General features: G+C 67.1%; 102 protein-coding genes and 1 pseudogene (2 of these 103 only partly in view). 50 read left to right on the top strand and 53 right to left on the bottom strand.

Going from position 1 to position 114209, the window contains the following annotated elements:
- Positions 1–114, top strand: the 3' portion of a protein-coding gene (gene ctaD, locus QP045_RS05310; RefSeq protein ID WP_422513927.1) for a cytochrome c oxidase subunit I. 1551 nt of this gene lie to the left of the window's left edge; the window shows 114 of its 1665 coding nt (coding positions 1552–1665); its start codon lies off the left edge, out of view; it ends in the stop codon at positions 112–114.
- A gap of 78 nt (positions 115–192) precedes the next feature.
- Here ctaD and QP045_RS05315 read toward each other — a convergent pair whose 3' ends face one another.
- The gene (locus QP045_RS05315) at positions 193–876 is read right to left on the bottom strand and encodes a DUF2490 domain-containing protein (protein WP_422513928.1); all 684 of its coding nucleotides are present in this window, start codon (positions 874–876) and stop codon (positions 193–195) included.
- 78 nt (positions 877–954) lie between these two features.
- Here QP045_RS05315 and QP045_RS05320 point away from each other — a divergent pair, with 78 nt between their 5' ends.
- From QP045_RS05320 to QP045_RS05355, 8 genes are all read left to right on the top strand, one after another.
- Positions 955–1860, top strand: a complete 906-nt coding sequence (locus QP045_RS05320) for a heme o synthase (protein ID WP_422513929.1) — start codon at positions 955–957, stop codon at positions 1858–1860.
- Positions 1857–1994: a hypothetical protein gene (locus QP045_RS05325; protein ID WP_422513930.1), complete on the top strand. Its 138-nt coding sequence runs from the start codon at positions 1857–1859 to the stop codon at positions 1992–1994. The genes QP045_RS05320 and QP045_RS05325 overlap by 4 nt, the downstream gene beginning before the upstream one ends.
- Positions 1991–2524 (top strand): cytochrome c oxidase assembly protein, encoded by a 534-nt coding sequence (locus QP045_RS05330; protein WP_422513931.1) that lies wholly within the window; start codon positions 1991–1993, stop codon positions 2522–2524. Before QP045_RS05325 ends, QP045_RS05330 begins: the two co-directional genes overlap by 4 nt.
- A gap of 32 nt (positions 2525–2556) precedes the next feature.
- Positions 2557–3468 carry a cytochrome c oxidase subunit 3 gene (locus tag QP045_RS05335; protein WP_422513932.1) on the top strand — a complete coding sequence of 304 codons (912 nt, stop codon included), beginning with the start codon at positions 2557–2559 and terminating at the stop codon, positions 3466–3468.
- Between the two features lies 1 nt (position 3469).
- On the top strand, positions 3470–3853 hold the full coding sequence (locus QP045_RS05340) for a DUF983 domain-containing protein (RefSeq protein ID WP_422513933.1): 384 nt from the start codon (positions 3470–3472) through the stop codon (positions 3851–3853).
- Positions 3850–4458, top strand: a complete 609-nt coding sequence (locus QP045_RS05345) for an SURF1 family protein (RefSeq protein WP_422513934.1) — start codon at positions 3850–3852, stop codon at positions 4456–4458. Before QP045_RS05340 ends, QP045_RS05345 begins: the two co-directional genes overlap by 4 nt.
- A 100-nt stretch (positions 4459–4558) precedes the next feature.
- Positions 4559–5962: a threonine synthase gene (thrC, locus tag QP045_RS05350; RefSeq protein WP_422513935.1), complete on the top strand. Its 1404-nt coding sequence runs from the start codon at positions 4559–4561 to the stop codon at positions 5960–5962.
- Positions 5959–6828, top strand: a complete 870-nt coding sequence (locus tag QP045_RS05355) for a class I SAM-dependent methyltransferase (protein WP_422513936.1) — start codon at positions 5959–5961, stop codon at positions 6826–6828. The genes thrC and QP045_RS05355 overlap by 4 nt, the downstream gene beginning before the upstream one ends.
- A 3-nt stretch (positions 6829–6831) precedes the next feature.
- On the opposite strand, the gene QP045_RS05360 is transcribed toward QP045_RS05355, so the two are convergent.
- Genes QP045_RS05360 through QP045_RS05370 form a run of 3 tightly spaced genes read right to left on the bottom strand, consistent with a single transcriptional unit; the run spans position 6832 to position 8467 of the window.
- Positions 6832–7467, bottom strand: a complete 636-nt coding sequence (locus QP045_RS05360) for a heme exporter protein CcmB (protein WP_422513937.1) — start codon at positions 7465–7467, stop codon at positions 6832–6834.
- Positions 7464–8030, bottom strand: coding sequence for a heme ABC exporter ATP-binding protein CcmA (ccmA, locus tag QP045_RS05365; protein ID WP_422514133.1), 567 nt, complete (start codon positions 8028–8030; stop codon positions 7464–7466). The genes QP045_RS05360 and ccmA overlap by 4 nt, the downstream gene beginning before the upstream one ends.
- 14 nt (positions 8031–8044) lie before the next feature.
- Complete coding sequence (locus QP045_RS05370) at positions 8045–8467, bottom strand: metallopeptidase family protein (protein WP_422513938.1); 423 nt, start codon at positions 8465–8467, stop codon at positions 8045–8047.
- A gap of 35 nt (positions 8468–8502) precedes the next feature.
- Between QP045_RS05370 and QP045_RS05375 the strand changes: the two genes are divergently transcribed.
- Entirely contained in the window at positions 8503–8790 is a 288-nt protein-coding gene (locus QP045_RS05375; RefSeq protein ID WP_422513939.1) for a 4a-hydroxytetrahydrobiopterin dehydratase, read from the top strand.
- A 156-nt stretch (positions 8791–8946) separates the two neighbouring features.
- A complete protein-coding gene (locus QP045_RS05380) occupies positions 8947–9387 on the top strand; it encodes a DUF4126 domain-containing protein (RefSeq protein WP_422513940.1) in 441 nt (146 codons plus the stop codon).
- A 51-nt stretch (positions 9388–9438) separates the two neighbouring features.
- On the opposite strand, the gene QP045_RS05385 is transcribed toward QP045_RS05380, so the two are convergent.
- The 3 genes from QP045_RS05385 to ruvB all read right to left on the bottom strand — a co-directional run bounded on the left by QP045_RS05385 (position 9439) and on the right by ruvB (position 14369).
- Positions 9439–12573 carry a TRCF domain-containing protein gene (locus QP045_RS05385; protein WP_422513941.1) on the bottom strand — a complete coding sequence of 1045 codons (3135 nt, stop codon included), beginning with the start codon at positions 12571–12573 and terminating at the stop codon, positions 9439–9441.
- Positions 12574–12686: 113 nt separating this feature from the next.
- Complete coding sequence (locus tag QP045_RS05390; RefSeq protein WP_422513942.1) at positions 12687–13274, bottom strand: isochorismatase family cysteine hydrolase; 588 nt, start codon at positions 13272–13274, stop codon at positions 12687–12689.
- A 72-nt stretch (positions 13275–13346) separates the two neighbouring features.
- Positions 13347–14369 (bottom strand): Holliday junction branch migration DNA helicase RuvB, encoded by a 1023-nt coding sequence (ruvB, locus tag QP045_RS05395; RefSeq protein ID WP_422513943.1) that lies wholly within the window; start codon positions 14367–14369, stop codon positions 13347–13349.
- A gap of 122 nt (positions 14370–14491) precedes the next feature.
- Between ruvB and QP045_RS05400 the strand changes: the two genes are divergently transcribed.
- Positions 14492–15394, top strand: coding sequence for a 2-hydroxyacid dehydrogenase (locus QP045_RS05400; protein WP_422513944.1), 903 nt, complete (start codon positions 14492–14494; stop codon positions 15392–15394).
- 6 nt (positions 15395–15400) lie between these two features.
- Here QP045_RS05400 and ruvA read toward each other — a convergent pair whose 3' ends face one another.
- From ruvA to QP045_RS05425, 5 genes are all read right to left on the bottom strand, one after another.
- Positions 15401–16003, bottom strand: a complete 603-nt coding sequence (ruvA, locus tag QP045_RS05405) for a Holliday junction branch migration protein RuvA (protein WP_422513945.1) — start codon at positions 16001–16003, stop codon at positions 15401–15403.
- The gene (gene ruvC, locus QP045_RS05410; protein WP_422514134.1) at positions 16000–16506 is read right to left on the bottom strand and encodes a crossover junction endodeoxyribonuclease RuvC; all 507 of its coding nucleotides are present in this window, start codon (positions 16504–16506) and stop codon (positions 16000–16002) included. The genes ruvA and ruvC overlap by 4 nt, the downstream gene beginning before the upstream one ends.
- Positions 16503–17246 carry a YebC/PmpR family DNA-binding transcriptional regulator gene (locus QP045_RS05415; RefSeq protein WP_422513946.1) on the bottom strand — a complete coding sequence of 248 codons (744 nt, stop codon included), beginning with the start codon at positions 17244–17246 and terminating at the stop codon, positions 16503–16505. The genes ruvC and QP045_RS05415 overlap by 4 nt, the downstream gene beginning before the upstream one ends.
- 144 nt (positions 17247–17390) lie before the next feature.
- Positions 17391–17627: a DUF2312 domain-containing protein gene (locus QP045_RS05420; protein ID WP_422513947.1), complete on the bottom strand. Its 237-nt coding sequence runs from the start codon at positions 17625–17627 to the stop codon at positions 17391–17393.
- Positions 17628–17740: 113 nt separating this feature from the next.
- A complete protein-coding gene (locus QP045_RS05425; protein ID WP_422514135.1) occupies positions 17741–18070 on the bottom strand; it encodes a DUF1244 domain-containing protein in 330 nt (109 codons plus the stop codon).
- Positions 18071–18140: 70 nt separating this feature from the next.
- On the opposite strand from QP045_RS05425, the gene pyk reads away from it, so the two are divergent.
- Positions 18141–19607, top strand: a complete 1467-nt coding sequence (gene pyk, locus QP045_RS05430) for a pyruvate kinase (RefSeq protein ID WP_422513948.1) — start codon at positions 18141–18143, stop codon at positions 19605–19607.
- 49 nt (positions 19608–19656) lie between these two features.
- On the opposite strand, the gene QP045_RS05435 is transcribed toward pyk, so the two are convergent.
- Positions 19657–20280, bottom strand: coding sequence for an HAD-IA family hydrolase (locus QP045_RS05435; RefSeq protein ID WP_422513949.1), 624 nt, complete (start codon positions 20278–20280; stop codon positions 19657–19659).
- Between the two features lie 26 nt (positions 20281–20306).
- A complete protein-coding gene (gene ykgO / locus QP045_RS05440) occupies positions 20307–20432 on the bottom strand; it encodes a type B 50S ribosomal protein L36 (RefSeq protein WP_055755695.1) in 126 nt (41 codons plus the stop codon).
- A gap of 158 nt (positions 20433–20590) precedes the next feature.
- Here ykgO and QP045_RS05445 point away from each other — a divergent pair, with 158 nt between their 5' ends.
- From QP045_RS05445 to QP045_RS05470, 6 genes are all read left to right on the top strand, one after another.
- Positions 20591–21208, top strand: a complete 618-nt coding sequence (locus tag QP045_RS05445; protein ID WP_422513950.1) for a DUF4136 domain-containing protein — start codon at positions 20591–20593, stop codon at positions 21206–21208.
- Positions 21205–22326: a M14 family metallopeptidase gene (locus QP045_RS05450; protein WP_422513951.1), complete on the top strand. Its 1122-nt coding sequence runs from the start codon at positions 21205–21207 to the stop codon at positions 22324–22326. Before QP045_RS05445 ends, QP045_RS05450 begins: the two co-directional genes overlap by 4 nt.
- 39 nt (positions 22327–22365) lie before the next feature.
- Positions 22366–23052, top strand: coding sequence for a 2,3-diphosphoglycerate-dependent phosphoglycerate mutase (gene gpmA / locus QP045_RS05455; protein ID WP_422513952.1), 687 nt, complete (start codon positions 22366–22368; stop codon positions 23050–23052).
- Positions 23053–23149: 97 nt separating this feature from the next.
- On the top strand, positions 23150–23635 hold the full coding sequence (gene purE / locus QP045_RS05460) for a 5-(carboxyamino)imidazole ribonucleotide mutase (protein WP_422513953.1): 486 nt from the start codon (positions 23150–23152) through the stop codon (positions 23633–23635).
- Entirely contained in the window at positions 23632–24699 is a 1068-nt protein-coding gene (locus tag QP045_RS05465; RefSeq protein WP_422513954.1) for a 5-(carboxyamino)imidazole ribonucleotide synthase, read from the top strand. The genes purE and QP045_RS05465 overlap by 4 nt, the downstream gene beginning before the upstream one ends.
- Positions 24700–24866: 167 nt before the next feature.
- Positions 24867–24995 (top strand): hypothetical protein, encoded by a 129-nt coding sequence (locus QP045_RS05470; RefSeq protein ID WP_422513955.1) that lies wholly within the window; start codon positions 24867–24869, stop codon positions 24993–24995.
- Positions 24996–25061: 66 nt separating this feature from the next.
- Here the strand turns inward: QP045_RS05470 and QP045_RS05475 are convergent, their stop codons facing one another.
- Both QP045_RS05475 and QP045_RS05480 read right to left on the bottom strand, forming a co-directional pair.
- The gene (locus QP045_RS05475; RefSeq protein ID WP_422513956.1) at positions 25062–27116 is read right to left on the bottom strand and encodes a S9 family peptidase; all 2055 of its coding nucleotides are present in this window, start codon (positions 27114–27116) and stop codon (positions 25062–25064) included.
- A gap of 54 nt (positions 27117–27170) precedes the next feature.
- Entirely contained in the window at positions 27171–29327 is a 2157-nt protein-coding gene (locus QP045_RS05480) for an AsmA family protein (protein ID WP_422513957.1), read from the bottom strand.
- Between the two features lie 180 nt (positions 29328–29507).
- Here QP045_RS05480 and rpmI point away from each other — a divergent pair, with 180 nt between their 5' ends.
- The 7 genes from rpmI to QP045_RS05515 all read left to right on the top strand — a co-directional run bounded on the left by rpmI (position 29508) and on the right by QP045_RS05515 (position 36301).
- Complete coding sequence (gene rpmI / locus QP045_RS05485; protein WP_125961808.1) at positions 29508–29711, top strand: 50S ribosomal protein L35; 204 nt, start codon at positions 29508–29510, stop codon at positions 29709–29711.
- A gap of 13 nt (positions 29712–29724) precedes the next feature.
- Positions 29725–30090: a 50S ribosomal protein L20 gene (rplT, locus tag QP045_RS05490; RefSeq protein WP_422513958.1), complete on the top strand. Its 366-nt coding sequence runs from the start codon at positions 29725–29727 to the stop codon at positions 30088–30090.
- Between the two features lie 106 nt (positions 30091–30196).
- Positions 30197–30817: a LysE family translocator gene (locus QP045_RS05495; RefSeq protein WP_422513959.1), complete on the top strand. Its 621-nt coding sequence runs from the start codon at positions 30197–30199 to the stop codon at positions 30815–30817.
- Between the two features lie 74 nt (positions 30818–30891).
- Entirely contained in the window at positions 30892–31968 is a 1077-nt protein-coding gene (gene pheS / locus QP045_RS05500; protein WP_422513960.1) for a phenylalanine--tRNA ligase subunit alpha, read from the top strand.
- The gene (gene pheT, locus QP045_RS05505) at positions 31965–34343 is read left to right on the top strand and encodes a phenylalanine--tRNA ligase subunit beta (RefSeq protein WP_422513961.1); all 2379 of its coding nucleotides are present in this window, start codon (positions 31965–31967) and stop codon (positions 34341–34343) included. The genes pheS and pheT overlap by 4 nt, the downstream gene beginning before the upstream one ends.
- Positions 34336–35208, top strand: coding sequence for an aldose 1-epimerase family protein (locus tag QP045_RS05510; RefSeq protein WP_422513962.1), 873 nt, complete (start codon positions 34336–34338; stop codon positions 35206–35208). Before pheT ends, QP045_RS05510 begins: the two co-directional genes overlap by 8 nt.
- A 58-nt stretch (positions 35209–35266) precedes the next feature.
- On the top strand, positions 35267–36301 hold the full coding sequence (locus tag QP045_RS05515; protein ID WP_422513963.1) for a glycosyl hydrolase family 43: 1035 nt from the start codon (positions 35267–35269) through the stop codon (positions 36299–36301).
- Between the two features lie 5 nt (positions 36302–36306).
- On the opposite strand, the gene QP045_RS05520 is transcribed toward QP045_RS05515, so the two are convergent.
- Positions 36307–36894 carry a lysozyme inhibitor LprI family protein gene (locus QP045_RS05520; protein WP_422513964.1) on the bottom strand — a complete coding sequence of 196 codons (588 nt, stop codon included), beginning with the start codon at positions 36892–36894 and terminating at the stop codon, positions 36307–36309.
- A gap of 194 nt (positions 36895–37088) precedes the next feature.
- On the opposite strand from QP045_RS05520, the gene QP045_RS05525 reads away from it, so the two are divergent.
- The 6 genes from QP045_RS05525 to QP045_RS05550 all read left to right on the top strand — a co-directional run bounded on the left by QP045_RS05525 (position 37089) and on the right by QP045_RS05550 (position 45141).
- Entirely contained in the window at positions 37089–38375 is a 1287-nt protein-coding gene (locus tag QP045_RS05525; protein ID WP_422513965.1) for a 3-methyl-2-oxobutanoate dehydrogenase (2-methylpropanoyl-transferring) subunit alpha, read from the top strand.
- A gap of 50 nt (positions 38376–38425) precedes the next feature.
- A complete protein-coding gene (locus QP045_RS05530; RefSeq protein ID WP_422514136.1) occupies positions 38426–39430 on the top strand; it encodes an alpha-ketoacid dehydrogenase subunit beta in 1005 nt (334 codons plus the stop codon).
- Positions 39430–40740, top strand: coding sequence for a dihydrolipoamide acetyltransferase family protein (locus tag QP045_RS05535; RefSeq protein ID WP_422513966.1), 1311 nt, complete (start codon positions 39430–39432; stop codon positions 40738–40740). The genes QP045_RS05530 and QP045_RS05535 overlap by 1 nt, the downstream gene beginning before the upstream one ends.
- 51 nt (positions 40741–40791) lie before the next feature.
- Entirely contained in the window at positions 40792–42030 is a 1239-nt protein-coding gene (locus QP045_RS05540) for a class I SAM-dependent methyltransferase (protein WP_422513967.1), read from the top strand.
- Positions 42031–42163: 133 nt separating this feature from the next.
- Complete coding sequence (locus QP045_RS05545) at positions 42164–43381, top strand: argininosuccinate synthase (protein ID WP_422513968.1); 1218 nt, start codon at positions 42164–42166, stop codon at positions 43379–43381.
- A 146-nt stretch (positions 43382–43527) separates the two neighbouring features.
- Positions 43528–45141, top strand: a complete 1614-nt coding sequence (locus QP045_RS05550) for a hypothetical protein (RefSeq protein ID WP_422513969.1) — start codon at positions 43528–43530, stop codon at positions 45139–45141.
- 42 nt (positions 45142–45183) lie between these two features.
- On the opposite strand, the gene QP045_RS05555 is transcribed toward QP045_RS05550, so the two are convergent.
- The 4 genes from QP045_RS05555 to QP045_RS05570 all read right to left on the bottom strand — a co-directional run bounded on the left by QP045_RS05555 (position 45184) and on the right by QP045_RS05570 (position 49732).
- Entirely contained in the window at positions 45184–46317 is a 1134-nt protein-coding gene (locus QP045_RS05555; RefSeq protein WP_422513970.1) for a GNAT family N-acetyltransferase, read from the bottom strand.
- A 61-nt stretch (positions 46318–46378) separates the two neighbouring features.
- Positions 46379–47698, bottom strand: a complete 1320-nt coding sequence (locus QP045_RS05560; RefSeq protein ID WP_422513971.1) for a mechanosensitive ion channel family protein — start codon at positions 47696–47698, stop codon at positions 46379–46381.
- 7 nt (positions 47699–47705) lie between these two features.
- Positions 47706–48950 carry a cystathionine beta-lyase gene (metC, locus tag QP045_RS05565; protein ID WP_422513972.1) on the bottom strand — a complete coding sequence of 415 codons (1245 nt, stop codon included), beginning with the start codon at positions 48948–48950 and terminating at the stop codon, positions 47706–47708.
- A complete protein-coding gene (locus tag QP045_RS05570) occupies positions 48905–49732 on the bottom strand; it encodes a sulfurtransferase (RefSeq protein ID WP_422513973.1) in 828 nt (275 codons plus the stop codon). The genes metC and QP045_RS05570 overlap by 46 nt, the downstream gene beginning before the upstream one ends.
- Positions 49733–49836: 104 nt before the next feature.
- On the opposite strand from QP045_RS05570, the gene queF reads away from it, so the two are divergent.
- The 3 genes from queF to QP045_RS05585 all read left to right on the top strand — a co-directional run bounded on the left by queF (position 49837) and on the right by QP045_RS05585 (position 54035).
- Positions 49837–50283: a preQ(1) synthase gene (gene queF, locus QP045_RS05575; protein WP_422513974.1), complete on the top strand. Its 447-nt coding sequence runs from the start codon at positions 49837–49839 to the stop codon at positions 50281–50283.
- 174 nt (positions 50284–50457) lie between these two features.
- Positions 50458–52713: a glycosyltransferase gene (locus QP045_RS05580; protein WP_422513975.1), complete on the top strand. Its 2256-nt coding sequence runs from the start codon at positions 50458–50460 to the stop codon at positions 52711–52713.
- A gap of 41 nt (positions 52714–52754) precedes the next feature.
- Positions 52755–54035, top strand: a complete 1281-nt coding sequence (locus tag QP045_RS05585) for a glycoside hydrolase family 130 protein (RefSeq protein WP_422513976.1) — start codon at positions 52755–52757, stop codon at positions 54033–54035.
- 117 nt (positions 54036–54152) lie between these two features.
- On the opposite strand, the gene QP045_RS05590 is transcribed toward QP045_RS05585, so the two are convergent.
- The 3 genes from QP045_RS05590 to hflK form a co-directional block, all read right to left on the bottom strand.
- Positions 54153–55664 (bottom strand): DegQ family serine endoprotease, encoded by a 1512-nt coding sequence (locus tag QP045_RS05590; RefSeq protein ID WP_422513977.1) that lies wholly within the window; start codon positions 55662–55664, stop codon positions 54153–54155.
- Positions 55665–55752: 88 nt separating this feature from the next.
- Positions 55753–56610: a protease modulator HflC gene (hflC, locus tag QP045_RS05595; RefSeq protein WP_422513978.1), complete on the bottom strand. Its 858-nt coding sequence runs from the start codon at positions 56608–56610 to the stop codon at positions 55753–55755.
- On the bottom strand, positions 56607–57743 hold the full coding sequence (hflK, locus tag QP045_RS05600; protein ID WP_422513979.1) for a protease modulator HflK: 1137 nt from the start codon (positions 57741–57743) through the stop codon (positions 56607–56609). Before hflK ends, hflC begins: the two co-directional genes overlap by 4 nt.
- Before the next feature lie 70 nt (positions 57744–57813).
- On the opposite strand from hflK, the gene QP045_RS05605 reads away from it, so the two are divergent.
- Both QP045_RS05605 and QP045_RS05610 read left to right on the top strand, forming a co-directional pair.
- Entirely contained in the window at positions 57814–58779 is a 966-nt protein-coding gene (locus QP045_RS05605) for an Mrp/NBP35 family ATP-binding protein (RefSeq protein WP_422513980.1), read from the top strand.
- Between the two features lie 5 nt (positions 58780–58784).
- A complete protein-coding gene (locus QP045_RS05610; protein WP_422513981.1) occupies positions 58785–59213 on the top strand; it encodes a CoA-binding protein in 429 nt (142 codons plus the stop codon).
- 53 nt (positions 59214–59266) lie between these two features.
- Here the strand turns inward: QP045_RS05610 and dapD are convergent, their stop codons facing one another.
- Both dapD and QP045_RS05620 read right to left on the bottom strand, forming a co-directional pair.
- Positions 59267–60088 carry a 2,3,4,5-tetrahydropyridine-2,6-dicarboxylate N-succinyltransferase gene (dapD, locus tag QP045_RS05615; RefSeq protein ID WP_422513982.1) on the bottom strand — a complete coding sequence of 274 codons (822 nt, stop codon included), beginning with the start codon at positions 60086–60088 and terminating at the stop codon, positions 59267–59269.
- Positions 60085–60750 (bottom strand): pyrimidine 5'-nucleotidase, encoded by a 666-nt coding sequence (locus QP045_RS05620; RefSeq protein WP_422513983.1) that lies wholly within the window; start codon positions 60748–60750, stop codon positions 60085–60087. The genes dapD and QP045_RS05620 overlap by 4 nt, the downstream gene beginning before the upstream one ends.
- A 182-nt stretch (positions 60751–60932) precedes the next feature.
- Between QP045_RS05620 and QP045_RS05625 the strand changes: the two genes are divergently transcribed.
- Positions 60933–61493 carry a GNAT family N-acetyltransferase gene (locus QP045_RS05625; RefSeq protein WP_422513984.1) on the top strand — a complete coding sequence of 187 codons (561 nt, stop codon included), beginning with the start codon at positions 60933–60935 and terminating at the stop codon, positions 61491–61493.
- A 25-nt stretch (positions 61494–61518) separates the two neighbouring features.
- Here QP045_RS05625 and QP045_RS05630 read toward each other — a convergent pair whose 3' ends face one another.
- Positions 61519–61878, bottom strand: coding sequence for a hypothetical protein (locus QP045_RS05630; protein ID WP_422513985.1), 360 nt, complete (start codon positions 61876–61878; stop codon positions 61519–61521).
- Entirely contained in the window at positions 61875–62684 is an 810-nt protein-coding gene (locus QP045_RS05635; RefSeq protein WP_422513986.1) for a transglutaminase-like domain-containing protein, read from the bottom strand. The genes QP045_RS05630 and QP045_RS05635 overlap by 4 nt, the downstream gene beginning before the upstream one ends.
- 362 nt (positions 62685–63046) lie before the next feature.
- On the opposite strand from QP045_RS05635, the gene QP045_RS05640 reads away from it, so the two are divergent.
- Positions 63047–64252, top strand: coding sequence for an SDR family oxidoreductase (locus QP045_RS05640; protein ID WP_422513987.1), 1206 nt, complete (start codon positions 63047–63049; stop codon positions 64250–64252).
- Between the two features lie 11 nt (positions 64253–64263).
- On the opposite strand, the gene QP045_RS05645 is transcribed toward QP045_RS05640, so the two are convergent.
- From QP045_RS05645 to QP045_RS05690, 10 genes are all read right to left on the bottom strand, one after another.
- Positions 64264–64497, bottom strand: coding sequence for a hypothetical protein (locus QP045_RS05645; RefSeq protein ID WP_422513988.1), 234 nt, complete (start codon positions 64495–64497; stop codon positions 64264–64266).
- 211 nt (positions 64498–64708) lie between these two features.
- Positions 64709–65734 carry an ABC transporter substrate-binding protein gene (locus tag QP045_RS05650; RefSeq protein ID WP_422513989.1) on the bottom strand — a complete coding sequence of 342 codons (1026 nt, stop codon included), beginning with the start codon at positions 65732–65734 and terminating at the stop codon, positions 64709–64711.
- A 13-nt stretch (positions 65735–65747) separates the two neighbouring features.
- Positions 65748–66086 (bottom strand): 4Fe-4S dicluster domain-containing protein, encoded by a 339-nt coding sequence (locus QP045_RS05655; RefSeq protein WP_422513990.1) that lies wholly within the window; start codon positions 66084–66086, stop codon positions 65748–65750.
- Positions 66083–67684 carry an FAD-dependent oxidoreductase gene (locus tag QP045_RS05660; protein WP_422513991.1) on the bottom strand — a complete coding sequence of 534 codons (1602 nt, stop codon included), beginning with the start codon at positions 67682–67684 and terminating at the stop codon, positions 66083–66085. Before QP045_RS05660 ends, QP045_RS05655 begins: the two co-directional genes overlap by 4 nt.
- Before the next feature lie 4 nt (positions 67685–67688).
- Positions 67689–68279 (bottom strand): thioredoxin family protein, encoded by a 591-nt coding sequence (locus QP045_RS05665; protein ID WP_422513992.1) that lies wholly within the window; start codon positions 68277–68279, stop codon positions 67689–67691.
- 117 nt (positions 68280–68396) lie between these two features.
- Positions 68397–69848 (bottom strand): MFS transporter, encoded by a 1452-nt coding sequence (locus tag QP045_RS05670; protein ID WP_422513993.1) that lies wholly within the window; start codon positions 69846–69848, stop codon positions 68397–68399.
- On the bottom strand, positions 69845–70654 hold the full coding sequence (locus QP045_RS05675) for an ABC transporter ATP-binding protein (RefSeq protein WP_422513994.1): 810 nt from the start codon (positions 70652–70654) through the stop codon (positions 69845–69847). Before QP045_RS05675 ends, QP045_RS05670 begins: the two co-directional genes overlap by 4 nt.
- Positions 70655–70665: 11 nt before the next feature.
- On the bottom strand, positions 70666–73071 hold the full coding sequence (locus QP045_RS05680; protein WP_422513995.1) for a TonB-dependent receptor: 2406 nt from the start codon (positions 73069–73071) through the stop codon (positions 70666–70668).
- A gap of 141 nt (positions 73072–73212) precedes the next feature.
- Positions 73213–73980 carry an ABC transporter permease gene (locus QP045_RS05685; protein ID WP_422513996.1) on the bottom strand — a complete coding sequence of 256 codons (768 nt, stop codon included), beginning with the start codon at positions 73978–73980 and terminating at the stop codon, positions 73213–73215.
- Positions 73977–74780 carry an ABC transporter permease gene (locus QP045_RS05690; protein WP_422513997.1) on the bottom strand — a complete coding sequence of 268 codons (804 nt, stop codon included), beginning with the start codon at positions 74778–74780 and terminating at the stop codon, positions 73977–73979. The genes QP045_RS05685 and QP045_RS05690 overlap by 4 nt, the downstream gene beginning before the upstream one ends.
- Before the next feature lie 213 nt (positions 74781–74993).
- Between QP045_RS05690 and QP045_RS05695 the strand changes: the two genes are divergently transcribed.
- A complete protein-coding gene (locus QP045_RS05695; protein WP_422513998.1) occupies positions 74994–75785 on the top strand; it encodes a DUF1206 domain-containing protein in 792 nt (263 codons plus the stop codon).
- 28 nt (positions 75786–75813) lie between these two features.
- Here the strand turns inward: QP045_RS05695 and QP045_RS05700 are convergent, their stop codons facing one another.
- A complete protein-coding gene (locus QP045_RS05700) occupies positions 75814–76806 on the bottom strand; it encodes an alpha/beta fold hydrolase (protein ID WP_422513999.1) in 993 nt (330 codons plus the stop codon).
- A 92-nt stretch (positions 76807–76898) separates the two neighbouring features.
- Here QP045_RS05700 and QP045_RS05705 point away from each other — a divergent pair, with 92 nt between their 5' ends.
- Positions 76899–77816, top strand: a complete 918-nt coding sequence (locus tag QP045_RS05705; protein WP_422514000.1) for a LysR family transcriptional regulator — start codon at positions 76899–76901, stop codon at positions 77814–77816.
- Between the two features lie 41 nt (positions 77817–77857).
- Here QP045_RS05705 and QP045_RS05710 read toward each other — a convergent pair whose 3' ends face one another.
- The 7 genes from QP045_RS05710 to QP045_RS05740 all read right to left on the bottom strand — a co-directional run bounded on the left by QP045_RS05710 (position 77858) and on the right by QP045_RS05740 (position 90242).
- Entirely contained in the window at positions 77858–79306 is a 1449-nt protein-coding gene (locus tag QP045_RS05710) for a family 43 glycosylhydrolase (RefSeq protein WP_422514001.1), read from the bottom strand.
- A 43-nt stretch (positions 79307–79349) separates the two neighbouring features.
- Positions 79350–80069, bottom strand: a complete 720-nt coding sequence (locus QP045_RS05715; RefSeq protein ID WP_422514002.1) for an acetylxylan esterase — start codon at positions 80067–80069, stop codon at positions 79350–79352.
- A 78-nt stretch (positions 80070–80147) separates the two neighbouring features.
- Positions 80148–81077, bottom strand: a complete 930-nt coding sequence (locus QP045_RS05720; RefSeq protein ID WP_422514003.1) for an alpha/beta hydrolase — start codon at positions 81075–81077, stop codon at positions 80148–80150.
- A gap of 28 nt (positions 81078–81105) precedes the next feature.
- A complete protein-coding gene (locus QP045_RS05725) occupies positions 81106–82752 on the bottom strand; it encodes a carboxylesterase/lipase family protein (RefSeq protein WP_422514004.1) in 1647 nt (548 codons plus the stop codon).
- 446 nt (positions 82753–83198) lie between these two features.
- Positions 83199–86033, bottom strand: coding sequence for a TonB-dependent receptor domain-containing protein (locus QP045_RS05730; RefSeq protein WP_422514005.1), 2835 nt, complete (start codon positions 86031–86033; stop codon positions 83199–83201).
- A gap of 304 nt (positions 86034–86337) precedes the next feature.
- Positions 86338–87489, bottom strand: coding sequence for a glycoside hydrolase family 76 protein (locus tag QP045_RS05735; protein WP_422514006.1), 1152 nt, complete (start codon positions 87487–87489; stop codon positions 86338–86340).
- Positions 87489–90242 carry a TonB-dependent receptor gene (locus QP045_RS05740; protein ID WP_422514007.1) on the bottom strand — a complete coding sequence of 918 codons (2754 nt, stop codon included), beginning with the start codon at positions 90240–90242 and terminating at the stop codon, positions 87489–87491. Before QP045_RS05740 ends, QP045_RS05735 begins: the two co-directional genes overlap by 1 nt.
- A gap of 240 nt (positions 90243–90482) precedes the next feature.
- On the opposite strand from QP045_RS05740, the gene QP045_RS05745 reads away from it, so the two are divergent.
- Positions 90483–90839, top strand: a complete 357-nt coding sequence (locus QP045_RS05745; RefSeq protein WP_422514008.1) for a hypothetical protein — start codon at positions 90483–90485, stop codon at positions 90837–90839.
- A 77-nt stretch (positions 90840–90916) separates the two neighbouring features.
- Here QP045_RS05745 and QP045_RS05750 read toward each other — a convergent pair whose 3' ends face one another.
- The 5 genes and pseudogenes from QP045_RS05750 to QP045_RS05770 all read right to left on the bottom strand — a co-directional run bounded on the left by QP045_RS05750 (position 90917) and on the right by QP045_RS05770 (position 99472).
- Complete coding sequence (locus tag QP045_RS05750; RefSeq protein WP_422514009.1) at positions 90917–92173, bottom strand: serine hydrolase domain-containing protein; 1257 nt, start codon at positions 92171–92173, stop codon at positions 90917–90919.
- A 218-nt stretch (positions 92174–92391) separates the two neighbouring features.
- A pseudogene (locus QP045_RS05755) lies at positions 92392–94008 on the bottom strand (amidohydrolase).
- Positions 94005–95612: an amidohydrolase gene (locus tag QP045_RS05760; RefSeq protein WP_422514010.1), complete on the bottom strand. Its 1608-nt coding sequence runs from the start codon at positions 95610–95612 to the stop codon at positions 94005–94007. The pseudogene QP045_RS05755 and the gene QP045_RS05760 overlap by 4 nt, the downstream one beginning before the upstream one ends.
- Positions 95613–95634: 22 nt before the next feature.
- Entirely contained in the window at positions 95635–98703 is a 3069-nt protein-coding gene (locus tag QP045_RS05765; RefSeq protein ID WP_422514011.1) for a TonB-dependent receptor plug domain-containing protein, read from the bottom strand.
- Between the two features lie 271 nt (positions 98704–98974).
- Positions 98975–99472, bottom strand: coding sequence for an Lrp/AsnC family transcriptional regulator (locus QP045_RS05770; RefSeq protein ID WP_422514012.1), 498 nt, complete (start codon positions 99470–99472; stop codon positions 98975–98977).
- A 133-nt stretch (positions 99473–99605) separates the two neighbouring features.
- Here QP045_RS05770 and QP045_RS05775 point away from each other — a divergent pair, with 133 nt between their 5' ends.
- Entirely contained in the window at positions 99606–102008 is a 2403-nt protein-coding gene (locus QP045_RS05775; RefSeq protein ID WP_422514013.1) for a zinc-dependent metalloprotease, read from the top strand.
- Between the two features lie 52 nt (positions 102009–102060).
- Here the strand turns inward: QP045_RS05775 and QP045_RS05780 are convergent, their stop codons facing one another.
- Both QP045_RS05780 and QP045_RS05785 read right to left on the bottom strand, forming a co-directional pair.
- A complete protein-coding gene (locus QP045_RS05780) occupies positions 102061–105114 on the bottom strand; it encodes a TonB-dependent receptor (protein WP_422514014.1) in 3054 nt (1017 codons plus the stop codon).
- Between the two features lie 219 nt (positions 105115–105333).
- Positions 105334–106077, bottom strand: a complete 744-nt coding sequence (locus tag QP045_RS05785; RefSeq protein WP_422514015.1) for a FadR/GntR family transcriptional regulator — start codon at positions 106075–106077, stop codon at positions 105334–105336.
- A gap of 262 nt (positions 106078–106339) precedes the next feature.
- On the opposite strand from QP045_RS05785, the gene QP045_RS05790 reads away from it, so the two are divergent.
- The 7 genes from QP045_RS05790 to QP045_RS05820 form a co-directional block, all read left to right on the top strand.
- Positions 106340–107710, top strand: coding sequence for a 3-keto-disaccharide hydrolase (locus QP045_RS05790; RefSeq protein WP_422514016.1), 1371 nt, complete (start codon positions 106340–106342; stop codon positions 107708–107710).
- A gap of 15 nt (positions 107711–107725) precedes the next feature.
- The gene (locus tag QP045_RS05795; protein WP_422514017.1) at positions 107726–109036 is read left to right on the top strand and encodes a Gfo/Idh/MocA family protein; all 1311 of its coding nucleotides are present in this window, start codon (positions 107726–107728) and stop codon (positions 109034–109036) included.
- A gap of 5 nt (positions 109037–109041) precedes the next feature.
- The gene (locus tag QP045_RS05800) at positions 109042–109893 is read left to right on the top strand and encodes an FAD:protein FMN transferase (RefSeq protein ID WP_422514018.1); all 852 of its coding nucleotides are present in this window, start codon (positions 109042–109044) and stop codon (positions 109891–109893) included.
- Complete coding sequence (locus tag QP045_RS05805) at positions 109890–111170, top strand: Gfo/Idh/MocA family protein (RefSeq protein WP_422514019.1); 1281 nt, start codon at positions 109890–109892, stop codon at positions 111168–111170. Before QP045_RS05800 ends, QP045_RS05805 begins: the two co-directional genes overlap by 4 nt.
- Positions 111171–111210: 40 nt before the next feature.
- Entirely contained in the window at positions 111211–112368 is a 1158-nt protein-coding gene (locus QP045_RS05810) for a Gfo/Idh/MocA family protein (RefSeq protein ID WP_422514020.1), read from the top strand.
- Positions 112369–112477: 109 nt separating this feature from the next.
- Entirely contained in the window at positions 112478–113734 is a 1257-nt protein-coding gene (locus tag QP045_RS05815) for an MFS transporter (protein WP_422514021.1), read from the top strand.
- Positions 113731–114209, top strand: partial view of an MFS transporter gene (locus QP045_RS05820; protein WP_422514022.1) — the 5' end (the start) only. 796 nt of this gene lie beyond the right edge of the window; the window shows 479 of its 1275 coding nt (coding positions 1–479); it begins with the start codon at positions 113731–113733; the stop codon falls past the right edge of the window. The genes QP045_RS05815 and QP045_RS05820 overlap by 4 nt, the downstream gene beginning before the upstream one ends.

Genomic DNA, 114209 nt, shown 5'->3' on the forward strand with positions numbered 1-114209 from the left:
AAGGGCCGCCCGGCGGGCGACAATCCCTGGGGCGAAGGGGCAACCACCCTCGAGTGGACGCTGTCGTCGCCGCCGCCGTACCACCAGTTCGAAACGCTGCCCAAGGTCGACTGACCGCAGCAGCCACAAAGAATAAACGCCCCGGGGAGCATCCTCCCCGGGGCGTTTTTGTTTGCGGTGGCCTGACCAGCGTCAGGGGCGGATGAACAAGCTCACCGACGCGACGTGATTGACGGCATTCGCGTTGCCGGGCCGGTTGACGAACTGGTTGAGATATCCGGCCTCGACCGTCGTCTTGCCCTTCAGCGGCACTTCGAACCCGGCGAAGCTGCGCACCTGGTCAAAGCCGCTGCGGGCACCCCAGTCGGTATCATTGAACGCGACCATCCCCTCGACCGAGAACAAGGCCTTGAGCGGCTTGGCGCCCGCGGCGAGCGGAGTCTCGAGCCGGACCATCTGGCGCAGGCGCCAGCCGGTATCGTCGAAACCGGTGATCCAGCGCTGTTCGAAGCGCGTGCGCGAGGATAGCTCGGTCGCACCCGGCAGCAGCGTCCACGAGACCTGCTGGAAGCTGCGGTGCTCGTCACGATCCGGGGCGGCCCCCTCCACCGGCTGCGCGACATAGGCATAGCCCTGGTAGATGCTCAGGCGGTCGTTAAGCTTCCAGCCGATGGCCCCGCGCAAGAGCGCCTGGCGCATTTCGGACAGCCCTTCCATCAGCCGGGGCTGCGCCTCGACAAAGTAGAGAAGGTCGTCCTTGGCGGATCCCATCAGGGTGACATTGACCCAGACCTGTTCGTCCTGGCTCGTCTGGGCGAGCGCCGGGGCGGCGGGCGCGGCGGCAGCGAGGGCCGCGAAGGCTATGAGGTTTCGCATCCGCTCCCTCTATCGGAGGAGCATCTCGCCGCAACCCTTTCGCCGGGGCGTCCGGGCGGGTATACGCGGGGACAAGCCATGTCGACCGCAATGACCCTGACGATGCCCGCCGAGTGGCGGGACTTCCTCGCTCTCACCAAGCCGCGTGTGATGACCCTGGTGGTCTTCACCGGCCTTTGCGGCATGCTCGCCGCACCCACCGCCGTTCACCCGGTACTCGGCTTCACGGCGATCCTGTGCATCGCGCTGGGCGCCGGTGCCGCAGGCGCGCTCAACCAATGGTATGAGGCGGACCTGGATGCGCACATGAAGCGCACGCGCGGCCGCCCGCTGCCAGCCGGACGCATGGATCGGCAGTCCGCGCTGCATTTCGGCGTCGGTCTGGCGGTGTTCTCGGTCGCGCTGATGGGCCTCGCCATCAACGTCGTCGCAGCCGCGATCCTGACCGTGTCGATCCTGTTCTACGTGTTGATCTACACGGTCTGGCTGAAGCGTCGCACCCCGCAGAACATCGTGATCGGGGGTGCCGCCGGCGCCTTCCCGCCGCTGATCGGCTGGGCCGCGGCTACCGGGGACGTCGCGATGCTGCCGTTCCTGCTGTTCGTGCTGGTGTTCCTGTGGACCCCGCCGCACTTCTGGGCGCTCGCGCTGTTCGTGCGCATGGATTATGCCGCCGCCGGCGTGCCGATGATGCCGGTCGTCGCGGGGGAGCGGTCGACCCGGGCGCAGATCGGGCTCTATACCATCCCGATGGCGCTGGTCGCGATCGCGCCCTGGCCGCTTGGCATGGCGAACATCCTCTATGGCGTCGTGTCGATCGCAACGACGGCGGTGTTCTGCTGGTTCGCGTTCCGCGTGGCGACCCGCACCTCCGCGCCGGAAGGCGACACGATGCAGCCGGAAAAGCGCCTGTTCGGCTATTCCGTGCTTTACCTCTTCGTGATCTTCGGCGCGATCGCGGCCGATCGGATGCTGCTGCCATGACGCCTGAAGAAGAAGAAAACTTGGTCCGCACCCGCCAACTGGCGCGTGCCAAGGTGATGGCATGGCTGCTCGGGGCGCTCGTGCTCCTCGTGTTCGCGATCAGCATCGTCAAGATACAACAGGGGATGGGATGACCCGCAACGCGCGCACCGCGCTGCTCGCCAGCATTGCGGCCGTGAGCATGACCGGCCTCGGCTGGGCAAGCGTGCCGCTCTACCGCATGTTCTGCCAGGTAACCGGGCTGAACGGCACCACCCAGCGTGGCGATCTCGCTCCGGGCGGCATCGGTGACAAGGTTACGGTCCGCTTCGACAGCAACGTCGCGCCCGACCTGCAATGGCGTTTCCGCCCCGAACGCGCCTCGGAAACGATCGATATCGGCGCGCGGGACATGGCTTTCTTCACCGCCAAGAACATGTCCAATCGGCCGATCACCGGCACCGCCACGTTCAACGTGACGCCGACGCAGGCCGGCAAGTATTTCACCAAGATTCAATGCTTCTGCTTCACAGAGCAGACGCTCCAGCCGGGCGAGGAAGTGCGGATGCCCGTGATCTTCTACGTCGATCCCGAGCTCGCGAGCGACCCGGATACGAGCGACGTACGCGCAATCACCCTGTCCTATACATTTTACCCGGTGGATTCCGCTCGAACGCCGAGCTAGACCTTCGCCGACAAGAGAGGATGGGGACGACGATGGCCGGAACCAAGAACCACGATTACCATATCCTGCCGCCGAGCCCCTGGCCGTTGCTGAGCGCGTTTGCCTCGCTCGTGCTCGCGGTGGGTGGCCTCATGTATATGCGTGAGGCAGCATTCGGCGGACTGGTGTTCGGCGCCGGACTGATTGCGGTGCTTGCTTGCATGGGCCTGTGGTGGACTGACGTTATCCGCGAGGCACGGGCGGGCGACCACACGCCCGTCGTTCAGCTGCACCTGCGCTATGGCATGGTGCTGTTCATCGCCTCCGAGGTGATGTTCTTCCTTGGCTGGTTCTGGGCATGGTTCGACTTCTCGCTCTTCCCGGCGGCCGTGCAGTTCAGCCACGAGGATGGCGTCTCGCTGATCGACGCTGCCACGCAGCAGGCGGCGCAGTGGCCGCCCGCCGGCATCGAGGTGCTGGACGCGTTCAAGCTGCCGCTGCTCAACACCTTCCTGCTGCTGCTTTCGGGCACCACCATCACCTGGGCACACCATGCGCTGATCTATGGCCAGCGTGGCGGGCGGCTGGTGGGCCTGTGGGGCATGCTGGGCGTCGGCGAGAACGACGGCGTGAAGAAGGGCCTGTGGCTGACGATCATCCTGGGCGTGCTGTTCTCGTGCGTTCAGGCGTATGAATACGCCCATGCACCGTTTCCGTTCGGGCAGATCAACTACAGCTCCGCCTTCTACATGGCGACCGGCTTCCACGGCTTCCACGTCATCGTCGGCACGATCTTCCTGATCGTGAACCTGATCCGCGTGTACCAGGGTGACTTCACCCCGCGGCAGCATTTCGGCTTCGAGGCGGCTGCCTGGTACTGGCACTTCGTCGACGTGGTGTGGCTGTTCCTGTTCGTGACCATCTATGTCTGGGGCGGCTGGGGCGCGCCGGTCCACGCCGGCTGACGTGAATGAGCCCGCCGGCGCGCCGCCGGAATCCCTGGCGGCCGCGATCGGCGGGCTCTGCCCGCGCTGCGGGGCGAAGACGCTGTTCGACGGCTTCATCGCCTTTGCCCCCCGCTGTACCAACTGCGGGCTCGACTTCCTCCAGTTCAACGTCGGCGACGGCCCGACGGTGTTCCTGACGATGGGCATCGGCACGCTGGTAACCGTGCTGGCGGTGGTGGTGGAACTGCTGTTCTCCCCACCGACCTGGCTGCACGTGCTGCTGTGGCTGCCCCTCACCCTTGGCGGGGTTGCCGTCTCCTTACGCTTTACCAAGGGGCTGTTGCTGGCGCTGGAGTTCCGCAACTCGGCGCGAGAGGCGCGCCTGACGCGCGACGAGCCATGAGGCGCGTGCCCGTTGTCGCGACCGCGGCAGTCCTGCTCGCAGTCGCCATCATGATCGCGCTCGGCGTCTGGCAGCTCCAGCGAAAGGGCGAGAAGGAGGCGATGATCGCCCGCTTCACCGCCAATGCCGGCAAGCCCCTGGCGCCCCTTTCCAGGCCGCCGGATGCCGGAATGATGTTCCGGCGCGTGTCTGCAGAATGTCCCGCAGTCATCGACTGGACGACCACCGCCGGCCGCAGCCCCGACGGCAAGACCGGTTGGCGCCATGTCGCCCGATGCCGCGCGGCCGACGGCGTCTTTCGAGCCGACATGGGCGTCGGCAGCGATCCCGCCGCCCGCCCTGGCTGGCGCGGCGGCACCGTCACCGGCCTGCTGACTGAAGCGCCCAGCGGCCGCCCCGCGATCGTCGCGGCCTTTGGCGAGAAAACGGTACCCGAGCGCATGATCGTGGCAGAGACGCCGGCACCCGGCCTCGCCCCCAGCCGCCAGCCCGATCCGGCCGACGTTCCCAACAATCACCTGGCGTATGCGGTGCAATGGTTCGCCTTCGCCGCGATCGCCCTCGTCATCTACGCGCTCGCGCTGCGCCGCCGCGCGCGGGGCTGAGGCTGCCGCCTTCCCGCGGCGTCGCGAGGCAGGAAAAGCTACTCCCGCGCAAAGCCGCAGTCTGCTTGTGCCCCCCCGACCGGGAAGCTAACGCGTGCCCATGCGCTATGTGAGCACCCGTGGGAATTCGCCCGCCCTCGATTTCGAGGGCGCGACACTGGCAGGGCTGGCCCCCGACGGCGGCCTCTACGTCCCCGAGGCGTGGCCGACGCTGTCGCGCGATCAGATCGCGGGCCTCGCCGGCCTTTCCTATGCCGAGACGGCGGTGCGCGTGATGCTCCCCTTCATCGGCGACAGCCTCAGCGAGGACGAACTGCGAGAGCTTTGCGAGCGTGCCTATGGCACCCGCTTCGCCCATGCCGCGGTGACGCCGCTCGTCCAGCTCGACCACCGCCAGTGGCTGCTGGAGCTGTTCCACGGGCCGACGCTGGCGTTCAAGGATGTGGCCCTCCAGCTGCTGGGCCTGTTGTTCGAGCGGTTCCTGACCGGTCGCTCGGAGCATGTGACGGTTGTGGGTGCCACCTCCGGCGACACGGGTTCGGCCGCGATCGACGCGCTCGCGGGCCGGACCGGCGTGGATATCTTCATGCTCCACCCGCACGGCCGCGTCTCCGACGTGCAGCGGCGGCAGATGACGACGGTGCTGGCCCCCAACGTCCACAACATCGCCATCGACGGCAGCTTCGACGATGCGCAGGCATTGGTGAAGGCGATGTTCAACGCCCCCGACTTCGCCGGTCGCTTCCATCTCTCGGCCGTGAACTCGATCAACTGGGCCCGGCTGATGGCGCAGGTGGTCTATTATTTCTACACCGCCGTTCGCCTGGGCGCCCCCGATCGCTCCGTCGCCTTCTCCGTCCCCACCGGGAACTTCGGGGACGTGTTCGCCGGCTATGTCGCGCAGCGCATGGGCCTGCCGGTGGCGAAGCTGGTGGTGGCCACCAACGTCAACGACATCCTCCACCGCGCACTTTCCTCGGGCGACTATTCGACCGGAACCGTCACGGCGACCGACACGCCGTCGATGGACATTCAGGTCAGCTCCAACTTCGAACGCCTCCTGCACGATCTCGGCGGCCGCGACGGCGCCGCGCTGGCGCTGCAGATGCAAGGCTTCGAGAGCAGCCGCGCGATGCAGCTGAGCAATGCGCACCGCGACGGCGCGGCCGCACTCTTCACCAGCGCCCGCATCGACGCCGACGGGATGATGCACGCCATGCGCTGGGCGTGCGACCGCGCTGGCGAACTGATCGACCCGCACACCGCGATCGGCTTGGCCGCGGCCCGCGAGCTGGAAATCGCGGCCGACATCCCCGTCGTCACCCTCGCCACCGCGCATCCGGCGAAATTCCCCGACGCCGTCGAGAGGGCGACCGGCCAGCGTCCGGCCCTGCCGGCGCGCGTTGGCGACCTGTTCGAGCGGGAGGAACGCTGCGACCGGCTGCCGGCGACGTTCGAGGCGGTGACCAGCTATATCGCCGAGCGCGCGGTGCCGCGGGCATGAAGCTGATCAGCCTGATCGGCGAACCCTGGGCCGACTATGGCCTGGTCGATTCGGGGCATGGCCGCAAGCTGGAGCGCTACGGCCCCTATCGCTTCATTCGCCCGGAGCCGCAGGCCCTGTGGGCGCCAGCGTCGCCCGACTGGGACGCGCATGGCGAGTTCATCCCGGGCTCGGACGAGGAGGGCGGCGGCCGCTGGCATTTCGACAAGCCCGTGCCGCGCGAAGGCTGGCCGCTCGCCTGGGAACAGGTCCGCTTCACCGCGCAGAACACGCCGTTCCGCCACCTCGGCTTCTTCCCGGACATGGCGCCGGTGTGGAGCTGGATGCGCGGGCAGCTCGGCGACGCCGACGCGCCCGAGTGCCTCAACCTGTTCGGCTACACCGGCGTCGGTACGCTGGCGCTGGCGTCGGCCGGCGCCCGCATGGTGCATGTCGACGCCTCCAAGAAATCGGTCGAGGCCGCACGCGGCAATGCCGCGCTCTCGGACATGACCGACCTGCCGGTGCGCTGGCTGGTCGAGGATGCCAGCAAGTTCGTGTCGCGCGAGGTGCGTCGTGGACGCCGCTATGACGGCATCCTGCTCGATCCGCCGAAATGGGGCCGCGGCCCCAATGGCGAGGTGTGGAAGCTGGAGGACCACCTCCCGGGCCTGGTCGCGGACTGCCGCCAGCTGCTCGACGAGAACTCCCGCTTCCTGTTCCTGACCGTCTACGCCGTCCGCATGTCGGCCCTCGCGATCGGGGAACTGCTGCGCCAGACCATGGCTGACCTGGGCGGCACCGTGGAATGCGGCGAACTCGGCGTGCGGGAGGAAGCCCGCGGTCTCACCCTCCCGACCGCGATCTTCGCCCGGTGGAGCCGCTAGCGCTTATTCTCTAGCGAAGCGCAGCGCTGCGCCGGCCACGAACGGCGCGCCGGCCAGCAGCAACAGGCTGGTGGCTGCGACAAGCTTCAGGCCGGAGGTACCCCCCTCCAGCGCGCCCGCGCCAAAGACCAGCAGCGGCAGCGCGAACGGGAGCATCACCATGCCCGCTACCGCACCCGCGCCGCGCAGGCCGGCGACGAGCGCGGCGGTCGCAACCGCCAGGGCGGCGAGACCCGGCGTGCCGAGCAGCAGTCCGAGCTCCAGCCGCAGCAGCACGTCGGCCGGCATCTCGAGCAATGCGGCACTCAGCGCCGCCGCGAGCATCACGGCCGGACCAAAGCCGATCCAATGGCCCAGGATCTTCGCCAGCGCGACCCCCGAACCGGACAGTCCGCGCACTGCGAACTGGTCCAGCACGCCGGACTCGAGATCCGGCAGCACCAGCCGCTCGACCGGCAGCAACGCCGCCAGCAATGCGGTCGCCCACACGACGCCCCCGCCGATTCGGGCAAGCAGCCTGGCGTCCGGCCCGATCGCGAAGGGGAACAGCGTCGCGACCAGCAGGAAGAAGGCCAAGGTCAGCATCAGCCCGCCGCCGCTCCAGGCACGGCGCAGCTCGCGAAACACGATCGCGATCATGCGGCCGGCTCCAGCGGCAGGACGCGCGCGCCCGGCAGTGCCACCGGGACATGGCTTGCCACGAGGACGATACCGCCGGCGGCGCGATGGCGCGCGACCAGGGCCTCCAGCAGCGCGGTCGATGCGGCGTCGAGACCGTTGACGGGCTCGTCGAGCAGCCAGATGTCGGCCCCTCCCGCGACCACGCGCGCCAGGGCCGCGCGCCGACGCTGGCCGGTCGACAGCATTCGCACCGGGACTTCGGCAAGCGTACCGAGCCCGACGGCATCGAGCGCCTCCGGAACCCGCGCCCGCCCGCCGTCCAGGCCCGCCCAGAATCCGACCGCAGACGCCAGCGGTTGCTCCGTGTCGAGCGCGGCCGCCTCGGCGAGCAGCGCTCGTGTGCCCTCCACCTCCAGCGTTCCCGCAGCAGGGGCGAGCAGGCCGGCGGCAATACGGATCAGGCTGGACTTGCCCACGCCATTGGGGCCCGTCACCAGCGCGGCTTCGCCTGGTTTCAGCGTCAGGCTGAACCCCTCGAACAACAGCCGTCCGCCGCGCACGCAGGCGATGCGATCGAGCATGAGCCGGGGCGTGCTCACGCGCCCGCGGCTTCCTCCAGCGCGTGCATGTCCTCGTCGCTCAGGCCGAAATGATGGCCGACCTCGTGCACGACGACATGCGTCACCAGCGCCTCGAGCGCGACCCCGGTCTCGATCCATTCGTCCAGCAGCGGGCGCCGGTAGAGATGGATGCGATCGGGCATGCTGACGCCGGTCCAGGCGGATTTCTCGCCGATCGGGAGGCCGTGGTACAATCCGGTAAGGGCGAACGGATCCTCGATCCCCATCGCGTCGAGCGTCTCGTCGTCCGCGAACTCTTCCACCAGAAGCACAACATCGCTCAGGTGCTCAGCAAAGGGTTCGGGAATGCGGGCGAGCGCGGCGCGGGCCAGCACCTCGATGCGGGCGGCGTCGGGGGCGAACTGCAAAGGCGCTTGCTCGGACATGGCTTCGTCCATAGGCCGGGGCGACAAGGCGGCACAAGGAGGGTGCGATGGAGCTGTTGAACGAGGCGGAGCGCGCCGATGCGCTCGACGGACTGCCCGACTGGGACCATGACGACGCGCGCGACGCGATCAGCCGCAGCTTCACGTTTGACAATTTCAGCCAGGCGTTCGCGTTCATGACGCAGGTGGCGCTGCTCGCGGAAAAGGCGGACCACCATCCCGAATGGTCGAACGTCTGGAACCGCGTCGACATCCTTTTGACCACCCACGATGTCGGCGGACTCTCCGAGCGCGACATCGACATGGCCCAGGCGATCGACGCGCTGGTCGAGTAACGGAGCCTCGGGCGTCGGCGCGGCCGACGAACCGACCCTGGAAGACGGGAGCGATGGCGGAGAAAACCTGCGACATCGGCTGAGGCGCGGTCTGAGGTGGCGGATACCCCGCCTGCCTCAGCCGTTCAGCCACCGACCTTGTTTTCAGGAGAACCCATGCTTCGTTCCATTCTGATCGGCCTCGTGGCCGGACAGCGCGCGATGACGCCGCTCGCGCTGATCGCGGGTGCTGCGCGACGCGGCCGACTGCCCGAGGATGCGCCGGCGCGCGCACTGTTTGCCAACCCGCTCGTCGCCTCAGGCGCGGTCGCGCTGGCCGCCGCCGAGATGGCGGGCGACAAGATGAAGACCGCCCCCGATCGCATCGTCCTGCCGGGCCTGATCGCCCGCACCACGACCGCGGCCTTTGCTGGCGCGGCCCTTGCGCCGGCCAGCCAGCGCAAGGCCGCAGCCGTTCTGGCCGCCGCTACCGCAATTGCCGCTTCCTATGTGGGCTTCTCGCTGCGGATGCGGGCGCTCCGGCGGTACGGCCAGACCAAGAGCGGCGTTGTCGAGGATGCCATCGTGCTCGGCAGCGGCCTCGTCATCACCCGCTAAGCTCTCCGCACCCCCGCGCTCGGGATTAAAGCCGGGCGCGGGGACCGCTCCTCAGCCGTCCCCCACCTCGGCCAGCAGCGCTTGCACCCGTGCGGCGCGCTCGGCGGGGTCCTCGATGCGCTCGGCGAGGACGAAGCGCTCGTTCTTGGCTTCCAGTCCTTTGGCCTTCAGCTTCGCCTTGCCATGGGGGGTGAGCGCGATCCCTCCGGGCCCGGCATCGACCCGCGCGACCCTGGCGCTGCGCGCCAATTGGCGGATCCGCGCCACCGTCACCAACCGCTGCGCCGCTTCGGGCAGCTCCCCGAATCGGTCCTCCAGCTCCTCCTCGAACGCGTCGAGCGCCGCCTCATCGCCGAGCCGTGCCAGCCGCGCATAGAGCGTCAACCGTACCTCCGCCTCGGGAATCCAGGTTTCCGGCAGCCGCCCTTCGATGCCGAGGTTGAGTTCCGGCGTCCACACGTCAACCGCCTCTCCACGCGCCGCGCGCAGGGCGAGCCCCAGCAGGTTCTGATACAGGTCGACGCCGATCAGCTTCATGTGCCCGGCCTGGGCTTCGCCCATCAGGTCCCCGGCGCCGCGCATGTCGAGATCGCGCGCCGAGATGGCAAAGCCAGCCCCCAGTCGGTCGAATGCCTGCAGCGTCCGCAGCCGCTTCAAGGTCGACTCGGCGATCTCCGCCTCCGGCTTGGTCAGCAGCAGCACCTGGCCGCGCCGGCCGCCGCGCCCGACCCGCCCGCGCAACTGGTGCAGCTGGCTGAGGCCAAAGCGGTCGGCATGGTGGACGATCATCGTGTTGGCGCGCGGCACGTCGAGCCCCGCCTCGATGATGTTGGTGGCCAGCAGCACGTCGCCCGAACCATTGGCGAAGGCGACCATGGCCTCGTCGATATCGGCGGCCGGCATCTTGCCATGCGCGGTCACGAGCCGCAGCTCCGGCACCAGTTTCGCCAATTGCGCCTCAAGCGGCGCCATGTCCTCGATCCGCGGGACGACCACGAAGCTCTGCCCGCCGCGCCCCTTCTCGCGCAGCAACGCCGTGCGGACCGTGACCGGGTCGAAGCTGCCGATCGCAGTGCGGATCGGCTGGCGGCGTGCCGGCGGCGTGGCGAGGATCGACAGCTGCTGCAATCCGACCAGCGCGGTCTGAAGCGTGCGCGGGATCGGCGTCGCCGAAAGCGCCATGACATGGCCCGCACCCAGATCGCGGAGCTTGCCCTTGTCCGCCGCGCCGAACCGCTGTTCCTCGTCGATGACCACCAGCGCAAGGTCGTGGTACGCAACTCCCGCGCCCGCAACTGCGCCGGTGCCGATCACCACCTGGATCGATCCGTCGGCAAGGCCCGCCCTGACTTGCTTCTTCTCCGCCTCGGTCGACAGGCGCGAGAGGCCGGCAACCACGACGCCGGTGCCGTCGAAGCGGCGTGAGAACGTCTCCAGATGCTGGCGCACGAGCACCGTGGTCGGCGCAGCGATGGCCACCTGGCGTCCGGCGAGCGCGACCATTGCCGCGGCCCGCAGCGCGACCTCCGTCTTGCCATAGCCGACATCGCCGATCACGAGCCGGTCCATCGGCTTCCCCGAGGCGAGGTCGTCCCGGACCGCGGCGATCGCACGGGCCTGATCCGGGGTCTCGGTGAAGGGGAAGCCCGCGGCGAAGCGCTCATAGGCGCCAGCATCGGGTTCGATCGGATCGGTGGAGCGCGCATCACGCTCCGCGGCAAGTGCAGCCAGCCCTTTCGCGCTCTCCGCAACCGCAGCGTCGATCGCCCCGCGCCGCTTTTCCCAGCTCGAGCCGTCCAGGGAATCAAGCGTCACCGAATCGGCGTCGGCGCCATAGCGCCAGATGCGGTCGGACTCGGCGACGGGCACAAGACGCCGGCCATCGCGCGCATAGCCGAGCATGATCGCATCGCCCTCGTCGCCCGGCAGCGTCTCAAGCCCCAGGACTTCGCCGATGCCGAAATCCTCGTGCACCACGACGTCGCCGATGCGCAGCTCGCCCGCGCCCGCGAACAGCGGATCGATCGCGGCGACGGCACTATCCTCTGCCAGCGCACGACCGCCGAGCAGGTCGGAAGCGGCAACCACCGCCAGCCCGTCGACGCTGAACCCGCGTTCGATAGCCGCCACCAGCATCCCGACCGACCCCGGCGAAAGCGCGCGCGCGGCCGCCCAGCTGGCCACCTCTTGCGGCTCCGTCTTCAACAGCTTGCGCACGCGCGAACCCAGGAAGCGAAGGTCTCGGCGGGAGCCCGCAAGCAGCAGCGCTCCTTCTTCCAGCGCCGAACGTCCGAAGCGGGCAAAGCCGCGCGAGGGCTGGCGCAGTTCGACAAAGCGGGGCGGAGCCTCCGCAGCGTCCGGCAGGGAAAGGGCGGTGGCGCTGTCGGCGTCCTTCTTCCACTCGTCAGCGGACAGCGTACCCGCGTTCGTGCGGCGACGCTTGGCGCCATCCTCGGCCAGAGCGAGAAAGCGCGCACGGCGCTTGTCGGCGCCGGGATCCATCGCCAGCGCAACGTCGGGAAGATGGGCGAAGAGCGATACGCCGATCACGCCCTCGCCGATGCCAGGCTCCATCGCGCGGCCGATCTCGATCCGTTCAAGTGCATCTTCCGAACGCTGGGTCGCGGGATCATAATCGCGGATCGCGGCGATCTGCCCCTCGACGACTTCGATTCGTACCGGTCGCGGTGCATCGGCGGGAAAAATGTCGATGACGCCGCCGCGCACCGCGACCTCTCCGGGCTCGTCGACACGGTCGTCGACGAGATAGCCGATCGACTCCGCCTCGGCCCGGAAGGCGTCGGGATCGAGCGCGTCGCCGACGGCGAGACCCGGGGGTGCGGGATCGAAGCTGTCCGGAGGCGGAAGCAGCGGCACCGTCGCTTCCGCCGTGGTGACACAGGCGAGCCGCGGACGATCTGCGTCATTCTTCAACAGCCGAAGGCGGCGCAGCGCCGCAACGCGCCGACCGACATTGGCGGCGGACGGCGGGGCGTCGTCCCCGGGAATCGCATCGCTGGAAGGCAGATGTACGACGGCTTGATCGGGCGCGAATGCGGCAAGCGCCGCGGCGATCCGCTCGGCACGCTGCTCATCCGCTGCGATGAACAGCAGATCCTGGGTTGCAAGCGCTTCCGCCAGGACAGCGGCGAGGGCGCCATAGGGGAGCGGCATTGGGGTCGTCATGACGCCACGCGCCCGTGGCACGCGGACTGGAAAAGCTGCATCGGGGAACTCCAGCGCGCCGGACGGCGCGTGCCGGTGAAAACGAGGATGGCGCGGCCGCGTTCCGTCGCGCCCTAGCCGCCCTTCGCGATCCATTCCTCGAGCGAGCGTTCGCCGGCCGGATCCGTGTCCGCATCCATGCTGTTGCGCATGATCTCCAGCGCCCATTGCGTGCGCTGCCGATCGCTGCTGGCGACCGAATCTTCCGGCACCCAGAGATCATATTCGCGCATATGGGCATCCGCGGCGGTGAACAGCACGCAGATATCGGCCGCGACCCCGGTCAGCACGAGCCGGCTCACCCCCAGCCGGGGCAGCAGCACCGGCAAGTTGGTCGAGTAGAAGCCCGAGAATTGCGGCTTGATGATGAAATAATCGTTGTCGCGCGGCTTGATCCGGCGGGTGATCTCGCGGCCCGGTGCGTCGCTTTCGGTGACCTTCTCGATCAGGCGCGAGCGTTCCGAATGCCACTCGTCGTCATTGTCGTTGATGTAGATGACCGGCACGCCGGCGGCATCCGCCGCATCGCGCAGTTTCAGGATCGGGCCGACCGCCGCCTCCGCGGCCTTTAGCAGGGGCGCTGCATCCTCGAAATCGAGCGCGTTGATCATGTCGATGATCAACAATGCCGTGCGCCCGGGTGCCTCCACCGCCTCTGCCATGCCTCTCTCCCCATCCCCGGCTCGCGGGCCGGGTGGGTTCAGCGCGTGAAGCCGGCGGCGGTTCCGCGCCGCTCAGTCGAACAGGCCGTCCTGGCTATTGGCAGGCGGCTCCACCCCAAGGTGCTTCCACCCCGCCGAGTTCAGGCACCGCCCGCGCGCGGTGCGCGCGACCATCCCGACCTGGATCAGATAGGGTTCGATCACTTCCTCGATGGTGTCGCGCGGCTCCGACAGGCCGGCCGCAAGCGTTTCCACGCCCACGGGACCCCCGCGATAGACGTCGGCGATCATGGTCAGGTAGCGCCGGTCCATGGCATCCAGGCCCTGGCTGTCGACCTCCAGCCGGTTGAGCGCGGCATCGGCGGTGCGCGCATCCACGGTCTCTGCACCAGCGACATTGGCGAAGTCGCGCACCCGCCGCAGCAGCCGCCCGGCGATGCGCGGTGTGCCACGCGCGCGCCGCGCGATTTCGCGTGCGCCGTCGGGCGCGACATGCAGGTCGAGCAACCCGGCCGCGCGCGTCACCACCCGCTGAAGCTCTTCGACGGTGTAGAATTGCAACCGCACGGGAATGCCGAAGCGATCCCGCAGCGGCGTCGTGAGCAGGCCCTGCCGGGTAGTCGCGCCGACCAGCGTAAAGCGGGGCAGGTCGATCCGGACGGAACGCGCCGACGGGCCTTCGCCGATCATCAGGTCGAGCGCACGGTCCTCCATCGCGGGATAGAGCACCTCCTCCACCGCCGGATTGAGCCGGTGAATCTCGTCGATGAACAGCACGTCGCCGTCCTCGAGATTGGTGAGCAGCGCCGCGAGGTCGCCGGACTTGGCGATCACCGGCCCGGACGTGGCGCGGAAGCCCACGCCCATCTCGCGCGCCACGATCTGGGCGAGCGTGGTCTTGCCGAGGCCCGGCGGTCCGAAGAACAACACATGATCGAGCGCGTCGCCGCGCGAGCGCGCTGCATCGATGAACACGCGCAGGTTCTCGCGTGCCGCTTTCTGGCCGACGAACTCGTCAAGCGAGCGCGGGCGCAGCGCCGCATCGACGTCCTCGCCACGCCGCGCCGGCGTCAGGATGCGGTCGGCGTCGCTCATTGTCCTGCCCCTGCGGTCGAGCGCGGGAAAGCGGCCGTCGGATCGAAGATGTCCATGGTTCGTTCCGTACCGATGCACCCCGCCCCCTGTCGAGGACCATCGCGCAACGCTAGGGCAGAGCGATGACCGATCGCCCGCCCCTGTTCGTTATGACCGCCTTGTCGCCCGCGACGATCGAGCAGCTTGAGCAGCGCTTCACCGTCTATCGCGGCGATGGCCCGGAGGACACGCGCGCCATCGTCGCCGGCGGTGCGAGCGTGATCGACGCGGCGATGATGGCGGCGCTGCCGCGGCTTGAGATCATCGCGGTGAACGGCGTCGGGTTCGACGGCATCGACCTGGATGCGGCGCGCGCGCGCGGGATCCGTGTCACCACGACGCCCGATGTGCTGACGGAGGATGTCGCCGACCTCGCGATTGCGCTGATGCTGGCGGTGCAGCGGCGGGTCGCCTTCAACGACCGCCGCGTGCGCGACGGCGACTGGATGGTGCCCGCCGGACGGCAGGCCAGCGGCCGCCGCATCGGCATTTTCGGCCTCGGTCGCATCGGCCAGGCGATCGCGCGTCGTGCCGAGCCTTTCGCGAAGGAGCTGCTCTACACCGCGCGCCATTCCAAGCCCGATCTACCGTGGCGTTTCGTGCCCAAGATCGGCGAACTGGCAGCGGCCAGCGACGTGCTGATCCTGTCGGCCCCGGGCGGTGAGGAAACGCACCACATCGTCGATGCCGACGTGCTCGCGGCGCTGGGGCCGGATGGCGTGCTGATCAACGTCGCGCGCGGCGGCCTGGTCGATGAGGCCGCGCTGATCGAGGCCCTGGCCACAGGAACCATCGCCGGGGCCGGGCTCGACGTGTTCGAGAACGAGCCCGATGTCCCCCGGGCGCTTCGCCACATGGACCATGTCGTGCTCTCCCCCCACCAGGGCAGCGCGACCGAGGCAGGACGCGCAGCGATGGCCGCGCTGGTGCTCGCCAACCTCGACGCGCATTTCGCCGGAAAGCCGCTGCCGACGCCGCTGGTCTAGCCGCCGCTAGCGTGCGGCCTTGCGCAGGGCGAGCCGGACGAGCGCGTCGAGGCTGGCCGCTTCGCCGACCTCCTCCGCCGCGGCCTCGACCGCGCGGGACGCCTCGGCGGGCTTGAACCCCAGGTTCAGCAATGCGGAGACGGCGTCCGCGCTCGCGCCACCGGCCGGGATCGTGGCACCCGCGACGCCGGCGATGCCCGGTGCGATGCCGCCGACCTTGTCCTTCAGTTCCATGGCGATGCGTTGGGCAAGCTTGGGCCCGACGCCATTGGCCCGGCCGATGCTCGCCTTGTCGCCCTTGGCGATGGCGGTGCGCAATTCCTCCGGCGCCAGCACCGACAGGATCGCCAGCGCGACCCGCGCGCCGACTCCCTGGACGCCGGTCAGCAGCCGGAACCAGTCGCGCTCATCCGCCGTCGCAAAGCCGACCAGGCGGATGAAATCCTCGGCCACCAGCATCTCGGTGTGGATGGTGACGTGCTCGCCGGTTGCGCCCAGCGCCTGGAGCGTGCGCGACGAAGCGCCGACGAGATAGCCGACCCCGCCGACGTCGATGACCGCATGGTCGACGCCGGTCGATTCGAGCCGGCCCTTCAGATGTGCGATCATGCCCCAACTCCCGTCCGTCGTGCCCGCGCATGCGCGCTGGCGAGATGATGCGCATGGGTGATCGCCACCGCCAGCGCATCGGCCGCATCGGGTCCGGAGAGCTTCACGCCGGGCAGCAGATGCCCGACCATCGCCTGGATCTGCCGCTTGTCGGCGCCGCCGGTGCCGACCACCGCCTTTTTCACGACGCTCGGGTGATATTCCCCGATCGCCAGCCCCGCGGTCGCCGCCGCCAGCAGCACGACGCCGCGTGCCTGCCCGAGCTTGAGGGTCGATTGCGCGTTGCTGTTGCCCAGCACCTCTTCCGCCGCCGCGCTTTCCGGACGCTCGGTGCGGATCACCTCGCCCAGCGCGCCGAACAGGTGCGAGAGGCGGCGGGGCAGCTGCATTGATGGATCGGTGCGGATCTGCCCGTTGGCGACGTGACTCAGCCGGTTACCGTCCGCCCGGATCAGGCCCCAGCCGGTCGTGCCAAGGCCGGGGTCGAGACCGAGGATGATCAGCCGAGCTTCTCCATCACCGCGTCCGAGACTTCGTAATTGCCCCACACGGTCTGCACGTCGTCGTCGTCGTCGAGCGCGTCGATCAGCTTGAACAGCGTCGCGGCGTCGTCCTCGCTCACCTCGACCATGGTCTGCGGCTTCCACGCGAGCTTCGCGCCCTCGGCCTCGCCGAGCACCGGCTCCAGCGCCTTGGCGACTTCGTGCAGGTCGGCCTGTGCCGTCCAGATCTCGTGGCCTTCCTCGGACGAGGTGACGTCCTCGGCGCCCGCTTCCAGCGCGGCTTCGAACACCTTTTCGGCATCGCCGACGCTGGCGGGATAGGTGATCAGGCCGACCCGGTCGAAGCCGTGGCTGACCGATCCGCTCGCACCCAGGTTGCCGCCGTTCTTCGACACTGCGGTGCGCACGTTGGTGACGGTGCGGTTGCGGTTGTCGGTCAGCGTTTCGATGATGAGGGATACGCCGCCGGGGCCAAAGCCCTCGTAGCGGATCTCCTCGTAATTCTCCATGTCGCCCTTGGACGCCTTGTCGATCGCGCGCTGGATATTGTCCTTGGGCATCGACTGCGCCTTGGCGGCGTTCACCGCCGCGCGCAGGCGCGGGTTCATGTCCGGGTCGGGCAGACCCATCTTGGCCGCGACCGTGATTTCACGGCTGAGCTTGGAGAACATGCCCGAGCGCTTCTTATCCTGCGCGCCCTTGCGGTGCATGATGTTCTTGAACTTGGAATGGCCTGCCATGTGCTCTCTCGAAACCAGGGGCAGCCCGGCTTCCAGGGAAGCGGGCCATCAATGCATGCACGGGTAGAAGAAACACCTGCCCCTAGACAAGCAGTGCCTGTCCGCCGCGCGGGGGCGGGAAACGGCGCCCGAAGGCGCCGTCCGTCAGATGCCCAGCGCCTGCTTGTACGTCTCGAGCAGCATGTCCGCCTCGTCGCGGTGATGCTTCTCCATCCGGCGCAGGCGGATGATGGTGCGCATGGTCTTGATGTCGAAGCCGGTCGACTTCGCCTCGGCATAGACGTCCTTGATATCGTCGGAGATGCCCTTCTTCTCCTCTTCGAGCCGCTCGATGCGCTCGATCAGAAGGCGCAGCTGCTCGGCCGAGATATTGTCGCTCATGATGTTCCCGTGATTGGACGTGTTGTGAAGGCGCGCGTCTAGGCGATCCCCCGCCGCCGCTCAACCGGTGCTTGGGGCCGGTGCGGCAGAGAGCGGCGACCGCGGCCGGACCGCTATTGCGCCTCGATCTGCTCGGCGGTCGGGTTGCGGGCCAGGCTCTCCTGCATCCGCGCGAGCTGTGCCTCGGTGGCAGGCGGCTGGTGCTTCGCTTTCCACTCGGCATAAGGCATGCCGTAGATCGCCTCGCGCGCCTCCTCCCTCGAGATCGGCGCACCGAGTTCTTCGCTCGCTTCCTCCACCCACTCGGACAGGCAATTGCGGCAGAAGCCCGCAAGGCCCATCAGGTCGATGTTCTGTGCGTCGGAGCGGTGGCGAAGATGTCGCACAAGCCGGCGGAACGCGGCTGCTGCGACCTTGTCATCGATCTGATTAATGTCGCTCATAACCATGCTCCAAGGTTGATCCGAATCGAAGAACAGGTAGAGCCGGACGCTTAAGAACCAAGGATCGAGGATGACAAAGGCTTTTACGCCCCGCTCGCGCAAGGTCCGGGTGCTCGCTACGTTGGGCCCGGCCAGCAACTCGCCGGAAATGATTGCCAAGCTGTTCGAAGCGGGCGCGGACGCGTTCCGGATCAACATGAGCCATGGCGATCAGGAATCGAAGCTTCCGGTGATCGCGGCCATCCGCGCGATGGAAAAGGAATATAATCGGCCGACCACGATCCTCGCCGATCTTCAGGGGCCCAAGCTGCGAGTCGGCCGCTTCGCCGAAGGCCGGGTCATGCTGGAAACCGGCAGCCAGTTCATCCTCGACCGCTCCAATGACCCCGGGGACGCGACTCGGGTAGAGCTCCCGCACCGCGAGATTTTTGCCGCGATCACCCCGGAAGCCCGGCTGCTGCTCGATGACGGCAAGCTGGTGCTGCGGGTGGTGGAGCATGACGAGACGCGCATCGTCACCCGTGTCGAAGTCGGCGGCATGCTGTCCAACAACAAGGGGCTGAACGTTCCGGACGTGGTGCTGCCGATGGCGGCGCTCACGCCAAAGGACATCAGCGACCTCCACTTCGCGGTAGACGCCGGCGTCGACTGGATCGCGCTGTCCTTCGTGCAGCGGCCCGAGGATCTCGCGGACGCGCGCCGGCTTATCCAGGGCCGCGCGGCGCTGCTCGCAAAGATCGAGAAACCTTCGGCAGTGGTGCGGCTCGAAGAGATCGTGGAGCAATGCGACGGCGTCATGGTGGCGCGCGGCGACCTGGGCGTCGAACTGCCGCCGCAGAGCGTGCCGCCGCTCCAGAAGCGGATCGTCGAGACCGCCCGTCGCCTTGGCCGCCCGGTGGTGGTCGCGACCCAGATGCTCGAATCGATGATCGATTCACCGTCGCCGACCCGCGCCGAGGTCTCGGACGTCGCGACTGCGGTGTATGACGGCGCCGACGCCATCATGCTCTCGGCGGAAAGTGCCGCCGGCAAGTGGCCGGTCGAATCGGTCGCGATGATGGATGCGATCGCCAATTCGGTGGAGCGCGATCCCGGCCATGGCGACCGCGTCCATTTCACGATCACCCATCCGGACCCGACGACCGCCGACGCGCTTGCCGAGGCTGCCAAGAACATCGCCCGCACGGTCGATGCGAAGGCGATCCTGTGCTTCACCGCGTCGGGCTCGACGGCCCGCCGCATCGCGCGCGAACGCCCGGGCGTGCCGATCATGGTGCTGACGCCGAAGCTGGAAACGGCACGGCGGCTGGGCCTGTTGTGGGGTGTCCACGCGATCCACACGCGCGACATCGGCTCGTTCGAGGAAATGGTCGCCAAGGCCAAGCGCATGATGCTGCGCCACGAGATGGCCGGCCCGTCCGACCGGGTAGTGGTGTGCGCCGGCGTGCCGTTCGGGACGCCGGGCTCCACCAACGTGCTGCACGTGGTGCGAATCCTGGGCGACGAGCTCAAGAACTACGAGAAGAACAAGAACTGAGTCTGGACCGGTGCTCCCCGACGCGGAGAGCACCGGGACCGCTCGCGCTTCAGGCGCTTTCCAGCAGGCCCAGCCGTGTCAGTTCGGCGCGAAATGCGTCAGCGTCCGTGAAGAGCACGGCGTGGAAGCCAGCCGCCTCCGCCGCCGCGACATTGGCGGCGTTATCGTCGACGAACACGGCTTCGCCCTCGCCCAGCCCGAATCGGCGCAGCGCCAGCGCGTAGATCGCCGGATCCGGCTTCACCAGCTTCTCGTCGCCGGAGACGACCACATCCCGGAATCGGTCGAACAGTTCCGGCGCCGTCGCGCGGAACGGCGGCCAGAACTCACCAGAGAAGTTGGTGATCGCGTAGAGCGGAACGCCCGCCGAATCGAGCGCACGCACGATCTCGGCCATCCCCGGCACGGGGCCGCCGATGCTCTCGTTGAACCGCGGTCCCCAGGCGGCAATCAGCGATTCATGCTCGGGATAGCGCGCGATCAGCTCGGCCGAAGTCTCCGCAAAGGGGCGCCCGGCATCGTGCTGGAAATGCCATTCCTGCGTCACGACATCGCGCAGAAACGCCGCGAGCGCCTGATCGTCGTCGATCAGGCGCTCGTAGAGGAACCGTGGGTCCCAGTGGTAGAGGACGTTGCCGACGTCAAAGACGACGGCCTTGATCGGGCTCGGCACAGCGGCGCCGTTCCGAACCGACAAGATCAGCCCTGGCGTGCCTTGAAACGGCGATTCGTCTTGTTGATGACGTAGATACGGCCGCGACGGCGGATCACGCGGTTGTCCCGGTGGCGATCCTTGAGCGACTTCAGGGAGTTGACGATCTTCATGACCGGGTTCGCTTCTCGAAATTTGGGCTGACAAAAAGAGGCGCCCGCCTAGAAGCTGGCGGCTCCCAAGTCAAGGATGGCGGCAGTGGAGCGGATGCGGCAAGCCGCGCGTTGAACACGGCACGACGGCTTAGAAGCCGCACAGGAGGCAAGGCAGCATGAACAAACTTGTACTGGCGCTTACCGCAGGATTGGCAAGCCTGACAGCCGGTTGCGCGACGACTCAGCGCGGGGCGCCAGTGGATGTTACCCGATTCCACCTCGGCTCGGCGGTCGAGCCGGGTAGCTTCACCATCGAACCGCTCCGCACGAACGCCACGATCAGCCCCGAGTATCAGACCTATGCCGACGCCGTTTCGCGCGAGCTGACCCGGCTGGGCTTCACGCCGACCCGCACCACGGTCGATGGCGCTTCCCGCTATATCGTCTCGGTCGCCTTCCAGCGTGCCGCGCGCGGCTATGTAAACAAGCCGGCACCCTTTTCCGTGGGCCTGGGCGCGGGCGGCGGCAGCTTTGGCCGTCGCTCCGGCGTCGGCCTGGGCGGCGGTGTCCAGTTGCCGGTCGGCGGCGGCCGACGGGAGGCGGTGATCGGATCCGAACTTTCCGCACAGATTCGCCGCCGTTCCGACAGCACGGTGGTTTGGGAAGGGCGCGCGGTTACCGAATCGCTCTCCGGCCAATCCTCGAGCCAGCCGATTTCCGTAGCCGACAAGCTGGCCACCGCGCTGTTCCGGGACTTCCCCGGAGAGTCCGGGATCACTACCACGGTCCGATGAGCATCACCGTCAACGCCGCCTTCGACAGCGGCAACATCCGCCTCGCCGGGGTAGAAGGCGACACGCTGAACCTGGAGATCGTGCGCGATCACCAGTCGGACTTCTACCAGTGGTTCCACTTCCGGGTGGCCGGCGCCAAGGGCCGCCGGCTGACTTTCCGAATCACCAATGCGGGCGGTTCCGCCTATGCATTCGGGTGGCCGGGCTATCGGACCCGGATGAGCACCGATCGCCAGGCGTGGCGGCAGGTTGCCGATACCCGCTATGCGGACAACGTGCTGCAGTGGACGGTCGAGATCGACAGCGACCTCGTCTGGATCGCCTATTTCGCGCCCTACACGCTGGAGCAGCATGACGCGCTGGTGGCGCGGATTGCGGCGAAGCCAGGCGTTTCCGTGCGCGAACTGGGCCAGTCGCTCGACGGCCGCGCGATCGATTGCCTGACGATCGGCACCGGCCCCAAGCAGCTGTGGTTCTATGCGCGCCAGCATCCCGGCGAATCGATGACCGAATGGTTCATGGAAGGCGCGCTGGAAAAGCTGGTCGATCCCGATGACGCGACCGCGCGCGCACTTCGTGAAAAGGCGACGCTGCACCTGGTGCCCAACATGAACCCGGACGGCTCGTTCCGGGGGCACCTGCGCACCAACGCCGCGGGGGTGAACCTCAACCGCGAATGGGACACGCCGACGCCCGAGCGCAGCCCCGAAGTGCTGTGCGTGCGCAATGCGATGGACGCGACCGGCGTGGTGTTCGCGATGGACGTCCACGGCGACGAGGCGATCCCGGCCAATTTCCTCGCCGGTTTCGAGGGCATCCCGGCGTGGACCGACGCCCACGGCGAGAAATTCTATGAATACAGCCGGCGGCTGGCAGCAGCGACGCCCGACTTCCAGCTCAAGCTCGGCTATGTGAAGTCGGCGCCCGGCCAAGCAAACCTGTCGATGTCGACCAACCAGCTCGCCCAGCGATACGGCGCGGTTTCGATGACGCTCGAAATGCCGTTCAAGGACCATGACGCCAATCCCGATCCGGAATTCGGCTGGTCGCCAGAGCGCTCGAAGAAGCTCGCGCATTCCTGCCTCGACACGCTTGCCGGGATGATCGACGCGCTCTGATCCGTCCTTCCTGCCCGTTTCATCATTCAAGGAGCCCAGATGCCCAGCCTCGTCCTCATTCGTCACGGCCAGTCCGCATGGAACCTGGAGAACCGCTTCACCGGCTGGTGGGACGTAAACCTGACCGAGCAGGGCATCGCGGAGGCGATTGCGGCCGGCGAGCTGATGGCGGCGAAGGGCCTGGATTTCGACCAGTGCTTCACCAGCCTCCAGACCCGCGCCATCAAGACGCTCAATCTGGCGCTGGAATCCATGGGTCGGCTGTGGCTGCCGGTGGAGAAGGACTGGCGCCTGAACGAGCGCCACTATGGCGGGCTCACCGGCCTCGACAAGGCAGAGACGGCAGCCAAGCATGGCGAGGAGCAGGTGAAGATCTGGCGCCGCAGCTTCGACATCCCGCCCCCCGTGGCCGAAGCCGGCGGCCCCTACGACCTCAGCAACGATCGTCGCTACGCCGGCATCCCGGTTCCCGCGACCGAGAGCCTGAAGGACACGATCGCGCGCGTGCTGCCCTATTGGGAGGCGCGGATCGTGCCCGAGCTGAAGGCAGGAAAGCGCGTGCTGATCTCCGCGCACGGCAACTCGCTGCGCGCGCTGGTGAAGCACCTGTCGGGCATCTCCGACCAGGATATCGCCAGCCTGGAGATCCCGACCGGCCAGCCGCTCGTCTACGAACTCGACGACGCGCTCAACGCCACCGACCGCTATTACCTGCGCGACCGGTAACGGCGTTTTCCACCGTCACGCGTCGGGCAGGGCTTCCGCCCTTGCCCGGCGCCGTGGCGCTCTCTAGGAAACCCGCTTCCACGCAATCGGGACAGCGATGGCAGACCAACCTCTCGTCGGCATCATCATGGGCAGCACCTCCGACTGGGAGACGATGCGCCACGCAGCAGATGTGCTCGACGCCCTGGGCGTCCCGCACGAGACCAAGGTCGTGTCGGCACACCGCACGCCCCGGCGGCTGGTCGACTATGCCGAGAGCGCCGCGGCGCGCGGATTGAAGGTCGTGATCGCAGGCGCCGGCGGCGCCGCCCACCTGCCCGGCATGGCCGCATCGATGACGCGCCTGCCGGTGCTTGGCGTGCCGGTTGAGTCCAAGGCGCTGAGTGGCATGGATAGCCTGTTGTCGATCGTCCAGATGCCGGCCGGCATCCCGGTCGGCACGCTGGCGATCGGCCGCGCGGGCGCCGTCAATGCCGGCCTGATGGCAGCGGCGATCCTGGCGATCTCGGACGAGGCGCTTGCCGCCCGCCTGGACACCTGGCGCGCGGCCCAGACCGACAGCGTGGCGATCGACCCGCAATGACGCTCGCGCCCGGCGCCACCATCGGCATCATCGGTTCGGGCCAGCTTGGCCGGATGATCGGCATGGCCGCGGCCCAGCTGGGCTATCGCATCCATGTCTATGCGCCCGACAGCGGCCCGGCCAACGACGTGGCGGCAACCCATAGCCGCGGCGCCTATGACGACGCCGCCGCGCTGGCGCGGTTCGCGGCACAAGTGGATGTCGTCACCTACGAGTTCGAGAATATCGCGGCAGAGCCGATCGCGGTGCTCGAAACCCAGGTGCCGGTGCATCCCTCTTCGCAGTCACTGCGCGTCGCCCAGGACCGGGTGGCGGAAAAGCGGTTCGTGGAATCGCTCGGCGGGCGCCCCGCGCGTTGGGTGCCGGTCGACACCCGCGCCGAGCTGGACGCTGCGATCGCGACCATCGGCTGTCCCGCGGTGCTCAAGACGACGCGCTTCGGCTATGACGGCAAGGGCCAGGCCCGGCTCGCTTCCCCCGCGGATGCCGATGCGGCCTGGGATGCGATCGGCAGCGGTCCTGCGATCCTGGAGGCATTCGTCCCCTTCACGCACGAATTCTCGATCATCCTGGCACGCGGACCGGACGGCAGCATCCTGAGCTATCCGCCAGCGTGCAACGTCCACAAGGACGGGATTCTCGACACCTCGACGGTGCCCGCCCCCGCCGAGGTCGCGGCCCAGTGGACGGAGGCCGCCGCGCTGGCCGGCCGCGTTGCCGAGGCGCTCGGCCATGTCGGCGTGCTGACGCTTGAGTTCTTCTGCGGCCCCGAAGGCCCGGTGTTCAACGAGATGGCGCCGCGCGTCCATAACTCGGGCCACTGGACGATCGAGGGGGCGGAAACCTCCCAGTTCGAGAATCACGTCCGGGCGATCTGCGGTCTGCCGCTCGGGCCGGTGCGCGTGACCGGGCGCGAGGCGGTCATGACCAACCTGATCGGCGACGACGTCGACGCGTGGCCGGCGCTGATGGCGGAGCCGGGCGCGCACCTGCACCTGTATGGCAAGCGGGAAGTCAGGGCCGGCCGCAAGATGGGTCATGTCACGCGGGTCGTCCGCGACTGAACTGCAGCCTGACGACGTCAGGGCTCTCCAACTTTCCAGTAACAGATGGACGGTCGCAGATGCGCCGCGCGCAACTGCGGGCAAGTTCATTGCATTTGCTGCAAGTGCGAAGGCGGGGCACATGGAAGGGGCATGCTGCATCGCAGCACAACCCGAAGGAGGCTTCCATGTTCAGCCTGATCGCGCTGTATTTCTCCTACCGCAACCAGACCGTCGGCGCGCACATCGCCCCGATCGCGAAGGTTTCTGCCGCCAACGACGGCACCCGCACGGTCGAACTGGCAAAGGCTGCCTGATCGCCCGACGCGCTGCCCCGGCAGCGCACCCGAGCGGCGGAGCCGAGGCTCCGCCCTCGTGGAGGCTTAGCCCTCCACCCCCAGCTGCCACAGCACGAACGCCATCTCTTCGGCAGCTTCCTTCAGGCTCTCCCACCGACCCGACTTGCCGCCGTGCCCTGCGCCCATGTTGGTCTTGAGCAGGAGCACATTGTCGTCGGTCTTGGTGAAGCGCAGCTTGGCCGCCCACTTCGCCGGCTCCCAATAGGTCACCCGCGGGTCGTTGAGCCCGCCCGAGATGAAGATCGGCGGATAAGCCTGGGGCGTGACATTGTCATAGGGGCTGTACGAGCGGATCAGCTCGAACGCCGCCTTGTCCTCGATCGGATTGCCCCACTCCGGCCATTCGCCCGGCGTCAGCGGCAGGGTCTCGTCGAGCATCGTGTTGAGCACGTCGACGAACGGCACGCTCGCGACCACCGCGCCCCATAGTTCCGGATCGGAGTTCACCACCGCGCCCATCAGCTCGCCGCCGGCCGATCCGCCGGCGATCGCGATGCCGCCCTCGTGCGTGAAGCCGTGGTCGATCAGCCCGCGCGCCACGTCGACGAAGTCGTTGAACGTGTTCAGGCGCTTGTCGAGCTTGCCGTCCAGATACCATTGCTGGCCCAGGTCATCGCCGCCGCGAATGTGCGCGATCGCGAACGCAACGCCGCGATCGAGGAACGACATGCGGCTAGTCGAGAAGCCCGGCGGCACCGCATAGCCATAGGCGCCATAGGCGTAGAGATAGAGCTTGCCGGTGCCGTCGCGCGGGAAGCCGTTGGGGTAGACCACCGACACCGGCACTTCCGTCCCGTCGCGCGCGACGATCTTCAGCCGCTCCGTGGCGTATTTTGACGGATCATAGCCGCTGGGGATCGCCTGCACCTTGAGGACGCGCTGCTCCGCGGTGGCCACGTCATATTCAATCACGGTGCCGGGCGTGACCATCGATTCATAGCCGAGGCGCAGCCTGTCGACCGCATATTCGGGGTTGTCGCCCAGGCCGACGACATAGCTCGCCTCCGGAAAGGCGATCGGCTTGGGCTCGCCGCCTTGGTAGCCATGCAGGAAGATCTGATCGAGCCCGTCTTCGCGTCCCTCCACGACGAAGAAGTCGGCGAAGGTGGTGACCCCGGTCATGTAGAAATGGTCGCTCGGCGCCAGCCGCTCGGTCCATTCGGACGGCCGCTCCAGCGGCGCGGTTACCAGCCGGAAATTGGGATGCGTGTCGTTGGTGTGGATGAAGAGCGTGCCGTCATGCTCCTCCACGTCATACTCGACATGGGGCTTACGCTCACGCACCAGGATGGGCTCGGCGAGTGGATCGTCGGCCGGAATCAGCCGTACTTCGCTGGTGACGTGGTCGCCGGCGGCGATCACCAGGAAGCGGCGGGATTGCGTCTCGGCAACCGACACGCGCCAGCCCTCATCGGCCTCGTGATACAGCTCGACATCCTGCTCGATCGGCGTGCCGATGCGGTGCAGGCGGGCATTGTCGGTCCGCCACTGGTCGTTGGCGAGGCCGTAGAGAAACGCGGAGGAGTCCGCGACCCACACCAGTTCGGAAAGGGTACCGGGGATCACATCATCCAGCAGCGCGCCGGTGGTGAGATCCTTGACCCGCGCCTCGAACCGCTCCGAACCATTGTCGTCGATCGCGTAGGCGAGGTACCGACCGTCGGGGCTGACCGACAGCGCGCCGAGCCGGAAATATTCCTTGCCCGCGGCAAGGGCGGGTTCGTCCAGGATCAGTTCGTCCGGGCCGCCGGCCACGGGCTTGCGCCACCAACGGCGATATTCGCCGCCGGTCTCGTAATCGGTCCAGTAGAGCCAGTCGCCGTCCTTCTGCGGAACGGTGGCATCATCTTCCTTGATGCGCCCGCGCATCTCCTCGAACAGCCGGTCGACGAGCGGCCGGTGCGGCGCCATCACCGCGTCGAAATAGGCGTTCTCCGCCTCGAGATAGCCGAGCACGTCGGGGTCCGTGACCTCGGGATATCCGGCATCGCGTAGCCAGGCCCAGGGGTCTTCTACGGTGATGCCGTGACGTTCGAACTGATGGGGACGTTGCTCTGCGATCGGGGGCACATGGTTCATGATGCTCATGTGGGACGGGATGCGCGCGAAGTCGAGGGGACCGGCCTGCCGGCCTCAGAAGATCCCCAGGAACTTCTTGCGCTGCTTCTTCTTCTCCTCGCCCGAGCCCTTGCCATCCTCGTCCTTGGCGGTGGTGCCCTGCCCCACGTCGTCGCGCGGCTTGCCCTTGGTCGTGCGCTGCGCCTGGGCAGTGGCACCCGCGAGCACCGGCCCGCACGCGGCCGATTTCGCGTCGCCCACGTCGACGAAGGCGAGCAGGCCCGCCACCGGAGTCGCTACGACCGCCAGGCCCAGCCCGGCACCCGCGCGCCCGAGCAGTTCCGGGCTGAGGACGCTGATGCCCGGCTTTGCGAAATAGCCGTTGATGCCCACCGGGGACTGGCCCGCGAACAGCGAGAACTTCTTGGAATCGGCGCGGAAGGCGAGGTCGATCGCCTCGGTCTTGAAGCTGAACCCGCCGCGGCCGAGCATCACGTTCTTGCTGGTGTCGATCAGGATGGGATCGGCCGCCGCGACGCCGTTGCGCACGGTGAAGCCGATCAGCCCACAGTTGATCTCTACCGGCTTCTTCAGCTTGTCCTCGAACATCTTCTGCACGAACGTTCCGACGTCGAGCTCAGAGAGCTGGATGTTGCGGGTCCAGAAGGTGCCCTTGGGCAGGATGAAGGCGATGCGTCCGTTGGAATTGGCCAGCGAAGTCCGCACGCTGTCGCCGCTGCCCGTCATCTTCACACGGGCGGAAACGGTGCCGCTGGTGCCGGCCTCTGCCACGCCGAAGCCGGCGAGCAGCTTGCCCATCGGCGTCGGCGTCAGGCGGATATCATAGTTGGTGAAGACCGGCGTGCGCCGCGCATTGATGCGGATGTCCGACAGCACGGTGCCGCGCGCCATCGTGAAGTTGAGCGGGGAAAGCGTGAGCAGCCGGTTGTCGAGCGTCAGGCCGAGCTTGATGTTGGAGATCGGCACGTTCTTCGAACGGACCTGCCGAACCTTCCAGTCGACCTTCGCGTCGAAGTTCTTGAGCGCAGCGATGTTGAGTGGCGTGTCCGGCAGCAGCCGGGGGGTGCCGCCGACCTGGGTGATCGTACCGGACTTGCCTTCGGCATTCAGCCGGTCCGGATTATAGCCGATGAAGGGCGCCACATCGAGCATGTCGAGCGTGCGGGTGGCGAGGTCGGCGGTCAGGAACACGCGCGGCTCGCGCTGGAACACGCTGAAGCCGCCACTGAGGTCGCTGTCGCCGAACGTGCCGCGCAACCCGGTGAAACGCCATTCCTCTCCGCGCTTGGTAAAGGCCGAGGCTAGGTGATAGCGCCTGGTGTCGGGCACGGTGAGGCCGAACACCTCGAACAAATGCGCAAGGTTGCGACCACGCAGGTCGACCTTCAGGTCGGAACCCTCAAGCTCGGTCGGCTCCCGCAGCGTGCCGGTGATCGTGCCGACCGCGTCGACAGCCCGGATCGTCACGGCAAGCTGGTTGCGTCCGCCCGCCAGCACCGCGTTGGGCGAGAGCAGCGCACCGGTGAGCGTAAACGGCGTACCGCGTGCGCGCCCGTCGCCTTCGAAGCGCACGGCGCTGGCAACCTTGCTGTCGCGCGCCTCCACCGTGTGGAAGCGCACGTTCGCGAGCACCCGCATCGACGGATCGGTGTAGCGAAGACCGGAGTTGCTGACGGCCGCCTGGCGAATCACGGGCATGTCGAACGGCTCGCCCTTCGCGTTCGGGTCGCCGAAGGTCCAGGTGTTGCGCCGGTGATCGGCATCCCACGCAAGGTCGACCTTCGCCCCGTCGAGCCCCAGCCAATTCATCCGCCGCTTGCCGAACAGGAAGGTCAGGGTCGCGATCTGGCTGTCGAACTTCCTGGCTTCCAGGAAATTGCCGCCGCCGGCCCAGGCCGGGTTCGATACCGTCAGCCCCTCTGCCAGGAACTTTACGTTGATCGGATTGAAGTAGAACTGGAAATCGCCCCCGACCCGCACCTGCCGTTCGGTGGAGTTGGAGGCGATCTTCTCGAACGTGCCCTTGAGGAAGCGGCCCTTGGTGATGAACAGGATCGCCCACACCAGGAACAGCGCGATCACGATCCCGAGCAGCACCCGCAGCAGGATGGTGAGCCAGCGCGGCCGATCCGGTCGCTGCGACGCCGCCGCCGCTTCGGTCGAAGGAGGCGGCGAATGATCCGCGACAGGGGGCAGTTCGCGATCAGCCATGGGGACCAAACCCGTTACCGGTGTAACGAGTTCCCGCAGGGGCCCCTGCGGTTGCGCACGGCGCGGCTTTGGGTTAAGCGCGCCGTCTTTCCACGACTCTTCGAGCCTGTCTCGAGGGATCGCCCGGCCAAAAGGGCTGCCGCGGCGATCTTCTGGGTTGTGTCACACAAGGAGACCAAAATGCCCAAGCTCAAGACCAAGAGCGGCGTCAAGAAGCGGTTTAAGTTCACCGCCACCGGTAAGGTGAAGCACGGTGTTGCCGGCAAGCGCCACCGCCTGATCAGCCACAATGCCAAGTACATCCGCCAGAACCGGGGCACCTCGGTGCTCGCCGACGCCGACGTTGCACACGTCAAGGCGTGGGCACCCTACGGCCTGCGTTAAGGAGTACTGATACATGGCACGCATCAAGCGCGGCACGACGACCCGGACGAAGCACAAGCGTATTTTGGATCAGGCGAAGGGCTATTATGGCCGTCGCAAGAACACGATCCGCATTGCGCGTCAGGCCGTCGAAAAGGCCGGCCAGTACGCCTATCGCGACCGCAAGGTTAAGAAGCGGACCTTCCGCGGCCTCTGGATCCAGCGCATCAACGCCGGCGTCCGGGCTGAGGGTCTGACCTATTCGCAGTTCATGCACGGCCTCAAGCTCGCAGGCATCACCCTGGACCGGAAGGTCCTGGCCGATATCGCGATGCACGAAGGTGCGGCATTTAGCGCCATCGTCGCTCAGGCGAAGGCGGCGCTGCCCCAGGCCGCCTAAGCGACCTGTAGCGTACGCGAGAATCGGGGCGTCGGTGGCAACACCGGCGCCCTTTTCGTTTCCGCCTTGTGCCCGGGGGCGCAAGGGAATGGCGGAAAGGCATGAAATGGCCATGCATCTCTGGTGGCTCTACGTCACCGCCGTGTTCCTGATCGCCGGCACGCCCGGACCCAACATGCTCCACGTGATGGTGCAGAGCATCCACCACGGCCCGCGTCGCGCGGTCTTCTCGATGGCGGGACTGATGAGCGCGGTGCTGCTGTGCATCCTCGCCTCCGCACTGGGGCTCGGCGCGATGCTCCAGGCGTCGCCGCGGCTTTATGGCGCGCTGCGGATCATAGGCGCGGCCTATCTGATCTGGCTGGGGATCAAGGCGTGGCGGGCGCCCGTCACGGCCGGACCCCGGGTCGACGGCGTCACCCGCAGCCGGCCGGGTGCGCTCTATGCCGCCGGTCTCGGCACCGGCCTGTCCAACCCGAAGCTGATGGTCTTTGCCGCCGCCTTCTTCCCCCAGTTCCTCGATCCCAGCCGTCCATTCTGGCTGCAGCTGGGGATCCTGGTGGCGACCTTTGTCGTCATCGAGGGCGGCTGGTACACGGCCTATGCGCTCGGCGGCCGCACGCTGGCTCGCTGGCTGGCCCCGGAGCACCGCCAGCGCCGCTTCAACCGTGCGACCGGCACCTTGTTTCTGGGGTTCGGCGGGCTTCTGCTCGCCGCCCGTGCCTGACGCCGGTTGCGGAACGGCTTGACCTTGCGCGCCGACTGGGGTTCGGACCTCCCAATCTTGCGAACGGAATTCCAATGACCACCGATCTCGAACAACTGGGCGCCGACCTGCTGGCGGCGATCGACGCGGCCGCCGGGCTCGATGCGCTGGAGGCGGTGCGCGTCCATGCGCTGGGCAAGCAGGGCGCTGTCACCGGCCTCCTGAAGACGCTCGGCGGCATGACGCCCGAGCAGCGCCAGAGCGAGGGACCGCGCATCCACGCCCTGCGCGAATCGGTCACGTCGGCGATCGCCGCGCGCAAGGCCGCGCTCGAGCAGGCGGCACTGGATGCCCGCCTCGCCTCCGAAACGCTCGACATGACGCTTCCGGTCGACCGCGTCGCCCCGGGCAGCGTCCACCCCGTCAGCCAGGTGATGGACGAACTCGCCGAGATCTTCGCCGACCTGGGCTTCGCGGTCGCGACCGGTCCCGAGATCGAGGACGACTGGCATAATTTCACCGCGCTCAACATTCCGGAGACGCATCCGGCGCGCGCGATGCACGACACCTTCTATCTGGCCGGCGAGCACGAGCGGCCGATGGTGCTGCGCACGCATACCTCGCCCGTGCAGATCCGCACGATGGTGTCGCAGAAGCCGCCGATCCGCATCATCGCACCCGGCCGCGTCTATCGTTCGGACAGCGACGCCACCCACACGCCGATGTTCCACCAGATCGAAGGGCTGGTGATCGACAGGGGCATCACGCTCGCGCACCTCAAATGGACGCTGGAGACCTTCCTCAAGGCGTTCTTCGAGCGCGAGGACATCGTGCTGCGCCTGCGCCCCAGCTACTTCCCCTTCACCGAGCCTTCGGCGGAGGTCGACATCGGCTACACGATGCAAAAGGGCAAGCGCGTGGTCGGCGGTTCGGAAGGATGGATGGAGGTGCTGGGTTCCGGCATGGTCCATCCAAAGGTGATCGCCGCCTGCGGCCTGGATCCGGACGAGTATCAGGGCTTTGCCTTTGGCACCGGCGTCGACCGGCTCGCGATGCTGAAATACGGCATGGACGACCTGCGCCCGTTCTTCGACGGCGACCTGCGCTGGCTCAAGCACTATGGCTTCTCGGCGCTTGACGTGCCCACGCTGTCGGGGGGAGTGGGCGCATGAAGTTCACCCTTTCCTGGCTGCGCGAGCACCTCGACACCGACGCCTCGCTCGACGCGATCCTCGACGGCCTCACCCGCATCGGGCTGGAAGTCGAGGGCGTCGAAAACCCGGCCGCGCGCCTCACCGGCTTTCGCGTCGCCCGGGTCCTGACCGCCGAGCGCCATCCCCAGGCCGACAAGCTCCAGGTCCTTTCGGTCGATGCCGGCGATGGCCCGCTGCAGGTCGTTTGCGGTGCCCCCAACGCGCGCGCCGGCCTGGTCGGCGTGTTCGGCATGCCCGGCGCGGTCGTCCCCGCCAACGGCATGGAACTGCGCGTGGCGGCGATCCGCGGCGTCGAATCCAACGGCATGATGTGCTCGACCCGCGAGCTGGAACTCGGCGAGGATCACGACGGCATCATCGAGCTTCCGGCCGATGCGCCGGTCGGCACGGACTTCGCCGATTATGCCGGCCTCGACGATCCCGTCATCGACATCTCGATCACCCCCAACCGCCAGGATTGCATGGGCGTGCGCGGCATCGCCCGCGACCTTGCTGCCGCTGGCCTGGGAACGCTGCGCCCGCTCGACGCGGTAATCGGCGGCCTGCCGCAGATCTCCCCGCAGGGCACCGGTCCCGACGTGTCCACCCAGGACCCGGAGGGCTGCCCCGCCTTCTACGCACAGACGGTATCGGGCGTGGCCAACGGCCCCTCCCCCGACTGGCTCCAGCGCCGGCTGACCGCGGTCGGCCAGAAGCCGATCTCGGCACTCGTCGACATCACCAACTTCGTGATGCTCGGCCTCGGCCGTCCGCTCCACGTCTATGACCGTGCCAAGCTCCAGGGCGGGCTTGTGGCGCGCAAGGCTGTCGCCGGCGAGCAGGTGCTCGCACTCAACGGCAAGACCTACACCCTCGACGGCGGCGAGACGGTGATCGCCGACGCGGCCGCGGTGCACGACATCGGCGGCATCATGGGCGGCGAGCATTCCGGCGTGTCGGAGACGACCACCGACGTGCTGATCGAGTGCGCCTATTTCACGCCCGAGGCGATCGCCCGCACCGGCCAGAAGCTGGCGCTCACGTCGGACGCACGCCAGCGTTTCGAGCGCGGCGTCGATCCGGCCTTCCTTGACGAGGGGCTGGAGATCGCGACCCGCCTGGTGCTCGCATTGTGCGGTGGCACCCCCAGCGAGGTCACCCGCGCGGGTGAGCCGCCGGTGGCGCCGCGCGTCATCGCCTACAACCCGGGCCTTGCCGAGACGCTGGGCGGGCTGGCGGTTGCGCCCGAGCGCCAGCAGCAGATCCTCGAGAGCCTCGGCTTCGTCGTCGACCTGGAATGGCAGGTCGTGGTGCCGAGCTGGCGCCGCGACATCGACGGCCCGGCCGATCTGGTCGAGGAAGTCATCCGCATCGAAGGCATCGACAAGGTGCCCTCGACGCCGCTGCCCCGTCCTGCCGGCGTCGCCCGGCCCACCGCCACGCCCGAGCAGAAGCTGGAGCGCCGGCTCCGCCGCTCGGCCGCGGCCCGGGGCCTGCATGAGGCGATCACCTGGAGCTTCATCGGCGAGGACGCGGCCGCGTCGTTCGGCGGTGGTGCCTGGACTCTCGCCAACCCGATCAGCGAGGACATGAAGGTCATGCGCCCCTCGCTGCTGCCGGGGCTGCTGTCGGCTGCGAACCGCAACCTCAAGCGTGGCGCCACCGGCGTGCGGCTGTTCGAGATCGGCCGCCGCTATCTCGCGGATGCCGAGCGCCTGACGCTCGGCGTCGTCCTCGCCGGCGAGCAGCGCGCCCGCGGCTGGCAGGCCGGCAAGGCCGCAGCCTTCGACGCGTTCGATGCGAAGGCAGAGGCGCTCGCACTCCTCGAAGCGGCCGGCGCTCCGGTCGCCAACCTCCAGGTGATGGACGGCGCGGGCGATGCCTATCACCCCGGCCAGTCCGCGACGCTGCGCCTCGGGCCCAAGACGGTGCTCGCCGCCTTCGGCACGCTCCATCCGCGCATCGCCAAGGCGTTCGACCTGCCCGGTTCCGTGGTTGCGGTCGAGCTGTTCCTGGATGCACTGCCGGGCAAGCGCGGCAGCGGCTTCATGCGACCGGCCTATGCGCCGCCCGCGTTGCAGGCGGTGACGCGCGACTTCGCTTTCCTGGTGCCGACGGCCGTCAGCGCCGACGCGCTGGTGCGCGCGGTGCGCGGCGCGGACAAGGCGGCAATCGTCGACGCGCGGCTGTTCGACGTCTTCACCGGCGCGGGCGTCGAGGAAGGTATGAAGTCGCTCGCCGTGGAAGTGACGCTGCAGCCGGGCGAAAAGAGCTTCACCGACGCGGAGATCAAGGGCGTGGCCGACAAGGTCGTCGCTGCCGCGGCCAAGCTGGGGGCCAGCTTGCGTGGCTGATCGGGTGGAGATCGGCAACGGCATCCTCACGGCGGCGATCGATCCGCTGGGCGCCGAGCTCGTGTCGCTGCGCGATGCGCAGGGACGCGAGCTGATGACCAACGCCGATCCCGCCTATTGGACCGGCCACGCGCCGATCCTTTTTCCGATCGTCGGCCGGCTGGCGGGCGACCGCTACCGGCTCGACGGCCGGGACTATGCGCTTCCCCAGCACGGCTTCGCGCGCCGGCGGACCTTCACGCTTGCCGAGCAGTCGGCCGAGCGCGTGCGCTTCCGGCTGGAAGACGATGCCGAGAGCCGCGCCGTCTACCCGCGGGCGTTCGCGCTCGACGTCACCCATGCGCTCGAAGGCGCGACGCTGACGACGACGGTGACGGTCACCAATCGCGATACCTGCGATCTGCCGGCCAGCATCGGCTTCCACCACGCCTTTGCCTGGCCGCTCCCTTATGGCCGGCCGCGCGACGCCCACCGCATCACCTTTGAGACACCGGAGCCTGCGACCCTCGCCTCGATCGAGGACGGGCTGATCGCCCCTGCCCCGCGCCCGAGCCCGCTCCAAGGGTGTGTGCTCCCGCTTTCGGACGATCTCTTCACCGAGGATGCGCTGGTCTGGCGGCAGCTTAAGAGCCAGTCACTGCGCTACGACGCAGGCGAGGGCCCGGCACTGCAGATCGGCTTCCCCGACACGCCGATGCTCGGCATCTGGACCAAGCCCGGCGCCGCCTTCATCTGCGTTGAGCCCTGGCACGGCATCGCCGACCCGGTCGGCTTTGACGGAGAGATCTGGGACAAGCCCGGGATGATGCGGGTCGCCCCCGGCGCGAGCCGCAGCGCGGTCATGTCGGTGACGCTGCTGCCCTGACGGGCTGGACAAGGCCGCCCTCTCCCATTTGTATGACGAACGTCATCGGGAGAGCAGCATGCGAAGCCAGTGGGTGGGCCGCCTCGCGGCCGGGATCGCCGCCCTTTCCGCCCTGCTTCCCGCGGCCGCTCAGGTCGCCCCCGGCGGGCCCGTCACGCCGCATGTGGACCCGGCCCGGGCCTATCTGTTCGCCCACATGACCAAGGAACGCTACGGCGTCCTCCACTATTCGGTGAGCCTCGATGGTTTCCACTGGACCCGTCTCAACCGCGGCAAGCCCGTCTCGAGCGACTATCGCGGCCACGCCTCGATCGCGCAGGGCCCCGACAACCGTTATTATCTGGTCGGCAACAACAGCGACGAAGACCCATTCATCCGCTTCTGGGTGTCGGACGATCTGGTGCGCTGGACACCGTTCGGCAGCTATCGGCCGGACCTCAGCGACATTCCCGGCCACCCCCATGCGATGCAGCGGATCGGGGCGCCCAAGCTGCTGTTCGACAAGCGGACCGGCCAGTTCCTGCTGACCTGGCACACGCCGAACGAGGACGGCAACCGCGACGATCCGGAACGCTATTGGGCGAGCCAGCGCACGCTGTACGTGCAGTCGCCGGATCTCAGGACCTTCGCCGCCAAGCCCCGGCGCCTGTTCAGCTGGGACATGGCCACCATCGACACGATCGTTCAGCCCGACCCCCGGGGCGGCTATTGCGCGGTCATCAAGGACGAGCGCTATCCGTCCTACGAATGGACCACGGGCAAGACGATCCGCATCAGCTGCGCCGCCAGCCTGCTAGGCCCCTATCCGCTGCCCGGCGCACCCCTCAGCCCGAATTTCCGGGAGGCGCCGACGCTGATCCGGTCGCCCGACGACAAGGACTGGCTGCTCTTCTACGAGCAATATGCCGGCACGAGCTATGGCCTGTCGGTCGCCCCGACACTGCAGGGCCCCTGGTTTCAGCTGTCCGGCAACACCGGCGTGCCGGAATGGAACCGCTACGAATTGCCGGCAGGGACGCGTCACGGTGCGATGCTGCCGATCAGCCGCGCGCAATATGACGTTCTGCGTGCTGCCTTCCCCGCTGGCGACTGACCCGGTCAGCCCGCCATCGGCTGAAGGACGATTCGCCGGCGCACCGTCTCTTTCAGCAGGCAGGCGGGGATTTCGATCCGATCGATCGTCCCGCCGGTGGCACGCGCCTCACAATTCGCACCCCGGCGCTTGATCCAGGCGCGCTCCTCGACCCGCAGCTGGGCCTGTTCGGCCGGGCCGCGCTTGTCCATGGCGGATTGATAGGCGCCGTTCAGCCGGTCGTCCTGCCGCGCCAGCTCGGCCTGGATGCAGGCCGCCATCGCCGGCGTCACGCCCTTGGCCGCATCGCCGCTGTTGAGGCATGTGTCGAGCTCGGGCGAATACTGCGCCTCGATGTCGGCGTCGGAGATCTGAAGCGCTGGCGTCTGCGGGGATGCCGCTGCCGATGGAGCTGCCGCCGGCAGTTCGGGCTCTACTGCCGCTGTCGCGACCGGGCCCGGTGTTGCAATCGCCTCCGCCTCCGGCTGGACAATGCCATTGTCGACGATGCCATCATCGGCAGGAGCCGGACTGCCGCCGCCGCAGGCGGTGACGAGCAGGATCAGCGCCAGGCCGCAGCCGCGCATCGCGAGGTGGTTCGAAACTCTGACCATAGGATCTCCGTAGCAGGCTCCTGAGCCCAGAACGCTGAGAGCGGCTGCAATTGTCTCATGAAACCACCCATCCGCCGCTACGTTGCAGTGCAGCGACGATCGTGGCTTTCGCGGGCCGTTGAAATTTTATAACACGCGCTTGAAACGAGTCTGCGCGGGATTTCGGTCCCGGACGGCAGGCCTAGGAGAGACGAGTGAGCGAAGAATCGCTGCGACCCAATCTGCCGCCGCTGGCGCTGCACGTGCCGGAACCCCGCTTCCGACCCGGCGATGCCGTGGACTTTGCCGAGGTCGCCATCCCCCCCGCCGACGCCGCGCGGCGCCCCGATACCAGTGCCCCTGCGGCCGAGTTCCACGAGCTCGCCTATACGCTGGTGCGCGTGCTGGACGAGGACAACCAGGCGGTCGGCGCCTGGAACCCGCGGCTAGCGCCCGAAGCGCTGCGCCGGATGCTGCGCGCGATGGCCCTCACCCGTGCCTTCGACGAGCGCATGTTCCGCGCACAGCGGCAGGGCAAGACCAGCTTCTACATGAAGTGCACGGGCGAAGAGGCCGTTGCGGTCGCCGCGACGATCGCGCTCGACTATGAAGACATGTGCTTCCCCAGCTATCGCCAGCAGGGGATCCTCATCACCCGCGACTATCCGCTGGTCGAGATGATGAACCAGATCTACTCGAACCGCGGCGACAAGCTGCACGGCAAGCAGTTGCCGATCATGTATTCGGCGCGCGACACCGGCTTCTTCTCGATCTCGGGCAATCTCACCACCCAATATCCCCAGGCGGTGGGCTGGGCGATGGCATCCGCGGCCAAGGGCGACACCCGCATCGCCGCCGCCTGGTGCGGCGAGGGGTCGACCGCGGAGGGCGACTTCCACTCCGCCTGCACCTTTGCCGCCGTCTATCGTGCCCCCGTCATCCTGAACGTCGTCAACAACCAGTGGGCGATTTCCAGCTTCTCGGGCTTCGCCGGCGCGGAAGCCACGACCTTTGCCGCCCGCGCAATCGGCTATGGCATTGCCGGGCTGCGCGTCGACGGCAATGACGCCCTCGCCGTCTATGCCGCCACCCGCTGGGCCGCGGAACGCGCCCGCACCAATCAGGGGCCGACGCTGATCGAGCACTTCACCTATCGGGCCGAGGGGCACTCCACCTCGGACGACCCTTCGCAATATCGCTCCGCCGACGAGGCCACCGCCTGGCCGCTCGGCGATCCCATCGCCCGGCTGAAGGCGCATCTCGTCGCGATCGGCGAGTGGGACGACGAACGCCATGCTGCGATGGATCGCGAGGTCGCCGAGCAGGTCCGCGCCGCCCAGAAGGAGGCGGAGAAGAACGGCGTGCTCGGCCACGGCCTGCACCAGCCGCTCGACAGCCTGTTCGACGGCGTGTTCGAAGAGATGCCCTGGCACCTGCGCGAGCAGCAGGCGCAGATGCTTGCCGAGGAAACGGCCTCTGGCCGGCCGTGGGCGCGCAAATGAGCGAGGAACTGGCGATGACGGACAGCGGCGCTCCGGGCGAAACCGCGCCCATGAACATGATCCAGGCGATCAACTCCGCGCTCGACGTGATGATGGGCCGCGATCCCGACGTGATCGTGATGGGGGAGGACGTCGGCTATTTCGGCGGCGTGTTCCGCGCGACCGCGGGCCTGCAAAAGAAATACGGCAAGACCCGCGTCTTCGACACGCCGATCACCGAGACCGGGATCGTCGGCGTCGCAATCGGCATGGGTGCCTATGGCTTGCGCCCGGTGCCCGAGATCCAGTTCGCCGACTATATCTACCCCGCGCTCGACCAGCTCGTCTCCGAAGCGGCACGGCTGCGCTACCGTTCGGCCGGTGAGTTCATCGCGCCGATGACGGTGCGGTCGCCGTTCGGTGGCGGCATCTTCGGCGGCCAGACGCACAGCCAGAGCCCGGAAGGCATCTTTACGCACGTTTCCGGCATCAAGACGGTGATCCCGTCGACGCCCTATGATGCCAAGGGGCTGCTGATCGCCGCGATCGAAGACAATGATCCCGTCCTCTTCTTCGAGCCCAAGCGCATCTACAACGGCCCGTTCGACGGACATTGGGACCGTCCGGCGAAAAGCTGGGCGCAGCACCCGGCCGCCGTGGTTCCGACCGGCTATTATCGCATTCCGTTGGGCAAGGCGGCCGTGGTCCGTCCGGGCGAGGCGCTCACCATCCTCGCCTATGGCACCATGGTCCATGTCTGCCAGGCGGTGGTCGAGGAAGCCGGCATTGATGCCGAGATCCTCGACCTGCGCACGCTCGTGCCCCTCGACATCGAGGCGATCGAGGCGTCGGTGAAGAAGACCGGCCGCTGCATGATCGTGCACGAGGCGACGCGCACGTCCGGCTTCGGCGCCGAATTGTCGGCGCTCGTCCAGGAACGCTGTTTCTACCATCTCGAGGCGCCGATCGAACGCGTTACCGGCTTCGACACGCCCTATCCGCACAGCCTGGAATGGGCCTATTTCCCCGGCCCCGTCCGCATCGGCGAAGCGCTCAAGAAAGTGATGAGGACCTGATGGCACGCTTCAGCTTCCGCCTGCCCGACATCGGCGAAGGCATTTCCGAGGCCGAGATCGTCGCCTGGCACGTCGCCATCGGTGACCGCATCGAGGAAGACGGCCGCATCGCGGACATGATGACCGACAAGGCGACGGTCGAGATGGAAAGCCCGGTCGCCGGCATCGTGATCGAACTCGCGGGCGAGCCCGGCGACAACATCCCGATCGGCTCCACCCTGGTGGTGATCGAGACCGAGGAGGAGACCGAGAGCGAAACCGTGGTCGCCGAGAACCCCGGCGTCGAGATCGTCTCCGATGCAGGGGCCGATGCTCCCGAACCCACGGCCGAGCCGACGACCGCCCCCGCCCCGGCGGCGACAGAGGCGCCGGTAACGGACGCGACCGAAACCCGGAGCCCGCAAGCAGCGACGAGCGGCACGGCAGCAGCGCCCAAGCACGTCCTCGCCTCCCCCGCGGTGCGCGCGCGCGCGGCCGACCTCGGCATCGACCTGTCGCAGGTACGCACGGAGACGGATCGCGTCCGGCACTCCGACCTCGACGCGCACCTGCGCTACGGCCAGTCCCAAGGCTATCACGCGCCCCACGCGAGCCGCGCCCGTGCCGACGAACCGGTGAAGGTAATCGGCATGCGTCGCCGCATCGCCGACAATATGGCCGCGTCCAAGCGCCACATCCCGCACTTCACCTATGTCGAGGAGGTCGAGGTGACGGCGCTGGAGGCGATGCGCGCCGACCTCAACGCCAACCGCGGCGACCGGCCCAAGCTGACGCTGCTTCCGCTGTTCATCGCAGCGCTCTGCCGCACCCTGCCCGATTTCCCGATGCTCAACGCCCGCTATGACGACGAGGCGGGCGTGGTCACGCGTCACGGCAGCGTTCATCTGGGCATGGCGACGCAGACCGATGCGGGGCTGATGGTGCCGGTGATCCGCGACGCCCAGGACAAGAACGTCTGGCAGCTCGCGGCCGAGATCACGCGCCTCGCCGAAGCGGCCCGTACGGGCAAGGCACGCTCGGAAGAGCTGTCTGGCGGCACGATCACCGTCACCTCCCTGGGGCCTCTCGGGGGCGTCGCGACGACCCCGGTGATCAACCGCCCGGAAGTGGCGATCATCGGTCCCAACCGCATCGTCGAGCGCCCGGTGTTCGTGGACGACGGCCGCGGCGGGGATGCGATCCGGCGCGCGAAGCTCATGAACGTGTCGATCTCGTGCGATCATCGCGTGGTGGATGGCTGGGATGCCGCAAGCTTCGTCCAGGCGCTGAAACGCCTTCTGGAAACGCCTGTGCTCCTGTTCGCGGACTAAAAACGAACCGGACGGTAGCTTTCGGAGGGCGGAACGATTAGCCTTCCGCTCATGGCGCTGATCGACATGTTTTTCGCGCGGGCCGTTCGAAAGGGCCAGCTGACCGTCCACCATGCCAACGGGGGCACCGGCCGCTTCGGTACGCCGGACCCGGACTTCCCCAACGTGACGATCCGCTTCACGGATCGTCGCGTGCTGGCCTCGATCATCCGTGATCCGAGCCTGGGTGCGGCCGAGGCGTTCATGGACGGACGGCTGGTGATCGAGGAGGGCGACATCCGCGACCTCCTGGTGCTGTTCAAGAAGAACAACCTCTGGGAAGCGGGCGAGAGCAAGCTGAAGGCGCGCGGCATGCGCAGAGTCGCGAACGCCGTGTTCCACCGGCTCGACCGCTACAACCAGGCCCGCCAGTCCAAGCGTAACGTCGCCCATCACTACGACCTGTCCGATCGGCTCTATGACCTCTTCCTGGATGCCGACCGCCAGTACAGCTGCGCCTATTTCACGGACCCGGAAAACAGCCTTGAACAGGCGCAGGTCGACAAGAAGGCGCACATCGCCGCCAAGCTCGCGCTGCAGCCCGGCATGCGCGTGCTCGACATCGGCTGCGGCTGGGGCGGCATGGCCCTCTACCTCCATCGCAAGACCGGCGCCGAGGTGCTGGGTGTCACCCTGTCCGAGGAACAGCTCAAGGTCGCCCGCCGCCGTGCGGAGGAAGCCGGCGTCGCCGACAAGGTACAGTTCGAACTGATCGACTATCGCGCCGTCGAGGGCCAGTTCGACCGCATCGTTTCGGTCGGCATGTTCGAGCATGTCGGCCCGCCGCAGTATCGCACCTTTTTTGCCAAGTGCCGCCAACTGCTGAAGCCGGACGGCGTGATGCTGCTCCACACCATCGGCCGCCTGGGCGGCCCTGGCGTCACCGACCATTTCACCGCCAAGTACATCTTTCCCGGCGGCTATATCCCGGCGCTGTCGGAGATCGTCCGCGCAAACGAGGGGAACAAGATGTTCCTCACCGACGTCGAAGTGCTGCGCCGCCATTATGGCTTTACGCTCGCCCATTGGTACGATCGCGCAGTCGCCGCAAAGGACGCGATCGTGGACCTGTACGACGAGCGCTTCTTCCGAATGTGGACCTTCTATCTCGCCGGCTCCCAGGTCAGCTTCGACTATGGCGGCATGGTCAATTACCAGGTCCAGTTCGCCCGTTCGCGCGACGCGCTGCCGCTGACCCGCGACTATATGCTGACCAAGGAACGTCGCCTGCACGAGACGGCGACCGCCTGACCTCCGCGTGCCGCTTGCGGAAGGGTCGCGCGAGGCATAGAGCGCGCGCGCAACCTGCCCGTTTTTGACAAGCGCCGGTTTGGCCTGCCCCAGCACGCAGGCCGCCGGCGAGGGCGTTTCGGAGAATGAGCTGATGGCCGACAAGATCAATCGCGTGGTGCTCGCCTATTCGGGCGGCCTCGACACGAGCGTGATCCTGAAATGGCTGCAGACCGAGTACCAGTGCGAGGTGGTGACGTTTACCGCCGATCTCGGCCAGGGTGAGGAGCTCGAGCCCGCCCGCAAGAAGGCCGAGCTGATGGGCGTGAAGCCCGAGCACATTTTCATCGACGATCTGCGCGAAGAATTCGTGAAGGATTATGTGTTCCCGATGATGCGCGCAAACGCGCTCTACGAGGGACTCTATCTGCTCGGCACCTCGATCGCGCGCCCGCTGATCGCCAAGCGCCAGATCGAGATCGCCAAGCAGGTCGGCGCCGACGCCGTCAGCCACGGCGCGACCGGCAAGGGCAACGACCAGGTCCGCTTCGAGCTCGGCTATTATGCGCTGCAGCCCGACATCAAGGTGATCGCACCGTGGCGCGAGTGGGACCTGACCAGCCGCACCGCGCTGATCGACTTTGCCGAAAAGAACCAGATCCCGGTTCCCAAGGACAAGCGCGGCGAGAGCCCCTTCTCCACCGACGCGAACCTCCTCCACACCTCCTCCGAGGGCAAGGTGCTCGAGGATCCGTGGGAGGAAGTGCCCGACTACGTGTTCTCGCGCACCGTCTCGCCCGAGGACGCGCCCAACACGCCCGAGATCATCACGGTGGATTTCGAGGGTGGTGACGCGGTTGCGGTCAACGGCGAGGGCATGTCGCCCGCGACCCTGCTCGCCAAGCTCAACGACCTCGGCCGCACCCATGGCATCGGCCGCCTCGACCTGGTCGAGAACCGCTTCGTCGGCATGAAGAGCCGCGGCATGTACGAAACCCCGGGCGGCACGATCCTGCACGCCGCGCACCGCGCGATCGAACAGGTCACCCTCGACCGTGGCGCCGCGCACCTGAAGGACGAGCTGATGCCCCGCTATGCGGAGCTGGTCTACAACGGCTTCTGGTTCTCGCCCGAGCGCGAGATGCTGCAGGCCGCGATCGACCACAGCCAGACCAAGGTCACCGGCACCGTCCGGCTGAAGCTCTACAAGGGCGGCGTCCATGTCATCGGCCGCAAGTCGCCCTACTCGCTCTACTCAGAGAAGGTCGTGACCTTCGAGGACGACCAGGGCGCGTACGATCAGCGCGACGCTGCCGGCTTCATCAAGCTGAATGCCCTGCGCCTGCGTCTGCTCGGCCGCCGCGACCGTTAAGGCACTGCGGGGCCGGTGCATCCGCGCCGGCCCCGCCCCTCACATTACAGATGTCGCAGCTTCTGCCCCCCGCTTCGCGACGAGCCGAGCCGCGCGTCGATGCGCATTCGCTTGCCGACCGGCAGATGCCAGCTAAAAGCAGGGCCATGCAGGGGGATAGCGCAACGCTACATTGGTGGCAGACGCGGTGGTTCGTGTTCGCGGTGGCGATCCTGGCCGCAGTACCGCTGATCTGGCCCCAGATCCCACCGCTCGTCGACCTGCCCGGCCATATGGGCCGTTACCGCGTCCAGCAGACCATCGGCACCGGCGCGGCGCCCTGGCTGGCCGACTGGTATAACTTCCACTGGAGCCTGATGGGCAATCTGGGGGTCGATCTGCTGATCGTGCCCCTCCAGCCGATCCTGGGCCTGGAGCTTTCGGTCAAGCTGATCGTGATGGCGATCCCGGTGATGACCGCGGTCGGCCTGTTGTGGATCGCACGCGAAGTGCACGGCCGCATCCCGGCCACCGCGCTCTTCGCCTTGCCGCTGATCTACAACTATCCCCTCCACTTCGGCTTTGTGAACTTCGCACTGTCGATGGCGTTCGCGCTCAACGCGTTCGCGCTGTGGCTGCGGCTCGGGAGGTTGGGCAAGCTGCGGCTGCGCGGCATCATTTTCGTGCCGCTGGGGGGGCTGATATGGCTCACCCATACCTATGGCTGGGGAACGCTGGGCGTCCTGGCTGCCTCGGCAGAGCTGATCCGGGAGCATGACCGCCGCCGCAACTGGTTCGCGGCGATCTTCCACGCCGGCCTCCACTGCCTGGTGCTGGCCCCGCCAGCGCTGCTGATGCTGTTGTGGCGTTCAGGCCATGTCAGCGGCCAGACCGGCGACTGGTTCAACTGGCGGCTGAAGATGCAGTGGGTCACGATGGTGCTGCGGGACCGCTGGCAGCTCTACGACCTTGCGTCTCTGGCGGTGCTGTACGTGGTGCTGTTCAAGGGCATCCGCGACCCCAACATCCAGTATTCGCGCAACCTGGGCCTGTCGGCGCTGTTCCTGCTCGCCGTCTACCTGCTGCTGCCGCGCATCGTGTTCGGCTCCGCCTATGCCGACATGCGACTGGTGCCTTATCTGTTCGCGATCGCGCTGATCGCGCTAAGGCCAAAGCCCGGCATGTCGATGCGCCACGCATCGACCGTTGCTGCCCTGGGCCTAGCCATTTTCGTGGTACGGATCGGTGCGACCACCGCCAGCTTCGCGCTCTACGACCGCGACTATGACCGGGAGCTCGCGGCCCTTCCGCACGTGCCGGTCGGCGCGCGCCTCATCACCTTTATCGGCGAGACCTGCCACAACGAGTGGACGATGACCCGGCTGCAGCACCTGCCCGGCATCGCGCTCGAACGGCGGCTCGCCTATGCCAATGACCAATGGTCGATGGTCGGCGCGCAGCTGCTCACCACCCGCTATCCCGCGCGCGGTTTCTCGCATGATCCGTCGCAGATCGTCACCGACGTCCAGTGCCCGCGCGAATGGTGGCGGCCGATCGCCGGCGCCCTCAGCCGCTTTCCGCGCGACAAGTTCGACTATGTCTGGATGATCCGGCCGCCCCACTATGACCGGCGTCTGGAGCAGGGGCTGATCCCGGTGTGGCGCAATGGTACGAGCGCGGTCTTCCGCATCGATCACAGCCGCCGTGCTGCCGCGCTGCTGCCGACTGACCTCTACGGCCCCGCCGGCAAGCGCATCAAGCGGCCCGCCCGCGACTCCTGATGCTGGCCCCCGGCGGGGGCAGGGGCGGACGAAGCGCCCGCCTTATCCGCGCCGGAACGGGGTGAGTTCGCCCAGATATTCCTGCTCGTGCGCGACCGCTTCCCGTTCCCGCTCCAGGAATTCGGCAACAGCACTGCGGAAGTTCCGGTTCGGCAGATAATGGGCCGACCAAGTCGTGACCGGCGCATAGCCGCGCGCCAGCTTGTGTTCTCCCTGCGCGCCCGCCTCCACCCGCTGAAGCCCGCGCGCGATCGCAGCCTCGATCGCCTGATAATAGCAGAGTTCGAAATGGAGGAACGGCACGTCCTCGGTCGCGCCCCAATAGCGGCCGTACAGGGCATCCGCCCCCACCAGGTTGAGCGCCCCCGCGATTGGTCGGTCGCCCCGATAGGCCAGGATCAGCAGCACCCGATCCCCCAGCCCCTCTGTCAGCAATGGAAAGAAGGAGCGGGTCAGATAGGGGCGTCCCCACTTCCTGCTGCCGGTGTCCTGGTAAAAGGCCCAGAACGCGTCCCAATGCGCCTCGGTGATCTCGGCACCGGCAAGGTGCCGGATCGTCAGCCCTTCCACCGCCGCGGCGCGTTCCTTGCGGATCGCCTTGCGCTTGCGGCTGGCAAGGGCACCCAGGAACGCGTCGAAGTCGGCATAGCCATGGTTGTGCCAGTGGAACTGGGTGCCCGCGCGCATCAGCCAGCCCGCTGCCTCCCAGGCGGACACTTCGTCAGGGGCGATAAAGGTGGCATGGGCCGAGGACAGCTGGCTGCCCCGCGTCACCGACTCGAGCGCCGCGATCAGCGCCGGGCCATAAGCCGCGTCGCGCAGCAGCAGCCTGGGGCCGGGCACCGGTGTGAAGGGCACGGCCACCTGCAGCTTGGGATAATATTCGCCGCCCGCCTGCTGCCAGGCATCGGCCCAGGCGTGATCGAAGACATATTCGCCCTGGCTGTGCGCCTTGGCATAAGCCGGGGCGATCGCCGCGGGCTTCCCGTCGTTCCCGTCCACTACCACCGGCAGCGGCTGCCATCCCGATCGGCCGCCGACCGATCCGGATCGTTCCAGTGCCGCCAGGAAGGCGTGGCTGAGAAATGGATTGTCGGTGCCCGCGCAGGCGTCCCAATCCGCGGCGGGGATCGACAGCACCCCCTCGGCGATGCGCGCAGTGATGGCGGTGCTCACCCCGGCAATCTAGGCGCTTCGGGGCGCGCGACAAGCACCGCCCGCGCCGTTTTGGCCACGCTCAGGCGTCGGGTGTGGGTTCCTTGGGCGGGGCGGTCGGGGCGACGCCCGCGATCCCCGCCAGGCCGCTTCCGGGATCGCGCAGGATCATCTCGCGCCGGGGCACCGGAATGACGATGCCCTCTTCCTTGAACAGCACCCACAGCCGGTTCAGCACGTCGGACCGGACATTGCCGACGCCGCTTTCGGGATCGCTGATCCAGACCAGGATCTCGTGTTCGGCAGCATAGTCGCCATAGCTGGTCAGCCAGACGTTGGGCTTCGGGCTCTTGAGCACCCGCGGGCTCTCCGTCGCCGCGCGTAGCATCAGCGCCTGAGCGTGCTTCAGGTCGCTCTCATAGCCAACCTTGACCGGGATGCGCACTCGCACGTTGCGGTCGGTGAAGGACCAGTTCTCCACCTCCTGCGTCATCAGGTTCTCGTTCGGGATCAGGTGCTCCTTGCCGTCCCGCGTGATCACGGAGACCGCGCGCACGCCGATCTTGTTCACCCAGCCAAAGCTCTGGCCGACCACGATGATGTCCCCGGGCTTGATGGACCGGTCCATCAGCAGGATGATGCCCGCAATCAGGTTGCCCACCGTCTTTTGCAGGCCAAAGCCGACCGCGAGGCCCAGCCCGCCGGAAAAGACGGCAAAGGTGGTGAGGTCGATGCCCAGAAGGTCGACGCCGAAGAAGAAGGCGACGGCCACTGCCCCGATCGCGCCCAGCTTCTGGGCCAGCACCTTCTGGGTCGGGTCCAGGCTCTTGGCCCGGTCGATCGAGTGGTTGACCACCCGGTTCGCCAGGCGGACGAGCGCGTAGAGACTGACCCCGACCGCCGCGACCGATACGAGCGACAGCAACGACAGGCGCCGGCGGCCGACGTTGAAGCCGATCCCCTCCAACGTGCTCGTCACATTGTCGAACCCGCCGAACGCGTTGCTGAGGATTGCCACCAGGATCGCGGCGCCGATCGACCATGCCGCCCAGCGCGGCAGATGCAGGCCCCGCAACACGTCGATGGCGAGCCGCGCGGTTGCGAGGCCAAGGGCCAGGCCGATGCCGAACGCCGAAAGCGGGTGCCAACCATAGGAGGCGGCCACGATCGACAGCAGCGCCGCGGCGACGCCATGGCGCACGATCTGGCAGATACGCGGGGCAAGTCCCTCGATCGACCCCTCAAGATGCGTACGCCAGGCGTCCGCCAGCGGCGGGCCAAGCCTGCGTCCCGCGAGCCACCCCAGCGCAAGCGCGACAAGCACGAGCGCCAAGGCGATTCCCGCCTCGATCAGGAGAGGCGTATCCGGCACCGCGATGCCATACCCCGCGAGCCGGTTCACCGCTCTATCACCCCCGCGCCGCGCGGAATCGGGCGAGGCCGGCGTCGAGATCGGCGATCAGGTCCTCGGCATCCTCCAGCCCGATCTGCAGCCGCACGGCCGGCCCCTGCGCCTCCCAGCGCGTGGCGCTGCGGAAACGCTGTGGGTCGATCGGCACCGCCAGGCTCTCGAACCCGCCCCAGCTATAGCCGATCCCGAACAGCTCGAGGCCATCGATGAAGGCGGTCCGCGCCGTGTCGCTGCCGCCGTCGAAAACGAAGGAGAACAGGCCCGAGGGTCCCCGGAAGTCCCGCATGAAGATCTCATGGCCCGGCGTTCCCGGCATCGCCGGATGCAGCACCTTGGCGACGCCGGGCTGCTCCGCTAGCCACTGGGCAATCGCCAGTGCGCTTTGGCCGTGCCGGTCGAGCCGCACCGCCATCGTGCGCAACCCGCGCGACCCCAGGAACGCATCGTCGGGCGCGACATGCTGGCCCAGCTGGTAGCTGGTGTCGCGCAGCGCCGCGTACTTGCCGGCTGCGGCCGTAACCGAGCCGAGCATCGCGTCGGAATGGCCGACCACATATTTGGTGCAGGCCATGATGGTATAGTCGACGCCGTGCCCGATCGCGGGGAACAACAGCGGCGTTGCCCAGGTGTTGTCCAGCAGGGTCGTGACGCCCCGCGCCTTTGCCGCGGCGACGATCGCGGGCACGTCCTGCACCTCGAAGGTGAGACTGCCCGGGCTCTCCATGAAGATCGCGCGCGTGTTCGGCCCGATCAGCTCGGCAATGCCGGCGCCGATCAACGGATCATAATAGCGCGTCGTGATGCCGAAGCGCTTGAGAAGCCCCTCGGAGAGCTGGCGCGTGGGGTCATAGGCACTGTCGACCATGAGGAGTTCGTCGCCCGGCGACAGCACCGCGAGCAGCGCGGTCGAGATCGCAGCCACACCCGATGGATAGAGCAGAGTCGCCTCGGCCCCCGGCTCCAGTTCCGTCAGCGCGTCGGCCAGCGACCATTGCGTGGGCGTGCCGCGCCTGCCGTAGAACAGCTTATGATGGGTGTCCGCGGCGCCGCGCTGGCGCAGTTCCCCGACAGAGTCATAAAGGATGGTCGACGCGCGCCACAGCGGCGGGTTGACGATTCCCTGCGTCCATTCCGAGCGCCGCCCCGCGCCGACGACCCGCGTGCCGGGCCCCCGTGTCCTGGTATCGTCCGCAATGCTCACAAGGTCACCGTGGCCTTTGGCGTGCGGGGGTCCGATGCCCATTCCGTCCAGCTTCCGTCATACAAGGCTGAATCACGGCCGAGCAGGTGGAGCCCGAACGCCAGCACCGCCGCCGTCACGCCCGATCCGCAGGTGGTGACGATCGGCCGATCGAGGTCGATGCCCGACTCCTCGAACGCCGCCCGCAGCGCGTCGCCGCGCTTCCACGTCCCGTCCGCAGTGAACAGCTTGTTGTACGGCAGGTTGAAGGAGCCGGGGATGTGCCCGGTCGGCAGTCCGCGGGGGTCCTGCTCGGTTCCGTCGAAGCGCGGTGCGGACCGTGCGTCGAGCACCTGCTCGGCAGCGCTGTCGATGTTCTCCAGCATGTCCGCCTTGGTCCTCATACGGCTGCCGTCGAAGGTGACGTGGCGGATCTCATTGTGCTGAGCTCCCTCACCGGCCTGGAGCGGCCGCCCCTCCGCCCGCCATTTGGCGATGCCGCCGTCCAGGAGGCTCGCCGTTACCCCAAAGCGCCGGAGCAGCCACCAGGCGCGGGCCGCTGTGTGAAAGGGTGAGTCGTCATAGAGGACGATCGTCGCTGCATCGTCGATGCCCAAGGCGCCGAGATGGCGGGCGATGCCCGGGATTTCGCCTTCCGCAGCCGTCTGGCCCAGGCGGCCGAGATCCAGATAGGCGGCGCCCGGAATATGACCGGCCGCGAACTCCGCCGCCGCGTCGCGCGCGTCGGCGCCCGGCAAGGTTCCGAACCAGGTCGCATCCAGCACGTGCAGGCCAGGGGTCCCCAGCTGCTCTGCGAGTTCGTGGGTCGTCACCAGCGTGTCCATGCCATCTCCTTCGCGAGCCTGCCCCTGTGCTCTACGCATCCCCATCGGCGCCGTCGAGAGATCGCCCGTTCCCTTTCGGCAGCACGCGCCCTAAATGCGCGCCCATGACTCCAAAGCATCTGGGCCAGAGCAGCGGCCTGCCGGCGTCGCCGGAACAGGCCGAGCTCGACTATGTCCCCAACCCCCGTCCAGGCTCGCGCTACTGCGTGCGCTTTGCCGCGCCCGAGTTCACGTCGCTGTGCCCGATCACCGGCCAGCCCGACTTCGCGCACCTGGTGATCGACTATGTCCCCGGCGAGACCATCGTCGAGTCGAAATCGCTCAAGCTGTTCCTCGGCAGCTTCCGCAACCACGGCGCCTTCCATGAAGATTGCACGGTGGGCATCGGCGAGCGCCTGTTTGCCGAGATGCAGCCGTTGTGGCTGCGCATCGGCGGCTATTGGTATCCCCGCGGCGGCATCCCGATCGACGTCTTCTGGCAGTCGGGCGAGGCGCCCGCAGGCGTGTGGGTTCCGGCGCAAGACGTACCCGGATATCGCGGCCGCGGCTGAGGGTGAATGACGCGGTGCAGCGGAGTTTGACCAAAGAAGCGGTCACGGCGCCTTTTTTCTGGGTTTGCACTGCAGCATCGCGGAAACTAACTTCGACCTCGGGCATTTATCTGGGTTAGCCGGCGAGTTTTTCGCCGGCTGCTCAAAGCTTGAGGGACGCGAATGGCGCCGAACATGGCCGCACCGGGTGGCATGGATCACATTGCGTTGCTGGGCAATTTCCTGCCGCGCAAGTGCGGGTTGGCGACCTTCACCACCGACACCTACCACGCGCTGACACAGCGCTACCCGGTTCTTGCTGTCGACGTCTACGCGATGGACGACCGTCCGGGCCTCCACGACTATCCGCCCGAAGTCACCCACCGCATCCCCCAAAACGAGCGCGCCGCGTACAGCGAGGCCGCGCAGCGCATCGCCGAGAGCGGTGCGAAGGCGCTGTGGGTGCAGCATGAATATGGCATCTATGGCGGTCCCGCCGGCGAGTATCTGCTGGCGCTGCTCGACCGCGTCGGCATTCCGGTCATCGTCACGCTCCACACCATCCTCGACCAGCCAAGCGCCGATGAGCGGCGGGTGATGGACGGCCTGCTGCGTCGCGCGGCACGGGTGATCGTGATGGCGAAGAAGGGCTGTGAGATCCTGACCCGGGTCCATGACGTCGACCCCCGCAAGCTCGTCATGGTCCCGCACGGCGTTCCGGACCGCGCCTATGTCGAACCTGCGACGATGAAGGACAGCTTCGGCTGGGCCGACCACGACGTGATCCTGACCTTCGGCCTGCTCGCACCCAACAAGGGTATAGAGACGATGATCGAGGCGATGCCCGCGATCGTCGCGGCGCATCCGCAGGCCCTGTACGTCGTGCTCGGGGCGACCCATCCGCACCTCGTCGAACATGAGGGCGAGGCCTATCGCGATCGCCTGAAGGCGCTCGCCGCCGACCGCGACGTGGCCGACAACGTCCGCTTTGTGGACGCGTTCGTCGAGCATGACGAGCTGCTCGACTATCTTCAGGCGGCCGACCTTTACGTCACGCCTTATAACAACCCCGCCCAGATCACTTCCGGCACGCTCTCCTACGCAGTGGGAATGGGCAAGGTCGTCATCTCGACGCCGTATGTGCACGCCAGCGAGATCCTGGCCGACGATCATGGCGTGCTCGTGCCGTTCGGCGACGCCGCCGCCTTTGCCCGCGAGATCACGCGCCTGCTCGGCGATGCCGCGGCGCGACACGCACTGGCGGAACGCGCCTATGCCCATGGCCGCACCATGCTGTGGGCGCGGCTGGCGGAGCGCGCGATGGCGGAGTTGGCCAGCGCCGTCGCGACTTTGCCGCACCGCATCCCGCGCGCGGCTGAACTGCCCCCGCTCCAGCCCACGATCGCTGCGGTAGAGCGGATGAGCGACGCGACCGGGATGCTGCAGCATTCGATCTTCTCGGTGCCCAACCGCCACCACGGCTATTGCATCGATGACAATGCCCGCGCGCTGATCCTGATGCACCGTGTGGACCCGCTGGACGAGACCACGCGGGACAAGTGGACGAGCATCTACGCAGCCTTTCTGCAGCATGCCTGGAATCCGGACACGCGCCGGTTCCGCAACTTCATGAACTTCGACCGCAGCTGGTGCGAGGACGAGGGTTCGGAGGATTCGAACGGCCGGACGCTGTGGGCGCTGGGCGTCACCGCGCGGGAAGCGCGGGCGCGCAAGCACCGCGACTGGGCGATCTCGCTGTTCAACGCCACCGCCGGCATCGCGTTCGAACTGGGCAGCCCGCGCGCCCACGCCTTCGCAATGCTCGGCGCGGCAGCGATGCTCGATGTGGAGCCCGGTCACGCCGTCGCCCGTGACATCCTGGCCCGGTTCGGCGAGGAACTCGTCGCACTGCTCGACACCGCGCGCCGCCCGGAATGGCAGTGGTTCGAAATCGTGCTCGCCTATGACAACGCGCGCCTTCCTGAGGCGATGATCCGCGCCGGCCAGGCGCTGGGTCGTGCCGACCTGCTGCGCGTAGGCCTCGATACGCTGGACTGGATCGTGGCGCGCCAGACCTCACCGGATGGGCGGTTCCGCGCGATCGGAACCGAGAGCTTCCAGCGCCCTTATGCCGACCCGCTTCCGTTCGACCAGCAGCCGCTGGAGGCGCAGGCCACGATCGACGCGTGCCTGGCGGCGCATGAAGTCACCGGCGACGCGCGCTGGGCGGCCGAGGCGATGAAAGCCTATCGCTGGTACCTTGGTGCGAACGACCTCGACCTGCCGCTGGCATCGGGTGCGGACGGCGGCTGCTTCGACGGGCTGATGCCGCACGGGCTCAACCAGAATCAGGGCGCAGAGTCGATCCTGGCACTGCAACTCGCCTCCTGCGCGATTTCTACCCTTTCAAAGCGCCCCCGGCTCGTGGCAGAGGGCCGCGCCGTCGCCTAAACACTCGCGGCGGGCAGAAGCGCGTTTTCCGGGGATCTTGCATGTTGCATCTGATCAACCACCCGCTGCGGTTGCACGCGGATCCGTCACGGGTGGTGGTACGCCCCTTCCATATCGCCTGGCAGTCGGACGGCTCGACTCCGAGCCGCAGCCATCGCATGGTCGATGCGGTGCTGGCGATGTCGGCGGCTGAGACCCGGCAGCAGCTGGACATCGTCCTCAAGGACTTCGAGGCGCGCCACTGGCAAACCCGCCGCGTGTTCATGACGCGCTATGACGAGATCGAGGCGCAGCTGCAGCTCGACGGCACCCAGATCGACGATGAAAAGCGCCAGTTGATCGGCGCCTATTTCTGCCACGAATACAGCTATGCGGCCGCCGCGCTGATGAACCCCAGCGCCGTGCCCCATTTCGACCAGACCGGTCTCGAGCCCGGGAGTCTCCGGATCCTGATGTCGATGCGTGCGGTCGGAGAGGGGCATATCTCCTCGGTCGCGTTTCGCGAGGGGATCATCACCCGCGACAGCGACCTGCTGCTGGCGCCCGAGCCGCCGTTCGCCACCGCCGCCGACGCCATCGGCGACGAGGAGGCGGTGCCCGAGGGGCCGGTGACCGTGTACCGCCACCGTGACTCGACCCTGTCGGGCACCGTGATCTTCCCGATCACGCGCGCACAGTCCAAGGGGCTGGAGGATCTCCGCCTGGTCCACTTCACCCATGATGACGGGCAGCAGGAGTGGCTGGGCACCTACACCGCCTATAACGGGTCGCATATCCAGTCGGAGCTGATGCGCACGCGCGACTTCCGCGCGTTCGACCTGGTGCCGATGACCGGCAGCGCCGCCCGCAACAAGGGCATGGGCCTGTTCCCGCGCAAGGTGAACGGCAAGTACATGATGATCGGGCGCCAGGACGGCGAAAACCTGTTCCTGATCCAGTCCGAGAACCTCACCAATTGGGAGGGGGGCGAGTTGCTGCTGAAGCCCGCCTACCCCTGGGAGCTGGTTCAGATCGGCAATTGCGGGCCGCCCATCGAGCTCGACGAGGGCTGGCTGCTGCTCACCCATGGCGTCGGCGCGATGCGCAAATATTCCATCGGCGCGGTGCTGCTGGACAAGAACGACCCGTCGAAGGTCCTCGGCCGCACGCGCGAGCCGATCCTTGCCGCCGCCAACCAGGACCGCGAGGGCTATGTCCCGAACGTCGTCTATTCCTGCGGCGCGCTGCGCCACGGCGACACGATCTTCATCCCCTATGGCGTCGCCGACAGTTCGATCGCCTTCGCCTTTGTCGACATCGGGTCTCTGCTCGACGTGATGTGATCCGGGGGCGGCATTTGCCGCGCTCGGCCTGGCCAAACGTCTGCCTGAGCCCCGAAATGCAAACGGCCCGCCGCTCCTGAGAGCGGCGGGCCGAATTGCTTGGTGCCTAGAGCGGGATCAGCGGCCGATACGGACCGGCATGAAGATACCCTGGCCGCGGCGCTGGACGTACAGCAGCACCTGGTCACGACCTGCCGCCTTCGCCTGCGCGACCTGACGGGTGAGCTCGGCCGCCGTCGCCACCGGGGCGCGATTGACCGAGACGATCACGTCACCGCGGCGGATGCCCTTGCTCGCCGCGTCGCTGGCCGGATCGGTGCCCGTCACGACGACGCCGCGGATCGAGGGGTCGACACCGATGCTGCGTGCGATCGACGGGGTCAGCGGCGTCACGCCGATCCCCAGCGAGGCCGCGGCGTTCGCCGCCGGGGCGTCTTCCTGCGGCATGCCGCTGTCGTCTTCCGGGTTGAACTGCGCCAGCTGTTCCTCGGGCGGGCGCTTGCCAACCGTGACGGTCACGGTCTGGCGCTTGCCGTCCCGCAGCAGTTCGACCGGGATGCGGGTGCCCGGCGGCGTGTTCGCCACCAGGTAGCTCAGCGTCTGCTCCGGCGTCACTTCCTTGCCGTTCACCGACACGACGACGTCGCCCTGGCGGATGCCGGCCTTGTCCGCCGGCTCACCCGGTTCGATGCGCGAGATGAGCTCGCCGCGGTCTTTGGGCAGGCCCAGCGCCGCGCCGATGTTCTCGTCCACCGGCTGGATGCCGACGCCCAGGTAGCCGCGCTCGATCGCCTGGCCGCGCATCAGCTTGTCGACGATCGGCTTGGCCTGCTCGGCCGGGATGGCGAGGCCGATGCCGATGTTGCCGCCCGTCGGCGACAGGATCTGCGAGTTGATGCCGATCACATTGCCGTTGAGGTCGAACATCGGCCCGCCGGAGTTGCCGCGGTTGATCGCGGCATCGGTCTGGATGAACCGGTCATAGGTACCGCCACCGGTCACGCGGTTGATCGCCGAGACGATGCCCGCCGTCACAGAGCCGCTCAGGCCGAAGGGGTTGCCGATTGCCAGCACCCAGTCGCCGACGCGCGTCTGACGGGAGTCGCCGAAGCGCACGAACGGGAAGGTCGCGCCTTCGATCTTGAGCACCGCGAGGTCCGACGCCGCGTCACGGCCGACCAGGCGGGCCTTGAACTCGCGGCGGTCCGACAGCGTCACCGTGATCGATTCGACCACCGCCGCCGAGGTACCGGCCGACACGACGTGATTGTTGGTGACGACATAGCCGTCCGCCGAGATCAGGAAGCCCGAGCCCAGCGACTGGGCCTCCTGCGTGCGGGGGCCGCCGCCGCGGGGGGCGCCGAAGAACTGTTCAAAAGGGGTACCGGCGAACGGGTTGCTCTGCTGCACCGTTACGCGCTGGGTGGTCGAGATGTTGACCACCGCAGGCTGAAGCCGCGCAACGAGGTCCGCAAAGCTCATCGGGGCGGCGGGCCGCGGAGCCGATGCGACGGCAATCGTCCCCGGCTCGTTCTGAGCCGTCTGCGCGCCGGCCGGGGGCTGGAAGCTGAACGCTGCCGCGGTGCCGCCGAGCAGCAGTGCAGAGGTAAGGGCGTAAGCGTAACGCACTAGGATGGGTCCTCTCTAAACGACAGGGATCGCTTGATCCCGTTTAACCCCGAATTTGGTTCAAATGCGCGCCGGGGCAAGGGTTGCCTCAGCGCTCACGCCCCCGAAATTCGCGCAAATACCCGTTGTCCGGTGACAGAACGACCGACGTGTCGCCGTTACCCTCGCCCTTGGCGAAGGTGGTGCGGTACGATTCCATCGCACGCCAGAAGGCGTAGAAGTCGGCGTCCTTGCCAAAGCTCTGGGCATAGATCTGCGCCGCCTGTGCCTCCGCATCGGCGCGGATGATCTGCGCCTGCTTCTGGCCGCGGGCCTGGATGGTGATCGCTTCCTGCTGGCGTGCCGACCGCATCCGATCGAGCGCGCTGTTGAGCGGGCTACCCTCGGGGAGGTCGGTGTGCGTGATCCGCACGTCGACGATCTCGGCGCCATATTGAACGGCGGTACGCTGGAGCGCGGTCTGGATATTCTCCATGACCTGCGTGCGCTCCGGGCTCAGCAGCGCCGCGAACGGCCGCTTGCCCAGTTCACCGCGAAGCGTCGAGCCGAGGATCGGCTGCAGCTGATTGGCGACGCTCTCGACCGAACCCGCGGTCACCACCATCTGGACCGGGTTGACGATGCGAAAGCGCGCGAACGCGTCCACTTCCAGCCGCTGCTGGTCGCTCGACAGCACCTGCTGGTTGTCGAGCTCGACGGCGAGCACCCGCTTGTCCACCCACACGATGCTGTCGAGGAACGGAATGCGCAGCACAATGCCTGCGCCACTGCGTCCGAACGGCTGGCCCGGCACATACCGGTTCACGATCGCCACCGGCTGCTGGAGGCGCAGGATCACGGCCTGCTTGGTCTCCGGCACGATCGCGATGGAGCTGGCCGCGAGGATGGCCAGCACCAGCACCAGGATCCCGATCGCCACGGGATTGCGGAACAGGCTGCGGCTCATCGTGCGGTCTCCGTCGCGGGCGCCGTGGGCGCCGGCGTCGTGGGTTCTGCCGGGGCCGGCTTCGCGCGACGACGCAGTTCCGACAGCGGCAGGTAGGTCTGGACGCTCGGTTCGACGATCGTCTTGTCGGCGCCACGCAGCACCTGCTCCATGGTCTCGTAATAGAGCCGGCGGCGCGTGACCTCGGGCGCCATGCGATACTGTTCGTAGATGCGGTCGAACTGCGCGGCATCACCCTGCGCCCGCTCGATCACCTGCTGCGCATAGGCGCGTGCGTCGTTCAGGTTGGACTGCGCCTGCTGCTGGGCTGCCGTCACGGCTTTGAACGCGTCGTCGACCGCAGCCGGAGCCGCAGCCTGCTTGATCGCCACGCCCAGGATGCGGACGCCCGACTGATATTCATCGAGCAGTGCCTGCATGCGCTGCTGCACATCGGCCTCGATCGCGATACGGCCCGCGCCGATCGCCTGGTCGAGTTCGACGTTCGCGATGGCCGCGCGCATCGCGCTTTCTGCGACCGCACGCACCGTTTCGGTAGGCTGCGCGATCTCGAACACATAATCTTCGGGGTTCTTGATGTCCCAACGCACCGAATAGCCGAGGTCGACAATGTTCTGGTCGCCGGTGAGCATCAGGTTCGGCTGGTTGCCGGAAGGGAAATTCTCCGTCCGAACTTCCTTGACGTCGACCATTTCCACCTTCGCGAACGGCGTCGGCAAGGTGATCTTGAAGCCGGGATCCAGGGTGCCCGTGTAGCGGCCGAAGCTGGTCGCCACGCCGCGCTCCTGTGGGCCGACGATATGGAAACACGTAATCAGCCACAGCAGCACAAGAACGCCGAGGCCGATCATCCACAGGTTGCGCGGGCTGGTCGGGAGGCCCGATCCGCCACCGCTGCTGCCGCCACCGCCGCCGTTTCCGCGCGCACGGCGCAGGAAATCCTCCAGCGAAGAGGCTGTCGTCGGGCGCGCGCGCCGGCCGTCGGGTGGCAAGTTCCACGGGTTGCGGGGACCGCTGGGACCGTCGCCGCCGCCGGAACCGCCTTCGGATCCGCCGCGGCCGCCCCAGGGACCCTTGGTGTTGTCGTTCCTGAGCACGCCGGCGCGTGCGAACCAGCCGGATAAGCTTCGCATCCCTTCTTTATAAGGAGGCAGCGAGGAATTTACAGTGGCAAGACATTGCTGGGAGCCTATCTGCGGCCGGATGACCGACCTTTCCGCCCTGCAAGCCGCCCTAGCCCCGATCGCCGCCGGCCGCGCCACCACGCGCCTCGAAGGCGCCCGTGCCAGCATCATCCTCGACGTGACGGGCCTTCCGCCCGCCGTCCGCGAAGTCCTTGAGGCCGATGTCCGCGCCGCGGCGCTCGCCCTTCCCGGCATCGAGGAAGTCCGCGTCGCGCAGACCAGCGAGCGGGTTGGCCGCCGCCTAATCGCGGTGGCGAGCGGAAAGGGCGGCGTGGGCAAATCGACGGTCGCCGCCAACCTCGCCATCGCGCTCTCTCGGTCAGGCCGACAGGTCGGGCTGATCGACGCCGACATCTACGGGCCCTCCCAGCCCAAGCTGATGGGCGTCGAGGGCACCCGCGCCCAGGCGCGCGACAAGCAGCTGCTCCCCGTGGACACCCCCTATGGCGTGCCGCTGCTGTCGATGGGGCAGCTGGTGGCGCCGGGCCAGGCGATCGCGTGGCGCGGGCCGATGGCGGCGGGTGCGCTCAGCCAGCTCGCCGACGCCGACTGGGGCCTTTCCGATACGCTGGTAGTCGATCTGCCACCGGGCACCGGCGACGTGCAGCTCACCATGATCCAGAAGCACAAGCCCGCGGGCGCGGTGATCGTGTCGACCCCGCAGGACCTGGCGTTGATCGACGCGACGCGTGCGATCGACCTGTTCGCAAAGGCCGATGTGCCGGTGATCGGCCTGGTCGAGAACATGTCCGGCTATGTCTGCCCCCATTGCGGCGAGGCGTCGGAGCCGTTCGGCATGGGCGGCGCAGAGGCGGCCGCGGCCAAGCTCGGCATCCCCTTCCTCGGCCGCATTCCGCTCGCGATGGCAGTCCGGCAGGCGTCGGACGCGGGCACGCCGCCGGCGGCGGGGAACGGGCCGGAAGCCGCCGCGTTCCATGAGATCGCCGCCCAGGTCGGCCATTGGCTGGACCGCAGACAAGGATAACCCGCATGCCGCTGACCCGCGACGAGGACATCCGGACTCTCCTGGAGAATGCCCGTACCATCGCGATGGTCGGCGCGTCCCATCGTCCCACCCGGCCGTCCTACGGCGTCATGGCGTTCCTGCAGGGGCGCGGCTATCGCGTCATCCCGGTCAACCCGCAGATCACCGGGGAGCATGTCCACGGCGAGTTCGTGTTCCGGGACCTCTACCAGATCGGCGAACCGATCGACATCGTCGACATCTTCCGCAATTCCGCCGCCGCCGGCGAAGCGGTGGACCAGGCGATAGCGGTCGGTGCCAAGGCGGTGTGGATGCAGCTGGGCGTCATCAACATGGCCGCCGCCGAGCGGGCCGAGGCCGCGGGACTGCAGGTGGTGATGGACGCCTGCCCGGCCATCGAAATCCCCAGGCTGCGGGTGCCGCCCGTCGCCTGAGCATTGCGGCCCCGCCCCCCGGTCAACCAGGGCGCGCGGGGGCGCCGATCCTATCAGTCGCGCAAAAGCTCGTTGATGCCGGTCTTCGCGCGCGTACTCTCGTCCACCCGCTTGATGATCACCGCGCAATAGAGCGCCGGCTTGCCCTCGCCACCGCCCAGCGAACCCGGCACGACCACCGCATAGGGCGGGACTTCGCCCATGGTCACTTCGCCGGTGGTCCGGTCGACGATCTTGGTCGACTTGCCCAGATAGACACCCATCGACAGCACCGCGCCTTCGCCCACGCGGACGCCCTCGGCGACTTCGGCGCGTGCGCCGATGAACGCGCCGTCGCCGATGATCACCGGGTCCGCCTGCAGCGGCTCCAGCACGCCGCCGATGCCTGCGCCGCCGGAAAGGTGCACGTTCTTGCCGATCTGCGCACAGCTGCCCACCGTGGCCCAGGTGTCGACCATCGTCCCCTCGCCGACATAGGCGCCGATGTTGACGAAGCTCGGCATCAGGATCGCGCCCTTGCCGACGTACGCACCCTGGCGCACCACGCTCCCGGGCACGGCGCGGAAGCCTGCCTCGCGGAAGCGTGCCTCGTCCCAGCCCTGGAACTTCGACGGCACCTTGTCGAACCAGTTGGCGCCGCCCGGCCCATCCATCACCGCATTGTCGTTCAGGCGGAACGACAGCAGCACGGCCTTCTTCAGCCACTGGTTGACGCGCCAGCCACCTTCGCCGTCCGGCTCCGCGACGCGCGCGGTGCCGGCATCCAGCTGCGCCAGCGCCTCGGTCACGGCCTCGCGCACCGCCCCGGTGGTGGAAAGGCCCAGTTCCGCGCGATCTTCCCAGGCGGCATCGATGGTGGTTTGCAGGTCGGTCACGCAGGTGTCTCCAGGATGGTACGAAGCCAATCGCCCAGATCGGCAACGGTATAGTCGATATAGCTGTGGTCGGCACCCGGCCCTTGTTCGGAGCCGTTGTCGATCCAGACGGTGGTCATGCCGATCGCCTTGGCTGGCTTCAGGTTGCGTGCCATGTCCTCGACGAACAGCGCCGTCGTGGGATCGATCGCATAGGCATCGCAGAGCCCCTGATAGGCGGCCGGATCCGGCTTGGGACGGTAGGCAGTGGCATGCACGTCGTGCACCGCCTCGAATGTGTGCGCCAGGCCGATGCGGTCGAGCACCCGCGCCGCGTAGTTCACGTCGCCGTTGGTGAAGACCAGCTTGCGCCCTGGCAGCGCCCCGATCAGCGCGGCCAGCCCCTGGTCCTGAAGCATGTCCATTTCGACATCATGGACATAATCGAGGAAATCGTGCGGATCGGTGCCGTGGTTCGCCATCAACCCGGCGAGGGTTGCGCCATGCGCGTGGAAATAGTCCTTCTGTACCCGGCGCGCCGCCTGGGGATCGATCCCGAGCAGGTCGGCGATATAGGCGGTCATCCGTGCATCGATCGCCGGAAACAGGCTCACGCTCGCGGGATAGAGCGTGTTGTCCAGGTCAAAGATCCAGGTCTGGATCGGGGCGAGAGCGGGGATCATAAGCGGCGCCCGTTTAGGCAGCCGCCCCCCGCCGGGCAAGGCGCCATGTCTTTCCCTCGCCTCGGCTCGTCCGCGCGTCCTATCAGCTTTTCGGAACGCTACGTCGCTGTGACCTTCAGGCTGAAATAATAGCACGCCCGGCAGCGGCTATTCGCGCCCCTCTTTGTGGGAGCGCCGAGACTATGACCCAGATCAGTTGGAGGCTGGCCGAGCCGGCAGACGTATCCGCGATCAACGCGCTCACCGCCCGCTCCATCCGCGCCCTGCATCGCGACAGCTACAGCGATGCCATCATCGATGAAGCCGTCCTCCATGCCTATGGCGTGGACTGGCAACTCGTCCGCGACGGCACCTATTTCGTGGCGGAGATCGACGGCGCGCTCGCGGGTGCCGGTGGCTGGAGCTATCGCAAGACCATCGCGGGCGCGCACGGGCCGGAGGATCCGGAGGCCGATCCGCTCGACCCCGCCGCCGATCCCGCGCGCATCCGTGCGTTCTACGTGGACCCCGAATTCGGGCGTCGGGGCGTGGGCGCTTTGCTGCTCCGCCTCAGCGAGGATGCCGCACGGGAAGCAGGGTTCGGCAGGGCCGAACTCACCTCGACCCTCCAGGCGGTGCCATTCTATGCTGCGTCAGGATATCGACCGGTGCGCCGCTTCGACCTGCCGCTTCCGAGCGGATCCGAGCTTCAGCTGGAGTTGATGGAGAAGGATCTGGATGCTCCTCGCCAGCCCGAACGCTGATCCCGTCCGGGCCGGTCGTCCAAGCCTATTGGTAGCGCAGCGTCTTCTCGAACCCCTCGTTGGCCTTGGTCATCTTGGCGAGCTTGCGCAGATGGCCGCGAACATGCCGTTCGAACCGCGCATCGTCATAGATGCCGGTCGCGACATAGTCGTCCTGCGCGATCAACTCCTTCACGCGCTTGGCGAACGCGGCCTGATCGTGGATGCATTCCGCCGATTTGAGGGCGCGACACATCCATTCCTCGGCAGCGGCCTTGTCGTAGTCGTCCCGCGCCTCATAGCCGCGCCGGTCCGCTGCCGCCTGGTCCAGTCGCGCGGCGGCGAGCCGACGCTCCAGCCAGGTGCGGACCATGTCCCCGTCCCAGAGCTTTGGCGAAGTGGTCATGCATTCCCCCCGGCGGCACCCGGCTTGTCGTCCAGTCGCGTGACGCGGACCTGCTGGTTCACGAAGTCCGCATGGCCAAAGATCGTCATGAACGAGATGTCGGTGGCGTCGCGTCCCACGGCGATCCGCACCAGCCCCTCGGTCGGCGCAAGTCCGCTCGCGTCGACCAGCCGCCACCGGCCGTCCAGCCACACGTCCACCACCGCGTGGAAATCGGGCGGATCGAGCTTCCAGGCATAGGCGGAGACCAGCCGCGCCGGGATACCCGCGGCCCGCGTCAGCGCGGCCATCACATGGGCGAAGTCCCGGCACACGCCCTGGCGTGCCACGAAGGTGTCGACCGCGCTGGTCGTTTCGTGGCTCGTGCCGATTCGATAGTCGATGTTGTTGCGGATCCACTCCGCGATCGCCAGCACCTGCGCCCCGCCCTGCAAATGGCCGAACTGGCGCACCACAAAGGCGATGAAGCGATCCGCCTCGCAGAACCTGCTCGGCCAGAGATAGGGGATGACATGGGCCGGAAGATCGCGGTGCGGCGTCACCGCGAGGCCGGCGATCGGCTCCTCGGTGCGGTCCACCACGAAGGTGCCGCGATATTCGGCCTCGAACATGCCGTGCGCCCGCACCCAGGTCCGCCGGCCGATGCCGTCGTCGCCGGCTACGGTCTGCAGGGGGCCGCCCCCGTTCACGATCAGCCGATCCTCGATCAGGCGCTGCTCCTCGGTGGGGGCGGCTTCGATGGCGAGCAGCACGTCGGCGGCCTCGTCGATCCGGTAGGTAAGGGTCGCTTCGACCTGAAGGCGCATGCTGGATTCCCGAAATTCTCGGCGGGACTGGCGTAGGGGCGCCCGCATCGGCAGCGCATGCGCGCCCCGAATGCGCTGGTGCTCCCGGATCGGCTCCAGGAACACGCGTGGCGCAACAAAACCGTGGGTCTCGTCGAGATGAAGCTGATCGAACTCGTCGCCGCAACCCGGGGTTGCACGCGAGCCTGTTGCTTCTAGCGCAAAGCGCGATCGCCGCAAAGGCGCTTGGTTAACAGCCAGACTCTGATTCCGGAGGAGGCTGGGCGCCGGCTCACGACGCACCCGGAACCCTCGACGGTCCCTACCGTTCGAGGGAGTGACCCGCGCCACCTGCGCGTCTCTCGGCAGCATTGGGTACGAACATGGCGATCAAGCTCAAACCCCTTTCCGAACAGGTCATGGTGATCCTCGGCGCGTCCAGCGGCATCGGGCGAGAGACGGCGCGGCGCGCGGCCGCCCGCGGCGCGATCGTGGTCGTGGCGGCACGGAACGAGGCCGGCCTCGCGTCGCTGGTCGAAGAGATTACCGCCGCCGGTGGCAAAGCCGTGCCCGTCGTCTGCGACGTCACCAACGAGGAACAGGTGCGCCATGTCGCGCGCGACGCGCTGGTGCGCTTCGGCCGGATCGACAGCTGGGTCAACGTGGCCGGCGTGTCGGTCTATGCCGGGTTCGAGGATACCACGCCCGAGGAGTTCCGCCGGATCCTTGAGGTGAACTTCCTGGGCTATGTGCACGGCGCGCAGGCGGCGCTGCCGCACCTGCGTGAGGACGGCGGCGCGCTGATCGTGATCTCGTCCGTCGAGAGCATCGTCTCGCTGCCGCTGCACAGTGCCTATGCGGCGTCCAAGCACGCGGTCGAAGGCGCGTTCGATGCGCTGCGCCGCGAGCTGATGGCAGAGGGTGCGCCCGTGTCGGTGACGAGCATCAAGCCGGCGACGATCAACACGCCGTTCTTCACCAACGCGCGCAGCAAGCTCGATGTCGCGCCCAAGGGTCCGCCGCCGTTCTACGATCCTGCCGTGGTCGCCGACTGCGTCCTCTATGCCGCCGAACATCCGGTGCGAGACCTGTTTGCCGGCGGTGCTGCGCGCAGCATGGCGATGAGCCAGGCGATGACGCCCGGCGTGGTGGATGCCACCCTCGCAAAACTGGGCATCTCCGCTTCGAAGACGGATCGGCCGAGGCCGGACGGCCAGCCCGGCAATCTCTATGAGCCAGAGGGCGACGACCGGACCCGCGGCGATTTCACCGATCGCGCGCGGCCGAGCCTCTACACCTGGCTTGAGCTGCGTCCGCTTGCGAGCGCGCTGGTGGTAGGGAGCGTCGTCGCCGGCGCAATGCTGGTCGGACGCCGCCGCCTGCGCCGCGGCGATACGGAGGACGACACCCCGCTTGCAAACGCCGCGTTCGCGGATCGTCCGATGGTCGATGCTGCCCCCGAGGGCTATCCAGCCGTGCGCCCCGCCGGGCCCGAGGCGATGCGAGACCCCACGCATCGACCCTGGACCAAGGTCGACGAGGCCTCGGACGAATCCTTCCCGGCGAGCGATCCTCCCGCCACCTACTGACCCCGTTTTCCTCAGCGAAAGAGCGAAAGCCGCGTGATCAGCTCGGGCAAGGACTCGGTGATGAAGGTGTCGCTGGGCAGCGGATAGCTCTGCCGCAGAAGCTTGCGCACGATGGCCGTGTCCGCGGGTGGTGGCCCGGATTCCCGTTCCTGAAGCGTGAACTCACGATATCCGGAAGGCCGCTGCGCCGTCTGCGCGTGCGTGCGCTGCTCGCGCAGCCCATTGAAAACAGCCATCTTCTCCACGCCATCCAACTCCGTGCCGGTCAGGCCGTCAGGGACTCGCGCCTGGGGCGCGTGCCTGTCCCGGCATCTACTGCTCCGTCGGCGGCTAGGTAAGCACCTCGCATGAACGCCGCCGCAACATGGGTCGCCAGGAGCGGCGAAGCGCCCGCGGCAAACGCCGAGCGGCCGCCAGGTCCGATGCCAGGCTGCGGCGCACCGCGTTTCCCGTGCGTCACCGCGGCCAGTAGCGGAGCTGGCCGAGCTCCTGCGCGGCGGAAAGGATGAAGCGGGCATCGACCCAGCCGCGCGTGTCGACCGGCTTGCGCACCATCTTCTGGTCCAGCGAAAAGGCGGCCGCGGAGGCGACGCGCTCGCGATAGGCGCGCACCGGAAGCGGGTTCGCCTTGTCACGGATCAGTTCGCCGGCATTGTCCTGCCGCACCAGCGCCAGCGGCGTGTTCGACGTGCGCGCGATGAAGGCGAGATAGCGTTCGCGATTGCCGGGATCGGCAGCCCAGTGGACGGCGCGCAGATAGGCTTTCACCACCCGCTTGGTGGTCTCGGGATAGCGGCGGGCGAAATCGTCGGTCACGACAAAGGCGCCGATGTTGGTGGCCTCGGTCTTGCGTCCCTTTGAGCTGAAGACCAACTGGGCCTTGCGCTGTTCGACCAGGTTGAGGAGGTTCACCGGGCCGATGGTCGCGTCGATGCGGCGGGCGGCCAGCGCCGCCAGCGCATCCGGCGTCTTCATCGCGACGATGCGCACGTCACTCGTCGCAAGGCCGTTTTCGGCAAGCAGGCGCGTCAGCGCGAGGTGCGGGACGTGGCCGACGTCGACGCCGATGGTGCGCCCTTTCAGGTCCCGCACGCCGCGGATCGGCAGGTCCGGCCGCGCGATCACATAGCTGTTGGAATAGCCGTAGGAGGCGAGGATGCGGGTCTTCAGCCCCCGCCCGCGGCCGATGATGTTCGGCAGGATCCCGTAATTGGCAAAGTCGGTGAGGCCGTTGGCGATCGCTTCGTTCTGCGCAGGGCCGGCACCGTCCAGCACCAGCCACTGGATGCGCACGCCATCGCGGGCGAACTCCTTTTCCAGCAAGCGCTGGGTCTGGAGAATCCCCATGTAGCTGGTGGCGGTGCGCTGGCCGGGGGCGCCGATCGCCGACACGCGGATCAGCTTGGGGGGCGCCTCTGCCCATGCAGGAGAGGCGAGGCCCGCTGCCAGGAGCAGCATCAGGCTGCGCAACAATCGGATCATGGGATGCTATCCTTCAGCCGCCGACCCCGCCGAGCAGGCGGAGGTGGCGCGTGGTGTCCTGTTCGGTGCCGGCCGCGCGGCCGCGCTTCCAGCCGAGCGCGCGCGCATAGCTGCCAAGGGTCCCGCTCTCTTCCAGCGCGGCGGCGTCGACCGCCTCGTCCTGCGTGACCCTGGGCGACACGTAGAGCGCGTCGACCGGGCAATAGATTTCGCACAGGAAACAGGTCTGGCAGTCGCCCTTGCGCGCGATCACCGGAGCGCCGTCCGGCACGGCATCGAAGACATCGCGAGGGCAGATGCGGACGCAGATATCGCATTCGATGCAGCGGCCGGCGTGGACGAGCTCGATCATGATGCGACGGCCTCCTGCGATGCGTTGCGGAATGCGGCGGCGATCTGGTCGACGCCGGAGACGTGAATGCGGTCGTCGAAGGTCGCGTCCTCGTCCGGCAGGTCGAGGCGTCGGTGCATGCCGCGGCTCTCGGTGCGAAGCGCGGCGGCTTCCCAGATGAAGCGGGCGGTCGCCGCCATGGCCGCGGCTTCCCGCGCTCGCACCAGGCCCCGGCCCTCTCCGGACAAGCCGGCGCGGATATCCGCCCAGGCGGCGGTAAGGGCTTGGCGGCTTTCGGCGATGCGCGCGCCGCTGCGGAAGAAGTTGACGTCCAGCGGCAGGGTCTCGCCCTGAACGAAGCGAGTCACCTCGCCTGCGTCCAGATAGGGGCGCGCGGTCGGGCGAAGGCCGGCACCGCCCAGCGCGCGGACGGGTCGTGGGGCGGCGCTCCGCTGCGCAATGCCGAAGCGGGTGGCGGCGCGACCGCTCCAGCTGCCGCTCGCCATTGCCCAGGATGCGTTCGGACTGCCGCCGCCGGTGACCGCACCGGCAAGATTCTCGCGCGTGGCGGCATCGCCCGCCGCATAGAGGCCCGGTACGTCGGTCGCGCAGTCGTCGGACACGAGCTCAAGGCCCCCGACCCCGCGCACCAGGCCTTCCGATCGCAGGGTCACTTCGAACCGCTCGGAATAGGGATCGATGCCCGCGCGGTCGAAGGGGAGCATGGTGTTCGGCTGACCCTGACGCAGCCAGGCGTGACCCTGCGGCGTCCCTTTGTCCATGATGCCGAACACCCGCCGCCCCTCGATCAGCGCGCGTGCGATCCTGCTGGCGCGGTCTGCGCCCTCGGGCAGCGGCGATCCGTCCTCCAGCGCGAAGTTCGCGAACATGAAGGACAGGCCCTTGGTGATCGACGCATCGACTAGCGAGACGCCATATTGGCTGGAGAATTCGACGCCCGACAGGCGCGCGCCCGCCTCCGCGCCCATCAGATAGCCGTCGCCGGTGTTGCCGTCCGTGCCCAGCGCGCGCGACAGGAAGGTGCAGCCGCCGGTCGCCATCACGACGGCGCCCGCGCGTACTTCCCAACGGCTGCCGTCGCGCGGGCGAACCCCTGCCGCGCCCGCAACGGTGCCGTCATGCCAGAGCAGTTCGAGCGCAGGACTATGGTCGAGCACGCGCACGCGTGCCTTGTCGACGCGGCGGCGCATGAAGCGCATGTAATCGGGCCCGCGCAGGTTGGCCCGATAGGGCCGGCCGCCCTCGTCCACGGGGAACGGATAACCGCGCTCGGCGAGCACATCGAGGTTCTGCCACGCCTGGTCGATGACGCGCAGGATCCAGCGGCGATCGGCCAGCCCGTGCCCCCGCGCCAGACGACGTTCGGCCTCAGCCTCCCGCGCAGGTCCCGGCGGCAGATACCAGGCGCCGGTGTTCGAGGGCGCGGTCGCGCCCGAGGTACCGCAATAGCCCTTGTCGGCGAGGACGACGCGCGCCCCCGCCTCGGCCGCGGTCAATGCTGCCCAGGTTCCGGCGGGCCCGCCGCCCAGCACCAGCACGTCGGCATCGAACCGATGCTCGGCCGGGTGGGGCGCATGTTGCTCGGGCGGCGGCCGCATCGGATCAGGCAGCCTGGAGGACGCCGTGGGCGTCGCCCTCACGCCACTTGATATTGCACCCGACCGACGGGATCTGCCGTGCAGGCGCTGGCTCGCCGGCCAGCAGCGCATCGAGCGCGGCGCGGAGGTCCTCGCCCGTTACCGGCGTGTTGGCGTTCGGCCGCGCGGCGTCGAACTGGCCATGGTAATACAGGCGCAGCGATGCGTCGTAGAGGTAGAGGTCGGGCGTGCAGGCCGCGTCATAGGCGCGCGCCACATCCTGGCTCTCGTCGCGGAGATACGGAAAGACGAAGCCATGCTCGCGCGCGTGCAGCGCGACGTGTTCGGCGCTTTCCTCCGCCTTCACCTCCTGCGCGTTGCTGTTGATGCCGACGACGCGGACACCACGATCCGCATATTCGCGCGCCAGCGTGTTCAGCGCGTCCTGGATCAGCAGCACATAGGGGCAGCGGTTGGAGAGGAAGGCGACGAGCACGGCGGAGGCCCCCGCGGCGACATCCTCCAGCTCGATGATCTGGCCGGTCAACGGCTCGGGAAGCGCAAAGGCCGGAGCTGGCGCCCCGAGGTCGAGCGGGTTCGATGGCGTGGCAGGCATGGGCAAGCTCCTTTGGCTGGAATGCCGGTGCCGGTCGCCCTTTCGCACTGCTGGCACGAGATGTGGAAGCGCGACCGACCGCCAATCCATATCTGTTCAGTGGGAATATAGAAGAGGCTATCTGCCCTGGGGCCGGCTAGAAGAAGTTTGCGCCCGCCTAGACGAACTTCCTGCGGCCCCGCTCACCTCCGCCCCGGCGCTTTCGGGCAGGCGCAGGAACGCGAGCCCCGATCCGACCGCTAGCAACCCCACCGCCACGAAAGCAGGCAGGAAGTCGGGCAAGCCGGGCTCGGCAGCCCCCCGCCACAGGCTCGCAAGGTTGAGCAGCACGGCCGCAACCGCGATGCCCAGGACGCTCGATACCTGCTGGCTCACGCCCGACAGCGTCGTCGCCGCACTTCGCTGCGCCGCCTCGACATCGGCGAACGCCAGGGTGTTCAGGCAGGTAAGCTGCATCGAGCGGGTGAGGCCCGCCGCGAACAGCAGGGGTGTCAGCACGGCGGACGGTGTCCCGGGCGCCAGCCACCCGCACGCCAGGATCGCGCCGCCGCCGAGCACCCCGTTGACGACCAGGACCCCCCGAAAGCCGAACCGACGCAGCAGCGGCGAGGTGAGCGGCTTCATGGCGAGGTTGCCGAGAAAATAGGCGAGGACCAGCAGCCCGGCTCCCGCCGCATCCATTCCGAAGCCGAGCTGGAACAGCAGCGGCAGGAGGAACGGCGTGGCGTTGATCGCGATGCGGTAGAGAAAACCCGCGCCCAGGGACGAGACGGTGAAGGTTTGCGTGCGAAGCGTCGCCAGGTCGACCAACGGCGCTCGCGTGCGTCGCAAATGCCACACCGCCAGTGCCCCGGCCGCCAGGCCGAGGAGGGTGAGCGACACCGGCAGCAATGGCCGCGCCTGTACCCGGGCCAGTCCTTCAAGCCCGACCAGCAACAGCACCAGCGCGCCGGCGGACAGGAGGAATCCCCGGTGGTCGAACGGCCGGCGGACTTCGGCGGGCAGTACGGGTACGAAGCGAACTACGGCGGCAAGCCCGATCAGCCCAAGCGGCAGGTTGAGGAGGAAATTCCAGCGCCAGGACGCATAGGTGGTGATGAACCCGCCCAGCACCGGGCCGATCACGGGCGCGAGCAGCGCCGGCCAGGTGATCAATGCCGTCGCCTGCAGAAGCTCTGACTTCTGGGCGTTGCGCAGCACGACCATGCGCCCGACCGGCGTCATCAATGCGCCGCCGATGCCCTGCACCACCCGCGCCGCCACGAACTGGGGAAGACTGGCCGCCAGTCCGCAGCCCAGGGACGCCAGGGTAAACAGCAGGATCGCCGCCAGAAACACCCGGCGGGCGCCATAGCGATCGGCCACCCAGCCACTCGCCGGCAGAACGGCCGCCACGGTCACCAGATAGGCGGTGACGCCGATCGACAGGTCGAGCGGCGCGACGCCGAAACTCGCCGCGATCTGCGGCAACGACGTGTTGATGATCGACCCGTCGAGGTTCTGCATGAAAAAGGCGATGGCGACGATCAGCGCGACCCTGCGCGCCTGGCTCGGGTTGGCAAGGCTCACAGGTGGCGCAACTCGCCCAGCACCTGCTCCTTAAGCGCGGCGAGCCCGGCATCCCCGCGGCGGCGCGGCCGCGGGAGGTCGACCCGGACAATCTGGCGGACGCGTCCCGGCCGCGGATCGAGCACCACCACCCGATCTGCCAGCAGCAGCGCTTCCTCCACGTCGTGTGTCACCATCAGCGTCGTCGTTCCTTCGGCTTCCCAGATACGAAGAAGCTCGTCCTGGAGATAGCTGCGCGTCAGCGAATCCAGTGCGCCCAGCGGCTCGTCGAGCAGCAGGATGGCCGGGTTGGCGACCAGCCCCCGCGCGATCGCCGCACGCTGGGCCATGCCGCCCGAAAGCTGGGCGGGATAGGCGCGCGCGAAATCCGCCAGCCCGACAAGGGCGAGATGCTCCCCCACCCGCCGCCATTTCTCGGCCCGGTCGATCGGCACCGCATCAAGCGCCAGGAACACATTCTGCTCGACCGTGGCCCAGGGCAGCAGCCGATGCTCCTGGAACACAAGGCTGCGGTCGAGGCCGGGCCCCTTTACGGCCTTGCCACCCACGCGCACCTCCCCCGCCGTCGGCCGGTCGAGCCCCGCGATCATCCGCAGGATCGTCGACTTGCCGCAACCCGACGCGCCGATAAGGCACACGAATTCGCCGCGGCGAAGCTGCAGGTCGATCCGCGCGAGCGCCTGCACCGGCCGACCGTCGACGGTGAACTCCTTCTCCACCCCGTCGAGCACCAGCACCTCGGCATCGGGATCGATGCTAGGCACCAGCCTTGGGCGAAAGCCCCGTTGTTCGGCTGCGTAGGTCATGCTGCTTCTCCTCAGATGCGGCCGCGGAAGCTGACGCCGATCAGTCGGCGCTCGCCCAGGGTCTGGTTGAAAGCGGCGTTCCCGGATGCGGAGCCGACGTCGGTCACGTATTTCTCGTCGAACAGGTTGCGAGCCCACAGCCCCACGTCCCACCGGCCATCCGCGGCCCGGAAGCCGATGCTTCCGTTGGTCAGCGAATAGCCCTTCTGGATCCCGTAGATCGACAGGCTGGAGTTGAGGTTCGCATCCGACCGGAAGCCCGTCGTCCAGTTGGCGTAAAGCTCCACCCCGCTGCCGACCGGTACGAAGCCGTCGAAGCCGATGTTGCCCGTCCATTTGGATGCACCGGCCAGCCGCCGACCGGACAAGTCGCAGATCGCCTGGATGTTGCTGACCTCCAGCGCGCACGGGGCATTGGGAAAGGAGCGATAGGTCGCGTCGTTGTACGCGCCGGCAAAGCTGATCGTCGCCTGTGGGGAGAGGCGAAGCGCGCCCTCAAGCTCCACGCCCTGCATCCGCACGCGCCCGACATTGCCGAGATAGCTGATCACCGAATTGTCGGCACCGATCGTCGACAGCACCGCCTGATAATCGCTGACGTTGGTCCGATAGAGATTGAGGTTGAAGGTCAGCGTCCGGTCGAACCACTGGCTCTTGATGCCGAGTTCATAGTCGCGGACCCGTTCCGGTGCGACGTTCTGCGGCGCGCCCGTGTCTTCGTTGAACTGCACGGCGCCGGATTTCTCCCCCCGCGCGGCCGAGGCATAGAGGAGCACATCCTCCGACAGCCGATAGCTTGGGCTGACCAGCCACGAGACCGAGTTGTCGGAGATCTTGCGGCCATTGGTGGCATACAGGGCGCGTATCCGCCCGGCGCGAACTGCCTGCGCGTTGGTGAGGATCGCACCGGCGTAGCGGCTCTCCAGCGCCAGCGGCGTCTCGGCGGTCTTGGCGATGTCGTTGTTCTTCCACTCCTGCGTATCGCGGATGCCCAGCGTCAGGGTCGCGCGGGGCGTGATGTGCCAGTTGAGCTGCCCGAAGGCCGCAATGCTGGTGGCACGCGGCTGTTCGGCGACCAGCACCCGCACACCCCGCAGCGAATCCGCCAGCGCCGCACGCCCCTCCGCCGTGGCGTTCAGCGCCGCATATTGTCCGCCCGAGGCGTAAAAGGCTCCCGCATCGGCGCCAAAGCGCTGTCGGCTCGTGGTCTCGATGTCCGAATGGAGAAAGAACAACCCGACCTGATAGTCGATCGGAATGTCGCTGCCCGACGGCGAGGCGAAGCGGATTTCCTGCGTCACCTGCTGCGTCTTCAGCAGGGTGCCGTTATAGTCGACGATGTTGAAGGGCGTGTAATCGGTGTCGTTCTTCGCGTCGAAGTCCAGCCGGCGATAGGCGCTGATCGACGTCAGCGTATAATCGCCCAGCGTCCAGTTGAGCTCGGCCGACAGGCCATATTGCCGCGTCTTCAGCGGCCGCTGGCTATCGAGCGACAGCCGGCTGAACGAGCCGTAGATCGGCTGGAACCCCGCGAACCAGTCCCGCGCCAGGCGGGAGCCATAGGTGGGCGACCGCGGGCTGCCGTCCGCGAACGTCGCCGGGTCCACGCGCGGCGGGCGGGTGTTGATCAGCTCGCTTGCATCGAAATATTCGGCGATGATGCGCGCCGAGAAGCCGTCGCCGGGCTTGGCAAGCAGCTGCAGGCGCGCGCCCCCGCGGTTCACCCCCAGGAAGCTCTCGCCCGGCACCGACGGGTTGTCGAGGAAGCCGTCGCGCTTGTCGTAATAGACGCTGGCGCGGAAGGCGAGCCAGTCGTTGACCGGTCCCGTGACCGATGCCTTGGCGAGAATGGAGTTGCGGCTGCCCACGCTGACATCGGCAGTAGCGCCGGGCTCGAAGTACGGCCCCCGGGTCGTGATGTTGAGCACGCCCAGCGTCGTGTTCTTGCCCAACAGCGTACCCTGCGGCCCGCGCAGCAACTCGATCCGGTCGACATCGACATAGTTGACCCAGGACATGCCGACATGACCTGCGAAGACATTGTCTACGATCAGGCCGACGCTCGCTTCCATTCCGTCGTTGGCGGTGTTCTTGCCCAGGCCCCGGATGGCGATGCTGCTCTGGCGCGCATTGGGCGCGTTCACGAGCAGGTTCGGCACTTTCAGCGCATAGTCCTTGATCGTGTCCAGCCGCAGCCGGTCGATCTCCTCGCCCGTGACGACGGTGATCGGGATCGGCACGTCCTGCACCCGCTCGCCGCGGTTGCGAGCGGTGACGACGATGTCGCTGCCGACTTCCGGATCGGCGGGATCGGCGGGATCGGCCGCTACCGCATCAACGGCCGGCGGCGCCTTACCCTCTGCATGATCCTCTGCATGCGCCGGCACGGCGGACGCGGCCGCCAGAAGCAGCGACAATCGGAAGGACCTGAATAACAAGCGGCTGGCCATGGAAACCCCTGCATGGTGCCGGAAGCCCTCCGCCGCCTCTTCCCATGGGGAGCGCGGGTGCAAGGAACTTCCGACGGATGCGTGCCAGCAGCGTGAAGGAAGAAAGGATCATGCTCGCACCCCCGCCCAGCGCAGCACACGGGCTGCGAGGCGATCGAGCGCGAGGTTGAGCAGCAGGCCGAGCCCGCCGATCACGAGGATGCCGAACAGGACGACGTCCATGCGGAAATTGTCGCGGCCGTCGATCAGCACGGCGCCCAGGCCGCTGCCAAAGCCGACCAGCGCCTCGACGCCGATGGTCGCGAGCCAGGCGAAGGTAAAGGCAAGTTGCAAGCCGGTGACCAGCGCCGGAAGGGCGGAGGGCAGGACGATCGACAGCATCGTCCGACGCCGGGAAAGGCACAGGCTGCGGCCGACCTCGCGCAGTGCCGCGGGTGCCGCACGCACCCCGTCCTGCGTGGCGACCACCATCGGCTTGAACGCGGCCAGCGCGACGAAGGCGAGCTTGGTCGTCTCTCCCACCCCGAACCAGGCCGTAAACAACGGCACCCAGGCGAACATCGCGACCTGGCGAAAGCCGTGGAAGCTCTGGCCGAACAGGCGGTCCGCGACCGGCGACAGGCCGAGGAGCAGGCCAAAGGCGGTGCCCAGCAGCACGCCCAGCACGGCACCCTGGAGATAGCGCAGGACGCTCGCGACCAGGCCCTGTTCCAGCAAGACGCGGACCTGCGGATCGAACGGAACCTCGGCCACGCGCGCCGGTGACGCGAGAAAGGCGGCATCGATCCACGCGCGTTCCGTGGCCAGCCACCAGAGCGCGACCAGCGCCAGCGGCAGGATCCAGCCGCGCAGTGCGGCAGGCAGACGCGCGATCATCGGGTGCCGCCCAGGCGCCGGGAAAGTCGCGCCTCGGTAGCCCGGAGTCCCTGGTCGAGCAGCAGGCCGATCGCGGCGACGCACAGGATGCCCGCCAGCACGACGTCCAGCTGGAAGATCACCCGCCCCCAGTTCATGAGATAGCCAAGCCCCTCGGTGGAGGCGAGCAGCTCCGCGCCGACCAGCGCGACCCAGGCGTTCCCCAGCCCCTGGCGCATCCCGGTGAACAGCGGCAGCGCGAGCGCGGGCAGGAACAGTCGACGCAACCGCGTCATCGGCCGCAGGCGCAGTACCGCCCCGACCTCACGCCAGGCACTCGGCATCGCGCGCACCGCGGAAAAGGTCGAAAGCGTGATCGGCAGCGTCGCCGCCTTGGCGATGGCGAGCAGCTTCAACGGCTCGCCGATCCCCACCAGCAGGATCAGCAGGGGCAGCCAGGCCATGAGCGGCACCGCAGCCAGCGCCCGGACGCTCGGCATGATCAACTGTTCGGCGGTTCGCGAGACGGCGGCGAGACCACCCAGGCCGAGGCCCAGCACCGCGCCGATGGCATAGCCCTGGACCAGGCGCGCCAAGCTGATCCCGATCGCCTTCGGCAACTCGCCTGAATTCCAGAGATCCACAAGCGCCTGCAGCACCACCAACGGCGCAGGAAGGATCGTGTCCGGCAGGGCGCCCGTCGTCGCGAGCAGTTGCCACGCGAGCAGCAGCAGCGCCGGCCCGCCGAACGAAGCCAACCATGCCGGTGCCCGCAAAGCGATACCGGGTTTCCACTCCGCACGGGCTGCCATCGTCGCCATGCTGCCGGCTCCATATTCCTACTGGCCTGATGGGTATTGAAGAAGATGCCGGGCGGCAACCCGGGTGGACCCCAAGAGATTCTTGTTCCCGCCCGCAGGGCAGCTTGCAGCGGGCAAACGCGTCCGGGCTGGCGTGATGGCACGGCAAAACGTTGCTGATGTGGAACGGAGCGCCATCACCGCGGTTTGTGCCGGATCGACGAAAGGACCTGCATGACTGCCAGCTCGCGCCTGACCTTCCTGACGCGCATCGGTTTCGCCACGCGCGGGCTCCTCTACATCGTCATCGCCATTCTGATCGTTCGAACCGGCCGGGCCGAGGACCCGAGCGGCGCGCTCGAGTTTCTCGGCAAAGGCGGGGGGCAGCTGTTGCTCGGCGTCACGGCGGCGGGGCTGTTCGCCTACGGCCTCTGGCGCCTGGCAGACATGGCGCTGGACATCGAACGCCACGGTTCGGACCGCAAAGGCTTGGTCGAACGGGCGGGTGCGGGCTTCAGCGGCATCGTCCATCTTTTCCTGGCCTGGCAGGCGATCCGGCTGATCCGCGGCGCTGCTTCGTCCTCGGGCGACAGCACCCGCGAAGGCGCAGAGATGGCGCTGGAACTGCCCGGGGGCTGGGTCCTCGTGATGCTGGGAGCGGCCGTTCTGCTCGCCCTGGGCGCGGTCCAGCTGGTGAAGGCCGCCAAGGGCAGTTTCCTGCGCTATCTGGAGCCGCAGATTGCGCAGCAGCCCTGGGCGCAGTGGAGCGGACGGATCGGCTATGCCGCCCGCGGCGTGGTGTTCCTTATCAGCGGCTATCTTCTCGCAAAGGCCGGCATCGACGAACGGGCGGGTGAGGCCGGTGGAATGGCGCAGGTCCTTTCGTGGCTCACCAGCCCCTTCGACTGGATCGTTGGCGCCGGCCTGTTCGGCTTCGGCCTGTTCAGCCTCATCGAGGCCCGGTTTCGCCAGCTACACGACGTGCCCATCGACGACGCCGTCCGGCGCGCGACCCGGCTCCGATAGGGGAACCGGTTGGCCGGAGGGCACCGGTTTACCGGGCGGCCGGCACAGCGCCCAGGAAGCGCCGGATATGGTCGGCGATTTCGCGATGGTGCGTCTCCAGCGCGAAATGGCCGGCATCGAGCAGATGGACTTCGGCGTCGGGCAGGTCCTGCCTGTACGCCTCGGCGCCCGCAGGAATGAAGGCCGGATCATGCCGTCCCCATACCGCCAGGAGCGGCGGGCGGTACTTCCGGAAATAGGCGTGAAAGTCCGGGTACATCGCCACGTTGCTGCGATAGTCGAGAATGAGGTCGAGCTGGATCTCCTCCGCTCCCGGCCGCGCCATGTAGGCGATGTCCAGTTCATATCCGTCCGGCGACAACAGGCTCGGGTCCGCCCCCGTACCATATTGCCAGTCCCGAATGGTTTCTGGTGACAGCGAGGCGCGGCACGCTTCCCGGTTTGCCGCGCTCGGGTCTCGCCAATAGGCCTGCCATGCGCCCCACTGGTCGCTGAACCCCTCCAGATAGGCATTGCCGTTCTGCGAGATGATCGCCGTGACCCGCTCGGGATGCCGCATCGCAAGCCGCAGGCCGACGGGCGCGCCATAGTCGAAGATGTAGAGCGCGTAGCGCTGCAGCCCGATCACCTCGACGAACCCCTCGACCACCTCTGCCAGCGCGTCGAAGCTGTAGTTGAATTCGCCCCGCGCCGGCGCCTTGGTCTGGCCGAACCCGGGCAGATCGGGGGCAATCACGCGATAGCCGTCGGCAAGTGCGGGGATCAGGTCGCGGAACATGTGGCTTGCAGAAGGAAATCCGTGGAGCAGCAGGATCACCGGCGCATCCGCAGGGCCCGCCTCCCGGTAGAACACTTCCACATCACCTAGCTTCTGCGTGCGGTACCGAACCTGTGACATGTTCTTCTCCCTCGATGCGATCGCCTGTCCCGCCGCTGCTGTCGGAGGTGCCATCCCGGCCATCGGCGCTGCCACGAGCGCTCCCAACGTAGCGCGACGGGTCATCTCAAGCTTACGGTCCATTGCAGCACTCCCTATCCGGGCCATGATCTGGGGATTGCAGGACCGTGCAGAATGCTTGCATCGGCGCTCTCTTGATTGCACCCTGCGCAACGATGGATCGGTTGGATGCGATGGAGCTGTTCGTGGCGGCGGTGGAGGCAGGCTCCCTTGCGGCCGCCGCACGTCGGCACGGGCGCAGCCCCGCCAGTGTGACGCGTGCCGTTGCTCTGCTGGAGCAGCATGCCGGCACGACGCTCCTGCTGCGCTCGACCCGAAAGCTCAGCCTCACCGCCGCAGGGGAGCATCACCTCGCGATCTGGCGCGACGTCCTCATGAAGCTGGAGGAAGTCGACCCTGGTCGAGCGGGTGCGATCCTGCGCGGGCCGATCGTCGTTACCGCGCCGGAACTCTTCGGCCGAATGAAGCTGATGCCGCTGGTCGAGACCTTCCTGGACGCGCATCCGGAGGTGTCCGCACGCCTTCTCCTCGTGAACCGGCTGGTCAACCTGATCGGAGAGGGCGTGGATCTGGCGGTGCGTCTGGCTCCGCTGCCGGATTCGACGCTGTCGGCCATCAAGGTCGGCGAAATCCGGACCTTGTTCTGCGCATCACCCGAGTATCTCGCCGCCCGCGGCCTTCCGACCGCGTTGCAGGATCTGGATCGCCACCAGTGCATCGGCTTGAACGCAGAAGGGGACGCAGAGCTCTGGCCGTTTCGCGCCACCGATCGTCGCGGCGATGTGCGCTCGGTGCGGGTCCAGACGCGCCTGAGCGTCAGCAGCGCCGCCGCGGCGCTCGATGCTGCCCGGCGGGGCCAGGGCATCGTGTGCGCGCGATCCTATCAGGTGGCGGAGGACATTGCGGCCGGCCGGCTTGCCCGCATCCTTGCGGAATTCGAGCCGCCGCCCGTCCCGGTAAACCTGCTGTTCCCGCCCGATCGCGCGCGGGGCGGCGCCGTCCGGGCATTGATTGACCATCTGGTCCCCGCCCTGAAGCAGTCCCTCCTCCGCACCAGGGCGCTCGTACCCTAACGGACGGGGAGGAGCTGGCCCTCTCCTCCCCGTGCCATCGGTTACGGCAGGCGGAAGGTCCAGCGGCCGGCCGCGCTGTTCGAGTCGAACGGCGCCAGCGTCGGGGTGCTCCCACCGATTGCGACCAGCGCGAGCGGCTTTGGACCGGACTGCGCCTTGGGAGCGATGCGATAGCTGCCGTCGGTCAGCTGGTCGATCTGCCACAGCTGCTCGGCCGCCCCGGTGAAGCGGGGAACCGTCTCCACTTCGTTGCGAGCGGTGGCGGCTAGCGCGCGCTCGGTGCCCGCGATCGTGATCTTGTAGAACGGCGCCCCGAAATAGCCGCCCGCCCCCGGAACCGGGGTGATCGTCCACAACTGGTTCGGCCGGACCATATAGTCGGCCAGGTCCACGCGGGTCGTGCCCTGGGGCCAGACCGCTGCATTGTCGGCCAGCGTCTGGTCCGCGACGGGGCTCACCGGATCGGTCGGCTTGGCCATGAAGCTGGCACGGGCGTTGAACGGAATGCGCACGAAGTCGGTCGCCAATCCCAGCGCATAGCCGCTGCGTTCCGACTGGATCTCATAGGTGCCGGGACGCACATTCACGCCCGCGACCGGCCAGCCATCCTTCCACAAAAGCGGCTCGATCCCCAGCACGCTCCGGCCGCTGCGGTTCATGTCGGCTTCGTAGTGCATCGAGAACTTCTCGACGCCGCCGGGCAGCTCTATCAGGCCGAAGTGCCCGGGCCCGATGTTGCGGCCGCGCGCGTTGACGACCATCTTGCCGCCGCCCCGGAGCAGGGGCACGCCCATGTGATCGACATAGGGGCCAAGCGGGCTGCGCGAGCGGCCCACGCGGATGTGGTAGGTGGAGTTCGGGCCGTCGCAGCACGTCCCATGCGTGCCGAGCAGGTAATACCAGCCGTCGCGGTACATCATCGCGGTGGCTTCCATGTCGATGGCGACGTCCACCGGCTGGTTGCCCGCGACCCGCAGGCCGGTGCTGGGATCGAGTTCGATGATGCGGATCGGCCCGAAATAGGTGCCATAGGTCAGCCACAGCCGCCCCTCGGCATACAGGAATGCCGGGTCGATCGCGTCGACCGTCTCGACGCCGTCGCTGGAGGCCACCACGCCGATATCGTGGAATTTGAAATCGGGCGACTTGGGATCGAGCGAGCGAGTCCACATCATCTTGACCTGGCTGGCGTGCCCGCCCGACATGCCGCCTCCGCCGACTGCATAGGACATGTAGTACCGGTCGCCGATCTTGATCACGTCCGGCGCCACGCCACCGCCCGGCCGCTCCGGCCCGCCGCGCCACGTCCATCCGTCTTCGGATACCAGGCCCCCGCCCCGAGTTCCGAAAGTGTAGTATTTGCCGTCCGACAGGACGATGGTCGACGGGTCGTGGATGAACGGCTCTCCTTCCACCTGCGCGGAGGCGGGAGATGCGTGGAACCCGAGAGACAGACAAAGGCCGATCGCGGCCGCGGTAAGACGCTTCATAAGGTCTCCGTGAATCTGCTGAAGGAGCGATCTGCTCCGGATCTTATTTGAGGCTGGTCTTCAGGTCGCGGATCGGCCGGCCATCCTCGTCGAGGAAGCGGACACAGAAGTCGCTCAGCCCCGGCCCGTTGATGACGGCACCGCGGATCAGGTTGCGCCCCTTGCGCAACGTCAGCCGGTCGGAAAGCACGTCGTCCATCACCATCCGGCGATCATTGTAGAGGCCGACCGCCTCCTGGCCGTTCAGCCACCACATCGATGCGGAATTGGAGCCCACGGCCATTCGGGCATTGCGGATTTCGCGCGGGCTGTCGACCACCGTGACCGCCCAGAAGATCACGCCATAGGTCGGCTTCCCCAGTGCCTGGGCAAAGTTGAACAGCTTCACGTCGAACTGGGTGGAATCGAGCGCATGCCAGCGCAGCGGCTCGGCCGCCTTCACCACCTGGCCGTTGCGCGGCATGGCCGTGAACTGGCCCGGGAAATATTGCTGGGTAAGCGCCTGCCGGACATAGCTGGCCGTGAAGACGGTGTTGGTCGGGTTCGGCTTGCTGATCGGCTCCAGCAGCAGCCACCGGCGCAGGAAGCCGTCCTGGTCCGGCGCCAGCGGCGTCGCGGTTGCCGGCTTGAAATAGGCGTCAAGACTGGGCTTCGCCACTTCCTGCCCGGCCGGGGCGCCCGCGGACGCCGCCGTGATCGCCCCTGCGCCAAGCAGCAATGCGCCTGTGATGCCCAGGCATCGGACCAATGGCTTGCCGATCATCATCTCTCTTCTTGCCCCCCGCTCTTGTGTCTTCGATGTCGGAATGGCGCCGCAGTCTGGCTGCGCGGGCGCCGATCGTTACTTGGCCGCGAGCACCCCGTTGGTGTCGAGCCAGCGCACGAATGCGTCGAACCAGCCGGGGCTCGTCGTCCCCTTTTTCCCCAGGCCGAAACCGTGGCCGCCCGCCTGGTAGAGATGGAACTCGACCGGCCGGTTCGCCTGCTGCCAGGCATCGATCAGGCCAAAGCCCTTGCGCGCGAACAGCGGATCGTCGGCGGCGAGCACCGCGAACATCGGCGGAGCGTTCGCCGGCACCTTCACCGCCTCCATCGATCCGTAGATCGGCGCCACAAAGGCGAGGCGCGTATCGGGCGCGGCGAGGGCGGTCGCCATGGTCGTCATGGCGCCTGCGGAAAAGCCGATCATGCCGATCCTCGCCGGATCCACCCGCCACTCCTTCGCGCGCGCCCGCACCAGGGCCACGGCCGCGCGACCGTCGGCGATCTGGTCGGACAGACCGGCGATCGCGGCGTCGGGGCTGAGACGGGATTGCGGCTTGCCGACGCTCGCGAACATCGCCCCAACCGCCTGCTCGAAATCACCCATCGCCGCCGGCGTCGGACGCAGCCGGTATTTGAGGACGAAGGCGGCGATGCCGCGGTCGGCAAGCGCCTTTGCGACCCGCCAGCCTTCGTTCTCCATCGACAGCATCAGAAAGCCGCCGCCCGGCGCCACGATCACGGCGGCGCCGGTCGCCTTGGCCGGATCGGGCAGGAACGGAGTCAGCGTGGCCGTCGACACGTTGCGCGTCATCGCGACCCCATATTGGCGGAACCACGCCTCCGGAGCCGGCTGGTCCTTCACCCCGCCCGTACCCAGCGCAATGGCGTTCGGCTCAGCAGGCGCGGCCATCGGCGTCATGCGCCCGTCCTGCGCCACCGCCGGCACTGCGGCAGCCGCCAGCGCCCCCGCGGCAATCAGGCCGCCGATCCTCATCGTCCAGTGCATCGGTACCCTGTTCCCTCTAGTGTCTTGATCAGCTCAGCAGGATGCGGCGCGCTTCGCCCTCGGGATCGTCGACCATCCGGCAGGTCTCGTCGAAGACCATGGTCTGGCACCGCTGCGGATCGGTTGCCGCCCAGGCGAGCCCCGGCTGGCTGGGGTTGCCCGTGCGGGCGAAATTGGCCCACGCCGTCGCCATCGTCCGGGCCAGCCGCTGGGCGCCGGGCGTGTTGCCGGTTCCCTGGGCGCACAGCGCCGTGTTGTCGAAGCAGAAGGCGAGTTCCGCGGTGTGCCACGCCCCGGCGACCCCGCCCAGCTGCGGCGACTGCCACTGGAAATGATATTGATAGGCGGGCGCCCCACCCTGCGCGTGCCGCAACGCCACCATATTCTGCACGCGATTGCGGTTCATCAGGCCCTGCACGCCATAGGCCAGCGTCCGCGTCGCCTTTTCCGGATGGGCCTTTTTCATCGCCGCGATCAGCCGGTTCGCCTTGTCGGCGCCCATCTGCGTCGTCAGGTCGGCGCGCCACTTGGCCTCGTCCGGATTATAGCCCCAGCGCATTCCTTCCTCGCTGGTGTTGCCGATCAGGATGGGCACGTCGCGCGACACCTCCGGCGCGACTGCCGAGAAGGATGCGACGGTGATGACCTTGCCGTCGAGCGTCGGGTTCCAGCCGACCCGGGGGGTGAGCGACGGGCCCATCGGCGGCCGCGGCCCGTTCATCGCCGCGGCAACCTTGTTGCCCGCCTCGAACAAGGGCTTCCACTCGATCCGCTGAAGCGCGCCGAGATCCTTCGGCCCGATGCCGAGCTCGCGCAGCACCCGGCGCGAGAACTCGCGGGACTGCTCCGCCGACGGAAGCGCACCGCCGCCGCCCGACTGGATCGCCGCCCGCTTGATCAGGCCCCGGCCGGCCTCCATCCCCAGCATCGTCGTCACCTTCGACGCGCCGCCCGACTGGCCATAGATCATGATCCGGTCGGGGTTGCCGCCGAAGCGGGCGATATTCTCCTGCACCCAGCGCAAGGCCGCGATGCAGTCCGTCATGCTGACGTTGACCGATTCCTCATACGGGGCGCCGCCCACCTCGGTCAGGTCGAAGAAGCCGAGGACGTTGAGCCGGTGGTTGATCGACACCTGCACGACATCATGATGCCGCGCCATCTGCGCACCGTCGTGGGAGGCGAGTTCATAGGAGGAGCCGAAGGCGAAGCCGCCGCCGTGGAAATAGACCATCACCGGCCGGTTGCCCGACAGCGCCGGCGTCCAGATGTTCAGCTTGAGCATGTCCTCGCCGACGAAACCGTCCGTCCATTGCTGGAGGAAGGTGTGCTCTGCGGCGCGGAAATCGTGCAGCGTCTGCGGGCTGTTCGCGCCATAGGCGATCGCGGGATAGGGTTCGGTCCAGTTCGCCGGCGCCTTGGCCGGGAGCCAGCGGTTTTCGCCGCTCGTGTCGGCCCCATAGGGGATGCCCTTGAAGGTATAGACGTCGTCGGCGACATAGCCGCGCACCGGTCCATAGCGGGTGGGGACGATCGCGTCCTTTGGCGTAGAGGCGGTGCCCGCCCCCGACGCCCGCCCGGCCGCCTGCGCGCTGCCGGCCGACGGCAGCATCAGGCCCGCGCCCGTCATCATCGACGCCAGCATGGCGCGACGGCGATCGACAGAACCGATCATCATCCTCTCCTCCCATGTACCTCACCGGAACCATGACCATCGGCGGCCGGGTTCACCCGGCTCTTTCGCGTCACAGCCCGCAACATTCGCTACGCGCTCAATATTTGCCCGCTGTCAGGGAGGGTTTCTCCACCAACGCACGCCGGCCACATCTCTCCGTTTCCCGAAGCAACTGCACCGGGAGGGAACCGACAAACAAAAATTTCAATTCGCCTGCCCCTGCACGGAAACAGGACGGACGTACACTTGACGGGACACTGCCCGAGCGTATCTCTGCTCGAGAACAGTCTCTGGGGCGGAGGCTAACTTGTTACCGCTACCTTGTCCATATGTCAGAGTACAACTCTATAGAACTTCGCGAATCGCGACGAACGCGCGTCTGCCCCGGCCCCGGCTAATCGACGGCCCAGTGCCCCGGCGGTCGCCAGGACACTGGGCCGTTGCTGTCAGAGACCGTAGGTCAGCCGCGCATATCCGAAGCGGCCCGGGATATCGTAGGTCGTCGGATCATAGTTGTTGAGGCTGCACGAGAAGCAGGCCGGCGGGTCCGTGTCGAACACGTTGTTCACCCCCAGCGTCAGGCCCAGCCGTTCGCCAAGCCACTGCGGCCGCCACGTGAACTGCACGTCGCCATAGAAGCGGCTGCCCAGCCGGTTGCCACCCTGGTTCTCGACGACATTGTCGATGTAGCGGCCGGTGAATGCCGCCGCGACGACGCCTAGATCCCAGTCGATCGTCGCCAGCCCCTTGAAGTGGGGATAAGCCTGGTCGGGGCTGCCGCGCTCGGTGCCGGTATAATCGATGCTGGTGAAGCCGTCGGTTGCGGGCACCGTCTCTTCGTACTTCAGCAGGTAATTGCCGCTTGCCCAAAGGCCGAACGTGCCGACGCCGGTCTCACGCGTGCGCAGGTTCAGTGTCGCGTCGATCCCGCGGCTGCGGATCCCGCCCGTGTTGAGCAACAGGCCGTTGATCGACGAGATGAAGCCGGCAGGCGTGCGCTGCACGGCCGCGCACGACAACTGGTCGCCATCCTGGGCGCAGCGTCCGAGCAGCACCTCCGCTGGGATGGTCGAGATCGCCCCCTTCACCCTGATGTTGTAGTAATTGACCTCAAGATTCAGCGTGCTGAAGAACCCGTTGCGGGCCCAGGCCGGGCTATACACGCCTCCGAACACCCAGGTCTTCGCGGTTTCCGGCTCCAGATCCAGGTTGCCGCCGGTCTGGACGCTGATCTGCCCGCCCTGCGGCTCGGCATAGCTGCCGCTTGCGGGAACGCCATTGGCGATACAGTTCGCCCGCACCGTCGCATTGCCCTGGAACAGCCCACCGGGCGCACTCGTGCACGGATCATCCAGCGTCTGGTCGAACCGCGATACCGCGCCGAACAACTCCCCGATCGAGGGGGCCCGATAGCTTTCCGCATATTGGCCGCGCAGCAGCAGGTCGTCGGCCGGCTTCCACAACACACCACCCGACAGCGTCGTGTTACCGCCCGCGGTCGAGAAATCCGAATGCCGCACCGCCCCGCTCAGCTCCACCAGCCGCAGGAACGAGACGTCGCGGATCAGCGGCAGGCGCAACTCGCCATAGACTTCGTCGACGTTGTACGCGCCGCTCGCTGCCTGCGCCGGGATATCGGCACCCAGGCCCGCCTGGATGATCGGATCCGGCGTGAAGCTGCCCTGCTGGTAGCGATGCTCATAGCCCAGCGCGACGCCTACCGGACCGCCCGGCAGATCGAACAGTTCGCCCGATACGTTCAACGTATAGTCCCGCAGCTTCTGCTGGCTGCGGGAGCGTTCGTCGAAGGCCACGAACGCCAGCATCTCCGGCGTGATCGAACCCTGCCCGCCAAAGATGTTGAACGGTACGCAGTCGCCCGTGCACTGGCTCACCGGTCCCAGCGCCTGCGCCAGCTTCGCGGTGTTGAGGTTGCCGGTGAACAGCTGGTGCGCATCGTTGAAGCCGATCACCGCGTTCGCGTCATAATACCAGTTGCGGCCGAACAGCTGAAACCTGCCGTCGATCGTGCCGGTGACGCTCACGGTATCAACGGTCTGGTTGTAGGTGCGCTGCCCCGCTTCGACCAGCCGGCGCCCGATCAGCGAATAGGTCGCGGGCTGTCCGTTTGCGCCCGAATTGAGCGTGATGCCGAACGGATTATACGGGTTGGTGACGTCGATGGAGACCGTGTCGAGCAGGTTTCCGTTGCCGGCATCGGGGCCGATGTTGAGCGGCAGGAACGCCGCCTGATTCTCGGAATTGCGGTGCGCCCAATTGGCCTTCAACCGGACGTTGAACGCCTCGGAGAACTCGGCCCGTGCGTTCATGAAGCCGCCGTAGCGCTCGTTGGGCGTCAGGAAATAATTATAGGGCGCGAAGTTGAACCGGTCCGCCGCGGTAAAGGCGCGGAAGTCCCCCCCGACCAGGGTCGGGTCGTACACGCCGCGGCCGGTGAGCGGCGGATTGCGCACCGTGATCGTCCCGCCCGCCGGCAGCGAGGGATTGCCCGGGTTGAACAGGATGCGGCCGTTCACCGCCGCGCCGGAACACCCGCCGATCGGATCTGTGCACGACGTCTGCCCGGGATTGACGAACTGCGAGATCGAGCGGTCCCGCGCGCGCACCGGATCCTGCTTGGTATAAAAGCCGCCGACGTCCAGGTGCACCCCGTCCTTGCCGCCGCCCCAGCTCAACTGGTAGTTCTGCGTCTCGCCGTCATTGTCGCCCAGATATTGGCCATATTGCGCAAGCGCGCGAAAGCCCTTCTGGTCGGACCGGGTGATGATGTTCACCACGCCGCCGATCGCATCCGAGCCGTAGAGCGCGGATGCCGCCGATTCCAGCACCTCCACCCGCTGGATCATCACGTCCGGGATCGAGTTGAGGTCCACCGTGCCGGGGATGCCGCTGGCGCTCGCGCCATTCACGTACCGCAGCCCATCCACCAGCACGAGCGTGCGCTTGGCGCCCAGGTAGCGCAGGTCGATCGCCGCAGAACCGGCCCCGACCCCGCCGCCATCCGGCGGATTGCCGAAGTTGCCCGAATTGTTGAACTTGGAGTTGAGCCCGCCCGAGGACGCGGGAAGACGCTGCAGCACGTCGACGATTGAGGAAAGCCCCGTCCGCAAGATGGTGCTTTCGTCGATCACCGTAACCGGCGCCGGATTGTCGAGCGGGTCGCGCCGGATCCGCGAGCCCGTCACGACGACTTCGGCGCCCGGGTCCGACGCCGTCTCTTGCGGCAACGCGTCTGGCGTTTCCTGCGCGTACGCAGTCATCGGTAATGCTGATATTGCAAGTACAAGAGCCAGAATACTGGCGCGCGGCGTAGTGACCGATCGTCTCATCGCATCCCCCCGACATGTTCGAGCGTGAAGCACTTGGAACGACCGGATGCTGCAGCACAGCATAGAACCCGACAAGTGACTTATTGCCGTTTTGCGACAGCCTGAAGTTGTGGCGACGATTAATAGCGACCACTGTCGTTTTTTTACTACAGAATCTTGAAAGGCACCGGGCACGCTTCGGGGAATACTTCGCTTGGCTGCTGAGCCGATGCGGCTCGGAAGAGCACGAACAGCCTCAGTATAGGGCGTCCCACTTCTCCGGCTTCCAGCCCAGCACCGCCTCGATCTGGACCATCGCCGCGGTGTCGATCAGCTCGGCCCGGCCTGCGCGCGGGCGGCATAGCCCGGTCGTCGCGTCCCGGCGGTTGCGCCACATATGGTCGGCATAGGCCTGCATTGCGGGGCGGTTTTCCCGGGTCCCCGCGATCCCGTCGAGGAGCAGCAGGTTCTTGAAATAGATGGCATTGAACGGCGGCGGCTGGCGATCCAGCTGCGAGAGCGTGAAGCGCTCGCGGCTTGCGTAGGCGATCCGCTTCGCTTCCTGCAGATAGCGTTTGTCTCCGGTCGTCTGCCAGAGGAGCGCGTTCACTGCGACTGGAACGCCCTGGTTGTAGGTCCACACCGTTGTTTCGATGGTGCCGTCGGTCTTCAGATGATCGTTATAAAGACCGTCCGGCCGCTGCAGCACCGCGTTGGTCCAGCTGTAGTAGCGCAGCGCGTCGTCGAGATAGGCACGATCCCCGGTGATCTGGTGCAGCCTGAGGCCGAGTTGGGCAGCCGGCATGTTGGAGACGGTATTGCGGTCACCATTGTCCGCCTTCTGCGTCCAGCGCACGCCGCCTGGCGACGGCAGGCTGGGGTCCTCCGACCAGCCCGATCGGATCAGCTCGAACACTTCCTTGGCATGTGCAAGCGAAGCCGGATCGCGGCGGAAGCGATAGTGCTGGACCAGAGCGAGCCCGACCCATTCATTGTCGTCGTAGTAGAGGTCGTCGCCCGGCCCCAGGGGCGGCACGACCCGCGACAAATATCCGCCGCGTGCGGTCGTGCTGGTATCGGACCAATATAGCTGCTCGGCCGCCCGCGCCTTGGTGAGCGCGGCGCCGTAGTGGCGTGCAGCCGCCGCGTCAGCCATCGTCAGGTCGAGATAGGCGATATGCGCCTGCGAGAACGGCCACTCGGTTGCATATTTTGCGTCGGTATCGGCCGCGGGTGCATATTCCCGGTAGAGGCCGGTCCCGTCGTTGACCGCAAAGCCGCGTTCCATCGCCGCACGCCATTGCTCAGCTCGCGACGGCTCTGGCGCCGCCCGCACGGCTGTGGGGAGCAACGTCGCCACCGCCGCGCTTGCGGTGAATTTGCGGCGAGAGAGGGGCGACCCGCCCATCAGAAGCGGAACCGGCCGCCGAGTGCGAAGACGCGGCTTTCGTAGCGCACGTCGCGGGGATAGCTCACATCCGGCAGGTCGGTTGCCTGGCGAAGGGCCCGATAGGGACTGCGGGTGATGTTGCTGACGTCAAAGGTGAGCGTCAGTGCCTTCATCGCCTCCACCGACAGCGAGAAGTCGAGCCGCTCGATCGGGCGGTTGAACTCGCCGCCGATCAACTGCCCCTGGTCATCGGTCGCGAAGAAGTTGGTGACCCGCGACCGCCAGTTATACGCCAGCCGCGCCGATACCGGTCCCTTCTCGTAGATGCCGACCGCGTTGTAGCTCCACTTGGACACGCCCGGGATGGCGGTATCCTGCCCTGCCTCACCCAGCGACGCCGGAAGCGCCTGCGACGCGTCGATATAGGTCGCGTTGAGCTGCGTGCCGAAGCCGCTCAGCCAGCCGGGCAGGAAGTCGAAGAACGTCTGGAACGCGACCTCGACACCCTGCAACCGGCCCTTGCCGCCATTCTCCGGCCGATTGACGATGATCGGGCCATAGGTCGGGTCATTCACCGTGGCGTTGAGGTTTGTAATGAACCCCTGCACGTCGCGGCGGAAGATCGCGCCGGTCAGCGAGCCGGTGGTCGAGAAGTACCATTCGACCGAGGCGTCATAGTTCTTCGACTGGATCGGCTGCAGGTCGATGTTGCCGCTGTTGCCGCGGATCGGCGTCTCATTCGGGTTGAAGGTGAGCGCGGGGCTCAGCTGGTTGAAGTTCGGCCGGCTGCGCGTTTCCGTCGCCGACAGGCGCAACTGCAGCTTGTCGGTGAGGTGGGCGCGCAAGCTCGCGCTGGGCAGCACGTCGACGTAGTTCTGGCTGGAGGTGGCGGGCGTCGGCACATTGTCGATCAAGCCTACACCGGTGGCTGTCACCGTGGTGTTGACGATGCGCGCACCGATCACGCCATCGATCGGGATCGTGCCGACGTCGAAGCCATAGTGGAACTGCCCGTAGGCGGCGTAGGACTGCTCCGTCGCGTCGAACTTCTCATTAGCGATATAGGCCGGAATGTCCGAACCATAGGCCGCAAGTTCCCTGAGCGCGTCCGGCGTGCCGATCTGCGCCAGGCCGTTGCGGGCGAGATCGCGGATCGCGTCGATGTTACCAAAGATGGCGCCGCGGCTTGGTGCCCACCATTGGCGGAAAGGCTGCGCGTCGCTGCCGCGGAAGCCGGCATTGATCGGGCCCCCGTCTTCCGCGCCGGGGATACCGGACAGCCGGATGCCTAGCGGCCTAAGCGTCGCATAGCGACCGCCGCTGCGGAGCCGCGCATCCCGGTCCGTGTAGCGGAAGCCGAAGTCGAGTTGGGTGATGACCGGCAGCTCCGTCTTGAGCTTCAGGTCGGTGCGCCACTGGATTCCCTTGCCCTTGGCAAGTGAACGCCGGTCCCACAGGCCGCGCATAATGAAGTTGTCCGGGTTGAGCGCATCGAAGCCAGACAGGGACAGCTGCGGCCCGCCATCCTTTCCGCCGACGTCGAATATGATGTCCGCCGACTGCGCCGTTGCCGGTGCGTAATCGATGTTGTGGTCGATGTAGGTCGCGCGCGTGTCGGTATACGCAAAGTCGGTTGAGAGAGTGGCCCGCTCGTCGATCTCCCAGCGTCCCCCGATTGCGCCCTGGTAGGTGTTGGTCCGGCCGGCACGCGTGCTGCGCGAGAAGTCGATGCCGCGCCCGCCGGCGAAGTCCGGCGTGACGGTCACGCTGTCGAGCGTGTTCGGCTGGTCGGGGTTGCGGACGATGTTGGTGAGCGCAGGGTTGTCGTTGACGAGGTTCACGCCAACGAAGTCGTTCTCGACATTGGTGCGCGCGCCTTGGAACAGGCCGTCGAGGTAGATCTCGACATTATGCGCGGGCCGCCATTGGAGCGAGCCATTGACCGACGGCCGCCAGCGCTTGCCCCGATCGTAATAGACACCGGCGGACTCGGGCAGCACGAAGTCGCGCGGGCCGTCGACCAGCTGGTTTACCCCCGGCGAGACGATGTTGCCGTTGATGTAGCGAGACGCGGTCTGATAATGCAGCTGGGTGTAGGAAACGTTCACCAGCGCGCCGATCTCGCCGATCCCGGTATCCCAGCGATCGGTCACCAGAACGTTGAAGTTCGGGTCATATTTCTTGGCCTGATCACCATAGGTGCCCCGCACTGCACCTGCGATCTGGAACCCGTCGAAGTCGAATGGCCGGCGCGAGCGCACGTTGATGAGGCCCGCGATCCCGCCCTCGATCTGATCGGCACTGGTCGACTTGTACACCTCGAGCCCGGCAAGCGCCCCAGCGGGAAAATCCTGCAATGCGACGTTGCGCATTTCCGCGGTGAACACTTCGCGGCCGTTGAAGGTGGTGGTGAGGTCCGGAAGACCACGGACCTGAACGCCGCCCGCCTCGTCACTCCCGCGGTTGACCTGCACGCCCGTGATCCGTGCCAGCGCCTCGGAAGCATTGTTATCGGGCAGCTTGCCGATGTCCTCGGCCACGACGGCATCGACGATCTGGACGGAGTCGCGCTTGAGCGCCTGCGCGCTTTGCAGGCTGCGACGAAGCCCCGTCACGACGACCTCCGCGGAGGGCTCGGGGGCTGTTGCCGCGCTGTCCGACTGCCCTGCACTCGGCGTGGCAGGCTCGCTCGTCTGGGCGTGAGCAGGCAGCACCAAGATGACCGCAAGACGCGAGACGGCGGAAAGCAGGACGCCCTTTTGCACGTTCATCATCATCTCCCGACGTGCCCGTCTATGGCGAGCATCTGACTCGGGAGAATAGCTGAGACGACTTAATCGTAAAGCGTTTTGTTTTAATGTTCATTGAGCGTCGGGATACCGAGCACCAGGCCAATTCAAGGACCGCTACTTTCAACGGCGCCAACGCTGGCCCACAACCACAGCGCCAAGGACGCGCGGCAACCCATCTTCACCCTGGTCGTTCCACCTCCAGGAAGTGGGGAGTTTTCGATGCTGCGTCTGGTACCTTTGCTTGCGTGCGTGATGCTGGCGGCCTGCACCTCGCAGCAAGGGCCCACGGTGATCGACGGCAGCAGCCAGCAAGCGTTCGAGCGCACGCTCGACGCCGCCAAAAAGGATGTCGGCCCGCGCGACCGGATCAAGGTGGAAGCGGCAATCGCAGAGTATCGCGCGCGCACCTTTGCCAAGGCGGACAGCCGCGAGGAATTCCAGCGCATGGTTCGCGAAGGGCTGGACGGCCTGACCACGCCCGCCATCGCGGCACAGTTCGACAAGGACACGTCGCGCATCGGCGGAAAGGCGGCCGATGCGGTGTTCGACGCCAAGCGGGCGCTCAACAACCTCTAGAAGGCGCCGGGACGCCGGGCGAAGCGCACAGCGGCCGGATTCCCCGGCCGCCGTGACGCCTCTGCTCGCCGATCCGGTCAGTCGATCGCCTGATAGATCAGCGCCCGCAGCTTCCCGTGATCGTCGAGGTCCCCGGCGGGCAGCAGCTGCGCCATGTAGCTGACGGTCAGCCCTTCCTCGGGATCGACCCAATATTGGCTGTGGTAGGCGCCGCCCCAACCGAATTCGCCTTCCGAACCGGGCTGGCCGGCCGTGCCGAGATCCTCGCGGATGGAGAGGCCCAGGCCAAAGCCCATGCCCGGGTTATAGTCGATGGCGCCCAAATGGTTGGAGACCATCAGCGCCACCGTCTTGCGGCTGAGATAGCGGCGTCCGTCGAGTTCCCCGCCCCGGCGCAGCATCTCCAGAAAGCGGCTGTAGTCGGCCGCCGTCGACAGCAGCCCCGCCCCGCCGGAATAGGCCACGCGCGGCCCTTTGAGATAATGTCCCTGACCGAAATGGCCCCCGCTCTTCCAGCCGCTCGCGTCCGCGGCTCGCTTGAGGGTGCCTTGCTCCCCTTCGTAGACGACCGCGAGCCGGTCGGCCTTTTCGCGCGGCAGGTAAAAAGACGTGTCCTTCATGCCCAGCGGCTGGATCAGTCGCTCGTCGAAGAACGCCTGCAGCGACTTTCCGCTGACCTTCTCGACGACTACGCCGAGCACGTCGGTGTTGTAGCCATAGAGGAACTTCTCGCCGGGCTGTGCCGCCATCGGCAGCGATGCCATGCGCGCGACAAAGGTCGCCATCGGCGCGCTGCGATCCGCGAAGTACCAGCCGGCCAGACCGGCGTCCTTCCACGCCTTTTCCGCAGGGCCGGAGCCATAGGAGATCCCCGCCGTATGCGTCAGCAGGTCCCGGATCGTGATCGGCCGCTTTGCCGGAACCGTGTCATAGCCGCCGTCGGGCCGCGCGACCGCGACGGTCGTGTTCTTCCATTCGGGCAAGTGCTTTCCGACGGGGTCGTCGAGCAGCAGCTTGCCCTCTTCCATCAACATCATCACCGCGACGCTGGTGAGCGCCTTGGTCTGCGAGGCGATCCGGAAGATGCTGTCCTCGCGCATAGGATCGCGCGCTTCCTTGTCGCGCCACCCCACGGCTTGCGAGAAGACGAGCTTGCCGTCCTGCTGGATCCGCACCACCGCGCCTGCGAGCTTCCCCTCGTCGACGTAGCGCTGCAGCTGCGCACGCAGCCGCTCGAGCCGCTCCGTCGAAATGGTGGAGACCGCCGCTTCTCTTGCGACCGGCGCGGGAACCTGCGCGCTGGCCGCACCGCCCCCAAGCAGTGCCGCAGACATCAGCAGGCCAAAAGCAACCCTCCCCGTGACACCCTTCATTCTTTCCCCCGTTCTTGCTCGTCCCACGATCATGCGAGGAGCGCGACCGGGGGGTCAAGCAATAGGCGAGGCAAAGAGCGTCGCAAGACTTTCGGTGAGCGCCATCTCCGCTGTCGAGGGGCTTCGTAGGAGAGGCGCGTTGGTCCGGTTAGCTAAACCGCCCGCCTCTGTCTTTCATCTCACCTCGAGGGCGGGGGCGAGGCCCCCTCGCCAGCGGGATAAGGGACCCCGAGTTGCTCGAGATAGGTGTCGAAGCGGCTCGGGTCGAAATAAAGGGGCTCCATCGCGGGACGCAGTCGCTGCATTGCTTCCTCGTTGCGGTGGATGGCGGGCTGGTCGGTCGCGGCCAGCACCGGGTCGTAGCGGCTCGCCTTGAGCTGGACGTCGGCGCGATACGCTTTTGCGTCGGCCAGAATCTGCGGGGTCGTCATCAGGTCCAGCACGGTCATGGCCACTGCCTTGGCGCCTGCAACTGCGCCCTTGTGCGCGATCGGCGTTGCCATCGCCATCGCCGCCGTCGCGTGGTGGAAGATCACATTGGGTACGTTCGACGGGAAGCCGATGGTGATGGTCGGCACCGCCCACATCACGTCGCCGATGTCGTCGGAAGCGCCCATCGCCGGCATGCCTGCGCGGGTTTCCGGCGTGGAGAGCGGCTGGACCTCGGTGGCGAGGGGCTGGACCTTGAAGCGGTTGGCCACCTGGATTGAGCGGGCGAACGCCTGGTCCGCATCGCTCCATCGGGGCATGCCGACCGCCTGGATGTTCCGCCAGGCGGCTTCGGCGAGCGGCTTGTTCCCCCAGTTCGGGGCGGCATAGCCAAGCAGTTGGCGAGACACGGTCGTGCCGGTCGCCTGCGCCGCCGCATCGGCGATCTCGTTGCCGGTCTCGTACAGCTGGCGCACCGTCGCGAAATCGTGATCGCGGAAATAATACCAGACGGACGCGCGATCCGGCACCACATTGGGCTGTCCGCCGCCGTTGCTGATGACGTTGTGCGAGCGCTGGCTGACCGGCAGATGCTCGCGGCGGAAGTTCCAGGCAATGTCCATGAACTCGGCCGCGTCCAGCGCCGAGCGCCCTTCCCACGGCATCGCTGCGGCATGGGCGGTCTTTCCCTGGAAGCTATACTCCACCGAAACCATGCCGTTGAGGCCCAGGTCGCCATAGCCGGTGCCGAACCCCGTGTTCACATGCGCGAACAGGCAGGCGTCGACGCCGTCGAACATGCCGGCGCGCACGTAGAACGCCTTGGTCGCGAGCAGTTCTTCCGCCACCCCCGGCCACAGCATGAGCCGGCCCGGGATGTGGTTCTTCTCCATCACCTGCTTGGCCGCGATCGCGGCGGCGATCATCATCGGCATGCCGGCATTATGTCCCTAGCCATGGCCCGGCGCGCCCGGCACCATCGGCTTGATCGTCGCGGCGCCCGGCGTCTGGGATACGCCCAGCAGCCCGTCGATGTCGCTGCCGAGCGCGATCAGCGGCCCTCCGCTTCCCCAGGTGGCGGTGAACGCGGTCGGGATGCCCGCCACGCCGCGGGTGACGGTGAAGCCGTTCTTTTCCAGGATGTCGGCGAGATAGGCCGAGGTGCGGACTTCCTGGAAGCCCGGTTCCGCAAAGGAATACACCTGGTCGACCATGACCTGGATCTGCTTGGCCTGGGCCTCGACCGCAGCAGCGGCCGCGGCCTTTTGCCCCTTGCTGGCCGCAGCCTCGGCAACCGCGGGTTGGAGCAGCAGGGCCGTGAGTCCGGCGGCCGCGCCCCAAGGGCGCGCGAGCGGGCGGCGGCTCATTGCGGTGCCACCGCCGGATATTTCACGCCGAGCTGGTCGAGGTAGCTCGGATATTTGCCCGGATCGTAGTAGAACTTCTCCATCTGCGGGCGCAGCCGGTCCATGGCATCCTTGTTCAGCCAGATCGCAGGCTTTTCCAGGATGGGATCATAGCGATCCGTCTTGAGCTGGACGTCGGTGAAATAGGCCTTGGCATCGGCGCGCAGCTTGGGGCTGGTCATCAGGTCGAGAACCGTCATCGCGACCGCCTTGGCACCGGCGACGGCCCCCTTGTGGGCGATCGGCGTCGCCATCGCCATTGCGGCGGTGACATTGTGCCCGATCATATTGGGGATGTTCGACGGAAAGCGCACGGTGATCGTCGGCACCGCCCACATGATGTCGCCGATGTCATCGGAGCCGCCGCCCATCGACTTGGGCCGGTTCTCGGGCGTGGACAGTTCCGCAACCGTGCTGCGCAAGGGCTCCACCTTGCGCTGGTTGGTTTCCTGCACCGCGCGGGCGAACGCCTGGTCGTCCGTGGACCATTGCGGCATCCCCACCGTCTTGATGTTGCGCCAGGCCGCTTCGGCAAGCGGCTTGTTGCCGAAATTGGGCGCAGCATAGCCCAGGATACGGCGCTCTACCGTGGTTCCCGTCGCCTTCGCCGCGGCCTCGGAAATCTCGTTGCCGGTGTCGAAAAGCGACTTGATCGCGCCAAAGCTGCGGTCGCGGAAATAATACCAGACCGATGCCTTGCCGGGGACGACATTGGGCTGACCGCCGCCTTCCGTGATGACATAGTGCGAACGCTGGGTGACCGGCAGATGCTCGCGCCGGAAATTCCAGGCCGTGTTCATCAATTCCACGGCGTCCAGCGCGCTGCGTCCGTCCCAGGGGCCGCCGGCGGCGTGCGACGTCTTGCCGTGAAAGATATACTCGACGGACACCATGCCGTTCTGGCCCAGCTCGCCATAGGCCGTGGTGAAGTCGTTGCTGACGTGCGTGAAGATGCAGGCGTCCACATCCTTGAAGAGTCCCGCCTGGACATAATAGGCCTTGGTTGCCAGCAGTTCTTCCGCGACACCCGGCCACAGCATCAGGCGGCCTGGGATGTTGTTCTTCTCCATCACTTGCTTGGCGGCGATGGCGGCGGCGATCACCAGCGGCATGCCGGAATTATGACCCTCGCCGTGACCAGGCGCGCCGTCCAGCATCGGCTTGACGTTCGGGACGCCCGGCGTCTGCGAGACACCGAGCAGGCCATCGATGTCGCTGCCCAGGGCGATCAGCGGCCCACCGCTCCCCCAGGTGGCGGTGAAGGCGGTCGGGATCCCGGCCACGCCACGGGTGACCGTAAAGCCGTTCTTTTCGAGCACATCGGCAAGATAGGCGGAGGTGCGGACCTCCTGGAAACCAGGCTCGGCAAAGGAGAAGACCTGGTCGATCATGACCTGGATCTGCTTGGCCTGCGCGTCCACGGCGGCCGCCGCAGCGGCCTTTTGCGCCTTGCTTGCTCCCTGGGGTGCGGCGGCCGCCTGCGCCACGACCGGCTGAAGCACGAGCGCAAGGGCCGAGGCGCCGCCGGCAAGGGTGCGCAGGCGGTGCGGGATGGAAAGTTTCATACGGGCTCCTGGTTCGGCTACGTCAGAATTTCACGCTGGCGGCGATGCGGAAAACCCGCCCGACGACATCGTAGAGAGACCGGTTGGTCTGGGTGTAGGCGGGCACGTTGTTGGCGTCCGGGCCGTTGCCGATCAGCACCGGCTTGCGGTTGAACAGGTTGTTGGCGACCAGGGTCAGCCGCGCCTCATGCCCCTCCGCATCGAACTTCACGCTGACGGAGGTGTCGACGTAGAAGGCGCCAGCGATGCGGTTGTCGTTGATCGTGCGGAATTGCGTCGAGGAGGTCGGGCAACCCGTCGTGCATTCGATATAATCGTTGCCGTAGACGCCGTCGCTGAAGCCGCGACCGACGAGATTGAAGGTGAAAGGCTCGACGTCGTAGAATGCGCTGATCCGATAGATCCAGTCGGGAGCGCTATAGCTGCCGGCCAGGCTGCCGCCGTTCACCCCGGCATAGTCGATCGGGAAGATCCCGTTGTCGATGACGTTCTGGATATAGTGGGTGAGGTTGCCGTGGATGCTGAGGGTGCCGGGCAGGCTATCGGAAATGTTGCTGAGTGCGGTCCGATAGCTCGCTTCGATGTCGAAGCCCTTTTCGTGCTGGCTGGCGAAGTTGAACGGCTGCAGGATGATGCGGCTCAGCAGCCCATCGGTGTAGACGATGTTGTTGCAATAGGCGGCGATGCCCAGGTTGTAGCAATTGTCGACGGTGTTCTGGGACGTGATCGTGCCGATCGATTTGCGGATGCGGATGTCATAATAGTCGAACGAGGCGCTGAAACCCGGCAGGAAGCTGGGGGTGAGCACCACGCCCGCCGTCCAGGTGTTGGCGGCTTCCGGCTTCAGCCCCTGGTTGCCGACCGTATTCTCGATGAACTGGAAAGCACCGGCGCCCATCGGCGAGTTGGTGGGCAGGATGACGGTGTTGGTGCGCGCCGTGCCCGCGGCGAACAGCTCCGACAGGTTGGGCGCGCGGATGTCGTGGCTATAGGTGGCGCGCAGCTTGATGTCGGGGATCGGCGTATAGGTGCCCCCCACCTTCCACGTCTGGACCGAGCCGGAGGTCGAATAGTCGGTATAGCGGCCGGCCGCGTTGAGGGTGAGGCCCGGCAGCACGGGTGCATCCACCTCCAGGAACGCTTCCTTCACGGTGTAGCGCCCGCGGTTGGGCAGATAGTTGCCGTACAGCCAGCGGCTGGTGGTGGTGCCGTTGGCATTCACGACCGGCTGGAACTGCTCTTCGACAAAGCCGCTGATCCGCTCCTTGCGATGCTCGCCGCCAAAGGCGATCGCCAGCGCGCCGCCGGGTAGCTGGAGCAACTGCCCGCTGAGGCTGAAGGCAGCGACATCCTGCTTGATCGTCTCGTTGCGATAGGGCTGCTCGCCATAGATATAGGCCAGCGCCTCCCCCGACGGGCCAGCCGTGCCGAGGCGGTCGATCGGCACACAGCCGTTACCGGGAGCAGCAAGCGTGGAGCGGCAAACGATCGTCCCGGCGGCGATTCCCGCGGCATTGCCCGCAGGCGCGAACACCGCGTCCTGCGCCAGTGCCATCCGCTGGACATTCCAGGTGTTGGTCAGCCCTGCATGAACCTTCGCCGTGCCATGCTGGTAATAAGCGTCCCAGCTCCAGCGGTTGTCGAACAGCGTGAACTTGCCGGTCGCGCCGGCGACGTAGCGGTATACGTCGCGGACGTTGTCGCTGCCGGGGACGGGGAAGCCGGCATTGCTGGTGCCTATGGTGAACGAGGGCGCGCCCGCCGCGGTCAGGGCAGCGGCCACCGTCGGATATTGCTGCAGCAGATAGGCATTGTCGCGCTGGATGGTGACGCCGGTGCTGGGCGTCTGCTGGTAGAAGCTGGCGCCGCTGTAGCGATTCCAGGCAAACTGGCCGTAGACCTGGAGCGCATCGGACACGTCGAACGACGTGCGGTTGAACACGCCGATCCGCTCTTCCTTGGGGAGCAGCGAATTGGTCCCGGCATGCCCGGCGAGCGTCGTCTGGTAATCGCCACCGATCATCCAGGGGCTCGACACCGAATTGGTCGTGCCGAAGTTCAGCTGCCCCGTCTGGCCGTCACCCAGGAAATAGGTGCCCCGTAGCGGGCCGGACGTGATCAGGCCGCCTGCCGTATAGGTGGCGGGGCCGAAGCCCGAACCGACCAGCCGCTGCGGCTCACCGTTGGTGGGCGTGTAGGCCGGGTTGTTGATCTGGAAATAGCCGCTGTCGTTCCAATCCCGGTTGATGGTGTTGACCGCCTTCTGGCGGAAATATTCGCCGTTGAGCAGGATATGGAGCCGGTCGTCGAGAAGGCCGAGCCCGGCGCTCGCGGTCACGCGGTAATTGTGGCCGTCGCCATAAGTGGAGATGCCCTGGTCGGCCGACAGCTTGAAGCCGCGAAACCTCTTGTTCAGGATGAAGTTGACGACGCCGCCGACCGCATCCGATCCATATTGCGCCGACGCGCCCCCGGTGACCACCTCGACGCGCTCGACGAGATCCTGCGGAAAGGTGTTGATGTCCACCACGCCGCCGACCGTCGAGGCGACCGAGCGCTGCCCGTCGAGCAGCACCAGCGTCCGGCCCGCGCCAAGGCCGCGCAGGCTGATCGAGTTCACCCCGGCGATGCCGTTCGACAGGCTGCCCGAACTGGTGGCAGCGGTACCCGAGCCGGAGATCGCGGGAAGCTGGTTGACGAAGTCGGAAATATTGGCGGGCGCCTGGGCCGCGATCTCAGCCGCGCCGAGCACCGTCACGGGGGTGGGGGCGCTGTAACCGTCCCGCACGATCCGACTGCCGGTTACCGTGACTTCCCCGACCGCCGCCGCTTCGGGTTCCTCCTCGACCGCCTGTACGCTGTCAGCCGTCGCGGGTGCCGAGCTAGCGGTGCGGGGATTGTTGCCGGACGCAGCGTCCGGCAGGTTGGCGGGATCCGACGTCAGGACGCCGGCCGTGGGAGCGCTCGATGCGGTCTGTGCGTGAACAGAAGATAGCGGAGCAAGTGCTGCGATCGCCACGGTAGTCATCAGGCCGGCCCGGCCGCACCAGCCACGGCCGCTCGCTGCCGAAACGCGTACAATATCCGCCATCGAGAAAAGTCCCCCATTGAAGCGCCTGCCTCAAGCGGTCCTCTCCCCCGGCTTCGAACCCGATCCCCGGGCCTGACCATCATTGAAGTTTCTTGGAACTGGGAAGTCCCGGCATTTAGTTGCTGGCACCGCCCCCGTTCGAAGAGAATGTTGCACGAACCCGGATGCAGCGTCCTGCGAAACTTGGCGCGACTTGCGATGGTTTGTACGGATTTCCGGCGCGATTATCGGTTATCGCGCCGGAATCCTGTATCAACCCGCTGGAGCGTGCTTAGCGCCTGCCTTCGAACACGACGGGTGGCACCACCCGCTGCGTAACCTGCCGCATGACAAAGCTGCTGCGGATCTTGGCCACATGCGGGAGCTTCGAAAGCTCGCTCCGATACACGCGATCGTAATCGCGGAAAGACCGCACATGCACGATCATGATGAAGTCGGTATCGCCGGAGACGAAGCTGCAGAAGGTCATCGACGGGCATTGCACGACCGCCGCCTCAAACTCGTTGAGGACCTGCTCCGCCTGCGACACCAGTTCGATCGCGACGAGAACGACGATCCCGACGCCCAGCGCCTCCAGATTGAGGTTCGCGCTATACCCTGTGACTGCCCCGCATTCCTCCAGGATCTTGCGACGGCGCGCCGCGGCAGTGCTCGACAGATGCACTCTTTCTCCCAAGGCGACATCCGAGAGGCGGCCATCGCGCGCAATCTCCCGGATGATACGAAAGTCCGTCTGGTCGAAATCCAAAAGTCCCGATTCTTCCGGCAATTTGGCCCCCTTTGCACAAATCCGTCATCGAACACTTCAAAGTTGTTGGAAAATGACCGGAAGCGCAACGTCGACCGTGCTAATTTTTTTGCGTTGCAGCAAATCACTGCGCGGCGCGCAGGCGGGGGGACAGATGCGGAAGTTCAAACTCTGGAGTTCGATGGTGCTGGCGGGAACCGCCCTGGCCTCCCTGCCGGCCGCAGCGCAGCTTGCCCCCGTACCGGTACGGGGCGGCGGCGCACTTCTGCCGGTCGCCGTCGACCCTGCCGACGGGCGGATCCTGGTGACGCTGCCGCCGGCGGCGGAAGACGGCACCCAAGGGCGCTTCCTTTATGCCAGTTCGCTCAAGACGGGACTCGGGTCGGCGCCGATCCGCCTCGACCACGGGATGCTGGGGGATACCCAGGTGCTCGCCTTCCGCCGGCTTGGTGGCAAGATGGCGGTGACCTTCGAAAACCCGCGCTTCGTGGCAACCGGGGATGCGAACATCCAGAAGGGCGCACGGGAGAATTTTCCCTACAGCGTGGTGGCCATGGTCGACATCGTGTCGACTGCACCTACGGGGGCCGTGACGGTCAATATCGCACCGTTCCTCACCCTCGACGCCATGAACATCGCCGAGGCGCTGAACGGTGCGGCCAAAGGATTTCGGCGGGTCGAGAGCCTGAGCGCCGCGGACCCGACCTCCGTCCGGGTATTCCCCGACAACATCGAGATGGAAGCGGTGCAGACCTATGCGTCGGACACGCCCGGCAAGGAGATCAGCAATATCGCGCCCGATCCCCGGCAGGTGAGCTTCACCGTGCACCATTCATTGGTGCGCCTGCCCGGCCCGGGCTTCGTTCCGCGACGCTTCGATATCCGTTCGGGCACCCACGCCACCCAGATCTATGACTTTGGCACGCCCCTTGGGGACGATGTGCTGGTGCAGCTCGCCAATCATTTCCGGCTCGACAAGGCGGATCCCGGCGCTGCGCGATCGCGTGTCAGGAAGCCGATCGTCTTCTACATCGACAACACCGCGCCCGAACCGGTTCGCTCTGCCCTGGTGGAGGGCGTGAGCTGGTGGAACCAGGCGTTCGACGCGGCAGGCTATATCGACGCATTCCAGGCCCGGGTATTGCCGGCAGACGCGGATCCGCAGGATGTGCGCTACAACATCGTGAACTGGGACGCCCGGCTGACGCGCAGCTGGTCCTACGGCGGCGGCATCATCGATCCGCGCACCGGGGAGATCATCAAGGGCAACGTCGTCCTCGAAGGGCTGCGCCTTCGCCAGGACATCATCCTGTTCGAAGGACTGGTCGGCGCGGCGGGCACCAACTCGGGCGGCCCCAACGATCCCGTCCGCGCCGCGCTCGCCCGCATCCGGCAGCTCGGCGCGCACGAGGTCGGCCACGCCCTTGGCTTTGTCCACAATTTCGCCGGCAGCCTGCAGGATCGCAGCACCGTGATGGACTATCCCTTCGCGCGCATGAGCCTGAAGGACGGGCGCATCGATCTTGCCGATGCCTATGCATCCGGGATCGGCAGTTGGGACAAGTTCACGGTGGACTGGCTCTACGGCCAGCCGGCGCCCGGCATCGATCCGGATCAGGACGCCGCCCGCAAGGCGACGGCGATCGAGGCGGCGGACATGCGCTACCTCACGGACATCGACGGCCGCTCTGACGATCTGGGTGTTCCCGGCGACAACATGTGGACGGAAGGCGACGACCAGCCTGCGGACCTGGAACAGATGATGGCGGTGCGGCGCGTGGCGCTGGCCAACTTCGGCCCGGGAGTGCTCCGGTCCGGCGAACCACTCGCGAACCTGCGTCGCAAGTTCGTGCCCGTCTGGCTGCTTCACCGCTATGAAGTGGCCGCGATCGGGAAGATCCTGGGCGGGCTGCACTATCGCTACGCGGTGGTCGGCGGGAACAGTCCGGAACCGACGCCGGTCAGCGGCGCCGAGCAACGTGCGGCGCTGGATGCCCTTCTCGCGACGCTGGCGCCCCGCGAACTTGCCGTGCCGGCAGCGCTGGAGCTCCAGCTATCATCGGGCGTCAATGGCCGGCCGGACCCGCAGTTCGATACCGAGGTGCTCGACAATGCCGGCGCCGCGGTGTTCGATCCCCTTGTTGCGGCCGATGTCGGCGCACAGCTGACCCTGGGAACACTGCTCGCCCCGGCGCGGCTGACTCGCCTCCATCTCCAGCACGCCCGCGACGCCTCCCTTCCCGGCCTGGACGAACTGCTCGACCGGCTGACTGCGGCAGTGCTTGCCTCGACGAGCACTGCGCTCGAGCGGCGCATCGCAACGCGCACGATCCTCACCCTGGCTCGCACCGCACGCGACCCGGGAACGTCGCCTGATATCGCGGCGGTTCTGCAGGGGCGGCTTGCCAGCCTTGCCGCGCGCATGGCGGACACGCGCGGCAAGGACGCTGGCGCCGCCTGGCAACGCGCGACCGGCGCGATGCTCCGAGACGAGGATGCCCTGACCCGCGAACTCAAACGCCCGGTGCCGGCAGTGCCCCCCGGCATGCCGATCTAAGGGACCGGGGGAAGGACGCGCCTCAGCCGCCCCTATGGTCTGCTGAGGCGCGTCAGAACTGGACGTTGACGGCAAGCGCGAAGGTTCGGCCGAAGTAGGCGGTGTAGAGCGGGTCCTTCCGGTTCGTGTCGACGGTCAGCCGGTTCGTCTCGTTGGTGATGTTCGACACCTCGGCGATCAGCTTCACATTCTCGTTGATGTTGTACGAAGCGGAAGCGTCCACGAAGATCGAGCTGGCGTTCGACGTCGAGTCCGCGTCGACGGAGCCGCTCGGCACGGCCGTAAGGAACGACGACCGGTAGTTCACGGTCGAACGGATGCTGAACTTCCTGTCCTCGTAATAGAGCGTTCCGCTCGCCGTCTCCGGCGACAGGCCGACCAGCGGTGCGGTGCGCGAGAGCGTGGGCGAGATGATATAGTCGATGTTCGACCGCACGCGCGTGAAGTTGCCGAGCGCGCCGAAGTTGCTGAGTGCCCCCGGCAGGAAGCGGAACGGCAGCTGCACGTTCAGTTCGAAGCCGCGGAGGGGGCCGCCTGGCGTGTTGTTGCTCCGCTGCACCGTGAAAAGGTCGGTCGGGCGCAGCTGGGTTCCGGTGAGGAGCGACAGCGGCAATCCGATGTCCTGGAACGCGACCTGCTGGCTGGTCGTCTGGATGTAGGATTCGATGTTCTTGTAGAAATAGGCGACCGAGATCAGCGAGCCGGGCGCAAAATACCATTCGAGCGAGGTGTCAAAGGTGTTGGCGCGGATCGGCTCCAGGAACGGGTTGCTGAACGACGCCGTCTGGATGACGAGGTTGGCAGAACCCGCAGGGATCAACTGCCCATAGGATGGCCGCGACATCACCCGTGCCGCCGAGAAACGTGCGATTAGCTGGGGCGTGATATCCACCGCGAAGTTCAACGCCGGCAGCCAGTCTTCATAGCTGCGGTTGACGTTCGAGATCTCGAAGCGGGAGGAATAGAGCGAGCCCGCTGGGTTCGCCGTCGTGATCGGGCCATAGGTGGCCAAGTCGGTGTGGACATAGCGCACGCCCACGTCGCCCCGGATCCCGACCGGCAGGATGTCCTCGGTATTGAACTTGAACATCAGATAGCCGGACTTGTACTTCTCGTTCACCCCGCCATAGGTGCCGCGCGCGCATTCCAGGTTGCAGTAGACATAGTTGTCGAGGCCGACGGCATTGCGGAACTTGTCCGGATCAACCGACACGAAATCCTGCAGCTGCCCGTCCAGGTTCTTGTTCACGCCGCTCGTGACGAAGGTGAAGTCGGAGACCGAGACCCCCGTCGGCAGGGCGAGCGGCGTCGTGGTGGCAAGCTGCCGCTCGCGGGCGGTATAGCGGTTGGTGCGATACTGGCCGCCGACCTGCACGATGAAGTTCGGCGCTGCCTCCCATTCGCCGTTCAGGTCGAACGTCTTGCTGACGATGCGATTGCGGCGGATGAAGTTGGACAGCTGCCCCTGCTGGTCGCCGTTGGCGAGCGGCGGGCCATATCGGAACAGGGCGGGGTTGGTGGTGTCGATGCCATAGCCGATTTTCGGGATGTCGGGATTGCCCCGGAAATCGATCGAGAAGTCGCGCGTGTCGTTGGAGTCGATCGCAACCTGAAGCCGGTCGACGTCGAGCAGCGATTCATTGATGCCGGCCACGCCATAGACGCGGAAGGTGTCGGAGAACCGGTGATCGATGTTGAGGTTCACCTGCCGGAAGGTGGAGGTGAAGTGCTCGTCCTGCATCTCCGAGCGCAGGTCGACGCCATCGAACAGGCCGTGGATGAGCGAGCCATTGTCATCGACCTCGATCTCGCGAACCGAGGTGAGCGGCTGCCCATTGTTGGAGATCGCGCGGCCGAACGAACGCGCGTCGAAATAGGTGTCGAGGCGATCCACCTTAAAGCGCGAATAGAGGCCGTCGATCGAGATGTCCGTGCGATCGCTCGGCTTCCACTGCAGCGTAAGGGTGCCGGCAAGCCGGGCCTGTTCCTGGCTGCTCTTCACCGGCCGCGGCAGGCGCGGCAGATAGACGCCGCCACCCGGACGACCGTTCACCCCGGTCCGGCTCATGATATAGTCATAGGCTTCGATCGTGCCGGTACGCGGGTTGCCGGTGCTGCAATTGGCAGCATCCGCGCCGATCGGGGCGCCGTTGGGCTGGGTATAGCCGGGGACCGGGCTGGTCGCTGGCGAACCGTTGAACGCATATCCGACGGGCGTGCAGAACGGAAAGATCACGCCCGCATTCGCCGTGCCGGCCGGCTGGGCCTGCCCATAGACCGTGGTCGGCACCACATCGACCGCCGAATAGGCATATTCCTCGATGTGGCGCTTGGAATAGGCAATGCTGCCGAGAACACCGAAGGTGTCGCCGAACTTCTTTGAAACCAAGGCCGACAGGCGCGGATCGACCTTCTTGCGGATGTCGTTGTAGATCCCGCGCGCGGTGCCGGTAATGACAAGGTCATCGCCCTTCTGGTCGAAGGGCTGGGGCGCGCGCAGGTCCACGGTCGCACCCAGCGAACCTTCCTCGACATCGGCGGACAGGGTCTTGCGCACCGACAGGGCCGAGAAGATCTCGGTGGGGAAAGTCACGAAGTCGAACGAGCGGCCAGAAGCCACGCCGCCACGAATGTCGCTCCCGCTGACTTGCGACACACCTTCCATGCCGTTGATGCGTACGCGCGTGAACTGCGCGCCGAGGCCGCGAACCGAGATGTTGCGCCCCTCGCCGCCGTCGCCGCGCGACAGCGCGACGCCCGGGATGCGCTGCATCGACTCCGCAAGGTTGGAGTCCGGGAATTTTCCGATGTCTTCTGCGACGATGCTGTCGACCGCCGCGGTCTCGTTGCGTTTGGCGTTAAGTGCGCTGTTCAGCGACGCCCTGAAACCGGTGACGACGATATCGGTCTGCTGCGTATCTGCTTGGGGAACCTGCGCCGGGGCGCCGGTTTCATCGACCTGGCCAGGGTCGGCGGTGCCATCCTGACTCGTAACCTCGGCAGCTGGGCCGGTCTGCGCCATTGCGGGCCGGCCTGTTGCCAATAACGGGATGAGGAGACTGGTCGAGACGAGCAAACGATATTTGTTGCCGCGGTTGAGCCTCATGCAGTCTCTCCCCTTTCAGGCCAGCTGTTCTTTTTCGAACACGCTGGACAGTGACGCGCCGATGGACGGCATCTATCTTCCTAGGGGGTAACACTGCCAAATCTGTATGACAATAGTCCGAAAGTGGTCGGTCAATAATGTAAGGTTTCGCTTGTCATCTACCTTTTAAGTAACTGGCCAATGTTAGCGGAACCATAGAGGCGAAGACTCCTGTGAAGTTCAAACGGCCCGGCGTGCAAAGGCGCGCCGCCGCTGCGCCGTTTCTGCGCGCGCCCGCTCGACTGCTTCGGTTTCGTTGACGTGGAGCAGGTGGTCGATCACCCGCGACAAATGATCGCGCATCGCGAGTCGTGCGTCGGCGGGATTGCGGGCTTCGAGCGCGCGCAGGATCCGACCGTGCTCCTCCAGCCGCTCCTTGGTTCCCAGGCTACCTGCCTTGCGCAACACCTCCCGCGCCAGCGGCGAGCGGAAGCGCAGGTCCCAGAAGTCGGTCACGGCCGAGATGATCACGGCGTTGCCCGTCGCCTCGGCGATGCCGATGTGGAAACGGCGGTCGGCATCTTCCGCAGCTGCGACGTCCTCCTGCGCCATTTCTTCAACGCATACACGCAGTTGTGCCAGCTGCTCGTCTTCGATCTCGGTTGCCGCCACCGCGGCAACCTCCCCTTCGACCAGGCGGCGCGCCTCGATGATCTCAAACGCGCCGATGTCATATTCCTCCCCGGCCGGGTCGGTGGTCGATGCAAGGACGAACACCCCCGAACCCTTGCGCGCTTCCACCAGCCCCTGCATCTCCAGGGCGATCATCGCCTCGCGGACGGTCGGACGACTCACCCCGAACCGCTCGGTCAGGTCACGCTCCGGCGGAAGGCGGGATCCGATGGGAAACACACCGGCCGTAATGTCTGCGATGATGGCCTGCACGATCTTGCGATACAGCTTGCCGCCGCTGTTGCCTGACATGTCGATTATCAATCCTCTCACCCGGCGACCTGCACCATGTTCTGCCCCATGGCAGACAGCAAGAAGTTCTGGCGCGTCAAGGGCTTTCACTCAGGCTGTGTAGCAAGCGAACCGTGAATGTCTGACATCCCTATTGCATGCGGCCCGACAGGCTCTTACGCATCGGACATAAAGCAAGCGACAATGATCGCCGTGCCGGGAGAAGATGATGGCGGGACTCACCAGAACCCCAATCGCAGCTTGCGGTAAGTCCAGGCCAGGGGTGACCAAGGCGCTATTGGCAGCCGCAGTATGGACGACTGCGGCGCTGGTCGGTGCCACACCGTCCCTGACCCCGGCACAAGCACAAACTGCGGCTCCGTGGCAGGATATTACTCCGCGGGAAGGGCTGGAGGGCTGGCACCGCACCGGCGGCAACGCGATCTATACTGTATCGGGCGGCGAACTGATCGGCCGCGCCACCCCCGGCAAGACCAACAGCTGGCTCGTCTCCGACGCCGCCTATGGCGACTATATCATGGAGTTCGATGCCAAGACGGACCCGCTGCTCAACTCCGGCGTGATGGTGCGCGGGCAGAGCCGGCCGGACTATCGCAACGGCGTTGTCCACGGCTACCAGGCTGAAATCGATCCGTCGGCGCGGGGATGGAGCGCCGGTATCTACGACGAGCAGCGCCGCCTGTGGCTCTATTCGCTTGGCCGCAATGACGCGGCGCGCGCCGCCTTCCGGTCGGGCGACTGGAACCATTATCGCATCGAGGCGATCGGCAACCGGCTGCGTACCTGGATCAACGGCGTACCTGCCGCCGACATCGTCGACGATGTCGACGCGCGCGGCTTCATCGCCTTCCAGGTACACTCCATCCCCGAGGAGCAGGCGCGCAAGGGGCCGGAGGTACGGTTCCGCAACATCCGCGTGATCACTCAGACCCCCGCCCGCTACGCCCTGCCCGAAACCTCGCTCGAGCAGCAAGGGTGGATCCCCAACCAGCTGAGTCCGGGTGAGCGCAAGGCGGGCTGGTCATTGCTGTGGGATGGGCGGAGCACCAAGGGCTGGCGCAGTGCCAAGGGCGGCGGCTTCCCTGCCAAGGGCTGGACCGTCGCCGACGGCGCGCTTTCGGTCACGGGTGGCGGCGGCGACATCGTCACCGCGGCGCCGTACCGCGACTTCGAACTGTCGGTCGACTATCGCCTGTCTCCGGGCGCCAACAGCGGCATCAAATATCGCGTGGCTCCGGGCACGAGTTCGCTGGGCCTCGAATATCAGCTTCTGGACGATGCTCGCCATCCGGACGCCAAGATGGGCCGCGACGGCAACCGCACGCTTGCGGCACTCTACGACATCATCGCGCCGCAGAACCTTCTGGACCCGCCGAACCCGGGCAAGCGGATCAACCCGCCGGGCGAATGGAACCGCGCCGTCGTCGTGGTGCGCGGCAACCATGTCGAGCACTGGCTGAACGGCTTCAAGATGGTGGAATTCGAACGCGGATCGCCGGAGTTCCAGCAGGCCGTGGCACTGAGCAAGTTCGCCGGTGAACAGGGGTTCGGGACTTGGGGCCAAAGCCCGATCCTGTTGCAGGACCATGGCGACCGGGTAGACTTTCGTTCGATCAAGATCCGCCAGTTCTAGCCCAGGGGGGACGCGATGCTGAATCGTCGTACGATGATAAAGGGCGGGGGTGCCGCCGTGGGCGTCGCGATGTCGGCGCGCAGCTATGCGCGGATCAAGGGTGCGAACGATCGCATCCATGTTGCCGTCGTCGGCGTGAACGGCCGTGGACAGGCGCATGTGAGCGCCTTCACGAAGGTACCCAACGTCGTGGTGACCCACATCGCGGATTGCGACAGCGCCGTGCTGGCCAAGCGCGCGGCCGAATTTGCGGGACGCGGTGTCCCGGTCAAGACCGACCGGGACTATCGCCGCCTGCTCGATCGCAAGGCTGTGGATATCGTCACCGTCGCCACGCCCGACTTCTCGCATGTGAAGGTCGCGACCGACGCCATGGACGCCGGTCACCACGTCTATTGCGAGAAGCCGATCGGCATCGCTCCCGCCGAGGGAGAAGCCATGATCGCGATGCAGAAGCGCACGGGTCGCATCGTGCAGGTCGGCAACCAGCAGCGGTCGAGCCCCGAAACGCGCCAGCTGCTCGACATCGTCAAGGCGGGCGAGCTGGGCCATGTCTATGAGGCGCAGACCTGGTACGCCAACGCACGCAAGCCGATCGGGCATGGCAAGCAGGTGCCGCCCCCGGCTTCGCTCGACTGGGATCTGTGGCAGGGGCCGCGTCCCCGGGCGCCCTATCGGTCGAACCTGGTGCCCTATAACTGGCACTGGGTATGGCAGTACGGCACCGGCGAAATCTGCAACAACGGCATGCATGAGATCGATGTCGCCCGCTGGCTGATGGGACTGGCCTATCCGACTCAGGTCGTCGCACGCGGATCCCGGCAGTTCTTCAACGACGACGACTGGGAAATGTACGACACCATGACGCTCGACCTCGCCTATCCCGGCGACCGGCTGATCCGCTGGGACGGGCAGAGCGGCACCGGGATGACCCGCTACGGCCGCGGGCGTGGCGTCCTGCTGCTGGGCAATAGGGGATCGGCGGTGGTCGACCGGAACGGCTTCGAACTCTACAACCTCGACGGCAAGCAAACGCGCGCGGTGAAGGCGGAAGCGACGTCGGAAACGACGGGCACCGTCGGTGAGGGCGTGCTCGACGTCTATCATGCCGGCAACTTCGTCGATGTGATCCGCGGCAAGGCGAGCGCGCTCAACTCGCCGATCGAGGAAGGGCATATCAGCACCAATCTCTGCCACCTGGGCAACATGGCGGATCGCACGGGGCAGGTGCTCACCGTGGACCCGGCCACCGGCCGCCCTTCCAGCGCCGAGGCGATGAAGCTCTGGGCTGTGGAATATCAGCCCGGCTGGGAGTTGAAGGCCTGAACTCGATGACGGATGAGCCCGGCACCGAACGCTTCGCTGCCATGGGCACGCGGGTCGAGCTCCACCGCTTCGATGGCGGGGCCGATGATGCGCTTTGGGCTGCCCGCCGCGCGATCGAGGCGGTGGACGACGCGCTGACGATCCATCGCCCCTCCCCCGCCACCGCGATGAACGAAGCGCTGCTGTCGGGTCAGGCTGCTGCCCTGGACGACGAGCTGTTGTTCGACGCGGTGCTCGCCGCCGCTCAAGGGCATGCCGCCACTCAGGGACTGTTCGACATCGCCGCGGACACGCGGACGGGGGCCAGTTGGGCGATGGTCAGCTTCGATCCGCAGTCTCGCCGGATTGTCGCCGAACGCCCCTTGGCGCTCGACTTCGGCGGTCTCGGCAAGGGGTTCGCCCTCGACCGCGCGGTGGCCGTTTTGCGCGACGCCGGTGTCGGCTCCGCGCTGCTCACGCTGGGCGAGAGCTCCGTCGCTGTCCTCGGCGACCATCCGCTTGGCGGCGGCTGGCCGTTCACGATCCCGCATCCGGAGGATCCGGGGCAGGAATTGCTGACGCTGGAGCTTGTCGACCAGGCGCTCTCCGTATCGGCCACGGTCGGTGCCGGCACCCATGCACCCGAGCGCGCCGCGATCACGCGCCCGCACACTGGAACAGCGGTTGCGGCCCCGCTCTGTGCCGTGGCCGTGGAGCCGAGCGGCACGCTGGCCGAGGTGATGAGCACCGCATTGATCGCCGCCGACGATGCGGCCGCTGCACAGCTTTTGCGCGGGCGGGAGGCCTCCCGCTTCCGCTTCCGCTTCGACCTTGGCCTCGCCCATCGGCCACACCCCGCAAGGACCCTCGCTGCATGACCGATCAGAGTTTTGATGTTTCGCGTCGGTCGTTCCTGGATCGGGTGCTGGCGGCGACTACGGCGGCGGGTGTCGCGGGCGCCGCGCCCTGGGCCGTGGCCGCCGCGAACGCCGCCCCCTCCGGCAGGCCCGCGACAACGGCCGGGAATCGCGTCCGGATCGGCGTCATCGGAACCGGCGATCGCGGCCGCGCGCTGATGCGCAACATCGCCAAGACCCGGAACTGCGCCGTGGCCGCCGTCTGCGACGTCTATGCTCCCAATCTGGCCAAGGGGCGCGAGGTGGCCGGCGCCAGCGTCCCCGCCTTCACCGATCATCGCGCCATGCTGGACGCCGGCGGGCTGGACGCGGTGGTGGTTGCGACCCCGCTCGACCTGCACGCGCGTCACACGATCGACAGCTTCGACGCCGGCGTCCACGTCTGGTGCGAAAAGGCGATGGCCCGCACCATCGCCGACTGCGGGGCGATGGTCACCAAATCGAAGTCGGCGGGCAAGGTGCTGCAGATCGGGCACCAGCGCATGTTCCATCCCACCTATCTCAACGCGATGAAGCGCGTGAAGGCGGGTGAGATCGGCACGATCACGCAGATCCGCGCGAGCTGGCATCGCAACAACAGCTGGCGGCGGAAGGTGCCGGAGGGTGCCGATGACCGCCACATCAACTGGCGCCTCTACCGCGACAGCTCGGCCGGGCTGATGACGGAACTGGCGACCCACCAGCTTCAGGTCGGCAACTGGTTCCTGGACGCAGTGCCCACCCGCGTGATCGGGTCCGGCAGCATCTGCTTCTGGAAGGACGGGCGAGAGGTCTATGACCATGTCGCGCTGATCTATGAATATAGCGGCGGGCGGAAGTTCATCTACACCTCGCTCCTCAACAACGCGCGCTATGGCTGCGAAGAGCAGATCCAGGGCAGCAAGGGCTCGATCGAGCCAGAGCTGGGACGCATCTATGCCGAGGTGCCGCCCAAGGTCCTCGCTCTTCAGCGCATGCGCCAGGACGTGGCCAGCGGACAGAAGCGCGCGGTCCCGATCGGCGGCGCGACCTGGTTCCCGGAACTGCCCGTCACCACGCCCGGCGAGTCGCTGGGCTGGGGCGAATATGACGAGACGATGCTCCAGTTCGAAGGGTTTGCTGAGGCCGTGCGCGCCGGCAAGCCGCTCCCGGGGCTGCTCTCTCAGGCCTATCTCGCGAGCGTCGCGTCCCTGCTCGGCGAAGAGGCGATGGACCGCGGCCAGGCGATGACCTGGCCCCCCAACCTCGTTGCCGTCTGACCCTTCCCTGCCCTCCATCCCTTCCGCCCGAGGACCTGCCGTGACCCACACCGACCGCCGCACCCTTCTTGGAATGGCCGCTGCCGCCGGCCTGTCCGGCTTTGCTGCCGAAGCGCTCGCGCAGTCCGCCGCCCGCGGCGACGCGCCGACGGAGGGCGCCCCCGCGCGGCCTGCGCCCGAGGCCAAGTACCGCGTGCCCTTTGGGGTGATCGGGCTCGATCACGGCCACATCTATGCCATCACCGACGCCATGATTCGCGGCGGCGGCGTGCCCACCAGCTTCTATTCCGCGGTGCCGGAACAGGTCGCGACCTTCCAGAAGCGCTACCCCGGGGTAAAGCTCGCCCGGTCCGAGGACGAGATCATCGAGGATCGGCGCATCAAGCTGATCTGCAGCGCCGCGGTCCCGGGCCTGCGCGCGCCCCTCGGCATCAAGGCGATGCGCGCGGGCAAGGACTATCTCGGCGACAAGGCCGCCATCGTCACGCTGGAGCAGCTGGCGCAGGTCCGCGCCGCCATCAAGGAGACGGGCAAGAAGTTCGGGATCATGTATTCCGAACGGCTTGAGGTGCCCGCCGCCGTGCAGGCGGGGCAATTGGTGCACGACGGCGCCATCGGTCGAGTCATCCAGACCGTGAACCTCGCCCCCCATCGGTTGGGCGCGCCGAACCGGCCCAAGTGGTTCTGGGACACGGAGCGGAACGGCGGCATCCTCACCGACATCGGCAGCCACCAGGCCGACCAGTTCGTCTATCTGACGGGTTCCAAGCGCGCGGAGGTGATCGCGTCGCAGGTCGGCAACTTCGCCCATCCCGAATATCCGCAGTTCCAGGACTTCGGCGACATGGTGCTGCACGGGGACGGCGGCACCGGCTATGTCCGCGTCGACTGGTTCACCCCGGACGGCCTGCCGACCTGGGGCGACGGCCGCCTCTTCATCCTCGGGACCGAGGGCTATATCGAGCTGCGCAAATACGTCGATATTGAGGGACGCCCGGGCGGCAATCACCTGTTCCTCGCCGACCGAAAGGGTACGCGCTACCTCGATTGTTCCAAGGTGCCGCTGCCGTTCGGGCCGCAGTTCATCAACGACATTGTCGAACGCACCTCCGTCGCCCAGGATCAGGACGGCGCGCTGCTCGCGGCCGAGCTCGTGCTGACGGCGCAGGCCAAGGCACGGCGCGCGACGAGCGCCTGAGCTGCTGCTACTTCAACAACATCGACGTCTGGCTGACGCAAGAAGCTTGCCGGGCCTCTAGGATCGACAGGGAAGGCAAGGAATGGGGTCGCAGAACGGACCGGCGGCGATGATCCGTCCCAAAGGCAACGTGCGCTGGATCATCTGCGCGCTGTTGTTCTTCGCGACGACCATCAACTATATCGACCGCCAGATCATCGGCATTCTGAAGCCTACGCTGGAGCAGGAGCTCGGCTGGAGCGAGATCGACTACGCCAACATCGTCTTCTGGTTCCAGGCCGCCTATGGCCTGGGCCTCCTGGCATGCGGACCAGTGATCGACCGGCTCGGAACCCGCGCCGGCTATGCGGCGGCGATCGGGCTGTGGAGCGGGGCGGCGATGCTCCACGCGTTCATGCGGACGCCGTTCGGCTTTTCCGGCGCCCGTTTCCTGCTGGGGCTGGGGGAAGCGGCCAACTTCCCCGCCGCGATCAAGACCGTCGCGGAGTGGTTTCCCAAGCAGGAGCGCGCGCTGGCCGCGGGCATTCTCAACGCCGGTGCAAACGTCGGCGCGATCGCCACGCCGATCGTCGTCCCGATCTTGACGATCTACTTCGGCTGGGAGGCGGCGTTCCTGGTGACGGGCATGCTGGGCTTTATCTGGCTGGCGGCGTGGCTCGTCTTCTATCGCCCCCTGGCCGCCCACCGGAAAGTGACCGAGGCCGAGCGCGCCTATATCGAAGCCGACGCCGCTTCCGAGCCGCAGGTCAAGGTGCCGTGGCGTCGCCTGTTCGCCCAGCGTCCCACCTGGGCGTTCTCGATCGCCAAGTTCCTGACCGATCCGGTCTGGTACCTGTTCCTGTTCTGGCTGCCGGATTTCCTGTCCAAGCAATATCAGCTCGACCTCAAGACCTTCGGCCCGCCGTTGATCGCGGTGTACCTGCTCGCGGACGTCGGCAGCATCGGCGGCGGCTGGTTCTCGTCCGCGCTGATCAAGCGCGGCTACAGCGTCAACGCCGCGCGCAAGATCGCCCTGTTGGCGTGCGCCGTCTGCGTCATCCCGATCCTGTTTGCGAGCGGGATGTCCAACCTGGTCGGCGCGGTCGCCATCCTCGGCCTTGCCGCCGCGGCACACCAGGGCTGGTCTTCGAACCTCTACGCAATCGTGTCGGACACGGTGCCGCGTGGCTCGGTGGCATCGGTGACGGGGATCGGTGGCGCCGCGGGTGCGATCGGCGGCATGATCATGGCGCAGTATGTCGGCCACGCGCTTGAGTCCTTCGGCTCCTATTGGCCGGTCTTCCTGTGGGCGAGCAGCGCGTATCTGATCGCGCTGGCCATCCTGCACCTGCTGCTGCCGCGGATCGGGGCCAAAGAGGCCGCGTGATCGGGGGCCGGCAGCATGACGCCGGCTCGGCAGCGTACAGCGCGGTGACGCCCGGGGGTCCGGGGCGAGGGCCGGGGCCGGGGCCGGGCGTGCTCTCGTGCGCGGGCTATACGGCGCTCGCCTATCTCGCCGTCGGGCTTCCGCTCGCGGTGTTGCCGGTGTGGACGATCCAACTGGGGTTCGGCCCGACGGTGGCGGGCTTCGTCATCTCCGCCCAATATCTGGCGACGGTGGTCAGCCGCGGCCTCGTCGGGCCCATGATCGACCGGTCGGGCCCACGCCGCGGAGTGCTGCTCGGCTTTGTCTGCTGCGCCCTCAGCGGCATCGTCACGATCATCGGCTTGCGCCTGTCCTCGCCGCTCGCGGCGCTCGCCATTGTTGTCGCCGGCCGGCTTCTGCTGGGCATCAGTGAAAGCCTGGTCAGCACGAGCGCGATGGTCTGGGGGATCCACCGGACCGGCGATGCGAACGCCGC

Source organism: Sphingomonas sp. 3-13AW (assembly GCF_049311085.1).
Classification (GTDB): Bacteria; Pseudomonadota; Alphaproteobacteria; order Sphingomonadales; family Sphingomonadaceae; genus Sphingomonas.

Excerpts from the sequence above, each read along its gene's own strand:
- QP045_RS05315 (WP_422513928.1), bottom strand. The coding sequence starts at position 876 with ATGCGAAACCTCATAGCCTTCGCGGCCCTCGCTGCCGCCGCGCCCGCC.
- QP045_RS05320 (WP_422513929.1), top strand. The coding sequence starts at position 955 with ATGTCGACCGCAATGACCCTGACGATGCCCGCCGAGTGGCGGGACTTC.
- QP045_RS05325 (WP_422513930.1), top strand. The coding sequence starts at position 1,857 with ATGACGCCTGAAGAAGAAGAAAACTTGGTCCGCACCCGCCAACTGGCG.
- QP045_RS05330 (WP_422513931.1), top strand. The coding sequence starts at position 1,991 with ATGACCCGCAACGCGCGCACCGCGCTGCTCGCCAGCATTGCGGCCGTG.
- QP045_RS05335 (WP_422513932.1), top strand. The coding sequence starts at position 2,557 with ATGGCCGGAACCAAGAACCACGATTACCATATCCTGCCGCCGAGCCCC.
- QP045_RS05345 (WP_422513934.1), top strand. The coding sequence starts at position 3,850 with ATGAGGCGCGTGCCCGTTGTCGCGACCGCGGCAGTCCTGCTCGCAGTC.
- thrC (WP_422513935.1), top strand. The coding sequence starts at position 4,559 with ATGCGCTATGTGAGCACCCGTGGGAATTCGCCCGCCCTCGATTTCGAG.
- QP045_RS05355 (WP_422513936.1), top strand. The coding sequence starts at position 5,959 with ATGAAGCTGATCAGCCTGATCGGCGAACCCTGGGCCGACTATGGCCTG.
- QP045_RS05360 (WP_422513937.1), bottom strand. The coding sequence starts at position 7,467 with ATGATCGCGATCGTGTTTCGCGAGCTGCGCCGTGCCTGGAGCGGCGGC.
- ccmA (WP_422514133.1), bottom strand. The coding sequence starts at position 8,030 with ATGCTCGATCGCATCGCCTGCGTGCGCGGCGGACGGCTGTTGTTCGAG.
- QP045_RS05370 (WP_422513938.1), bottom strand. The coding sequence starts at position 8,467 with ATGGACGAAGCCATGTCCGAGCAAGCGCCTTTGCAGTTCGCCCCCGAC.
- QP045_RS05375 (WP_422513939.1), top strand. The coding sequence starts at position 8,503 with ATGGAGCTGTTGAACGAGGCGGAGCGCGCCGATGCGCTCGACGGACTG.
- QP045_RS05380 (WP_422513940.1), top strand. The coding sequence starts at position 8,947 with ATGCTTCGTTCCATTCTGATCGGCCTCGTGGCCGGACAGCGCGCGATG.
- QP045_RS05385 (WP_422513941.1), bottom strand. The coding sequence starts at position 12,573 with ATGACGACCCCAATGCCGCTCCCCTATGGCGCCCTCGCCGCTGTCCTG.
- QP045_RS05390 (WP_422513942.1), bottom strand. The coding sequence starts at position 13,274 with ATGGCAGAGGCGGTGGAGGCACCCGGGCGCACGGCATTGTTGATCATC.
- ruvB (WP_422513943.1), bottom strand. The coding sequence starts at position 14,369 with ATGAGCGACGCCGACCGCATCCTGACGCCGGCGCGGCGTGGCGAGGAC.
- QP045_RS05400 (WP_422513944.1), top strand. The coding sequence starts at position 14,492 with ATGACCGATCGCCCGCCCCTGTTCGTTATGACCGCCTTGTCGCCCGCG.
- ruvA (WP_422513945.1), bottom strand. The coding sequence starts at position 16,003 with ATGATCGCACATCTGAAGGGCCGGCTCGAATCGACCGGCGTCGACCAT.
- QP045_RS05415 (WP_422513946.1), bottom strand. The coding sequence starts at position 17,246 with ATGGCAGGCCATTCCAAGTTCAAGAACATCATGCACCGCAAGGGCGCG.
- QP045_RS05420 (WP_422513947.1), bottom strand. The coding sequence starts at position 17,627 with ATGAGCGACAATATCTCGGCCGAGCAGCTGCGCCTTCTGATCGAGCGC.
- QP045_RS05425 (WP_422514135.1), bottom strand. The coding sequence starts at position 18,070 with ATGAGCGACATTAATCAGATCGATGACAAGGTCGCAGCAGCCGCGTTC.
- pyk (WP_422513948.1), top strand. The coding sequence starts at position 18,141 with ATGACAAAGGCTTTTACGCCCCGCTCGCGCAAGGTCCGGGTGCTCGCT.
- ykgO (WP_055755695.1), bottom strand. The coding sequence starts at position 20,432 with ATGAAGATCGTCAACTCCCTGAAGTCGCTCAAGGATCGCCACCGGGAC.
- QP045_RS05445 (WP_422513950.1), top strand. The coding sequence starts at position 20,591 with ATGAACAAACTTGTACTGGCGCTTACCGCAGGATTGGCAAGCCTGACA.
- QP045_RS05450 (WP_422513951.1), top strand. The coding sequence starts at position 21,205 with ATGAGCATCACCGTCAACGCCGCCTTCGACAGCGGCAACATCCGCCTC.
- gpmA (WP_422513952.1), top strand. The coding sequence starts at position 22,366 with ATGCCCAGCCTCGTCCTCATTCGTCACGGCCAGTCCGCATGGAACCTG.
- purE (WP_422513953.1), top strand. The coding sequence starts at position 23,150 with ATGGCAGACCAACCTCTCGTCGGCATCATCATGGGCAGCACCTCCGAC.
- QP045_RS05465 (WP_422513954.1), top strand. The coding sequence starts at position 23,632 with ATGACGCTCGCGCCCGGCGCCACCATCGGCATCATCGGTTCGGGCCAG.
- QP045_RS05470 (WP_422513955.1), top strand. The coding sequence starts at position 24,867 with ATGTTCAGCCTGATCGCGCTGTATTTCTCCTACCGCAACCAGACCGTC.
- QP045_RS05475 (WP_422513956.1), bottom strand. The coding sequence starts at position 27,116 with ATGAACCATGTGCCCCCGATCGCAGAGCAACGTCCCCATCAGTTCGAA.
- QP045_RS05480 (WP_422513957.1), bottom strand. The coding sequence starts at position 29,327 with ATGGCTGATCGCGAACTGCCCCCTGTCGCGGATCATTCGCCGCCTCCT.
- rpmI (WP_125961808.1), top strand. The coding sequence starts at position 29,508 with ATGCCCAAGCTCAAGACCAAGAGCGGCGTCAAGAAGCGGTTTAAGTTC.
- rplT (WP_422513958.1), top strand. The coding sequence starts at position 29,725 with ATGGCACGCATCAAGCGCGGCACGACGACCCGGACGAAGCACAAGCGT.
- QP045_RS05495 (WP_422513959.1), top strand. The coding sequence starts at position 30,197 with ATGGCCATGCATCTCTGGTGGCTCTACGTCACCGCCGTGTTCCTGATC.
- pheS (WP_422513960.1), top strand. The coding sequence starts at position 30,892 with ATGACCACCGATCTCGAACAACTGGGCGCCGACCTGCTGGCGGCGATC.
- pheT (WP_422513961.1), top strand. The coding sequence starts at position 31,965 with ATGAAGTTCACCCTTTCCTGGCTGCGCGAGCACCTCGACACCGACGCC.
- QP045_RS05515 (WP_422513963.1), top strand. The coding sequence starts at position 35,267 with ATGCGAAGCCAGTGGGTGGGCCGCCTCGCGGCCGGGATCGCCGCCCTT.
- QP045_RS05520 (WP_422513964.1), bottom strand. The coding sequence starts at position 36,894 with ATGGTCAGAGTTTCGAACCACCTCGCGATGCGCGGCTGCGGCCTGGCG.
- QP045_RS05530 (WP_422514136.1), top strand. The coding sequence starts at position 38,426 with ATGAACATGATCCAGGCGATCAACTCCGCGCTCGACGTGATGATGGGC.
- QP045_RS05535 (WP_422513966.1), top strand. The coding sequence starts at position 39,430 with ATGGCACGCTTCAGCTTCCGCCTGCCCGACATCGGCGAAGGCATTTCC.
- QP045_RS05540 (WP_422513967.1), top strand. The coding sequence starts at position 40,792 with ATGGCGCTGATCGACATGTTTTTCGCGCGGGCCGTTCGAAAGGGCCAG.
- QP045_RS05545 (WP_422513968.1), top strand. The coding sequence starts at position 42,164 with ATGGCCGACAAGATCAATCGCGTGGTGCTCGCCTATTCGGGCGGCCTC.
- QP045_RS05550 (WP_422513969.1), top strand. The coding sequence starts at position 43,528 with ATGCAGGGGGATAGCGCAACGCTACATTGGTGGCAGACGCGGTGGTTC.
- metC (WP_422513972.1), bottom strand. The coding sequence starts at position 48,950 with ATGGGCATCGGACCCCCGCACGCCAAAGGCCACGGTGACCTTGTGAGC.
- QP045_RS05570 (WP_422513973.1), bottom strand. The coding sequence starts at position 49,732 with ATGGACACGCTGGTGACGACCCACGAACTCGCAGAGCAGCTGGGGACC.
- queF (WP_422513974.1), top strand. The coding sequence starts at position 49,837 with ATGACTCCAAAGCATCTGGGCCAGAGCAGCGGCCTGCCGGCGTCGCCG.
- QP045_RS05580 (WP_422513975.1), top strand. The coding sequence starts at position 50,458 with ATGGCCGCACCGGGTGGCATGGATCACATTGCGTTGCTGGGCAATTTC.
- QP045_RS05585 (WP_422513976.1), top strand. The coding sequence starts at position 52,755 with ATGTTGCATCTGATCAACCACCCGCTGCGGTTGCACGCGGATCCGTCA.
- hflC (WP_422513978.1), bottom strand. The coding sequence starts at position 56,610 with ATGAGCCGCAGCCTGTTCCGCAATCCCGTGGCGATCGGGATCCTGGTG.
- hflK (WP_422513979.1), bottom strand. The coding sequence starts at position 57,743 with ATGCGAAGCTTATCCGGCTGGTTCGCACGCGCCGGCGTGCTCAGGAAC.
- QP045_RS05605 (WP_422513980.1), top strand. The coding sequence starts at position 57,814 with ATGACCGACCTTTCCGCCCTGCAAGCCGCCCTAGCCCCGATCGCCGCC.
- QP045_RS05610 (WP_422513981.1), top strand. The coding sequence starts at position 58,785 with ATGCCGCTGACCCGCGACGAGGACATCCGGACTCTCCTGGAGAATGCC.
- QP045_RS05620 (WP_422513983.1), bottom strand. The coding sequence starts at position 60,750 with ATGATCCCCGCTCTCGCCCCGATCCAGACCTGGATCTTTGACCTGGAC.
- QP045_RS05625 (WP_422513984.1), top strand. The coding sequence starts at position 60,933 with ATGACCCAGATCAGTTGGAGGCTGGCCGAGCCGGCAGACGTATCCGCG.
- QP045_RS05630 (WP_422513985.1), bottom strand. The coding sequence starts at position 61,878 with ATGACCACTTCGCCAAAGCTCTGGGACGGGGACATGGTCCGCACCTGG.
- QP045_RS05635 (WP_422513986.1), bottom strand. The coding sequence starts at position 62,684 with ATGCGCCTTCAGGTCGAAGCGACCCTTACCTACCGGATCGACGAGGCC.
- QP045_RS05640 (WP_422513987.1), top strand. The coding sequence starts at position 63,047 with ATGGCGATCAAGCTCAAACCCCTTTCCGAACAGGTCATGGTGATCCTC.
- QP045_RS05650 (WP_422513989.1), bottom strand. The coding sequence starts at position 65,734 with ATGATCCGATTGTTGCGCAGCCTGATGCTGCTCCTGGCAGCGGGCCTC.
- QP045_RS05655 (WP_422513990.1), bottom strand. The coding sequence starts at position 66,086 with ATGATCGAGCTCGTCCACGCCGGCCGCTGCATCGAATGCGATATCTGC.
- QP045_RS05660 (WP_422513991.1), bottom strand. The coding sequence starts at position 67,684 with ATGCGGCCGCCGCCCGAGCAACATGCGCCCCACCCGGCCGAGCATCGG.
- QP045_RS05665 (WP_422513992.1), bottom strand. The coding sequence starts at position 68,279 with ATGCCTGCCACGCCATCGAACCCGCTCGACCTCGGGGCGCCAGCTCCG.
- QP045_RS05675 (WP_422513994.1), bottom strand. The coding sequence starts at position 70,654 with ATGACCTACGCAGCCGAACAACGGGGCTTTCGCCCAAGGCTGGTGCCT.
- QP045_RS05685 (WP_422513996.1), bottom strand. The coding sequence starts at position 73,980 with ATGATCGCGCGTCTGCCTGCCGCACTGCGCGGCTGGATCCTGCCGCTG.
- QP045_RS05690 (WP_422513997.1), bottom strand. The coding sequence starts at position 74,780 with ATGGCGACGATGGCAGCCCGTGCGGAGTGGAAACCCGGTATCGCTTTG.
- QP045_RS05695 (WP_422513998.1), top strand. The coding sequence starts at position 74,994 with ATGACTGCCAGCTCGCGCCTGACCTTCCTGACGCGCATCGGTTTCGCC.
- QP045_RS05700 (WP_422513999.1), bottom strand. The coding sequence starts at position 76,806 with ATGGACCGTAAGCTTGAGATGACCCGTCGCGCTACGTTGGGAGCGCTC.
- QP045_RS05705 (WP_422514000.1), top strand. The coding sequence starts at position 76,899 with ATGGATCGGTTGGATGCGATGGAGCTGTTCGTGGCGGCGGTGGAGGCA.
- QP045_RS05710 (WP_422514001.1), bottom strand. The coding sequence starts at position 79,306 with ATGAAGCGTCTTACCGCGGCCGCGATCGGCCTTTGTCTGTCTCTCGGG.
- QP045_RS05715 (WP_422514002.1), bottom strand. The coding sequence starts at position 80,069 with ATGATCGGCAAGCCATTGGTCCGATGCCTGGGCATCACAGGCGCATTG.
- QP045_RS05720 (WP_422514003.1), bottom strand. The coding sequence starts at position 81,077 with ATGCACTGGACGATGAGGATCGGCGGCCTGATTGCCGCGGGGGCGCTG.
- QP045_RS05725 (WP_422514004.1), bottom strand. The coding sequence starts at position 82,752 with ATGATCGGTTCTGTCGATCGCCGTCGCGCCATGCTGGCGTCGATGATG.
- QP045_RS05730 (WP_422514005.1), bottom strand. The coding sequence starts at position 86,033 with ATGACTGCGTACGCGCAGGAAACGCCAGACGCGTTGCCGCAAGAGACG.
- QP045_RS05735 (WP_422514006.1), bottom strand. The coding sequence starts at position 87,489 with ATGGGCGGGTCGCCCCTCTCTCGCCGCAAATTCACCGCAAGCGCGGCG.
- QP045_RS05740 (WP_422514007.1), bottom strand. The coding sequence starts at position 90,242 with ATGAACGTGCAAAAGGGCGTCCTGCTTTCCGCCGTCTCGCGTCTTGCG.
- QP045_RS05745 (WP_422514008.1), top strand. The coding sequence starts at position 90,483 with ATGCTGCGTCTGGTACCTTTGCTTGCGTGCGTGATGCTGGCGGCCTGC.
- QP045_RS05750 (WP_422514009.1), bottom strand. The coding sequence starts at position 92,173 with ATGTCTGCGGCACTGCTTGGGGGCGGTGCGGCCAGCGCGCAGGTTCCC.
- QP045_RS05760 (WP_422514010.1), bottom strand. The coding sequence starts at position 95,612 with ATGAAACTTTCCATCCCGCACCGCCTGCGCACCCTTGCCGGCGGCGCC.
- QP045_RS05765 (WP_422514011.1), bottom strand. The coding sequence starts at position 98,703 with ATGGCGGATATTGTACGCGTTTCGGCAGCGAGCGGCCGTGGCTGGTGC.
- QP045_RS05775 (WP_422514013.1), top strand. The coding sequence starts at position 99,606 with ATGCGGAAGTTCAAACTCTGGAGTTCGATGGTGCTGGCGGGAACCGCC.
- QP045_RS05780 (WP_422514014.1), bottom strand. The coding sequence starts at position 105,114 with ATGAGGCTCAACCGCGGCAACAAATATCGTTTGCTCGTCTCGACCAGT.
- QP045_RS05785 (WP_422514015.1), bottom strand. The coding sequence starts at position 106,077 with ATGTCAGGCAACAGCGGCGGCAAGCTGTATCGCAAGATCGTGCAGGCC.
- QP045_RS05795 (WP_422514017.1), top strand. The coding sequence starts at position 107,726 with ATGCTGAATCGTCGTACGATGATAAAGGGCGGGGGTGCCGCCGTGGGC.
- QP045_RS05800 (WP_422514018.1), top strand. The coding sequence starts at position 109,042 with ATGACGGATGAGCCCGGCACCGAACGCTTCGCTGCCATGGGCACGCGG.
- QP045_RS05805 (WP_422514019.1), top strand. The coding sequence starts at position 109,890 with ATGACCGATCAGAGTTTTGATGTTTCGCGTCGGTCGTTCCTGGATCGG.
- QP045_RS05815 (WP_422514021.1), top strand. The coding sequence starts at position 112,478 with ATGATCCGTCCCAAAGGCAACGTGCGCTGGATCATCTGCGCGCTGTTG.